Origin of the sequence: Epilithonimonas sp. JDS (assembly GCF_021261315.1) — a bacterium.
In the GTDB taxonomy this organism is placed as follows: domain Bacteria; phylum Bacteroidota; class Bacteroidia; order Flavobacteriales; family Weeksellaceae; genus Epilithonimonas.
The window spans coordinates 115,344-230,686 of the sequence record NZ_JAJSAX010000003.1 but is presented as its reverse complement, the minus strand read 5'-3'; the positions used below and the strand labels follow the sequence as shown (position 1 = coordinate 230,686).

The window sequence follows — 115,343 nt, the reverse complement described above, 5'->3', positions numbered from 1 at the left end:
TGGAATTGGCAGGCGAAAAAACAGACATTGAAACGGTAAAGCAAAATCTAATAACAAGAGATAAAATCGACAGTGAAAGAGAAGTTTCGCCTCTAAGGCAGGCTGATGATGCTATTCTGATTGATAATACAAATATTAATAAAGAAGAAACAATTGCACTGATTTTGTCCTATATCAAAAAGTTTTAACAAAATTTTAAGAGGATGTTTCTCTCTTTGGCATTTTAGTTGTAAATTTATAAATAACATTATCGAATTTATAATTAACTCAAAAATAATAACAATGTCAAAAAAATCAAACTCAGCAGCAGTATTAGCTGCATTGTTAGCAGGAGCAGCAACTGGTGTAATTTTAGGATTGCTTTACGCTCCGGAAGAAGGTAAAGAAACCAGAAAAAAAATCAAAGACAAAGCTAATGATCTAAAAGACAGAGCAGTCGATGAATATGGTAAAACCTCTGAAGTTGTGAAAGACAAATATTCTGAAGTATCTCACAACGTGAAGGATAAATACAACTCTCTATCTTCAACTTTCAAAGAAACAGCTCAGAATGTAGCTTCTACAGTAAAAGACAGTTATGATAAATACAAAGATCAGATTGTTTCCAAAACTTCTGATGTAGTAAAAGACGTTGAAACTGAATTGGACGGTTTGAAATAAGCCTTATATTTCAGTATTCTCGAAAAGGAATTTAATTTTTAAATTCCTTTTTTTGTAAATAATTGTGTAATTTTAAATTTAATAAGATTCTTATGATTGATATTATAAAAGATTATACGACCAAGCGTCTGGATCTGATCAAACTTCAGTTTACAGAAAAATCTTCTTTGTCAGCTGGTATTATCGCATTTTTATCAATCGTGGTAATTGCGTTTTCATTTTTTATCATCCTTTTTAACTTCGGCATTGCTTTTCTCATTGGTCAGTCTATTGGCAGTATGGGATACGGATTTCTTATCGTTGCAGGATTTTATTTTGTTGTGATGATTGCTGTTTTTTTCTTGAAGAAATTGATCGTCAAATCCATTGCAAATCAGGTTATCGACTTTCTAAAAAAATAAACTTATGGCAACTAAATATACTAATCTTGATGAACTGCGAAGTGAAAAAAGACTTCTGAAACAGGAAATTGGAGAGCTGGAAGATATTCTGACTTTCAAAAGTAAAAAGGAAAGCCTGAGTGTGATGACAAATGGCCTTACAGATAAATTCCTGAAAGAAACCGTGGATGAAGAGGGTGAAAAATCACTGTCTCTGGATACGCAGAATATTATGAGGGAAATATCTACCGGACTGAAAGAAACTGCATCTAGAAAAAATGTTCTAAATTTGGCAAATGATGGCGTAAAATCCGGATTGCTGGAAACAACAATCAAAATGGGAACAGTAGCGCTGGTAAGTAATTTTGCAAAAAAAAGTGTGATGAATAAAAATTGGAAAAGAAAAGCAGTTGGGCTGGCGTTGGTTTACCTCGCACCTTATGCCCTTAGATTTATCAGAAAAAAACTGGATGAATATCAAAAAAACAAAACAGCATCCAGCTTAGAAAAATTAATCTAAATTTTACTTTTTAGAAAAAATTTCTCCCAGAATGATTCCGGCAGACATAGAAACATTGAGACTCTCTGTTGACTGTGACTTTCCGAATCTTGGGATTGTAATCATTTTAGTAATAAGATCTTCCGTGGAAGGTCTTATTCCGTTTCCTTCATTACCGAAAACCAATGAAAATTTCTCCGGAAATGTGGTTTCGTATATATTTTCTCCATTCATATCTGTTCCGAAAACCGGATTTTGATAGTCTTTAAAATATTCTTCAAGATCTGTATAAAAAACATTAACTCTAAGGAAAGAACCCATCGTTGCCTGAATTACTTTTGGATTATAAATGTCTACAGTGTCATTGCTGCAAACAATTTGTTCTATTCCGAACCAGTCTGCCAATCTGATGATAGTCCCCAAATTCCCCGGATCCTGAATGCCATCCAGAATTATTTGAATCTTCACATCCTGTAAAATTTTTCTTTCCGGAATCTTACATACTGCAACCGAATCTTTCGGATGTTGAAGAAAACTAATCTTTTTCAGATCATTAGGCAAGATTTTTTCAGCTTTCAACGTTTTGAAAGTAATATTTTCAGGATCAACAGAAAACAGGTTTTCGATTTCGTAGTCAGAGTTGGGCAGTTCTTTTATAATTTTATTACCCTCAACTAAAAACAAATTGTATTTTTGCCTGTATTTCTTTTTATCCAGAGATTGTATAGTCTTTATAGTATGAGCAGTAAGCATAGTAACAAATATTTTCAAAAATATCATATATTTTATTACTCCGCAATTTTAAGTGTGATTTTGTACGCATGCAATGTGACCAAAAAAGTACCTGACGGCGAATTTCTCCTTACAAAAAACAAATTTGAATACACAGATGGCAAAGTCTTAGGCGACGAGCTTCAGGATATGGTGGCTCAGAAACCTAATAAAAAAGCACTCTTTATTGCGCCGCTAGGACTGATGTTCTACAATGCTGCCAATCCCAAATACGATACAATCCTCAAAGAATATATGACGTACCCAAGTGAGATGAGAAATCAGAAACTTCGGGATTCATTAGCCGTGAAGTACAATCATCCGGAGTATGTGGGGAAAAATCTTTTTTGGAATCGTTTTTTTCATACCGTTGGAAATCCGCCGGTCATTTTCAGTGATGCAAAAACCAAGCAAAGTGTCAAAAGTATCAATAACAGATTGATCAACCGAGGCTATTGGGATGCAGAAGTGAAAACTACCGTTGACAAAGATTCTGCGGCAAAGAAAGCGGAAGTAGAATATATCATCACTCACAAAGATGCGACGAAAATAAAAGAATATTACTACAATATTCCGGATCCTAATATCAGAGCATTGTACGAATCCAGATTAGACAAAAGCCTTGTGAGAAAAGGCCAAATCCTTGATGAAACCGTGCTTGAAAAAGAAATCACCAGAATTAATGATTTGGCAAAAGAGGCCGGATACTACAAATTTAATAATGACAGCCAGGATATTTACTTCGTAGCAGATTCTTTGAACAGCAGAAAAGATGTGCCCGTTGTAATGTCTATTCATAAAGATTCCGCAGATACACCTTACCGGAAAGCTACAATTGGAAGAATCAAAGTTTCCGTAGCGAGGAATATTAATGATACCAAACTTCCTCTGAAAGACAGCATCCGGGGAATTAATATCTACAGAAAAGACAGCGCTTACAGAGCTAATGCACTTTGGCTGCCAATCACCTTGAGAACCGGCGAAGTTTACAAACAGACTAATCTGGATCTTACCAGAAGAAACCTGATCGCGATGAACAACTTCACAATACTGAAAGCATCTGATGAATTGAGAAAAGAGGGAACTGCCGCAGAAAGAGACAGTATTATTGATGTAGAGTATGTTTTGAAACCGCTTCCAAAGTACGAGTTCAACATTGCAACAGATATTCATTATTCCCAAATCCTGAATTTTGGTTTCTCGCCGTCGGTAGATTTGACAACAAGAAATGTTTTTGGAGGCGCAGAAAACTTAGTCACGAGCTTTTCAGGAATTATCGGGACTACGAAAGATCCTAAAAATCCAAATGCTTTTTTCAACGCTTACGAATTATCTGCGCAGGCTTCTCTTCAGTTTCCGAGATTGCTGGTGCCGTTCAAAAATTATTGGAAGCTTGTTCCCAAAAGATATTCACCAACTACGAGTATTAATCTTGGAGCATCCGTCCAAAATAATATTGGATTAGGGAGAATTAACTTCAATACGGGTTTGAGCTATTATGCCAATGTAAATGACGGACGAGTGCAGCACAGATTGACATTGTTTAATACCCAACTAAGTTTAACTCAAAACAAAGACGGCTATTACAGCTATTTTCCTGCTGATAATGAGATTAGAGATAACATTTTTAAGCTTTACGATGTAGATCATCCTGGCGTAATTAATTCAGGTTCCTATGATCAAGTTTCGGCAATCATTTTGGCAGATACACCATTCGTGAACAATCTTATTAATTCTGACAGAAATCTGTTGTATAATTTCCTTCAGTCTATTTATAATAAGGAGCGGCAGACTCAGGATGTTATTATTTCTTCAATTATTTATAATTTCACTTACAACGAGATTGGAAAAAAAGATTACGTCAATCCATTTTCTTTCACAGGTAAAGTAGAAATCGCAGGTAATTTCCTGAATGCCGTGACCAAAAAAGAGGAGAATTATTTGGTTTATGGTAACACCAAGACCATTTTTAATATTCCGTTTTCACAGTTCATCAAGTTTGATTTTGACTACCGAAAATATTTTACTTTCTTTAATGACCGGGCAAAACCGCATACTCTGGCGTTTCGTCAGTTTGTAGGAATTGGGATTCCTTATGGCAATTCTACAGAGATGCCTTTCGTAAGATCGTATTTCAATGGTGGCGCTTACGACATCAGAGCCTGGGTCGCTTTTGGTGGTCTTGGACCAGCCGATTCTCAGTTGGACGAAAGGGTTCGTTCTTACGCGATGGACAATGTGAAGCTGACAACCAGTTTAGAATACAGATTGCCGCTTAATGATACTTTCGAAGCGGCTTTGTTTACCGATGCGGGAAATATTTGGGGATTGAAAGATAATGGATTTGGAGACCAATTCAAATTCAAAAAATTCATCAGCCAGATGGGTGTCGGCAGCGGATTCGGAATCAGAATGAATATTGCCTATGTGAATCTGAGGTTAGATTTGGCTTACAAGATGCACGATCCAAACCGTCCGGAAGGCGAGAGATGGGTCATCAGCAAAATTCAGCCACTCAAACCGACGATCAACTTTGCTATCGGTTATCCATTCTAAAATTTAAAACTAAAAATGCGTCTTCTCAAGTTCATTATAATTATCATTCTTTGCTTATTCGGAATTTACTCTATCTCAATGACTTTTGTGGATGAGAGCAAGAGTTTTGTCCATCATTCTGAGATCGCATATCCTGTAGACAAGGTTTTTCCGCAGTTTAATAATCTTCAGAATTTCACAGCCTGGAATGACTTTTTTAATGGGAAAGAAGATATCAGCTACAGTTTTTTCACGCCTTACGAAGGTCTGGGAAGTTCTATGAAATTTTCTGATAAGAAGAATGATGACTTCGGAGATTTGTTTATCCGATATTCCAATCCCAACAGGACTTTGCGTTACCAGCTTTTTGAAGGTGACAGCAATAATCCTTATTTGATTGATGTTAAATTCGTCCCGGCTGGGAATAAAACCAAGATGATCTGGAATATTCACACACCGAAAAGAAGCTATTTGGAAAGGTCTCTCAATCTTGTCGCGGAAGATTTTTTTGTCGAGAATATTGATAAAAGTATGAAGAATCTTTTTCAGCTTTTAGGAAATAAAGTGGATAAAGATCAACAGCTGGCATCAATTAAATATGACAGTGTAATGGTGGAAAACCGGGAAGGCGGAATACTTTTAGGCGTTAATGTAAGTACCAGAAATACGAAAGAAATTATTTTCAAAAACGTATTGATGAATCATAATAAGGTTCTCAACTTCGTGAAATCTGATCTTGGGAAGAAAGATGATGAAATCGGAGTTCCGGTTTTATTGACCAATCCAGCGAATTTAAAAGACAAAGAAATCTCATATTTCTACGGCGTTCCACTTTCAAAAAGAGTGTCTGTCAGCGATAATAATTTCAATTTTCAAACGCTGAATGCTTCCAAAACCTATGTCATCTATTTTCAGGGAAATTACAACAACCGCATCAAAAACATTCAGGAGCTGCTGAAAAAGGCGAAAAAAGACACACTCAGAAACGGGCAGCTAATGGAGGAGTTTCTCGAAGAACCCACTGATGTTCAGGATGTAAAACTAAAATTATCTCTGCCTGTTTACCGCTAGAAAATCTGATAAATATCATGTATATTTACGGGAATAAATAGCCGCTTTATATGCCATTCCACAAAAATTTCGTAAATTTGGTGGCAATTATTTAATAATAAATATTTAACAGATAATCTGTAATAATGGATAAATTTTCATTTCTAAATGCTGTACATGCTCAATTAATTGATGATATGTATGCGCAATACCAAAAATACCCCGATTCTCTCGAGCCTTCTTGGAAGTCTTTTTTTCAAGGTTTTGATTTCGCTTTAGAAAACTATGGCGATGATGATTCGGTTTCTGCAGCGCCTTCAAGTTCTGCTCCTGTTCAATATGCTCAGCAAGCTGTCACTAATAATGCGGTTTCAGAAGATATTTCAAAGGAATTCAAGGTTGTTAATCTGATCGAAGCTTACAGATCAAGAGGTCACCTTTTCACCAAAACAAATCCAGTAAGAGAAAGAAGGTTTTATTTCCCTACGCTTGATATAGAAAATTTCGGATTGTCTAAGGAAGATCTGAATAAAAAATTCAATTCTGCAACACAAACCGGAATGCCCGGACCTGCGACTTTGCAGGAAATCATTACGCACCTTCAGAACATCTATTGTGATTCTATCGGTGTGGAATATATGCACATCCAGAATGTAGAGGAGAAGAAGTGGATTATGGAATGGGTAAACGTTAACGAAAACCATCCAAACCTTTCTGCGCAGGAAAAAACTGAAATCCTTTTCAAATTAAACCAAGCGGTGGCGTTTGAAAATTATCTTCACACAAAATTTGTTGGTCAAAAGCGTTTCTCTCTTGAGGGTGGCGAATCTTTGATTCCGGCTTTGGATCAATTGATTACAAGATCTTCTCAGCTGGGCGTTGATGAAGTTGTTCTTGGAATGGCACACAGAGGACGTTTGAATGTTTTGACTAATGTTTTCCAGAAATCTTACAAACAGATTTTCTCAGAATTTGAAGGGAAGGAATTTGAAGAAGATGTATTCTCCGGTGACGTAAAATATCACTTGGGTTCTTCTAAAAAAATCACGACAGCAAACGGAGAAGAAGTTAGGATTAATTTAACGCCGAATCCATCACACCTGGAAACTGTAGCTGCCCTTGTAGAGGGAATTTGCAGAGCCAAAGTTGATAATACATACAAAGACGATTATTCTAAAGTTCTACCAATCGTGATCCACGGAGACGGTGCGATTGCTGGTCAAGGTATTGTTTATGAGATCGCTCAAATGATGAATCTGGAAGGTTATAAAACGGGCGGAACAGTTCACATCGTTGTTAATAATCAGGTTTCTTTTACAACTAACTATACTGATGCAAGATCTTCTGTTTACTGTACAGATATTGCAAAAGTGACAGATTCTCCAGTAATGCACATCAATGCTGATGATGTGGAAGCTGTTGTTCACGCCATCAGATTTGCTGCAGATTTCCGTGCGAAATTTGGTAAAGACGTTTATATCGATCTTTTAGGATATAGAAAATATGGTCATAACGAAGGTGATGAGCCAAGATTTACTCAGCCAAATCTCTATAAATTAATCTCAAAACACCAAAATCCAAGAGAAATCTACAAAGATCTTTTGATTAAAGAAAATGTTGTTTCCGATGAGGTTTTAAGCAAAATGGAGAAGGAATTCAAAGCTTTGCTTGATGAGAATTTTGATGCTTCAAAAGAAATCGAAAGAAATACGATGGACGTCTTTATGAAAGACGACTGGACAGATTTCCCACTCGGTGGAAAAGGTTGTGTTTCAAATTCTAATGTTGATACAACTTATGATATTGAAAAATTAAAGGAACTGGCAGTTAAAATATCGACACTTCCTGCAGACAAAAAATTCATTAATAAAATTACCCGTCTTTTCGAAAACAGAGTGAAGATGGTTGAGAATAATTCTTTGGATTGGGCAGCAGGAGAGTTGTTGGCTTATGCAACACTTCTTACGGAAGGTTATAACGTAAGACTTTCCGGAGAAGATGTGGAAAGAGGAACGTTCTCTCACCGTCACGCCGTTGTAAAAACTGAAGATACAGAAGAAGAATACATCCCATTAAGACAAATCAACGAACAAAGATTTGATGTCTATAATTCACATCTTTCAGAATATGGTGTTCTAGGATTTGACTATGGTTATGCTATGGCTGCTCCTAAAACATTGACAATCTGGGAAGCTCAGTTTGGGGATTTTACAAATGGTGCTCAGATTATTGTTGACCAATATTTGGTTGCTGCTGAAGAAAAATGGAAAATCCAGGACGGTTTGGTAATGATGTTGCCTCACGGATCGGAAGGTCAAGGTGCAGAACACTCTTCTGCTAGACTAGAGAGATTCCTTACGCTTGCTGCAAATGAGAATATCATTGTTGCGAACATCACTTCTCCGGCTAACTATTTCCACTTGTTGAGAAGACAAATGAAATTCGGATTCAGAAAACCATTGGTGATCATGACGCCAAAATCATTGTTGAGACATCCAAAAGTAGTTTCTCCATTAGAAGATCTTGCAACTGGAAGTTTCCAGCCAATTTTGGACGATCCAACAGCAGATCCTGCAAAAGTGGAAAGATTGGTGCTTTGTACGGGTAAATTGTATTATGATCTACTTGCTAAGAAAGAAGAATTGAATGATGATAAAGTAGCATTGGTAAGACTTGAGCAAGTTTATCCGTTAAATTTTGAAAAAGTTCAAGCCATCTTTGATAAATATAATAACAAAAAAGACTTGATCTGGGCTCAAGAAGAACCTGAAAATATGGGCGCCTGGAGTTTCATCTTGAGAAACTTTAGAGATACGAACATTCAGTTGATTTCTCCAGTTGCAAGTGGAACGCCTGCACCAGGAAGTCACAAGATGTTTGAGAAAAACCAGACGAAGATCATCAATTCTGTTTTTCAATGTAACGACGAACCTGTAAAAAGACCAGTTACAGCTTAATAAAATTAATAAACTATAAAGAATAACAGTCCTCACAGATTGTTCTGAAATTAAAAACAAAAAAGAGTATGTCAATATTAGAAATGAAAGTTCCTTCACCGGGCGAATCTATCACAGAAGTAGAAATTGCGACTTGGTTAGTACAAGACGGTGATTACGTAGAAAAAGATCAGCCAATTGCAGAAGTAGATTCTGATAAGGCAACTTTGGAACTTCCTGCTGAACAAAGTGGAATCATCACTTTGAAGGCTGAAGAAGGTGAAGTGGTTCAGGTTGGCCAGGTGGTTTGCCTTATTGATATGGATGCTGCAAAACCAGACGGTGGCGCTGCGCCAGCTGCAGAAAAACCAAAAGAAGAGCCTAAAGCGGAAGAGAAAAAAGAAGAACCAGCACCAGCTCCAAAAGCTGAGGCTCCAAAAACTGAAACCTACGCTGCTCAAACGCCTTCTCCTGCTGCTAAGAAGATCCTTGACGAAAAAGGAATTGCTCCAAGTCAGGTAAGTGGTTCTGGCAGAGATGGCAGAATTACAAAAGATGACGCTGTGACTGCTTCAGTTCCTGCAATGGGAAGTGCAAGTGGTGGAAACAGAGGAACATCAACTACAAAACTTTCAGTTCTTAGAAGAAAGATCGCTGCAAGATTGGTTTCAGTGAAAAATGAAACAGCAATGTTGACGACTTTCAACGAGGTTGATATGTCTGAGATCTTCAGAATCAGAAAACAGTATAAAGAAGAATTCGCTGCAAAACACGGGATTGGTCTTGGATTTATGTCTTTTTTCACGAAAGCGGTGACCAGAGCATTGAAACTGTATCCGGATGTGAACGCATCAATCGACGGCGATTTCAAAACTAACTATGATTTCGCAGATATTTCCATCGCGGTTTCAGGACCAAAAGGTTTGATGGTGCCAGTGCTTAGAAATGCAGAAAATATGTCTCTAAGAGGTGTTGAAGCTAACATCAAAGACCTTGCTCTTAAAGTAAGAGACGGAAAGATAACAGTTGACGAGATGACTGGTGGAACTTTCACTATTACCAATGGTGGAACATTCGGATCGATGCTATCTACGCCGATCATCAACCCGCCACAATCTGCGATCTTGGGAATGCACAACATTATCCAAAGACCAGTTGCAGTGGACGGACAAGTTGTGATCAGACCAATGATGTACGTTGCAATGTCTTATGACCACAGGATCATCGACGGTAAAGAATCCGTAGGTTTCTTGGTAGCTGTAAAAGAAGCAATCGACAATCCGGTAGAATTCCTAATGGATGGCGACGAAAGAAAAGCTTTGGAATTGTAAAAAATTTCAATGATATAAAATTAAAAGAGAGCAAATTTTTGCTCTCTTTTTTTGTTATATTTGATCATAAAATTGAAATATGATGGATTGCTTTGAGCTACCACTTTACAAAAAATCACAGGAAATCTACGAAACTTTGAAGGTCATTACCGATTTGTTTCCAGAAGACAATGATTATTTACAAACTGTCAAGCAACATTTGTTGGGCGATAGTATGATCATTCAGGCAAAGATTTGTGGAGCAGAAGCGGTAAAGTTGTATGATATAAAAATGGAGAATGCCACAATTATTAGGAAAGCGGCGCGCGATATAATGGTCGGTGGTAACAATTTGGAACACTTCGGTTTCTCCGATGCAAAATATTATCATCTCGTAAGAAAATTAATAGAAGAGTTCCGTCTTTTGTTTATCGATTGGGTGGCAGGTTTCAATCCAAAACATTACATTGTAGATAATTGGGGACTATTTAATCCACCTGGAATTTCACCAGACCATATTCAAAGTGAGGACGAGCTTGATTTTTTGGATGAAGATGAATAAATTTTAGAAAATTTATAATTTTTACTTTAAAGTCCCTCGTCTTTGGAGAGGGATTTAGGGAGAGGATTCTAATAAGTATCTGGGCAGCTATTTCCGCCTTCCGCTCCAAATCTTTTTTGCCGACGATTTCCGTTTAATTAGAACATTAGTCTCAGCAAAAAAGGATTTCCGCTCAAGTCGGGGTGCGCTTCGCAAAGTTGAAATTGTGTTTTCTAGTTTCAGATTTACCAACCGTTGAAATTTATCTTTGATGAGTTTTACGTCTTTGCGAACCTTAAAAATATTTTCAATACTTTCAAAGAAATCTTTGCGCTCTTTGCGTTTAAATCTTATCCAAAACCAACAAACAATTATTTCAAAACCATTTCCAAAATTCACAATTAATCCTTACTTTTGAGCAATGGAAAATTTCATCGTATCCGCACGCAAGTACCGTCCGCAAGAGTTTGACACTGTTGTCGGGCAATCGCATGTTACCGATACTTTGGAACACGCCATCGACGAAAGTCAATTGGCTCAGGCTCTGCTTTTCTGCGGACCAAGAGGTGTTGGTAAAACGACTTGTGCCAGAATTCTAGCAAGAAAAATCAATGAAAAGTCTGGTGCTGCAGATGATGACGGATTCGCATTCAATATTTACGAATTAGATGCTGCTTCCAACAACTCGGTTGATGATATTCGTGAATTGATTGACCAAGTGAGATTTGCGCCTCAAGTCGGAAAGTATAAAGTATATATTATTGATGAGGTTCATATGTTGTCTCAGGCTGCTTTCAATGCGTTCCTGAAAACTTTGGAAGAACCGCCAGCGCACGCTATTTTCATCTTAGCAACAACTGAGAAACACAAAATCATTCCAACTATTCTTTCCAGATGTCAGATCTATGATTTCAAAAGAATCACGATAGAGGACATTCAGGAGCATTTAAGAAAGATTGCTGAGAAGGAAAATATCACTTACGAAGATGATGCGCTTTACCTGATTGCTCAGAAAGCTGATGGTGCTTTGAGAGATGCTTTATCTATTTTTGATAGATTAAGTACTTTTTCTCAGAAAAACATTACACTCGAAAAAGCAGCAGAAGTTTTAAACATTTTAGATTACGACCAATATCTGAAAATTGCTGATTTGGCGAAGGAAAATGATATTCCAGGTGTTTTGACTGCGTTCGACGAAATTGTGAAAAAAGGTTTCGACCCACATATTTTCATTGCCGGATTGGGAAATCATTTCCGCGATCTGATGATGGCTCAAAATCCAAAAACTTTGAACCTGATCGAAGTTGGAGAAAAAACCAAATCCAAATTTGCCGAGCAATCCCAAAAATGGAAAGCTCAGGAATTGATAGACGGCATCGAGATTTGTAACTTCGCCGACATCAATTATAAAAATTCCAAAAATCCACGTTTGACAGTTGAGATTGCATTGATGCAATTGTCAAGTCTCACGGCAGGTTTGGAAGCTAAAAAAAAAAGTTCTTAATATTAGCGCCACTTCTTGAAGCTAATTTAATTTCCGAAACCAAACCAGTCTCTGCCGAGCCAAAACCTCAGACAGAAAGCAAGCCAGAACCTGTAAAATCAGTTTTTGAAGAACCTAAAAAGGTGATTCAGAAAGCGTCTGAACCGATTGCCAGAAGTTCTTCCAATTCCAAATTTAGCATCAAAGCGGCTTTGGAGCAAAAGGAGGAAATCAAGAAAGATGAGTTTGCTGAGATCAAGGATGAAAATATGCCTTCCAACCATTTCTCACAGACCGATGTGGATAGAGAATGGGATATTTTCCTTAAAAATCTTGCTAGAACCAATACTTTTGTTTACAATGCCATCAGCAGTTTCAAGTTAGAAAAAACGGATGAACATCAGATCACAGTCAAATATTCTTCCGAATTTGCAAAGTCGGAATTCGACAGATTGAGTATTGAGTTCTTTAACCATTTCAAGCATAAAGTCAGCAATTTCAAAATTGAAATCGAGTATCAGACAGATTTGACCATCAAAAAAGAAGTTTTGACCAAACGTAAGATCTTCGAAAAATTTGTAGAGATCAATCCGCTGCTGAAAGATCTGGATGATTTGATGCGTTTCGATTTGACGTAGTTTTTATTTTGAAAATGTTCATATTATGATGTAATAAAGCGTATTCCTAAGTTGTCATAATAGCAGAACTGAAAATATCCATAAAATTCAAAAAATGAAAAAATTGCTTCTTATCATCTTGCTATTCATAGGATTTTCCGCATTTGCCCAAAAAACTCTAACTGAGAAGCAAATTCACGCAGCAATGGATGCGCAGGCTGAAATATTTCTGAAAGCATCAAAAGCGAATTCTTTCTCCGTCGGAATTGTGAAAGACGGAAAGACTTATACCAAACATTACGGCGAAATCGACAAAGGGAAAGGTAATAAAGCCAACAATTCAACATTATTTGAAATCGCTTCCGTTACCAAATTATTTACCGGAACATTGGTAGCGAAAGCTGTTCTGGATGGGAAAATCAATTTGGATGATGACATCAGAAAATATATCTCAGGTTCTTATCCAAATCTTCAATTTAATGGAACACCTGTAACAATTAAAGATTTGGTTTCATTGAAATCTGGTTTTAATAAAGATTTGCCTGACAGAAGTGAAGTGATGAAAGTAAGGAATGACAGCACAGCTTTCAAAGTTGAAAAATTGGAAAAAGCTTACACCAAAGAGCAGTTTTTCAAAGATTTGAAATTAATCAAAATAGAGACTTTACCAGGAACTGTCTACAATTATAACAATGGAACTCTACAACTGACAGCACATATTCTTGAAAATGTTTATGGAAAAAGTTATGAGACTTTGCTAAAGGAAAATATATTTTCTCCTTTAAAATTAAGTAACACAAAACTTCACATCAATCAAAATGAAACCATCGCAAATGGCTATGACGGAAAAGGCGTTTTGATGCCATTTTTGCCATATTCACTTTGGGGCGCGCAAGGTTATTTGAAGTCTGATTTAACGGATTTGACCACATTTCTGAAATTTGAGTTGGATAAAAATAATCCGCTGGTTCAGGAATCGCAACGGGATTTGCTTAATAATAAAAATTATTGGAACGCTTATTTTTGGGATGAAGTGACCGTCAATCACAACGGACGAAATGCCAGAAAACACGGTGGCGCTTTTGGAACGCAGAATTTGTTTTGGGTTTTCCCGGATTATAACGTCGGTATTTCTGTGATCACAAATCAAGGTGGTGAAAATACTTATGGGAATTTATACAATGCTGTCCAAAATCTAATTGACGATTTGAAACCGTTTGGTCAAAAATTAATCGGAAGAGAAATCGAGAAGAAATGTTTTGAAAACATCGATTCCGGAATTGCTTATTACAAAGAGCTGAAAAAAACTAAACCCGATTCTTATAACTTTTCTGAAGAATCCGAACTGAATATTTTGGGTTACAAACTGATGAGAAGTGGAGCATTAGCATCTTCTATCAAACTATTTCAACTTTATGTTTCGGAATTTCCAAACTCTGGAAATCCATATGACAGTTTAGCCGAAGCGTATTTTAATAATAAAGAATACGCATTTTCTAAACAGAATTATCAGAAATCTTTGGAGCTGAATCCTGATAATTCAAACGCCAAAGAAATGCTAGTGAAAATCGAAAATGAAACAAAATCAAAATAGACTCAATTTTATTTTACTACAACATTTATCAGTTAATGAAAAATTAATTGCTCAATCATAGTTCTCATTTCCCATTAATTTATATATTTGTTCAAGATTTCGCTGACAACAGTGGAAATCAATTAACCCAATCAAGCTAAAAAGCCTTCCAGTAAGGCATTTATAAATGGAATCAATCCAATTTCCATATCTTTCAACTTTTGCATCTGCCGAGTATTTTGGTGGATCATTTAGCTTTTTTGGAACTTATTATAGAAATTTTAGAACCTATTACCGATTTTATTGGTTTAGCTAAAAAATTTCTTTCTCAAAAATCTACGGAAACATTCAGCTGTCCGTATCTCATTTAAAATTTTTAAACGTCATTTTTTGGAAAAGAATTATAAATAAAAATTTATAACAGATATACTATTGCATTAATTTAAAATATATAAAATTAGAAATATGAACTTAAACGAATTGACAAATGATTGGGTAAACGACTTCGCAAACCCAATGATCATCGCAGGACCTTGTAGCGCAGAAAGCGAATCTCAAATGCTTGGAACGGCAAAAAGACTGAAAGAAAGTGGTGCACAGATCTCCGCTTTCCGTGCTGGAATCTGGAAACCAAGAACAAAACCAAACGGTTTCGAAGGTGTAGGCGTGATCGGTCTCAACTGGCTGAAAAAAGTAAAAGAAGAATACGGTTTCAAAACAGCAACTGAGGTGGCAAACGCGCATCACGTTTTCGCAGCGTTGGAAGCAGATGTGGACATCCTTTGGATCGGCGCCCGTTCTACAGTAAATCCATTTACAGTTCAAGAGATCGCTCAGGCTTTAAGAGGGACAGACAAACCAATTTTGGTAAAAAATCCCGTTAATCCGGATTTGGCACTTTGGATCGGTGCTTTGGAAAGATTATTAGGTCAAGGGATTGAGAATGTTGGTGCGATCCACAGAGGTTTTTCCACTTACCAAAAAACAAAATATAGAAACATCCCGAACTGGCAGATTGCTTTGGACTTCAAAAATCAGTTCCCGAATATCCCATTATTCATCGATCCATCTCACATTTGTGGGAACAGAACAGGTTTGGCTGGCGTAGCGCAGGAAGCTTTCAACGTAGGTTACCAAGGTGCGATCATAGAAAGTCACGAAGATCCAGACAACGCGTGGAGTGATGCTTCTCAGCAGATCACGCCGGAAGTGTTGGCAGAGATGATCGGCAATCTTCAGATCCGTAACTCCGATATCTCAGGTTACGAGGACGAGATGGGAAAACACAGAACACTCATCAGCGATATGGATTTCCAGTTGATCGAGTTGCTTTCCCAAAGAATGAAGATCTCCGAAAAGATTGGAACTTTGAAAAAAGAAAACAACATCGCGATTTTCCAGCCAGAACGTTGGAAAGTGATAACAGAATACGCCAATCAAAAAGCCAGCGAAACAGGAATGTCCCAAGAATTCATCGAGAAAGTTTTCAAAGCGATCCACGAAGAAAGCATCGAGGTTCAGAACGGCATTATGATCAACAAATAATTGCCAGTCTGAAGTTTTAAAAAACTTTTATTTATTTGGGCAGCTTTATCCGCCTTCCACTCCCAATCTTTTTTGCAGACATTTTCAGTTTCAAAAGATATGATCAATACGCAAAAAAGGATTTCCACTCAGGCCGGGCTGCGTAAGATTCTACGCTTCAAAAAGCCTTGTCAAGGTTTAAAACCTTGACAAGGCTAAATATATATTTCAAGACCCTTTCAGATTTCAAACTCTGAAAGGGTTTTTATTTGTCAACACGATAAAAGCTTTAACTTTGTGAAATATTAAAATCTATTTTTTGAAAGGAATCATCATCAAATCTACGGGAAGCTGGTATCAGGTTTTGGAAGCAGAATCTAAAACTATCTACGAAGCCAGGATCCGAGGCAAATTCAAACTGATAAAAACCAGACTTACAAATCCACTTGCAGTAGGAGACGAAGTCGAATTTTCTTTGGAGCAAGATGATGTGGCCTGGATCACCAAGATCTTTCCGAGAAAAAACTATCTCATCAGAAAATCGGTGAACCTTTCCAAAGAAGCTCATATCATTGCATCTAATGTAGATATTGCCTGTTTCATTTATACCTTGAAGTTCCCTGAAACATCATTAGGATTTTTGGACCGTTTTCTTGCTTGTTGCGAAGCTTATAACATCAAGCCCTTGATTTTATTCAACAAAATGGATACTTTGAATGACGAGGAAAAAGAAATCGTAGAAAACATCGAAGCAATGTACCAAAACATCGGTTACGACACTTTGAATATCTCATCCTACACAAAACTGAATCTAAATTTTTTGATTGATAAGATTAAAGATAAGACATCTGTATTTTTCGGACATTCCGGTTGTGGAAAATCAACTTTGGTCAATGCGATGCAACCTGACCTTCATATCAGAACTGGTGAAATTTCGGAATCTCAACTCAAAGGAAAACACACGACAACTTTTGCGCAGATGCATTTCTGGGATTTTGGAGGTTCGGTGATCGATACGCCTGGTGTTCGTGAATTTGCGATGATTGACGTTCAGAAAGAAGAAATCCAGCATTATTTTCCTGAGATCTTCCAAGCTGGTAGGAGTTGCAAATATCACAACTGTATGCATATCAACGAACCAAAATGTGCCGTTCTGCAAGGATTGGAAACCGGAGAATTAGAAGAGACGCGATATATCACCTATCTCAAACTGATGGAAGAAGCAGACGAGATGAATCAAAACTAAAATAAAAAAGTCCTGTAAATTAATTATTACAGGACTTTTGTTTTATTTAAAATTGAGAGATTAGAATTTCCAGCCTAATGTCACAAAGAAATTACTTCTCGTGTTTTTTACTTTCGAAACAGCAAACGCTTCACTATTGACATCATATCCTCCGTTGAAATAACCTGTATTCGCATCCACACTTCCCTGTAGAAACGGACTGGAATATTCGGAAGTTATATTCTGATAAGAAGCATCAATATAGAATGCCTGGAAATCATAACCTAAACCAGCGCCAAATGTATTTCGTTTTCCAATCATTAAGTTTGAGAAAGATTGGTTTGATGTTGTGCCGTTATCATTATAGGCTAATAATGAAAGATTGTCAAAACTATTTCCCTGATAAGCATAACCTCCTCTTAGTCTGAAAGCAGCAATTCTGTATTCCGCACCAACCCGCACTTCAGAAGCATTTTTGTAAGAATCACTGAAAAAATCATTCAGTTCTCTTTCAGCATCACCATACTCTTTGTATTTCGGTTTAGTAATGCCCTGGATGAAATCTACATTCAATGCGAAGTTCTTACTTGGAACAAAAGCCGCACTTAAAGTTGCTTTCATAGGTGTTACCAAAGTTCTGTCTTCGCCAAAAGTGTCATCAGGCTGTCCAAAATCATATTGATTATAAACCCTATCGATGCTCCACCAGGTTGGAGATTCTAAAGCTGCACCTACACGGAATTGATTGCTAAGTTTTGCAATCACACCAATGTTGGCAGAAAATCCATCAGAATGTTCTTCGTAAGGTGTATATTGTTTAGCATAATCCAGATAGCTTTTGTCATCATCCGAATAGAAACCAGCTGTATCGTATTGTCTCAAAAATGAGTTATGAAAATTAAGTCCGGCTCCTAGATAAAGCCTGTTGTCGTAATTAGCTCCCACCGCAAAATTCATTTTCGACTGATTGCCTTCTCTGTTATAAGCATGACCTAAAAATCGATAATTAAGAACTTTATCAGGAATAGAAAAATTATCTACAATATTAATATTATCATTGCCTGCAGATTCTGAATAGTTTTCTAAAGACTGCGTTGCATAGTTGATTCCTACATTTATAAATTTCCATTTGGAACCCATCTCGCCAAGATTAAAAGTCAAAACACCGCCAGTATTGCTGACGTCAGTATTGTTGATGGTGTAGTTCAGAGACTTTCCTGCAAAGGTAGTGGTGTTCTTATTACTATTGACTCCGAGTGTCAGGTTAAGGTCATTTGTGATGAAAACTCCGATTCCAGCAGGATTGACATTGGCTGATGAGATATCGCCACCCAACGCTCCGATAGATCCTGCCATCGCATTGTATTTTGCAGTTCCGTTAATTGGATTTCCCGAGTATACATCAACTGTATTTGTAATTACCGAAATGTCCTGAGCGTGCAGATAAGCAAATGAAACAGGAATACTTAGCAGTAATAAAGTCTTTTTTAGCATTTTTATATGAAATGTATTTTAAATTAATGATTATCTTCTTCCGCCGCCACCGCCGGATCTCATTCCGCCGCCACCGCCTGAGCCACCAGATCTGAATCCGCCGCCGCCAGAATTAAATCCGCCAGAATTTGATGATCTTGTAGGTGCAGAGTAAGACTCATTTCTAAAACCACCATTATTCTGAGATCTTATTCCTCCGTTGTTTGGATAGCTTTGAGTTCTGGTTCCGCTATTATTAGGATATGAATTTCTGATTCCGCCATTGTTAGGGTAGGATCTAACATTTCCATTGTTTGGGAAATTTCTAACGCCGCTGTTTCCATTTCTTACACCATTATTAGCCTGATTTCTGGTTCCGTTGTTGAGGAAATTATCAGCTTGTCTTCTGAAACCATTGTTACTTGGTCTCATTCCGCCGCTGTTATTAATTCCGTTGAATCGGCTGCCACTTCTGTTTTGAGAAATCATACCGCCAAGTCTGCCGTTGGATCCGGATCTGTTGTAATTGATCGGGTGGTAGTATCCGCCGCCATAGTAACCACCCCAGCCACCATAGCCATATCCCCAGAATGGATCATAGAATCCGCCTCCCCAGCCCCAAGGTGAGTAGAAGGAATTACCCCATCCGAAGCCCATTCCCCAACCCCAAGAGTTGAAAGGACTGTTCCAGCCATAATATCCGTATCCGGGATATCCCCAGCCGCCGAAACCGCCGTAGCCGAATCCCATTCCCCAGCCACCGTAACCCCAGTTGTTGAAGCTGGAGTAGTTGGTTTCAGTTCCTGTATAAGCACCCCAGTCAGAATCGTTGGTTAATGCGTAACGATTTTGCTGATCCTGAATGTTCTGCTGATTGTTATCGTAAATACTTGGATAAGTGTCTTGGTAATTATAATAATTATCAACCTGATTTCCGTTGGAATATGAACCTGCAGGAAGAGAATCTCTGTTCGGATCATAATATACGCCGTCCGTTTCTGAATAACCGCCAGTGTAAATCACACAGGAAGTCAGCAGAGAACTACTGGCAATCAAGATCAAAGCTTTTGATTTGATCAGATTTGAGAAGTGAGTAATGTTTATATTTTTCATTTTATGAGAAGTATTAAGTTTGCTATATTTGTACTCTTAAAAGAAACCAAAATTTGTACCAGTAATTTATTTACAAAGTACCGTAAAATTAGGCTTTTTATTTAGATTAGAGAAAGTTAAAAAAGTTAAAAAATAGTTTAAAAAAATATGGCAAAATTAACATCAAGAGCAGAAGATTATAGCAAATGGTATAATGAATTGGTTGTTAAAGCAGATCTGGCAGAGAATTCTAGCGTTAGAGGATGTATGGTAATCAAACCTTATGGTTATGCAATTTGGGAAAAAATGCGTGACGAAATGGACAAAAAGTTCAAGGAAACAGGACATCAAAATGCTTACTTCCCGCTGTTTGTACCCAAAAGCTTATTCGAAGCTGAAGAAAAAAATGCTGAAGGTTTTGCCAAAGAGTGTGCTGTTGTCACACATTACAGATTAAAAACAGATCCAAATAACCCGGCTAAATTAATTGTAGATCCAGATGCTAAATTGGAGGAGGAATTGATAGTTCGTCCAACTTCTGAAGCTATTATTTGGAGCACCTATAAAAACTGGATTCAGTCTTACAGAGATCTTCCTATTTTGATTAACCAATGGGCAAATGTTGTGCGTTGGGAAATGAGAACGAGATTGTTCCTAAGAACTGCAGAATTCCTTTGGCAGGAAGGCCACACAGCTCACGCAACCAGAGATGAAGCTGTGGAAGAAACTGAAAAGATGTTGGAAGTTTATGCGAAATTTGCCGAAGACTTTATGGCAATTCCGGTTTTCCGAGGTATCAAAACTCCATCTGAAAGATTTGCAGGAGCAGACGAAACTTATTGTATCGAAGCTTTGATGCAGGATGGAAAAGCACTTCAAGCAGGAACTTCACATTTTCTGGGACAAAGTTTCCCGAAAGCTTTTGATGTGAAATTTACGAATAAAGAAGGAAAGCAAGAATATCCTTGGGCATCATCCTGGGGAACTTCCACAAGGTTGATGGGTGCCTTAATTATGACGCATTCGGATGATCTTGGATTGGTACTGCCTCCAACTTTAGCACCAATTCAGGTTGTAATTGTTCCGATTTTCAAAGGAGAAGATCAGTTGGCAGAAATTAGTGAAGTGGCTTTGGAAATTCAAAGTAAGTTGAGAGCGAAAGGTATTTCGGTTAAATTTGATAATGACACGCAGAACAAACCAGGCTGGAAATTTGCGGAATATGAATTGAAAGGAGTTCCATTGAGAATTGCGCTTGGACAAAGAGATCTTGAGAACAAAACTGTTGAACTGGCAAGAAGAGATAATTTAACCAAAGAAACGGTTTCTATCGAAGGTCTTGATACGTATATCGAAGAATTATTAAAAACGATTCAAAGTGATATTTACAACAAAGCTTTAAAATTCAAAGAAGAAAATATTACGAAAGTTGATTCTTATGAAGAATTCAAAAAGGTATTGGTAGAAAAAGGAGGTTTTATTCTCGCACATTGGGATGGAACCGCTGAGGAGGAAGAGCAAATCAAACAGGAAACCAAAGCAACCATCAGATGTATTCCTTTGAACAACGAGCAGGAAGATGGCGTTTCTCTAATCTCTGGGAAGCCTTCGAAGCAGCGAGTAGTATTTGCAAAGGCTTATTAATATTAGGTTTATAAAATTTATGAATCCGTCTCATCAAAAAGTGGGACGGAATTTTTTATTCTATAATTTAAGGAGTTAGGTAAAAGTTAAATCATAAATAGTTAAAGTTTTATTAAAATTATTCATAATGAAAATTTGTGGATTAATATTTGGTAACATTACACAACATCAAACATTAAAAATAAACTATTATGTCAACCAATCTTATCGACCTGATCAAAGGTCAACTGGGACCAGCAACAGTGTCTCAAACCGCAACTCAACTTGGAGAGAGTGAATCAGGAATTTCAAAAGCTATTTCAGCACTTTTGCCAGCTGTCGTTGGTGGTTTTGCAAACAGCAACACGCAATCGGAACTTTTCAGTACTGTAAAAGAAGCAGCATCATCCGGAATTTTATCAAATCTATTAGGAAATCTGAACGGAAGCGATTCTGTAATTTCCAAGATTTTGAGTCTGATCTTTGGTGATGGAGACAAACTTGCAGCTATCACAAACGCTGTTTCATCTTACGCGGGCATCAAAACTGAATCAACCAATTCATTATTGAATCTTGTAACAGGAGCCACTGCAGGAACTCTAGGAAAATATGCGGTTGATCACAATTTGGACGTTTCTTCATTTGGTAATCTGTTGAGTGATCAGAAAGGACTTTTATCGGGCTTACTGCCTGCCGGATTCAGTTTTGCATCTTTAGGATTAGGAAGTTGGTTCGGACCATCGGAGGCAGAAACTTTGAATGTTGTTCCGGAACCTTTGCAGACGCCGATCGGAGATGTTAATCCTGTGACGCCTGTTACAGAAAATCCGATTGTGACAGAGACACCAAGATCTACTGTGACAGAAACTACCAGACCTATCGTAACAGATGCGCCTAAAGTAGATGTTACAAGAAGTGGAAGTACACACGAAATTGTATCAGACAATTCTGGTGGAGGAAGTATTTGGAAATGGTTACTGCCATTGCTTTTATTATTACTTTTAGGCTGGTTCTTCTGGAAACAATGTGATAAGAAAGCGGAAGTTGTTCCGGTTGCTACAACAGATTCAGCAAATACAGTTGTAGATAGCAGCGCAACTACAGCTACAGCAACTCCTACAAAAGTAGATGAAGATATTGATCTGAATGGCGTTGCACTCAAAGGTTACAGAGGTGGAATGGAAGATAATATGATTACATATCTTAAGTCCGGAGATTACAAAACTGCGAATGACTCAAAATTAAAAGATACCTGGTACAATTTTGACCACGTTAATTTCAAAATCGGAAGTGCTACAGAATTAGAAGCTGGTTCTCAAGGACAGTTGGATAATTTGGTAGCAATTTTAAAAGCTTATCCGGATGCTAAAATCAAAGTTGGAGGTTATACTGATAAGACAGGCGATGAAGCTGCTAACTTAAAATTATCACAAGGAAGAGCTGATTTTATCAAAGCTGCTTTAGGAAAAGCCGGCGTAGGATCTCAGGTTTTGGAAGCTAAAGGTTACGGAAGTGAATTTGCAGAAGTTCCTGCAACAGCATCCAATGACGAAAGAGCAATTGACAGAAAATTAGCGGTTAGATTTGCTAAATAATTTTAAATAAAATGACATAAAAACTGCCAAGAAATTGGCAGTTTTTTTATTGTTAACTTGCGAGTTAAGTACAGTATAACTATTTTTGTTAGTCTAATCTAACAATGACAATCATTGAATCAATCAAATCATAATATAGGCTGGCGGACAGAGAAGAGTTCGAACTCTCTAAACGAAGTTTTTTCCAGCGTCAATATTCCGAAAGACGGCAGTTTTAAAAAGAAATTATTGGCTTATATGGGTCCGGGTCTTCTTGTGGCTGTAGGCTATATGGATCCTGGAAACTGGGCGACAGACATTGCCGGTGGAGCGCAATTTGGTTACACTTTGCTTTCCGTCATTTTAATTTCAAACTTGTTTGCTATTCTTTTGCAGCATCTTTCTGTAAAGTTAGGTGTGGTAGCAGAACGGGACTTGGCTCAGGCTTGTAAAGATCATTTTCATCCGGCGGTCAATTTTGTACTTTGGATTTTTTGTGAAATTGCCATTGCTGCCTGCGATCTTGCGGAAGTTATAGGATCTGCGATTGCACTTAATCTACTGTTCGGAATTCCGCTGAGTGTCGGCGTTGTGATTACGATTATTGATGTTTTCCTGATTTTATTCCTTCAGGCAAAAGGTTTCAGATATATTGAAAGTATTGTTGGCGGATTAATTTTCATCATTTTTGTCGCATTCTTTTATGAGATTTTCCTCAGTAAACCGGATATTTTTCCATTGCTGGAAGGATTAATTCCGAAAAAGGAAATCATCACAAATCCATCAATGCTTTACATTGCGATCGGAATTTTGGGCGCCACTGTAATGCCTCATAATCTGTATCTCCATAGCAGCATTGTCCAAACCAGAAATTATCCAAGAACTACGGAAGGCAAAAGAGAAGCTTTGAAGTTTGCAAGTATCGACAGCAGTCTTTCATTAATGTTGGCATTTGTTATCAATGCTGCAATTTTGATTATTGCCGCCGCAACGTTTCATACTTCAGGAAACAAAGATGTGGCGGATATTAATGATGCTTATATGCTATTAACACCGCTTCTCGGAACAACTCTAGCAAGTATTTTCTTTGGAATTGCACTATTGGCTTCGGGGCAGAATTCTACTTTGACAGGAACTTTGGCCGGACAGATCGTGATGGAAGGTTTCCTCAATATCAGACTGAAGCCTTGGGTTAGACGATTGATTACAAGAACTATTGCCATCATTCCTGCATTGGTTATTTCTATTATTTATGGAGAAAAAGGAACAGCAGAGCTTTTGGTTTTCAGTCAGGTGATCCTATCGATGCAATTGAGTTTTGCTGTTGTTCCATTGGTAATGTTCACCAACAGCAAAGCGAAAATGGGAGAATTCGCCAATAAGATGTGGCTCAAGATTCTTGCTTTTGTGATCAGCGCAATCATTATTACTTTGAATCTTTATCTACTAAAAGAAACTTTCTTTTGATAATAAATTGAATTGATATAAAACAAAAACCGCCTCGTGATAAATGAGACGGTTTTTTTTGTTCTAAAGTTGTATTGAAGACCAACTTCCTTTCTTGCGAAGCGCGCCCCGACCTAAGTGGATCTCGATGTAAAATCGGGCGGAAAAAGGCGCCCAAATAATTTTACCCTAATTTCTTAGAATCTGCAACGAATTGTGCCAATCCAGAATCTGTCAAAGGATGATTCAATAGGTTAAGGATTGACGGAAGTGGAGATGTGATGACATCTGCACCTATCTTCGCACAGTTGATGATGTGCATAGGACTTCTGATAGAAGCCGCAAGGATTTCTGTATCAAACATATAATTGTCAAAAATCAAACGGATCTCTTCGATAAGATTAAGACCGTCAACCGAAATATCATCCAATCTTCCCAAGAACGGAGAAACATAGGTTGCGCCGGCCTTTGCTGCCAAAAGTGCCTGCCCAGCGGAGAAGATCAATGTACAGTTTGTTTTGACGCCTTTATCAGAAAAATATTTTAAAGCTTTGATGCCGTCTTTGATCATTGGGATTTTAACCACAATTCTCTCGTGAAGTGCTGCCAGCTCGTCGCCTTCTTTGATCATTTCCTCGTAGGTAGTCGAAAGAACTTCTGCAGAAACGTCGCCGTCCGAAATATTGCAAATGTCAACATAATGCTTGTTGATCGCTTCTTTGCCGGAGATTCCTTCTTTTGCCATAAGCGAAGGATTGGTTGTAACGCCGTCCAGGATTCCAAGATCTTGCGCTTCTTTGATTTGTGCTAAGTTGGCTGTGTCAATAAAAAATTTCATTATATAATTTTATTTTAAAGTTTAATTATTTTGAATGCTACGCAAATATACATTTTTAGTTCGCTCCGCAAAAGAGCAAAAAAAAGAAGCCCGAAGGCTTCTTTATGATTATTTTATCGCAGCTTCTTTTGCTTTGAATTCGTTGTATTTCGCAGTGTTCTGCGTTGTCATGTACATTCCTTTCAGAAGGCTTACAACTTCCTTGTTGTTAGGATCTGCCTGATACATTTGTTCAGCGTAAGGTAATGCTTTCTGGAATCTGGCTCTTCTTTGGTCAAGAACTTTGTTTGCTGCATCTATCTTTCCGGCTTTTTTCAGATTTCTGTATTCCTCAATAGCTTTACCGTCATCTTCTCCGATGATAGAGAATACCAAGTTATTAAGCGCATTAGGGAATTTTGGATCCATCTCTACCAATTTTTTGTACGTAGCTTCTGCTTCTGCAGCTTTTGAAGGATCTTTGCTGTACATCACACCTAGATTGTAGATGCTTTCTTTATCATTTGGATTCTTTGCAATTTTAGCTTTCAAATTATTTACAAACTCGTCTGTTTTACCAGTTTTGAAATAAGAATTGCTTTGAACCTGAGAAAGAGATTGGTTGTTTGGGAACTTTTTCAAGCCTTCTTCAGCCACTTTTCCAGCTTCTTCAAATTTATTCTGAGCAAATAACAATGAAGCTAAAAGATCGTAAAGTTCTTCCTGCTTGCTCGGCGTTGTTTCAGTTTTGAATTCTGTGTAGCCAGCACCGTCCGGTGTTTTTTTGTAAAGGTCAAACGCAGCTTTGTCAAGTGTTTCTTTGTTTCCAGCTTTGTTTTTTGCAGTGTATATTGTTTCTACGCCAGTATATCCGGATTTGATCAAAGAATCAAGAATGGTCACGGCTTTATCTTTGTTGTCGGCAGTTTGAGCATAAGCAACACCGGAATAATAAAGATAGTTTTTGTCATCCTGTCCAGCCGCTTTGAAGAGATAATAAGTCTCAGCAAACTTTTCTCCCGCTACATCAAATTTCTTTTCGTTGTAGCTTTTGGTAGCGACTTCGTTTGCCTTTTGCAAAAGCGGGTTGATAGATTGTCTTAGTTTATCTCCCAACGCTGGCGTATACTTATCCTGTTTCAAAGATAATCCTGCGCCATATTTATCAGAAGCTTCTTTTCCTACGAAATAAACTTTGTTTTTCTCCGCATCTTTTCCTGTGTAGATTTCCTCTTTTCCAAGGTTTGCAATTTTTGCAAGATATTCTGCACCTTCTGTATTTTTTCCGGATTTTAGTAATGTAAATCCTTTCACATAATAATACTGCTCAAGAAGAGATGGTTCTAATAAATAGGTTTTGTCTCCAAAAATACTTTCTGCTTTTGATATTTCTGAATTGGCAGTTGCAAGATCGCCTGAATCAACTGCTTTTACAGCGTTAGCGATTTCTTTTTTCTGTGCACTTACTAATGCTACAGACAAAACTGCTAAACTTAAAATTAATCTTTTCATTATGTTAATTTTTAAACTTTTATTTTTTATTCTTAATCTTCGGTTTCGTCGGCGTTGTCAGTATCGTCAGCGTTATCAGCTGCTTCTTCATCTTCAATTTTCTTCAACTCTTCTTCATCACCGATGTTGATCTGATTGTTTCCTGTCTGCGGTTTCACTTTGAATTCCGGATTGTTGCTGTCATTTTCCGCAACTTCTCCGTCTTCTTCTTCCACAACTTCGCTGTCCATTTCTACTTTTGCAATCGCTGCAATTTCGTCCTTGGTTTTAAGGTTAATAACTTTCACACCTTGGGTATTTCTACCCATCACGCGCATTTCGTTCATATTCATTCTGATGGCAACACCAGATTTGTTGATGATCATCAATCCGTCTTCATCTGTCACACTTTGAATAGCGATCAGGTTTCCGGTTTTTTCAGTAATGTTCAAAGTAATGACACCTTTTCCACCACGATTTGTGATTCGGTAATCTTCAACAGCTGTCCTTTTTCCATAACCTCTTTCTGATACAACCAAAACTGTATCATTTTCCAAGTCATTAACAACAATCATTCCGATTACTTCGTCACTATCTTCAAGAGAAATACCTCTTACACCTATCGATCCTCTGCCGACAGCTCTCGCTTTTTCTTCAGGGAAACGGATACATTTACCGTTTTTGGTCGCGATCATGATCTGGGAATTTCCGTCCGTCAATCTTGCGCCTAATAGGGCATCATTATCACGGATCTCGATGGCATTTACACCATTTGTTCTCGGTCTGGAGTAAGCTTCTAATGATGTTTTCTTGATGGTTCCGTTTTTCGTGATCATCACAACATTCATTTGGTTGATATATTCCTGATTCTTAAGATCTTTGGTTCTGATGTAAGCCTTGATCTTATCGTCTTGTTCTATGTTAATTAAGTTTTGAACAGCCCTTCCTTTTGCAGTTTTAGAACCTTCCGGAACTTCAAACACTCTTAGCCAGAAACATTTTCCTTTTTCTGTGAAGAATAATAGATATTCGTGGTTTGTGGCTGTAACGATATATTCCAAGAAATCCTCGTCTCTTGTCGTTGCCGCTCTATTTCCAACGCCACCTCTGGACTGTACTTTATATTCGGAAAGAAGTGTTCTTTTGATGTAACCAGCGTGAGAGATGGTCAAAACAACTTTCTCATCCGGGATCATATCTTCAATAGAGAATTCTCCACCAGTATAATCAATCTCTGAACGTCTTTCGTCGCCGTATTTTTCTTTGATCTCCTGAAGTTCTTCTTTGATGATCTCATAACGTCTTGGCTCATTGGTCAAAATGTCTTCCAAGTCTTTTATTAAGGCCATAATTTCTTCGTACTCAGCACGGATCTTGTCCAATTCCATTCCCGTAAGACGAGCCAAACGAAGATCCAGAATGGCCTGCGCCTGAAGGTCAGAAAGTTCAAATTCTTCGATCAAGCCTTCCTTCGCTGCTGCAGGATTTGCACTATGACGGATAATCGCAATCGCTCTGTCAAGAGAATCCTGAGTGCCGATCACTTTCATAAAGCCTTCAAGGATGTGGGCTCTTTCCTGTGCTTTTCTCAGTTCGTATTTTGTTCTTCTTACAATCACTTCGTGACGGTGATCTACGAAATGCAGGATCATATCTTTCACGTTCAGTTGTACAGGACGTCCTTTTACCAAGGCGATATTGTTAACTGAAAACGAAGTTTGTAGAGAAGTATATTTATATAATAGATTTAGGACAACATTTGGAATCGCGTCATTCTTAAGTTCGTAAACGATACGCATACCATTTCTGTCAGACTCATCACGGATCTCATAGATTCCTGGGAGTTTGTCATCTTTTACCAACTCAGCAGTTCTGGCTATCATCTCTGCTTTGTTGACCTGATAAGGAATTTCTGTTACAATGATCGCGTTTCTGTTCCCGATTTCTTCGAAGTTGATCTTCGCTCTCAAAACGATACGTCCTCTTCCTGTATGGAAAGCATCACGCACGCCATCATAACCATAAATAATTCCACCTGTTGGGAAATCTGGCGCAATGATGTGCTTCATCAACTCATCGATGGTAATTTCTTTATCATCGATGTAAGCGCAGATCGCATCAATACTTTCGGATAGGTTGTGAGGCGCCATATTCGTCGCCATCCCAACTGCAATTCCGGAAGCTCCGTTTACCAAAAGACTTGGGATCCTTGTAGGAAGAACGGTAGGTTCTGTTAAACTATCATCAAAGTTATTTTGGAAATCAACCGTTTCTTTATCAAGATCGGCAAGGATCTCATCGGATATTTTTTTAAGTCGTGCTTCGGTGTAACGCATTGCTGCTGGTGGATCGCCGTCCATAGAACCAAAGTTACCTTGTCCGTCAACCATTTGATAACGCAAACTCCAAGGCTGAGCCATTCTTACCATCGCATCATAAACCGAGCTGTCGCCGTGTGGGTGATATTTACCTAAAACGTCTCCAACAATTCTCGCAGATTTCAAATGTTTTCTGTTAGAAAAGACATTAAGACCGTACATACCGTAAAGAACTCTTCTGTGAACGGGTTTCAGTCCGTCTCTCACATCTGGCAAAGCTCTTGATACGATTACTGACATCGAATAATCGATGTAAGAGGTTCTCATCTCGTCAACAATGTTGATCGGTATTAACCTTTCTCCTTCCTTATGCATAAATATTTTTTAATTTATTGTAAATCAGAATATTAAAATACATTCTGACCCTTTAAGTTTTTCTGTTTTTTATAACGGGCTAATTTACAAAAAAAATACGATTTTTGCATTCTGAATTTATCAACATTAATCATAAAAAAATATTAAAAATGAGCATCCTAAGTATTACATTTCATACAATCGAAAATAAAATTGAAGAATGGGACCTCTATGTGGAAAGTGATCTGCATCAAATGGTTGAAAATCTTCTGGATGTTGAAAAATATATTCTTTCTGAAGTTCGATCTGATATGTTGGGTGAAGGAAAAAATACCAATTTGCTTTTGGTTTTTGATAATGATGATATGAGAGATCAGTTTATGGAAAGTGAATTGGTGAATCTTGAAGAAAGAATCAATACGAGATTTGGAGAATATGTAATGGTCTTTCCAACTTTTCTTGATCCGAAGAAAAAGAGATTTTAATAAGAAAAACTTAGATTAAAATTCTTTAAACCACAAAAGTTATTTTTTTTATTAAGTTTACCAAAAGTTCAAAAAAGAAATATGTTTTAACACGTTTGCTTTTTTGGTCTTTTCCAAGTTTTATCTTAGATTTTCTTTGTGACTTTTGTGGTTTAATATTTTCAAGTTATTGGGAATAATTTTTGGAGTTACTTTGTAGCTCCTTTATTTTTATAAATTATGTTCGATAAACAACAACGAAAACTTAAACGTTCCGCCAGATTGATCTCCGTTCTCAGCAAGTATGGCTTCAAAGATATGATTGCCAGAATGGGGAAAAAACCAGAAGAAAATTCTCTAAATTCTGATGAAATCATTTCCAAAGGGACAGTTTACGAGAGGATTCGATTGGTTTTAGAAGAATTGGGTCCGACTTTCGTAAAGCTTGGCCAAACCTTTAGTAATCGGGAAGATCTGCTTCCGCCAGAGTTGATTCAGGAGTTGCAAAAACTTCAGGATAGAGTAGAAGTTGTTGATATGAATATTGAGGAAATCCTGGAAAATGAATTCAACATTTCGGTCAAAGAACATTTCTCTGAAATTGTTTCGAAACCTTTGGCGACGGCTTCTATTGCACAAGTTTACAGAGCAACTTTGATCACTGGAGAAGAAGTGATTTTAAAGATCAAAAAACCGGATGTTCTGAGTGTGATTGAGGATGATTTGCTATTAATAAAAGATTTAGTCAAATTAATTTCAACGTATTCCGAAATTGCTTCAAAATTAAATCTTAAACAAGCGATTGCTACTTTTGAAAAGTCTTTGCTGGAGGAAGTTTCACTGGTCAATGAACGCAATAACATCAAACAGTTTGCTTTAAATTTCAAAAATAATAAGGAAACCTACGTTCCCATTGTCTATGACGAATTTTCCAATAATAATGTCCTCTGTATGGAGTTTATTGACGGAATCAAGGTCACGGATAAAACGGAACTTCTTAATAATAACATCAATCCAGTTGTGATTTCGGAAGTTGGTTTGAGGCTTTTCGTTTCTCAGATTTTGGATTACGGATTTTTCCACGCGGATCCACACGCTGGGAATATCTTGGTGAAGAAAGATGGGAGAGTGGTTTTTATTGATTTTGGTGCCGTTGGGAAAATTCAGCCGAATGATAAAGAGATTTTGGAAAGTCTGATTGTGGCTTTTGTCGCGAAAAATTCAAATAAGATAGTAAGGTCATTGAAGAAAATGGCGGTTAGTTACGAGATCCCGGATGACAGGCGATTCGAAAATGATGTGGAAGAAGTTCTGAATTTCGTTCACAGCACGTCATTGAAAAATATCGACCCACATATTATCATTAATAAAATGAAAGACGTTTTGAAGGACAATCAGCTTTATATGCCGGATTATTTTTATCTGTTGTTCAAAGGAATTGGTCTGATAGAAGGCGTTGGGCGAACCATCAATCCTGATTTGGACATCGTTCAAAGTCTGCATCCTTACACCAAGAAAATTCTATCAAGAAAGATCAGTCCGAAAAAGATGTTCAAATCCGGAATGGACAAAATGCTGAATTTCACAGACAACATTGATGAAATCCCAAAAGAATTGCGTTCCGTTCTGCAGAAATTGGATGATAACAAATTCACCATTTCGAGCGAAATTAAAAATATTGAGAAGACCAATCAACTCATCAAATCGAGTATCATTAATCTGATTTTAGCGATGGTTTTGGGTGCAAATATCATTGCTACATCCATCGTTTTCGTTTCAGAATCCGGACCAAGAGTTGGCGAAATGTCTTTGGTCGCTGTTTTGGGATTTATATTTTCAGTTGTTCTGGTGATTATTCTTTTGTTGAGAATCACCCGAAAATAGATATTAAGATCAAAGATTTAATTTACTTCTTCTGCTTTTAAATTTCCTGTTTCTCTTAAGAAAATAGAAATGACAATCGCGAAGGAAATTCCTATTACAAAGAATAATAGTGCATGTTGCAATAGAGAATCGGCATCTAAACTTTTTGTCAATTTTGAACCATACAATTTAGAAAACAAAGGTGCTAAAAGTGTCGTCACACCAAATGTTAAGAAATTGATGGCTCCAGTTGCGCTTCCTTTCACTTGGTCGGGATTCACTTCTTTGATGATGGAATAAGGAATCATCGCGGCGCCAGAACCGATTCCCATTAATAAAAGCGAAATGTCAACGGACATTAAACTTGGTAAATAAGCTAATTGTAACAAGCTCAAAATCATCAAAAATGCACCTCCGATGATCACCGGAATTCTACGCTTGATCTTATCTGCGACCCAACCCAAAAGCGGACATCCAATTGCCCAACCAATTGGAACTAAAGCGCAAGCTAATGTCGCACTTTCGTGGGAAATACCTCTGCTTTTTTGCAGAAAATCTACACCCCAGATCATCGCAAAAATCGTGGTCGGAGCGAATAATAATCCCGAGACCAAACCAGATAAATAGCTTTGAGGGTTTCCGAAGATGATCTTATAATTATCAAGAAAATTCTTTTGCTTTTCATTGGCAATTCCTGGTTCTGTTTTGGGTGTGAACAAAAATGCAAGCAAAGCCAAGATCAAAGAGGTGACACCAAAAATAATCCAAATGCTGGTGACGCTGTTTCCATTGGTCAAATAAGTGTTGCTTAATTTCTGTCCAGCAGATCCTCCCAGCATTCCTAAAGTTTGTGTTATTCCAATCGCTGTGGCAAGATTCTTTCCAGAGAAAGCTTTCACAGCGATATAAACTGCGGCCGGAAAAGCCATTGCAGAACCAGCGCCTTGCATCAATCTACCTGCATATCCAACCACATAATGAGAACCTCCAAATAATAATGAGCCAATTGCCAAAACCAAGATGCCGAAAAAGACTGGTTTTCTCGCGCCCATTCTGTCCAAAAATAATCCAGCCGCCAAACTCGTGATGGAGTAGCTGATGTAGTAGGCGCTGATCATCGAGCTGACTTCTGTCCTGGTCGCGCCATAGGATTCTTTGAGGTCGCCGATCATCACGCTTGGAGAAGATCTGATCGCATATTCCAATGCGTAGAACAATAAGGCCAATATCCAGGAGATAAAGAAGGGGTTTTTGAGAAAAGAAGTTTCGGTTTTCATAGTGGAATTTTGGATGTGAAAACAAACATTTTCACCTCGGTTTAAGAGATCTTTTAAAGCTCTTTTAATTAAATGAATTGTAAAAATAGAATATTAAAATCTATATTTCAATGGAATTTCAGAAAATCCAAACAAAAACTGTAAATTTGCACCACATTTTTAGACGAAATATAATTAATTAAAGCACTCAATACGGAGTGCAACACAAAACAATTTATGAGTATACCTCAAGCAATTACAGAAACGGTCATTCTTGCAGACGGCAGAGAGATCACAATCGAAACAGGGAAATTGGCAAAACAGGCTGATGGATCTGTAGTAGTAAAAATGGGTGGAACAATGCTTTTAGCAACTGTTGTAGCCAGCAAAGAAGCAAAAGATGGCGTAGATTTCTTGCCATTGACAGTAGATTACAGAGAAAAGTTCTACGCAGGTGGGAAGATCCCTGGAAACTTTTTCAGAAGAGAAGCTAGACCATCCGATCAGGAGATCTTGACGATGCGTTTGGTGGACAGAGTTCTAAGACCATTGTTCCCTGAAAATTTCCACGCGGAAGTACAGGTGATGATCTCTTTGATCTCTTACGATGGACAATCCATTCCAGATGATTTGGCTGGTTTTGCAGCATCTGCAGCAATCGCGATCACGGACATTCCTTTCAACGGGCCAATGTCTGAAGTAAGAGTGGTAAGAATTGACGGGAAACTTTCTGTTAATCCAAAATTAGAAGACTTAAAGATCGCTGACTTAGATATTATGGTTGGTGCAACGAAAGATTCTATCGTAATGGTAGAAGGCGAGATGAAGGAGATTTCTGAGGCAGAAATGCTTGAGGCTATCCAATTCGCTCACGTTGAGATCAAAAAACAAGTTGAAGCTCAGGAGAGATTGGCTGAAAAAGTTGGTAAATCATTCCCGAAAAGAGAATACAGCCACGAGAATCACGACGAAGCGATCCGTGAAAAAGTTTGGAAAGAAACTTACGATAAAGTATATGAAGTAGCGAAATCGCCTTCTGGTAAAGAAGAGAGAAGCGATAAATTCAAAGCGGTGCGTGAAGAGTTCTTGGCTCAATATGTTGATAACGCTGAAGAATTGGAAAGAGTAACACCTTTCGTAAAAGTATATTACCACGATGTTGAGAAAGAAGCGATGCGTCAGATGATCTTGAATGATAAGATCCGTCTTGATGGTCGTGATCCTCAAACGATTCGTCCGATCTGGAGTGAGATTGATTATTTGCCAGGCGCACACGGTTCTGCCATCTTCACAAGAGGGGAAACTCAATCTTTGACAGCAGTAACTCTTGGTTCAGTGAAAGATGCGAATATGGTTGACAGCGTGATGATCAACTATGACGAGAGATTCTTCCTACACTATAACTTCCCACCATTCTCTACAGGTGAAGCAAGACCTTTAAGAGGAACTTCAAGAAGAGAAGTTGGTCACGGAAACCTGGCTCAAAGAGCTTTGGCGAATATGATCCCGGAAGAAAATCCTTACACGATCCGTATCGTTTCTGATATTTTGGAATCAAACGGTTCATCTTCTATGGCGACTGTTTGTGCAGGAACTTTAGCATTGATGGATGCGGGTGTTCAGATCAAGAAACCAGTTTCTGGAATCGCAATGGGATTAGTAACTGACATCAAAACAGGAAAATTCACAGTGCTTTCTGATATTTTGGGTGATGAAGATCACTTGGGAGATATGGATTTCAAAGTAACCGGAACTGCAGATGGAATTACCGCTTGCCAGATGGATATCAAGATCCAGGGATTGTCTATGGACATTATGGAGAAAGCCCTTCTACAAGCTAGAGACGGAAGATTGCATATCCTTGATAAATTAAACGAAACCATCTCTGCACCAAGAGAAGACGTGAAACCTCACGCTCCGAAAATGGTGATGCTTGAGATTTCTAAAGATTTCATTGGTGCGGTGATCGGACCTGGTGGAAAGATCATTCAGCAGATGCAGAAAGATACGGATACGGTTATTGCCATTGAAGAAGTTGGAGAGATCGGAAGAATCGAGATCTCTGGTGTGAGTAGAGAGAAGATCAACGAGGCTATCGCGAAGATCAACGAGATCACTTTTGTACCAACTGTAGGTGAAGTTTACCAAGGTAAAGTAGTAAAAGTAATGGACTTCGGAGCGTTTGTAGCGATTGCTAAAGGTACTGAAGGATTACTTCATATCTCTGAAATCGAGTGGGCACGTCTTGATAAAGTGCCTTACAAAGAAGGTGACCAAGTTGAGGTGAAATTTATGGGTTATGATGACCGTAAAAAAATGAAACTTTCCAGAAAAGTATTGTTGCCAAGACCAGAAAAGCCGGCACCAAAACCAAGACCGGAAAGTCAAGTGAACCCTGAAGGTAAAGACCAACCAGGAGAACACAAGCCTTTGAACGAAGCATAAGATCAGTTCTTATCTATATAATAAATCCCTCGAGTTTTCGGGGGATTTTTTTTTGTGAAGTACTGTAGCTTTTATAGATAGTACATACGACGCAGGCATTAATCCTCCTTCCCAATCTTCTATTTCTAAAAGCACGTAACGCATTTCCCGACCACGTCACCGAATATCGGTAATCCAAACATCAACTTCCTATTGGCGACTATCAATCCTTAAGTGCCAACCCTTAGCTTCTTCACCACCAAAAGCTATTTCAATCAATCCTTAATGTCCCGCACGGCATCTTTAGCTGAATTCTATTTGGTTATTAGATAAGCTTGTCTGTTTATTAGATAAAACTGTTAGGTGATTAGATGACTTTGTCAGGTGATTGGATAAAGTTGTTAGGTGATTAGAAAAAGTTGTCAGGTGATTGGACAAAGGTATCAGGTGATTGGATATATGTGTTAGGTGATTGGATAAAGTTGTCAGGTGATTAGATATTTTTAATTATATTTAAACTTCAAACAAAACGCACAATGATAAGAAAGAAAAGAGGCAACCTTACGCCTCACCAAAGCAGCATTGTCCTGCATCTGAAACCGATCCTGGCAGCCAGAAACATCCTTCATCCCGTCGCCTACCTCCTAAAGATAGGCATCAACGCCTATTCGGCAGACAAAATATTAAATGGCGAAGCCGTCCAGATCAACTTCCGACAACTGACTTCCCTTTGCATTTCCCTTAACTGCTCCCCGAATGATCTCTTCGCTCTCCGCAATATTCAAGTGCCGGAAAACCACCAGCTCAACAAACTGCAGGACATCAGCACACCAATCGTGAATCCGGAAGATTTCTACAAAGGGAAAAGTTTGGAGGAGATAAGGGGAATGGGGGAGATTCGAAGTGTATAATTTCAGGAGAGTTGATTAAGGATTACTATTTTGTAATGAATATATGAATGAGAAACCCCCAGCGCGGCGGCTGGGGGTTTTGGGTTTAAGGAACTAGTAGGATCGCGCTGGTGAGAAGTGGGATTTGCTCAAAGTCGGGAGACTTTGCGCAGGGGGGGAGTTTTGGGGTAAAAAATTTTTAGAAATTGGATATTGTGTTGAATTGGTAATGGGAAATCCCGGCGCGGTGGGCTGGGGTTTTGGGGTTGTTTTGTTATGCGGGTGAGAAGTGGATTTTGCTCAAAGTCGGGAGACTTTGCTTAGCGGAGATTTTGTTTTCATAGTACGTATTAATTCTCGCTGTTTATTTTGAATATTATTAAAATCATAGCTCTATCGAAATCACTTCTAAGACTATAAATTTTTTGTAATCTATCTAATCTATTAACATTATTTTCGGATTCAGGAGCATTTGTAAACAATTCCCACAATTTATTAATTTTATCTCTTGGGACATCAATATCTGCATCATCTGTTTTTATGAGCTTCAACTGTTCTATTAGCAACATATTTTGATGATTTTTTTGTCTAAAATTCTTGAATTCAAATCTGACAACTTCATTTTCAAAATCTTCATTGTTTATAAAATTATTAATTTTAAGAACAAATTCTTTTCTGAATTCATCAAGCATTGAAATTATTAAATGTTTCTGGCTTCTCTCATTTTCAATTTTTTTTCCAAGAGTACTGGAAATGTATAGCGCTAATAAACAATTAATTAAAATAGCGAAAACTTCAAAGGGATTTATTTCAAATGAAATAGTTTGATCAAATGTAAATGATGAGTATTTCTTAAATAAAATTGTTAATAGTATTCCTAATATAAATCCAACAATTATATAAATGATTGTCTTAGAGTTTTTCAGCATCATTTATATATTGAATTATATCATCTATTAGATATTCTTCTTCATAAGAAGTAAATGTTAATTTTTCTAACACTTTATCTTTACCATATTCTCTAGTTAAGCCACCGAAAACTTCTTCAAGCCAAGAAGTTCCATAGCCAATCGTCCCATCAAGGTTAACTAAAATAGTATCAGATGTGTTTATAACCTTCTTAAATAAAGGTTCTAAAAAGTCTTCCCTAAATTCTTCCCCAGAATGAGCTTTTGTTCCTTCATCACGATACCTAGACCCTGGCGTTTTGGAAAAATCCTTAACATTGATTATTATACTACCCATTTTATATTTTGATTATTTTCATTTAGTTCCCAAGAAACAAAAGTTCCGCTAAATTCGCATTTTAATTTCGTGAATGTATCATTTTCAACATCAGCAAAAACATTGTTGCTAATTATTTTAAGGCTACTAATTTGATTTCTATCTAAGACTTCTTTTATACCAGGTAAACCCTTACCTCTAAAATGCTGTCCAGTTACTGTCAAATGCATTTCACCATTTAATAACAATTTGAAAATTTCTTCATTTCCTCCAACAACAAGTTTATTTTTAATTTTGTCAAGCCATCCAAACCATTTATTAGTTTCTGGTTTATTTTTTAAACTCTCAAAAATTCCAATTCCGTAATCTACAAAAATGAAAGATACCTTCTTTTCACTTTTATTTTGATTAACAGATAACCACCAATGTTTTTCGCCCTTTTCATTTAACTCGGCGTGATTGTTTGTGTTTTGCATTAACTCAAGCAAGGTTCTTTGTAAACCTTTACAAGTTCTATGTTCGCCCCAAACAGTCTTTGAAGCTTCCGCCATAACAATTAAACCTAATTCAGAATTGACCTCTTTGTTAGCCCGAGTAAACAACTGATTTTGTTTACCTATTTTATATTCTAATTTTTCAGGAATATTAACTCTTTGCAAATATTTGAAAAAATCTGAGTTAATTAATAATAGTGACAAATCTTTATTTTTTGGAAAATTCCCATTAAAACCAATATTTCTAGATTTAAATGAAAACAATATTGAAACCAAAATTGTAATTGCTGAATGATCTAAAAATTTAATATTCTTTAAATCCACAAAAACTTCCTGCTTATTTAAATATAATTGTTCTATTTTATTTACAAAGTCGATAGTTTCTTCTGGGTTCTTTATTAATGAGAAATATAAAGGTGCTGTAACTTTAACATTATCATTTTGAAATGCTTTTAATTCTGATACAAGTTCTTCAAACGATTTATTGTATCTCTTAGAAGCTCTTTTTTTATATGACTTAAAATTTATATTTGATTGATGTTTTTTTAAAGCTAACTTTTTATTCCAATCTCTTTTTCTCTGTCTCCTGTTAATTTTTTTCAAAGTTATAGTTTTTTCAAAGTTATAGAAAATTAATAAATGTTAATTAGTGTTAGAATTTTTGTTTCTTAAAACTTCTTCTTCCTCTTCCAAGGCGCATTCTTCCCCACATCGCCCGCCATAATACAACCATAAGGCATCACTTCGTCCAAAACTTCGCAAAGTCCGTATTCCTCAATCTGCGCTCTCACATTTTTCGCACTTTTATAAGCACTCGGAAGCTCAGAAATATCAATATCATTCGAGAAGAAACGGATGTCGAGACCTTGCGTTTCTTCGGCGAACACTTCATCAATGGTTTTGTGGGCTAGGGATTTTTTATGTTGCGTTCTGCTGAAATTTCTTCCCGCACCGTGTGGCGCAAAACCTAAATTTCTGCCGTTGGTGGTCCCGGAGACGATCAACACAGGTTCTGCCATATTCAGAGGAATCAACCTTGGGCCTGTGATGTCGGGCAAAAATTTGTCGTCCAACGGTGTTGCGCCTTTTGCGTGGTAAAACAGATCACCATCTCTGAAAACAAAATTATGTTCGTTCCAATATCGGTCTTGTTTTTCGATATTGAGTTTTTCCAAAACCGTGTTGTGAATGGATTCGTGGTTTTCCTTCGTCCAATCTCTAATGAGCTGCAAGGCTTCCCAATATTGTTTTCCTTCCTCGGTCTCGTAGGGAATCCAGGCGTTTTCCTTCAATGTTTCCGGCGAAATTTCCATTCGGAAACGCTTGGCGATCTTCATCCCTTTGTCGTACAACATTGCGCCGGGGGCTCTGGAGCCGTGGTGCGTGACCAACATTGTGTTTCCCGTATTTTTGGAAATCCCGACGAACAAAAAGTGGTTGCCGTCGCCCTGCGTTCCCATATGCGAACGGGCGATGCTGATGAGTCTCTCGTCGTTCAAAAAGAAATTCTCACGGAAGGCATCCATCAATTCCTGCGACATTGGCATTTGCGAACCTCGGTCTCGACCGCCGTAACCGAAATGCGTGATGGAATGCGCGGTGTCCAAAACCGTTTTCGGGTCTGCCTTTCCAAAATCGGTCAACATCACGGAACAGCAGATGTCTGCAGAATGAAATCCCGGATGGATGGCATTTTTCGCTACCACCACACCGCCCACGGGGATGTGACCTTCGGGACCTGTAGGGCAAGCATCCGGCATAATGGCGCCGTTGACCAAGGTTGGGGTTTTCATCAAGACCTTCATTGTGTTGATGACTTTTTCCACGTTATCGTTTTCGCTGTCGTTTTCCGCTTTGATGTTGATGATGAACTCCTTTGGCTCGGAATGGAGTGGGATCGGTTCTGGTGCGCGGAATTGTTCCAGATAGTCCAACATTTCCGTTTCGCTTAATTGATTTTCGTTGATGTGTTGCAAGGCTTCTGCAAACCATTTCTTTGGTGTGAATCCTAATGCAATCAATTCGTTTCCTGTGATTGTAGTCATTGTTTTAGTTAGTTAGTTAGTTAGTTAGTTAGTTAGTTAGTTAGTTAGTTGTAATTGATGTTGCAAAGTAAAAGTGTAAGTGCGCAATGTTTTTGCGTATCTGAAATTTTTTATACATTTAATGAAAATTTTTTTAAAAGCACAATGGAGAATTTGAATTCGGAAATCTTTCAGGCCTTTCAAAACAAGCTCAAAACCGGAAACAGGCGAGGCGTTCACCTGAATGCGATTCCCGGAAACTCGAGATACAAATTCGACCTTGCGCGGTTGTCGGAGATCAGCAAAAGTCTGCCGGAGCATTTCATCATCGATCTGTTGACGCAGAAAAATGTGAATTTCAAATTCTCCATCCATCAAAAAACGACCGAAAAACCTAAGAATGACAGCTACCTCTTGGAGGACGAGGGGAAAACCAATGAAGAGCTGTTTCCCAACTCTGCAATCGCGGAAGTTCCCCAGGAGAAAGATCAACTGAGCGCGCTGGATAAGCTGACGACCAGCCTGGAAAATCTGATCTTTCAAAATGAAGTGATCCAGTCTGAGAAGGGCGTTAATTCTTTGGGTTTTGGTTTCCCGATCCTGATCCGGAAAGATATGGACGGTCAAATCTCTGCTTCGCCCATCCTGATCTGGTCTGTGACAATAAAAGCCGTCAATGAGATGAATACCTGGGAGATCAGTAGGACGGAAGATGACCCGATCTATGTGAATGAGGTTCTCATCAACCATCTGCAAAGCGATTCTGGCATTAGCATCAAACAGATCTCGGAGGAAATGCTCGCCGATGGAAAAATTGATAAGCCAGAACTTCTGAATATCTGTCAGAGCCTGTTGGATCAATTGAAGATTACGCAGAATCTGGATTTCATTCTCAATAATTATGAAGAAATCCCCTTTATCAAAGCCAAAGCGTCTTACGAAAACCGAGTTCCGAATAAAGGTGACGCCGTGATTATAAAGTCTGGTGTTTTTTCCATTTTCGAAGTTCAGAAGCAGAATATCATCAATGATTATGAGACTTTGAAGAAGGAATTCAAACCGTTGGAACATTTCACAAAAGCTGGTTTCCAAAGTATCACTTCCGTAGAAACCGATCCATCGCAACAAGGGATTTTGGAGTCGTTGAAATCTCAATCCAAGATCTTGATCCAAGGTCCGCCGGGAACGGGGAAAAGTCAAACCTTGACCGCTGTTTTGCTGAATGCCCTAGAGAATAAACAAAAAACCATCGTGGTCTGCGAAAAGCAAACGGCGCTGGAAGTGCTGTACAATGCGTTGCAAAAGTTGGGTCTGGGACGCTATTGCATTATGATCAAAGATGCGTCTACCGACAGAAAATTGGTGGTTGATTCTGTTCGAAATACGATTGATTCGGCAGATTTTAAAAAGCTGACACAACCTTATTCTGAACAATCGTTGCAAAATCAACTGACGGAAATCTCTCAGCATAAAGATACGATCAATGCAGTCCACGAGCTCTTGAATTCTGAATTGATTCCAGGGAAAAACTGGACGGAGATTGTCGGGAGTCTGTTGAATTACAAGGATTCTAAAGAAAATATCAATCTGCAAGATCTGAAGTTTTATTTTTCTGAAGATGAGGTCAAAGTCATTGAGAATGTTCTGGAAAATGGGGAAGAACTATATCAAGATTTTAAACCCTTTGAAGCTTCGACATTCATCAATCCTGAAAAATTGATCAAAGATAATTTCCACAGCAGTCAGCAGAATTTGGATTCGGCTTTTCAGAATTATGAGAATTCCTGGAAGGAAATTCAGCGTTTGATCAGTGATTTCAAACCGATCTATGAGGAAAAGCGGAAGCAGGATTTTGGGAAGAATCTGCAGGAGGTTTCCAATTACATTAATGAAACCGAAGTTTTGACCTCGACTTTACATCAAAATTCGGAGGAATTGCATCCTGAAATCACCAATGGCTTTTTCTATAAGTTGACGGCGCTATTTTCATCAAGCAAGAAAAATAAGATCAAGACCCAGAAGCGATTCCTGCAGTTGAGTTCATTGGTGAAGCAAATAAGTTTGAAGGCGTTTTTCCCGTCCATTAATTTATCTGATGACCTTTGGAATAACAGAAATGAGATCATTAACTACAGGCAGAAAGTTCAGGAGATTCAGTCGGGTTTTCTTTCGAAGTTAGAAACAAGTTTTGCAGAGATCGATTTTTTTAATGCCTTTGATCCCGTTGTTTCTGGAAGGGAAACCGAAATGATCTCGCACAAGATTCAACAGTTGCGGAAGACAATTTCCAATGATCATTGGTTGAAGAATCTGGATTTTGGGAATACTTATCAAAACTTCAAAACTTACATTGATCACACTTTAAATCTTTATAAAACTTACAGAAACAATCCAGAGAATCCTTTGTTGAAAGAGTTTAGCTGGTTTACTTTTTACTATTCGCTTTCGGATTTTCAGAAGTCGATTTTGGAAAAATTGTATCCGGTAAGTAATTGGAGACCGACATTTTATTCGGCTTATTATCCGTTGTTGCTCAATCATTGTTCTGATCCAAAACTGAATTTCAGTGAGAAAAATTATGAGGAAATCAGTAAAAAAATCAAGCAATTGGGAATTTCTCAGAAGAGTTTTGTGGAGTTTTTCTGGAACCTTGCCCAGCAGAATTCAGTGAAGCAGTTTGAGCAAAATAACAAAGATGTGACTGTTGCCAATCTTTATAATAAACGAAGTAGTATCAATCACAAAAGACTGACTCTGAGACAAATCGTTCAGAAAGATATTGACCTTTTTACACATTTCTTTCCTATTATTTTGACGACGCCAGATGCTTGCAGTAATCTTTTTCAGGGAAAGAATTTCTATTTTGATAATGTTGTATTTGATGAAGCCAGTCAGTTGAAGTTGGAAGACAATCTGCCAGCGATTTTGAAAGGGAAAAATGTGATCATTGCGGGCGACGAGCATCAAATGCCACCTTCCAATTATTTCAGCAAAGTGTTTGATGGGACCATTGAAGACGAGGATGATATTGAATCTGAAACCGAAGTTATCACGTACAAAAACGCCATGCTTAACATCGAATCGCTGTTGGATTACGCGATGGAAAATAATTATGAAAAGAACCATCTGGATTTCCACTACCGTTCCAAACATCCTTATTTGATCGACTTTTCCAACCACGCGTTTTACAATTCGAGACTGAAACCACTTCCGACAAAATCTGAAAACAAACCGATCGAGTTTTTCCAAATCGATGGTATTTTTGATGACCATACGAATAAGGAAGAAGCCGATAAAGTGTTGGAAATTTTGGAAAAGATTCAGCCTAAAAAAGACGGCAGTTATCCTTCGGTGGGAATTGCGACGTTCAATATTTCGCAACGGAATTACATCAAAAGGAAGATTGTGCAGAAAGCCAGTTTGCCTGAAAATGAACATTTCAAAGAGAAAATTCAAGGATTGGAATCTGCAGGATTATTCATTAAAAATCTTGAAAACATCCAGGGTGACGAAAGAGATATTATCATTATTTCTACGACTTACGGGCGGAAAGCGAGTGGGAAATTCATTCAGAGTTTTGGACCTGTGAATCATACCAAAGGTTACAAGTTGCTGAATGTGATCATTACGCGAGCCAAAGAACAGATCTACCTCTGCAACTCGATTCCGGAAGAGATTTTTTCCAATTATAAAGATGCTTTGCAACAGGAAGGTTCCAACAATCGGAAGGCGGTTTTCTATGCGTATTTGGCTTATTGCAAGGCGGTGAGTGAAGAAAATGAGAATGGACGAATTGAGATCCTGAGTGTTTTGGATCAATTTGGATATTCAAAACAAGCTAATGAAAATGGCAATTCCAATCTGTTTATTGACCAGATCTTTGACCGATTGCAAAGGGATTTTCCAGATCACAGATTGTCGAAAAATATGGACTTTGGTGGTTATCAATTTGATATTCTGATTGAAAAAGAAGGAAAGAGATCTGTGGTCGTAGAATGTATGAGCAAGGAAAAATACGACGATGAATTGGGCTATCTGGAAGATCTGCACAAAGAAAAAGTGTTGAAGAATTCGGGGTTTGAGTACGTCAGAATTTGGAGCCAGAATGTCTGGCAGAATTTGGAAAATGAATTTCAAAAAATAAATAAAAAATTACTATGATATTTGAACAATTAGAAAAATCTGCGGGCGAGATTCAGTTTAAAGATGTTATCGCATTCATCGATGAACATTACGATTTTACGCCAACGAAATTCACAAACGGAAACACGGTCAATGAAGCCGACCAGAATAATGGCTCGTGCAAGGTTTTCAGTTTTGCAAAGTTGAATGCACTTTCTAAGGAAGATACTTTGGCTTTGTTCGGAGACTTTTACAGAACAGATGTTTTGCAGAATCCGGAGGGTGATGACCATCAGAATATCCGAAACTTTATGACGTTTGGTTGGGATGGGATCTCGTTTGAAGGTGAGGCTTTGAAGAGAAAGTAGAAAATTTTTATATAAGAAATTTGGCAGAAATAAAAGAAAAAGACATAGCTGACTTTGTAGTCAAATTAATCGAAATAGTTAATCAGAATTGCTGGAATACAATTTCGCAAAATCTAGTTTTCATTATATCAGATATTAAGGAAGTTTCAGGGATTAATTTTTTTGTTGAGCGTGTGAACAGAAACAAATTTATTAAAGATAAGAAAGAAAATAATTTAACTGAAACTGTAAATTACTTAAACAAATTTTCAGACAATATCTATGACCTAAATTTATATATCTATAAAGCTGAAAAGGATAAAACCATTATTGAAATTAGATATTTTCTTAAAAGTGACCTTGATCCGGATTACTTAAAAAATGTAATAGATAATAAACCAATGTTACATAGTAAAGTTACAAAACCTCCATATATAAAAAACAATAAAGATAAGTTCGATATCAATTGGGAGTTAGGAGGAATTAGACATCAATGGAAAATGTTATTGTGGAAAATGAAAATAATATGATAACTAATATAACTTGTAAATAAATTCAAATGTCATCCAACAAAAACGCTTTGATCCGATACAAAACTCTGGACAAATGTCTGAAGAACAAGTACAAAAAATATACTTTGGAAGATCTGATGGAAGAATGTTCCGAAGCTTTGTTTGAATTTGAGGGCAAAGAATCTTTTGTGAGCAAACGAACCGTTCAGCTCGATCTGCAGAATATGCGAAGTGAGAAGTTCGGCTACGAAGCGCCAATCGAGGTTTATGAAAGAAGATTTTATCGGTACAGTGATCCGGAATACAGCATCCATCAGATCTCAGTCAATGAAAACGATTTGAAGGCGATGAACAATGCGGTGCAGATCCTGAAGCAATTCAAAGATTTTTCGATGTTCAAAGAGATGAATGGAGTGATTCAAAAACTGGAAGATTCAATACAGTCGACGACTCAAAAATCCATCATTCATCTGGATAAAAATGAGCAGTTGAAAGGGTTGGAGCATATTGACATCTTGTACGAAAGTATTTTGAATAAAAAGGTTTTGAATATTAAATACAAAAGTTTCAAAGCGAGAGAATCCAATCAATACATTGTTCATCCACAACTGCTGAAAGAATATAACAACCGCTGGTTTCTGATCTGTTTTCACAAAGGCAGCATTATGACATTGGCTTTGGACAGAATTGAGGAGATTCTAATTGAAGAAAAAATGGAATTTGTTGATAAAGAATTCAATTCTGACCGATATTTTGGAGAAGTGATCGGCGTTACCGTTTCAGAAACACAACGTCCGCAAAATGTTATTTTCAAAGTGATTGCGAAGCACACGCCTTATGTGAAAACCAAGCCTTTTCATCATTCTCAGGAGATTATGGAAGAGGATGAAACGGGAACGACTTTCAAAATCTGCGTTCAGCTTAATTTTGAACTGGAAAGAATGATTCTAGGATTGGGCGATTTTATCACAGTTTTGGCTCCGAGAAAATTAAAACATCGGATAATCAGCACGTTAAAAAAAGCAAGCGAAAATTACGCAAACATTCATTGATTTAAACAATATTTTCTATATATCTTAGTTTTATATTGACTTTGGTAATTAGATGTTAAAATTATTTGGTTTTTGTCTGCTGATTTTCTGTTTTTGCAAAATAACAGCTCAGAATAATTTGACATTTTCCAACGACAGTTACAGCGGCATCAATTCTGCTGTTTTGTCGCCTACACAGCCATTTCTGAACTCCAATCCCTGGGATGTCAATCTTATTTCTGCGGATCTTTTTATCCAAAATGATTACGCTTATATTTCAAAACAGAGTATTTTAGGCTTGATCAAATCAGAAATAAAATCTGCAAATCCAAAGAAAAATATCACTGGAGAAAATACGCCTAATGTCTTTGATTTTTTTAACAAAGAAAAAGCGAATCTTCTAGTTGCTTCCGATGTTTTGGGACCTTCATTTGCTATGACGGCAAAAATTAAGGAGAAAAAATATGTTTTTGGGCTATTTAGCCGTCTAAGAACCCAAAGTTCTGTTTTGGATTTTGATAATTATCTGCGTTATACCAATGAAATGGTTTTTCAGCCTTCGGACTACAAGATGAAACCTTTTTCTACCAACTTGATGAACTGGAGTGAAATCGGATTGAATGCTTCAACAGAGATTTTCCCTTACTCAGATCAGCATTGGATTCTTGGCTTCAATCTGAAATATGAGATAGGTCTTGATGCCGCAAATATCATCAGCCACAATAATATAGAACTCACTTCCAGCGAGCCTGCAGTTGGCGAAAATCCGGATCTCAGGAATATTTACGCTTCCAATTACAATATCGATGCGAGCTACGTCACGAATTATAATTTCGAAACTAAAACCTACGATTACAGACAGAATGGTTCCGGTTTGGGATTAGATTTGGGAATTGCAATGTTGGACAAAGAGCCGCGGGAAGACGAGTATAATTATAAATTTTCCCTTAATATTCTGGATTTGGGCTTTGTGAATTTCAAGCAGGGCATCAATCATGTTTACAATAATGGCAATACGATCTGGCTTCAGAATAATCCGAATTTTAAAGATGTCGCATTTGAAAGTCCAGAGCAATATCTGAAATTGCTGAGCCAGGAAGCTTACGGGAATGAGAATGCATCGTTTGCAGGATACGGCTTCAAAATCGGACTGCCGACGAGCATTAATATCAATTACAGCCAGCGAATCAAGGTGCATCATTTTGTGAATGTGAACTGGATTCAGCGTGTTCCGGTTTTCGAAAATTCTCTTAAACGTAACAATCTTTTGAATGTAAATTATTCCATTCAAAACGAAGCTTTTGGATACGGGATTTCAACTACTTTATCTGAATATAAAAATGTGCAGTTTGGCGGTTATGTAAGACTCGGTCCTTTGATTTTGGGCAGTGAAAATGCCTTTCCGCTTTTATTTAAACACGATCATCTTAAAGCTGCCAATATATATCTTGCGCTCAAATTTTATCCGTTTTGGGATAATGAAATGAAGCGGCACAGACGGCAGAAATGTGATTGTGAGAAGTAATTTCTAATAGCCGTGCAGATCAATATCTCCGGTTCTTTGTAAAGTCACTTTCTTGCCCATTTTCTTTTGAATTACGCGGAAATGCTGCAGTTCATCATCAGTCAGAATATTAATAGCTGTTCCTTTTTCACCTGCTCGACCCGTTCTTCCGATTCTGTGGATGTAATCTAACGGCGAACGGGGCAATTCGTAATTAATGACGCAAGGCAAAGCATCGATGTGGATTCCACGACCGATTAAATCTGTGGCAACCAAAATCTGAGCACCGTTCACTTTGAATTCTTCAAGATTGTTTCGGCGCGCACCTTGTGATTTCTGGCTGTGGATGGCGACGGCTTTGATTTTGTTTTTCTTTAATTTTTCTACCAGATTGTCAGCAGATCGGGTAGAAGAGACAAAGATCAACGCTTTTTCCACTTTCTTTTCTTTGATCAAATATCTTAAAAATGGACCTTTATTTTCTGGAGAAACGTGGTAGGCGATCTGCTCGATATCATCGATTGTCACCTCTTCTTTTTTGACTTCGATCAAAGTTGGATTGATGGAAAGGCGTTCCTTCATTTCGGAAACTTTATCGTCTAAAGTAGCTGAAAACAAAGTCGTCTGCTTCATCACAGGCATCAGACCGAAAAGCTTATTCATCTCCTCGCCGAAACCTAGTTGGAACATTTTGTCCGCCTCATCGATGACCAAATGCCGGATTCCGGAGACACTGAGTGCATTGTGGTCAATCAAATCAAGCAATCTTCCTGGCGTCGCAATCAAGACTTCTACACCAAACATTCCTTTCATTTGCGGATTGATGGAAACACCGCCGTAAACAGCCATTGTTCGGATTTCACGCTTTAAGTTATCTGTGAAAGCCCGGAAAACTTCATCGATCTGAATCGCCAATTCGCGCGTCGGAACCAATATCAATACGTGAACGTTACGATCTTTTTTAATTTCAGCATTTTGAAGTTTTTCCAAGATAGGCATTACAAAACAAGCCGTTTTTCCCGAGCCGGTTTGTGCAATTCCCATCAGATCTTTTCCCTGCAAAATCACGGGAATCGCCTGCTCCTGGATTGGAAACGGCTTCAGATAACCTAATTTTTTGACAGAACTGATGATATTGCTTGATAATCCTAACGACTCGAATGACATAAAATATTGATTTGCTGCAAAGATAAGGTATTGATCTTAGTTTCTATTGACTTTTAGAATTGAAGATTTTTTTGAATTTTTCGCAAATCATAGTTTCGTTATCTGAAAAATTTATAAAGAATTCAGCTTGCCAAAGTTTGGTTTTCTCAGCTTGCCTGCTGTTTGGGAAATGCCAGTCTGCATAAATTCTGAAACCTCGTTTTCCGGTTTTCACGTCGCTTGAAATCAAATTTTCCTTTTCTAAAACGGTCTTGGGAAAAATGAAAAGTCCTGAATTCATATTTTCCTCAATACAGATCATATAACAATCGAAATCATCATTGATGTCAAATGGAACAGTTTTTCCATCCGGATCTCGCTTCCAAAACGTTACGAATTGCCCGACTTTTTTAGGCGTCAGTTTTGATTTTCTGAATTTGATTTTGGTTTGATTGATTTTGAAATTAAAACCAAGATAATCTTCACATTCCGGGTCGGGAGTCAGTTCAGATATTTCCAAATTTAAAGGTCTGAAAACCAAGTCGTTTAACGCCGCTATTTCTTTAATCATCATTTAAGTAAAAGAAAAATCGCCGTCTCCGTCTGTAAAATTAAAATCGAAATCTTTGCCCAGTTTTTTTCTGAACGCTTTGTGAATCATATATTTTCGTTCCAAAGGTCGTTTGTAAAGCGCTTTCGGTGTTTTGGTTTTTGCTATTGCAGAATTGAGTGCATCGTCATAGATTGTCATCATTTTGATTTTGTACTTCCTGATAATTTTCGGTAATATCTCTGCAGTAAGATTTAAATTTCCGAAATAATAAAGCACTTTCAAATGTCCATTTCTCACAGAGCAAAGCATTGCCGCCACGATTTGCTGATTCTGATAAACCGAAACCCAAAACATATCATACGTTTTTGAAAAGGAAGAAAAAAGATAATTGGGCTGTTCTTTTTCTGTGGATAGCCACGGAAAATCCAGCATCCAATGGAACTCTTGCGCACCTCTTCCAATCGGATTTTTCTGTTGTCTGGAAATGAATTTTTCCAGATTCTGATCTGTGCTTTTCGAAATTTTGTAAAGGTGATTTTTATTTTTGCCCAAATAAGGAATAAAAATATTCACGAGATTATCAAAACGTTTCAGCCATTTTTTGTTCTTCTCATAAACTTCTTTTTTCGAAGGCAAAAGCTCCGCCAGATTCGATTTGAAATAATATCGGATGGCTTTCTTAGTCTGCAGGTCTTCGAACATTCCGATTTTTTGGTAAAGCCTTTCTGCACTTGGAGTAAACTCTGTGACAATGAGGTTTTGTGAATAGGCTTTTTCTGCTGCAAAAAGAAGTTGCGGTGCGATATTCATCCCGCGGAAATTCTCGCTTACAAATAAGGTTGAGAGCCAGCCAAAATGAATTTTTTCGCCGTTGGCCAGTGTTAAATCATCGGGTAAGATTCCAAAATATCCTGCTAATTCATCGTCATCATAAGCCAGAAAAAGTAAAATGTCATTTTCCCCGGCGCGTGGATTGTGAATGTGAGAAATCTCTCTGAAACTCGAAATCGGAGCAAAGGGAAACTTTTGAAAATCTTCAGAAGTTGTAAATCCTTTGAGTTGCTGCTTGTTGAGTCCGACGATATTCATCACAGAAAAATAGTTTCAACAAAGATAAGCAAGACTGGACTTAAAGCATCATTTCAGCTTCTGATAATCATATTTTTATTGAATTTCTTTAATAATTGGTAATAGAAAATCTCATTTTTCAGAATTTCTTCTGCTGAGTAATTTCCAATTTCGATCGGGATTCTCTGCAAATTTTTAGCGTAAGAATCGAGTTTGAGACCTGCAGCTCCGAATGTGAATTTCAAATCTGGATTATGACTGAAAATAGAATCAAAGAATTTGTTAGTCACCAAATGATCAGTGAAAGGAAATGCAAAAGTGTCGGTCAAAAATTGATTTTGATCCATAAAATCTAAAGATTTCTGCGTGTTTTCTAATTGTTCCGACAATGACAGCTGATTGTAAAGCGGATGATCCCAGCCGTGAGAACTGATGCCGAAACCATCATTCCTTAATTTGAATAATTGATCTGTAGTAAGATAAACCGGATTTTTTTTGAGATAATTTTCTACATCAATTTCTAGAAATTCTGCAATTTCATTGAGCTGATTTTGATTTTTAAAATTAATTTTCAGAATCGAATTGAGATTGTTTTTTACGTCATCCCCAAAATTTTGAAATTCTGAAATTTTATTTTGAAGCGCTCTGTTTTCTTTGACTTCAGAAACGATTAAGCTGGCTTTATTTCGCCACATCAATTCCTTATTATCAATGAATTTCGGATTGATAAAGTTGACGGCGTAGATTCCTTTGCGCTTGAGAATGGGAACGATAACATCGTAAAACTCACTGTAGCCATCATCAAAAGTCAGAAAAATGGTTGGTTTTTTAGTTTTAACTTTTTCAATTTTGTTTTTCAAAAAAGTATTCCAGTCGACAAATTCGAAATGCCTGAGAAGAAAATCAAGATCGTTTTCAAATTGTTTTGCAGAGCGGTAATGAAACAAATGTTTGACGTGCTTCACGTCCTGATCCGAAACCAAATGGTAAACCAAAATCAAATCGTGAAAAGACAGTTTCTGAGAAAATTTCTCGAAAGAAATAGTCTTAGTAATTGGATTTGAAAGTCTAAAAAATTTGGTTTTAAAACTCATTGGAAAAAGCTTTGCCAAAGATAATCATCTTTGGCAAAGCTGTATTTATTTTGAAATTAATTTATTTCACGATCTTCATCTCGTTCAACAGCCATTTTGAGTCTGCATATTTATCAATCACGAATAAGATATATTTGGTGTCTACCATAATATTTCTGCACAATTTTGGATCATAGTTGATGTCGCTCATCGTGCCTTCCCATTGTCTGTCGAAGTTGAGACCGATTAGGTTTCCGTAAGCATCCAAAGCAGGACTTCCAGAGTTACCGCCAGTTGTGTGGTTGGTCGCCGTAAAATTCACTGGAACATCGCCTGTTTTATCTTTATAAACACCATAATCTTTGGAGTTGTACAGGCTGATTAGTTTTTTAGGCAAATCGAATTCATAATCTCCAGGGATATATTTTTCCATCACGCCCGCCAAGTGCGTCTGGTAACCGTAAGAGACAGCATCTCTTGGCTCTGAACCTTTCACCTGTCCGTAGGTCACACGCAAAGTCGAATTGGCATCCGGGAAGAATTTGCGGTCTTTATCCGTTTCCATTTGCTGTGCCATAAATTTCTTTTGCAAAGCATCAATATCAGTTTGAAGAGCATTGACTTTCGCATCTGTTGTCGCCAAATAAGAACTTTTGAAAGAACCGTACATCTGAACGAATGGATCTTTTTTAAGATTTTCTACCAGCGTTTTTTGATCTGTGAAGAATTTGTTGACATCCGTTGCTTTCACGCCGTTCATATTTCCTCTTCCTGTAATGATCGATGCTTTGGAAACATTTTCCATCATTCCAAGATTTTTATTGACATCTTTAAGCTGTCCAAAATCTTTTGGCAAAAACTGAGGAGGCGTTTTGTCAGCGTAGAGTGCCAAAACTTTAGCTGTCACTTTTGCGTCCAGTTCCGCATCGTAATCTTTGTAAAGCTCCGTCAGTCTGGCTTTCAAAGCTTCAAGATTTTTTGCATCCATTTTTCCGGCTTCGTAGCTTTGGATGTAGTTGGAATAGATTCCAGCCAAGGTAAAAGTTTCAGAATTTCTTACAATTTCGGAATAATAAGCTTTGTGAAGATTGTAAGGCGCCTGTTCGTTATATTTTTGATTGAGCTGATCAATTGTTGGCTTGATGGCTGGATTTTTTGAGATCAAAGTTTGCTCGTACTGCTTTTTCTTCTCAACCGCATTTGATTTTTTAAGACCTTCTACTTCGCCGATCCATTTTTTCCAATAGTTGGCAACTCTCGCATATTTAGACGCATACTGAATCTTCGTTGCAGGATTGATTCTCATCTTCTCATCCAATGTTTTCAAAGCTACATCACGCACAGCAATCATTGCAGGATCGGTTTCTTTCATAATCTTTTCCACTGCAATTGCTGGCAAATACTCCGTTGTTCTTCCAGGGAAACCAAATACAAAAGTGAAATCGTCCTCTTTCTTATCTTTTACAGAAATCGGAAGGAAATGTTTCGGTGTGTACGGAATATTGTCTTTGGAATATTCAGCCGGTTTGTTGTTTTTATCAGCATAAATTCTGAACATCGAGAAATCTCCGGTATGTCTCGGCCAAACCCAATTGTCTGTGTCAGAACCGTATTTTCCGATCGCTGATGGCGGTGCTCCGACAAGGCGAATATCTTTAAAAGTCTCGATCACGTAAGCATAAAACTTATTCCCGTAATACATCGATCTTACAGAAATCGTCTGGTAAGATTCCGTTTTCTGAACTTTTTTATAAGCCTCAATATTTTCATTGATTTTCTTAGTCAGATCAGCTCCGGTAAGGTTTTCCGTCCCTGGAAGGATCTGAGCCGTAACTTCTTTGATGTCGGTGATGAAATCAACTGTTACACCTGGATTTGGCAATTCTCCGGTCATATCTTTTGCCCAGAAACCGTTGGTAAGAAGGTCATTCTCAACCGTAGAGTGCGCCTGGATGTTGTCATAACCACAATGATGATTGGTTAATAAAAGTCCTTTTGGAGAAATCACTTCAGCCGTACAACCGCCATCAAATTGCACCACGGCATCTTTGATACTCGCTTTATCCGGATTGAAAATATCTTTTGCGGAAATTTTCATCCCCAGACTTTTCATTTCTTTTTCATTAAGTTCCGTTGGGATCCACATTCCGCCGTATTGCTGGCCAAAAGCCATAACAGCCGGAAGAAGTAGGGCTGATAGAAGAATTTTTCTTTTCATTATATCAAAATATCAATTTATAAACGTCACGAATTTAAAGAAAATAATCTGAACGGGATTATACTTCAGCAACTATCAAAAAAAATAGAACCTAATATTAGATTCTATAGATTTTATAATGGTTGATTTCCTTCAGATGTATTTTTGACATTCAATCTATCTTCTACATATTCGATTGTTGTTTTCCCGTGCGGTTTCGGATTTCCATCCTCGTCCAACGCTACGAAAACAAGTCTTTCGATGGTGATGATCTTCTGGTGCGTCATTTTATTTCTAACCTCGCATCTCAATGTTAGCGATGATCTCCCGAATTCAACCGCTTCGATTCCTATCTCAATGATATCGCCTTGTTTTGCTGAACTCACAAAATTGATTTCCGAGATATATTTGGTAACTGTCCTAGAATTTTCCAATTGAATAATGGCATACAGCGCTGCCTCTTCATCAATCCATTGAAGCAATCTCCCTCCGAAAAGCGAATGATTAGGATTAAGGTCTTCCGGTTTGATCCATTTTCTGGTGTGGTAATTCATCATGACTCTGTACTGTTTTAAGATGGTGCAAAGGTAAGATTTTACTCTAAATTTAAAGGTTTAATCGGATAGAAATTGCCAATGGACAAATTAATTTTTTGAAATATGAGCCTAAATCTTTTGGTTGGATTTTTGATTCCCTAGAATCTTAGTATTTTTGTAAAAATTTTTAGAAATGTCAAAAGTTAAAATCGGAACTGTTCAGATGTCTTGCGTTGCAGACAAGCAGCAAAACCTGGACAAAGCCATTGAAAAAATAAGAGAGGCCGCTGCAAAAGGCGCACAGATCGTTTGTTTGCAAGAGCTTTTCACATCCTTATATTTCTGCGATGTCGAAGATTATGACAACTTCGACTTGGCAGAAGCGATACCGGGACCTTCAACAGACGCTTTGTCTCCTGTTGCAAAAGATTTGGGCGTTGTTATCATCGCGTCATTATTCGAAAAAAGAGCTCAGGGACTTTATCACAATACAACCGCGGTGATTGATGCAGACGGAACTTATCTCGGCAAATACCGAAAAATGCATATTCCGGACGATCCAGCTTTTTACGAGAAATTCTATTTCACGCCAGGCGATCTGGGCTATAAGATTTTCCCGACGAAATTTGGAAAAGTTGGTGTCCTGATCTGTTGGGACCAATGGTATCCGGAAGCATCAAGAATCACAGCTTTGATGGGTGCCGACATTATGTTCTACCCGACAGCGATTGGCTGGGACACCACTCAGGACGAAGAAACAAACAAAGACCAATACAACGCTTGGCAAACCATCCAACGTTCTCACTCGGTAGCAAACGGACTTCCTGTAGTTTCTGTGAATAGAGTAGGCTATGAGCAAGATGGCGCTATGAAATTCTGGGGCGGAAGTTTTGTGACAAACGCTCAAGGAAAATTATTATATCTCGCTTCTCACGACAAAGAAGAAGTGGAAGTGACGGAAGTTGACCTGGCACAAACAGATTATATGAGAAAGCACTGGCCATTCTTGAGAGACAGAAGGATTGAGACCTATTCGCCGATTACAAAACGTTTTATTGACGAGGATTAATGACAATAGATAAAGATTTCAATCCATTAGAAAATGGATATGTTTTTCCCGCAGAATGGGAAGAGCACGAGGCAACCTGGCTTTCCTGGCCTCATAAAGAAGAATCTTGGCCAGAAAGAATTGATTTGATTTACCCAGCTTACGCCAAATTCATTGCTGAACTCACGAAAGGCGAATTCGTTTGCATCAATGTGAAAGATCAGGAAATGCAGGCTTTCGCAATGGAACATATTTCCAAAGCTGGCGCAGATATTTCGAAAGTCGAATTTTATTTCCACGAAACGAATGACGCCTGGTGCAGAGATCACGGTCCTGCTTTCTTGGTTAATAAAAACGGAGAAGAGCCTCAAAAGATAATTATTGATTGGGGTTTCAACGCGTGGGGCGGAAAATATCCACCATTTGAATTGGATGATGTCATTCCAACGAAAATTGCTGAACAAAAAGGATTGCCAGTTCTTTATCCAGGCATTATTATGGAAGGTGGTTCGGTTGAATTCAATGGTGCTGGAACGGTTTTAACTTCCAAATCTTGTCTGCTCAATGAAAATAGAAATCCACATCTTTCTCAGGAAGAAGTAGAAGATTATTTGAAAAAATATTACGGACAAAAACAAGTCCTTTGGGTAGATGACGGCATTATTGGTGACGATACGGACGGACACGTGGATGACACGATCAGATTTGTAAATGAAGACACCGTTCTAACTGTTGTTGAAGACGATAAAGAAGATGACAATTACGAGATCCTTCAAACCAACCTTCGTCAATTAAAAGAAATGAAATTGTTGGACGGAAGACCTCTAAATATCATCGAACTTCCAATGCCAGATCCGGTTTATTGTGATGGACAAAGATTGCCAGCGTCTTACGCTAATTTCTACATCGCCAACAAATCTGTGATCGTTCCAACTTACAATTGCAATAAAGATCAAGTTGCTTTGGACATCATCCAAAAATGTTTCCCAGAAAGGGAAGTGGTGGGCATTGATTCCACGGATATTATTTGGGGCTTGGGAAGTTTCCACTGCCTCAGTCAACAAGAACCTTTGGTTTAAAATACAGATCCGCGAAACAGGCGGATCTTTTAATTTTTCAATTTAAATAATGAGCGAAATACAGACTACCGAACAGGTCAAAAAATATCTTCCTTTTATTTTGGGAACAGCCATTTTTATGCAAATGCTGGATTCCACGATTCTGAACACCTCTTTACCATCAATCGCCAGAGATCTGCAGGAATCGCCTTTGGATATGCAGAATGCGATCATTAGTTATGTGTTGACTTTGGCTTTGTTTATGCCGGTCAGCGGTTTTTTGGCGGATAAGTTCGGGACAAAAAGGATTTTCATTCTTTCTCTCGCTGTATTTTCTGTCGGATCTTTATTTTGTTCTTTATCGCAGGATTTGACCCAATTGGTGATTTCAAGAATTGTCCAAGGAATTGGCGGAAGTTTGATGACGCCCGTCGGGAAATTAGCTTTGATCAGGGCTTTCAACAAAAATGAACTTTTAAAAGCGATGAATTTCGCTATCATTCCAGCCTTGATCGGACCAGTGATGGGACCTTTGGTTGGCGGATATATGGTGGATTATTTGAGTTGGCACTGGATTTTTTTAATTAATATTCCAATCGGATTGATAGGAATAATTCTGAGTTTGAAATATATGCCCAATTACAAATCGCCTGTCATCGACTTCGATTTGAAAGGGTTTCTCATTTTCGCAATGGCTTCATTGTTACTTTCTGTTTCATTAGAATTATTGGGAAATGCGCAAAATATCACGCCAGTTCTTTTGGTTTTGGTCTTGGGATTTTTGATGCTTTACTTTTATTACAAACACGCCAAAACAGACAATAATCCGATTTTTCCATTGAATCTTTTTCAGGTTCGGACGTTCCGTGTTGGGATTTTAGGAAATCTTGCGACAAGGCTGGGAATCAGTTCAATTCCGCTTTTGGTTCCGTTGATGATCCAGATCGCATACGGACAATCGGCGCTAACTTCAGGTTGGATAGTTGCACCGATGGCACTTACGGCGATGTTTGGAAAATCTTACGTGATCGGGATTTTGGATAAATTTGGTTACCGCAAAACTTTAATGACCAACACGTTTGTAATTGGCGTTTTGATTTGCTGTTTGGCAATTCCCACGGTTCAAAGTTCGATTTATTGGTACATTCCGATCTTGTTGGTTCTAGGTTTTTTCAACTCCATCCAGTTTACATCGATGAACACGATTTCGATTGCCGATTTGCGACCATATCAAAATAGCAGTGGAAATTCTTTGGTTTCGGTCAATCAGCAGTTTGCAGTTGGATTCGGGATCGCGTTTGGTTTGATAGTTTTGAAATTGTTCGAAGGCGATACGACTTTCATTAAGAACGAAGTTCACAACGCGTTTCGATACACCTTTTTGATTGTCGGATCTCTCACGATTCTTTCCGGTTTCGTTTTCCGAAGACTCAATTTCCGTGATGGCGATAATATGAAATCGGTTTAAAATTTGTACGATTTAACTTCGTCGAACCTTAAGTTTTGGGCAGCTTTATCCGCCTTCCACTCCCAATCTTTTTTGCAGACGATTTCAGTTTAATTGAACTCGAATACCACGCAAAAAAGGATTTCCGTTCAAGTCGGGCTGCGAATTTCGATATAAAAAGACGATTTGTTAAAATATAAATTTTTCTATCTTTAAAAATTAAAAACTTCTCAAGATGGCAAAAAACAAAACCACCGAAAACAACCTTTCCGTAGATGATTACATCAATAATATCACCGATGAAAAACGCCAAAATGATGTTAGAGAATTGGTGAAAATTTTCGAGGCAACATCAGGATTTCCACCTAAAATGTGGGGCGAGGCCATTTTGGATTTGGAAGTTATCATTACAAATATGAAAGCGGTCACGAGGGCGACGCACCTTTGGCCGGACTTTCAAATCGGGTTGCTCAGATCTCGCTTTATGTTTATCAGGAAATTGATGACAAGGAAAATCTATTCTCACAATTGGGAAAAGTCAAAACTGCAAAAGCCTGCATCTACATCAAGAAACTGGAAGATATTAACATCGATGTTTTGAAAAAGATCATTACCACTTCCATCAAAACCATTCAAAAGATCTACAGCTAAATGGATTTTACAAACTTGCTTGCTACGGAAGTTCAGACCTTCATCAACCAAAATATTGACAGTGACATCAATAAATTATTATTAAAAAAATCACCGTTTCCAAATGTGACGATGCAGGAGATCGTTCAACAGATCAAGGGCAAAAAAGTCGCGCAGAGAAAGTTTCCATTCTTATTGAATGAGAACATTATTTTTCCGCCAAATCTCAATCTGGAACAAGCTTCATCGCAATCCACAGCAGAATATAAAGCCAAAGATCTAAAAGGAAAATCATTCCTCGACTTGACCTCAGGTTTCGGAATTGACGCTTTTTTTCTATCTCAAAATTTCGAAGAAGTAACTTTGGTGGAGCAAAATCCACAATTGATCAAAATCGTTGAGCACAACTGGAAAACTTTACACCGGAAAGCAAATTTTATCAATCAAAATCTTGAAGAATTTTTAGAAATTAATAAAGAGAAGTTTGATATCGTTTATTTGGATCCTGCGCGAAGGGATCAGAATAACAAAAAGAAATTCCTGCTTGAAGATCTTTCGCCAAATCTTTTAGAAATTGAAGAACATCTTAACTCAATTTCAAACAGGATCATTGTGAAACTTTCACCATTGATCGATATTTCATATTTGGTTTCGGAACTTCAAAACATCAATGAAATCAAAATCATCGCCTTTAGAAATGAGGTAAAGGAATTGGTTTTAATTATCGAAAATAAACCATCAACTGTCAAACAACAACCAACAACTATAAGCTGTATCAACTTGGAATCTGATGAACCAGAATTTTCTTTTTATATTAATGAAGAAAAAACTGCAACGTCAGAATTCTCAGAAACCCTGAAATTCATTTATATTCCAAACAATTCAATGCTGAAAGCGGGCGCATTCAATGTTATTTCAGAAAAATTTGGATTGAAGAAACTGCACTCAAATACGCATTTCTACACTTCGGAACATAAAATAGAAAACTTTCCCGGAAGGATTTTGGAAGTTGAAAAGATTGATGGAAAGGATTTAAAAAAGAATGACCAGTTCAATATCATTTCCAAGAATTATCCCTTGAAACCCGACGAAATCAAGAAAAAATACAAGCTGAAAGATGGCGGAAACCGTTATCTGATATTCACGCAGAGCATCAACGGAAAGGAGATCCTGAGAAGCGTTTGATTTAATGTATTGATTAACAAAATTTTAAATAGATGTTAATTAATGTAGCTTATTTTTAAAAATAATTAAATGAGCGTTCATCTTACCATAAAAATTCACTACATTTGCACGCGTAAAAAATAGATATGCAAAATATTAGAAATATAGCGATTATCGCACACGTTGACCACGGAAAAACAACTTTGGTTGACAAAATTATCCACGCCACAAACATCTTCCGTGAAAATCAGGAGAGTGGTGATTTGATTATGGATAACAACGATCTTGAGAGAGAAAGAGGGATTACGATTTTGTCAAAAAACATCTCTGTAACTTATAAAGACGTTAAAATCAACGTTATCGATACACCTGGTCACGCCGATTTTGGTGGTGAGGTAGAAAGAGTATTGAAAATGGCTGATGGTGTTGTTTTGTTGGTAGATGCCTTCGAAGGACCAATGCCACAGACAAGATTCGTACTTCAGAAAGCTTTGGAACTTGGATTGAGACCTCTAGTGGTTATCAATAAAGTAGATAAGCCAAACTGTCGTCCGGACGAAGTTCACGATCAAGTTTTTGACCTTTTCTTCAACTTGGATGCAACTGAGGAGCAATTGGATTTCCCAACGTTCTACGGTTCATCTAAACAAGGTTGGTTCAACACTTCATTAGAACAAACTGACAACATTTTCCCACTATTGGACGGGATCTTAGAATACGTTCCAGAACCGAAAGTAGAAGAAGGTAACCTTCAGATGCAGATCGTTTCCCTTGACTATTCTTCTTTCTTAGGAAGAATCGCGATCGGAAAAGTGATCAGAGGTGAGATCAAAGAAGCTCAATGGATCGGATTGGCGCAAGCTGACGGAAAAATATTGAAAGGAAAAGTAAAAGAACTTTATATTTTCGAAGGTCTTGGAAAGAAAAAAGTAGCGGAAGTGAAAGCTGGAGATATCTGTGCTGTTGTAGGTTTCGATGCTTTCCAAATTGGAGATTCTTTCGTAGATCTAGAAAATCCAGAACCATTGCCAAGAACTTCTATTGATGAGCCAACGTTGAATATGACGTTCTCTATCAACAATTCACCGTTCTTCGGAAAAGATGGTAAATATGTAACTTCCAATCACCTGAAAGAAAGATTGACCAAAGAATTAGAGAAAAACTTGGCATTGAGAGTACAACAGACTGATGATGCAAACACTTTCCTAGTTTTTGGTAGAGGTATTCTTCACTTGTCAGTTTTGATTGAAACGATGAGAAGAGAAGGTTACGAAATGACAATTGGTCAGCCACAGGTTATCTTGAGAGAGATCGACGGAGAAAAATGTGAGCCTTACGAATCTTTGGTTGTTGATGTTCCAGAAGAATTTGCTTCTAGAGTTATCGACTTGGCAACTCAGAGAAAAGGAGATCTTCACATTATGGAAACTAAAGGTGAGATGCAGCATATGGAATTCGAGATTCCTTCCAGAGGTTTGATCGGATTGCGTTCTCAGATGTTGACAGCTACTGCTGGTGAAGCTATTATGGCGCACCGTTTCACAGAATACAAACCTTTCAAAGGGGCAATTCCTGGAAGAAGTAATGGTGTATTGATCAGCAAAACTCAAGGTCCAGCAACTGAATATTCTATTGCGAAACTACAAGATAGAGGTAAGTTCTATGTTGATCCGGGCGAGGAGATCTACGCTGGTATGGTGATCGGTGAGCAAAACAAGCCAGGTGACTTGGTTGTAAACATCGTTGAAGCTAAACAGTTGAACAATATGAGAGCTTCTGGAAAAGATAAAGATACAGGTGTTGCACCAAAGATCTTGTTCTCTCTTGAAGAATGTATGGAATATATCCAAGCTGATGAAGCGATCGAGGTGACTCCTAACTTCATCCGTATGAGAAAGAAGATTCTTTCTGAAGAAGAAAGAAAAAGAGTGGAAAGAGGCGCTAAGTCTTAATCTAATCTTAATTAATATTTAAAGTCCTCAGAAATGGGGACTTTTTTATTATATTCGATCTTCAAAATTCAAAATCATATTTAGATTTCATTTTATGAATCATAAACGCCAGTTCCAATTTTTTTGGTTGATCTTAATTTCTGTTCTAATTTACAATTGTTCTCCTCAGAAAAAGCAAGTTAGCAAGATCAAAACGCCACCTTCAAAACCCGTTATCAAATCAGTTCCGACCAACATAAAAGTTGAAGATAATTATCGTGTGGATCTGCCGGCGATCAACAGAGAATTTCGTGGGGCTTGGATCGCCTCAGTTGCGAATATCAACTGGCCGTCCAGAACGAATCTTACATCAGAACAACAGAGATCGGAAGCGATTGAAATGTTGAATATGCTTCAAAACAATAATTTCAATGCGGTGATCTTGCAAGTGCGTCCGTCTGGAGATGCTTTGTACAAAAGTTCTAACGAGCCTTGGTCGTATTTTCTCACTGGCGAAATTGGCAGAGAACCTTATCCTTATTATGACCCTTTGGAATTTTGGGTGGAAGAAGCACACAAACGCGGAATAGAATTGCACGTCTGGCTAAATCCTTACAGAGCGCATCATTCCAACGGTGGAAAAGTAACCTCGCAGTCTTTGGCCAATAAATTTTCGGACGTCACTTACAGATTAAGAAATGGAATGTATTGGTTCGATCCTGCAAGTCTGGTAATCCAAGATCACGTCTCTAAAGTTGTCAATGAATTGGTGAAAAAGTACGACATCGACGCTGTTCACTTCGATGATTATTTTTATCCTTACGCGACTTACAACGGTGGTGCGGATTTTCCCGATTCTAAAACCTGGAATGCGTACAGAAACGCTGGCGGAAATCTTACGAGAGCAGATTGGAGAAGAGATAATGTGAATCGCTTCGTGGAGCGGATTTATAAAGAGATCAAAAACGAAAAGAATTATGTGAAATTTGGGATCAGTCCGTTTGGCATCTGGAAACCGGATTATCCAACGGGAATCAAAGGTTCTTCTCAATACGATGAACTTTATGCTGATGCAAAACTATGGCTCAACAAAGGTTGGGTGGATTATTTCGCACCGCAGTTGTATTGGCCCGTCAATTCCACAGGACAGAGTTTCCCGAGATTATTGGAATGGTGGAAAACTGAGAATAATTTTAATAGACATCTTTGGCCTGGTCTCAACACCGTAGAAATTAAAGTTTCTGATAAACCTTCGGAGATCGTCAATCAAATCGAATTTAGCAGACAGATTTTGAAAGATGACACTGGCGAAATCCATTGGAGCATTGCAGGTTTGACCAAAAGTTACAGTATGCAGAATACTTTGAAGACAAGAGTTTACCAAGACAAAGTTCTGATCCCGAGAAGTCCGTGGTTGAAGACTAACAAGGAACTTTCACAACCAAAATTAAACTTGAAAAATAACGGAGGCAACATCTCCGCAACTTGGAATTCATCCAATGGTGAAAAGGTTTTCCAATGGGTTCTGTTCACAAAATATGGCAACGAATGGCGAACTCAGATCCTGAATGCTGATATTCAAAATATGGAGATCATAAAGTTTTATAATGGAAAGAATCTTAACACCGTTGCCATCAAAGCCATTGACAGATTAGGAAACGAAAGCGATTATAAAGCAGAGAAAGTGAAGTAAAATATTACAGAAATTTTTACCACATAGACACATAGTTTTTTTGTGGGATTAATTTCAGAATAGATTACAGTAAAACTATTTGACCTTGCTTTTAAGAGATAAAATAGCTCTTTTTTCTATGTGCCTATGTGGTTTTATTTTAATGATTAATTAATCAGAAACTCTATTATAAAAAACTTTTTATTTCTAAATTTGATGAAAACTAAACGATGAATTTCACTTTCAAAATTACCTGCACCGACGAAAAAGGCTTGGTTTACAGAATCTCAGAGGTCCTTCTCGAAAACGGTCTCAACATCATCAAAAATGATGAATTCGTGGACAGCGAAAAGTCATTGTTCTTTATGAGAACCGAAGTTGCAGGAATTGCCGACCCTAATAAAGTGATTGCCCAACTCAAAGATCAAATCGGAAATTGCGAAATAGAATTGAGTAGCAACAAACTAAAAGATGTCGTTGTTTTTGTGACCAAGGAACATCATTGTTTGTCGGACTTATTGATCAGAAATCAGTTTAAAGACCTTAATTTTAATATTCTTGCAGTCGTTGGGAATTATGAAAATCTAAGAGAATTGACAGAGAAATTTCAGATTCCGTTTCATTATATTTCGACTGAGAATATCACAAGAGACGAGCACGAAAATCTGATTAAAGAAACACTGAAGAATTACGAGTTTGATTATTTGGTTTTGTCCAAGTTTATGAGAATTCTGTCTTCAGATTTTGTGGCGAATTTCAAAGGGAAAATTATAAATATCCACCATTCATTTTTGCCAGCTTTTATTGGCGCCAATCCGTACAAACAGGCTTTTGAAAGAGGCGTGAAGATCATCGGAGCAACTGCTCATTTTGTGACGAACGATTTGGATGAAGGTCCAATTATTTATCAGGATATAATCAAAGTGACGCATTCCAAAACAGCAAAGGATTTGGCGAAGTTAGGAAGAGATGTTGAGAAGAATGTTCTGGCTAATGCTTTGAAATTGGTCTTTGAAGACAAGGTTTTTATCGATGGGAATAAGACAATTATTTTTGAATAAGTGATTGATAATCTACTTTTTTAACTAAAAATTCTAGTTAAAAAAGTAGGTGTTAATATTATAAATAATGCTGTAATCATAGCTCTTCGATAATAATTGAAAATGTAAATACTTGACAATATTTCCAGTTCATTATCATTAATTTTATCATTCGTTATATTTCCATTACTGCAAAATTCAATTTTTTTTTCATTGGGGATTTCAATATTCCATCTTGTATTCCACACATTCGTATATTTCCAGTTGACTTCGTTACCGTATAATCTTAGGAAGGCTTTTTTATTCCAGCTGCTATAATTTATTTTTCCGACAATTTTATTATCAGAATTAATAATTTCAGTCTGTTTATCAAAAAATCCTTTTTCCTTATAAATAAATCTTTTTTCATTTAGTTCGGCAACAGTAATGTTTGACAAGTAATTTCTTTTTATGAATCCAATTTCCTTATCAACTTCATAAATTTTGTAACTATTTGAAAATATATATTTTTTAAAATTATATTTTGTTTTCATCTTTTATTTTGTGCTTTTATAAATTTAAAAATAATTTTTAATTAAAAAAATATTTAAATCAATAAAATTGCAAAAAATCACCTAATCCCCAACAACTGAAACAATTCCTCTTTCTTATTAAGCGCAATAGAAATACTTTTCCCGTTCACAAGTTCCACCATATTTCCGCTGAGACTTCGGATGGCTTCCAGATTGATGATAAACGAACGTTGAACCCGGAAAAATTTTGGTAAAGTCAGAACTTCATCCATCGATTTCAAAGTTGCTAGAGTAGTGTAAGTCTCATTTTGGATGACGATTTTCAAATAGTCGCCTTGCGCTTCTACATAAAGGATTTCGTCTAAAAGGATTTTCGTGAGTTTTCCATCAGACTTAATGAAAATCCTGTCAGAATTGACTTGATGAACCGTAGAGTTTTGTTTTAAAATGATATAATCTTTCGCTTTGTTCACGGCTTTCAAGAAACGGTCAAAGCGAACTGGTTTTACCAAATAATCTGTCGCTCCAGTTTCAAAACCATCCAAAGCAAAATCTCTGTGAGCCGTGATAAAGATAATGACAGGCGGCTTTTCCAGACTTTTCACCAGATCCAAACCATTGATCTTCGGCATTTGAATATCACTGAAAATCAGATCAACATTATTATTCTCCAAAAACATCAAAGCTTTTACGGAATCTTCAAAAGAATCCACAAGTTCCAGAAAATCAATTTCTTTCACGAAGTTTTCTATGATCTCTCTTCCGATTGGTTCGTCATCCAAAACGATGCAACGCAGTTTTTCCATTGATTATAAGTTGATTTTAAGTTCGACTTTAAAGCTGTTTTCGAATGTCGATATTTTCAAATCGTGTTGATTTGGATATAATAAATGAAGGCGTTTTTTGATATTTTCCAATCCAATTCCACCAAATTCTTTTTTGATTTCTGTTTTATCAAAATCATTTTTGAGAACAAAATAAAACGTATCATTTTCAATCTTAATTTTTTGATTTATGAATTGTTTATCAGAATTCTTCAAGCCATATTTGAACGCATTTTCGATGAATGTAAAAGTCAAAAGTGGCGCGATGTAAAGTCCAGCAATCTGATCATCATCCAAAATTTCCAACTGGATATTTTTATCTTTCGGATAACGCATTTTCTCAAGCTCAAAATAATTTCTGATGAAGTCCAATTCCTTTTCCAGAGACACTTTTTCAGAATTAGATTCGTAAAGTGTGTAACTCATGATCTCGGAAAGATTCAAAATGACTTCCGGTGCCGAATCATCTTTTTTAACACTTAATCCGTAAAGATTATTTAAGGTGTTGAAGAGGAAATGCGGATTAAGTTGCGATTTCAAAAAGTCTTTTTCAATATTGATATTCTGGATTTCGACTTCCAGTTTTTGCTGTTGAAGTTGTGTTGTTTTATTATAAATTCTCACAATCTCAAAGAGGATTTTCACAAAGAAAAACGGTAACAAAATATAGATCACAAGCATAATGTTGGACAGTACAACCTCAAGTCCAATGACTTCTTTAATGCTTTGATTGGCAAAAACCTTAATCATTCCAGCGAATCTTCCAGTTTTGATTTCCCAACCAAAATAGTGGTAGAGGCGAAACATAGAATTGTTGACGATCAGCCAAACATAAATGCTTATGGGAATTAATATTGATATGACGATCAGGAAATAGTTGATTCTGAATTTCTTAATTTTTGGAAATATCAAATAAAAAAATCCATAAAAGATAACTGCATTGCTTACAAACGCTCTGAAAGTCATCAGGAAACATTCAAAAAAAGTGATTTTGGAATCAAAACGATAGTAGACAAAAAGTAATGCAGAAAAGAAAAACCACATCAGGAAATGGAAAATGATCTTCGGACTTCTGTTGTAAAATCGTTCAAAGTCCTGCAGAAAATTTTGATTTGACAGTTGTTCTTTCGGGAAAGGGTTTTCTTGCATTTTGCTTGTATTAAAAGGCATTTTCAAAAATAAGCTTTTGAGATTTTTTAAAAGAAACAATTTGAGACAAATTATAGAATTCTGATAATGGCGTTCATTACATTGATGACGTTGTGACCAAGGATTGAATAGATGAGATTGCCTGTGAATTTTCTTAGAATTCCGAGACTTAAAGAAGAGATCGAAGTTAGATAGACGATTGTAATAATATCAAATTTTAACTGGTGATCTGCTGTTAAAATGATGCCGTGAGCAACTCCAAAAAGAAGTGTGACAATCACAAATGACCAACCGAACCTGATTCCTTTGTAATGCCAATTCGGTAAAAAGACCCTGTCAAAGATCCAAAGATAGATTCCACGGAAAAGTATTTCTTCCGTTAAACCTGGCATTGTGGCTTGAAATGCAAAAGTTTCCAGGTCAAATTCTCCACCTTTTGGAAACAAAATAAATTTGAAGGCAAAATCAAAAATTAAAAATCCAAGGAAAACCAAAACACCGAATTTGATTTGTTTTTTCGAGTTTGCAGAAGTGGTAAAGCCTATTTCTTTTCTGTCATTTTGATTCACAAAAAAAATAACTAATAATGAAGTTGCTAAGCTTAAGAATTTCCCTAACCAAGAAAATTTGAGCCCAAAATCTGGTAAATATTGTTTGATTAAAATCTGAATGTAATTGTCTGCCAGAAAGAGAATTAAGAATAAAAGAAGGAATTTCATATTTCCTTTTTTTGATTTGAAGAAAGCGATAATAAAGACTGGAGACATCACCAAAAGCCAAATGAGTGGAGTAAATAGAGACATTTTTTGTTTGTTTTAATTTGTGCCTCAAAAGTAGAATTGAAAAACTCTAGAATAAATTCTGATCGGTGAGATAGAAATTTTATCCGTCAGAATTTAATTTTTCATCGATGAAGAAAAATCATTATTTTTATCGGGAAATAAATCAAACACTATGTCGATCAACAGACGAGACTGGCTGAAAACCGCTTTCCTGGGAAGTGCAGCGCTCACACTTTCCCCACTTGAATTCCTTGCAAAAAATACCCCGAATTTTAATGAACTGAAGAACGATGACAAAACCATCCGACTTTGTTTCAACGAGAATCCATTTGGCGTTTCCCCGAAAGCTTTGGAAGCTATGCAAAAAAGCCTTAGTCTGTCATCGATGTATGATTTCAAATTTGCAGATGTTTTGAGTGGAAAATTAGCCGAAAAGAATCAATTGAAACAAGAGAATCTTTTGGTTTCTGCAGGTTCATCATTCTTGTTGGAATTGATTATCAAGTATGTTTCACTGGACAAAGGTCATTTCATTATTCCGGATCCATCGTTTACGATCTTTGAACCGATTGGCGAATTTTTGGGAATGTCAAAAACTGTAGTTCCTTTGAATGAACAAAAGCGAATCGATCTCGATAAAATGAAAAGCTCGATCAGAAAAGATACAAAGCTGATCTATATCTGCAATCCAAATAATCCAACCGGAGATTTACTTTCAAGAAGTGAAATTGAAACTTTCATCAAGTCTGTTCCAGACAATATCACGATCTTGGTTGATGAAGCTTACATCGAATTTACCAACCAAAAATCTTTGAGCGATTTGGTGGATACTTATAAAAACCTGATTGTGACGAGAACATTTTCCAAGCTTTACGGATTTGCCGGCGCAAGATTGGGTTACGCGATTGGAAATCCGACATTGATCAAAGAACTTAAAAAACTTCAAAGCTGGAGTGGCGCAGAAATCAGCGTAACGACGATGGCTGGCGCAATTGCTGCGATGGAGGATCAGGAATTCATTTCCAAAGTTTTGGATAACAATCAAAAAGTGAAAGACTTTACAATGTCTGAATTCCAGAAAAGAGGCATCAAAACCATTCCGTCTTCTGCCAATTTCGTTTATTTTTCTTTGGATAATTATAAAGACAATTATTTCAAAAAACTGAAGGATGTGAAAATCTTAGGTGGAAAAACCTATGAGCAAAACGGGAAATGGACTAGAATAAGTTTTGGAACGATGGAGGAGATGAAGGTTTATTTTGGGGCGATTTCTTAGAGTAAATATTATGACTGATAAACAAATCACTTTAGATAAATTAGAGGCATTTAAAAATCTTAACAAGTTTTCATATTCTGCTTGGGAACAAAGAGGGCTAAATCCATCAGCAAATGAAATTAGTGATAAACTTGAAATTTTATTTAATAAATGTACTGATGAATTAATAAATGCTATAAATTTAAGTCTTAGAACAAAACAGCTAAAACTTATCCTAAAGCAAAATCTTGAAAGTCTTTCTAGTTCAGATTTTGATACCGAAGAGCGTGAGTTTATTTGTGATTATTTTGACCAACTTTCAAAAATCGTTTCTGTTGAATTTAAAAACAATTTAAATGGTTGGCTTTATGGAAACCTTCTTAATACTTTATTTAAGTTCTCATCTTTTTTTAAAGGAAAAGTAAAAGATAAAGAAATCCTATCTCAGGATTGTACAAAATGTAATTCTAAGTTGGAGACTTTTATTACAAAAAAAGAAGTTGGAATTCCTGATTATTCTTGGAAAATAATACAGTGTCATAATTGTAAAGAGTTCAATTTACTTTCAACTGGACCAAACATCAAAGAGCTTCGTTTTGGTAATTATAAATTAATTGAACAATTACTGAAAACTGAATTTAATGAAGAAGAAGCTAAAATAAGGCTTAATCAAATTAAAGTTTTTAGAAAACACTAATTAAGCCATAATATTACTAAACTCCTTCCGATACTGCGACGGACTTTTCTGTGTATGTTCCTTAAAAGTTTTATTGAAATAACTGAAGTTATTGAAACCACTTTCAAAACAAATATCCGTAATGCTCATCGGCTGTTCCGCCAAAAGTTTCAGTGAATGCGTGATTCTGTATTCATTCACAAATTGAGTAAATGTTTTATTGGTAATTTTTTTAAAATATCTGCAAAATGAAGGAACAGTCATTGTTGCCAAACCTGCGACTTCTTCCAAACTGATCTGGCTTTTAAAATTATCCTTCACGTGGTTGAAGATGAGATTGATTCTGTCATTATCCTCTTTTTGTGTTTGCAGATAATACTTTCCGGCGTTCAGGATTTGAAAATCTTTGGTGTGAGCCAGCTCGTCAAGAATTTCAATGAATGTCAAAAGCTTGTCGAGATAAGACAATTCTGAAAGCGTTCTTATTTTTTCGCTTAGTGATTTCTTCACTGTTTCGCCAAATACAATTCCGCTTTTCGCCGTTTCCAGCATCGAAAGAATTCTTTGCATTTCAGGCGCATCCCAAAACTCCGTTCCAAGAAAGTTTTTTGAAAACTGGATGACCACTTCGTACTCATTATTGGTATTTTCATTCGTCAGTCCGCAGTGAGGTAAATTGCTGCCAATCAGAATCAAATCGCCATTCGAGAAATTGGAAATATTACTCCCGATTTGCCTTTTTCCGGATCCGCCGCAGACAAATATCAACTCAATCTCCGGATGATAATGCCAGAATTGTGTTTTTATATTTTCATTTTTCAAAAAGTAAAGACACGTGAAACTGCTTCCAATATTAGGTTTTACGGCTTCGTACAAAGGGCTGTGATGTTTCATAATGTAATCCTTGATGCAAATTTACGAAAATGAAATTATATATTCAATATTGTCTTTTAATGTTAAGTTAACATTTAGTTTATGTTAATATAGGACATATTTGTGAAAATCAGAATGTATTAATTTTTTAGATTCAGATCTACATTTGTATCGTTGAAACAATCAAAAAAGAATATTATGAAAAAGTTTATAAAATTAAGTTTCCTTATCGGAGTTTTATTAATCTCAGGAAGCGCAGTTGCAAGAGACATCGATTTTTCTCTTTCTTTCAATACAGTGAATAATAAGAGCATCAATTTCAATATCTCAAATTCGAAAAACGTATCTCTTTATTTTTATGATGATTCCAAAGACGAACTTTTTTCTGAAGTCATTTCAAAAAGCAATTCATTAGAAAAGTCTTACAACTTGGATAAATTGGCTGACGGAAATTATTATCTGGTAGCGGAATCTGATAACAGAATTGAAAAATATAAAATTACAGTAAAAGAAAATCAGGTAAATGTTGACAAATCTCCTATTTCTGCGATCACCAAACCAGAATACACAATCAACAAAAACTTTGTGAAATTACAAATGAAAGATGTGGTTGGCGATGTAAAGGTTTCAATCTATGATACTGCAAACAACACTTATTACAGCAAAAATAATTTGGCTAAAGATGGCGTGATCAATCTAACTTTTGATCTGAACCCGAATAATGCTGAAACATACATCATTAATGTTGAAAAAGACGGCGACAGCTTCAGCAGAATGATCTCAATGAAATAGTTTCCCGAAACTAAGGTTATATATATTATTTTCTAAAGCTTCACATCGTGTGAAGCTTTTTTTTGGTTGATTTTTTATTAATGAAAAAATAAAAAAGCCCAATCTCAAATTGGGCTTTAGTCTGTTTAAAGAACTTCTTTGATGTGTCTGTAATTGCTTGAAATCGTGTCCGCTACTTCTTTGAAATTTCCGTCGAGCATCATTCTAGTCATTGCGATTCCCATTCCTTTCATCTGATCCCAGCCGACTTTTGGCGGCATCGCCAAGGCATTTGGATCTGTGAAAACGTTGACCAAAACCGGGCCTTTGGTTTGTAAAGCATCATCAATCGCTTCTTCCACTTTTTCCGGATCAGTCACATTGATACCTTTGATTCCGAAAGCCTGAGCCAGCAAACCGTAGTCTGGATTGATCATATCTGTTTCATTGTCAGGGATGCCGTTTACTTCCATTTCCAGTTTTACCATTCCCAAAGAACGGTTGTTGAAAACGATAATTTTGATTGGAAGATTGTATTGTTTAATAGTTGCGATATCACCTAATAACATAGAAAGTCCGCCATCACCACAAAGTGCAATGACTTGTTTGTCAGGACTAGATAATTGTGCGCCAATCGCCATTGGCATTGCATTCGCCATTGTTCCGTGACTGAAGGATCCTAATAGTTTTCTCTCGCCGGTTGCTTCCAAATATCTTGCACCCCAAACGCAGCACATTCCGGTGTCAACTGTGAAAATGGTGTCTTTATTAGCTTTAATATTTAATGTTTCGGCTACAAATTCAGGAGAAATATGACTTTCTTTTCCTTTATCTTCAACATAAGATCGGAGATTATTTTTTACTGTTTGATAGAATTCTAACTGTTTATCAAGGAATTTTCTGTCGTCATTAATTTTGATTAATGGTAAAAGATCGACCAATGAATCTTTGATTTTTCCGGCAAAACCTCTTGTCAGTTGCGCACGTCTTCCCAAACGTTCTGGCTTGTCATCAATTTGAATGATCACTTTATCAACGGGCATAAATTTCACATAAGGAAAATCTGTTCCGAGTAATAAAATAATGTCCGCTTCGTGCATTGCTTTAAAAGCGGAAGGCAATCCCAAAAGTCCAGTCATTCCCACTTCGTAAGGATTGTTATGTTGGATTCCCATTTTCCCACGGAAAGAATACCCGATTGGCGCTTTGAGTTTTTCTGCCAAAGCAATCACTTCTGAATGCGCTTCGGAAGCGCCAATTCCACAATAGATTGCGACTTTTTTTTCTGAATTAAGATGATCTGCAATCCAGTTGGTTTCTTCTTCGGAAGGGATAATTCTTGGATTCGTTTTGAAAACTAAATCTGAGCTGATGTTTTTTACGGAGTCAGCTTCGAAAAGATCACCGGGCATTCCCAAAACTGCCACACCTTTTTGCGAAATCGCGTGCTGCAAAGCGGCTTGCAACATTCTTGGTGCTTGTTCGGGCGTTGTAGCAATTTGATTGTAAACCGAACAGTCATCAAACAATTTGATCGTATTAGTTTCTTGGAAATAAGAAGTCCCAAACTCTGAACTTTCACAAGTCGATGCGATGGCTAAAACCGGAACATTTCCTCGATTGGCCTCATAAAGTCCATTAATAAGATGAACGTGACCCGGCCCGGAGCTTCCTGCGCAAACTGCGAGACCTTCCAATTCAGCTTCGGCAGCAGCAGCGAAAGCGCCAACTTCCTCGTGTCTCACGTGAATCCATTTGATGGATCCTTCACGTTTGATGGCGTCATTTAAAAAATTAAGGCTGTCACCAGTGACAGCATATAAGCGTTTAACTCCCGTTTTAACTAGGATTTCGACAAATTGGTCAGCGATATTTTTAGACATAGTTTTATGAATTAAATTAAAAAATAAAATTCACAAAAGATGTTCCAATCAACGATCTTTATTTATAATTAAATGTTAATTAAATCAATGAAAATGTTTCGGGAAAGCTTCTCGTGGTGATTGTTTCAGAATGTTGATAAGAAACCAAGATTTCAGGAAACCGTAGCCGTAAGAAAACATCTGAATGTAAGTTGAGATCACCGCCATTGATGCAATGCTGATATTCTTTGTCACAACCAAAGCGTGAAATAATACAAGAAAAGTATAAAGTCCATACAAAGCGAGAATCAAACCATTTCCCCAGACGAAATAATGGATAATTCCAACCATATATCCCAAAAGAAAAACGCCTGGAAACCAAAAAGTCAGTTTGGTATATTTTGGATGTCTGTGATTCAGAATCGGTCTTGCACAACCGAATTGGTAAACCTGTTTTGAGAATTTTCCAAAGTCAGTTCTTCGCTTATGATAAACGCCAATGTTGTCATAGAACATAGTCGTGTAGCCATTTTCCCACAGTGTCATCGAGAGATCCGGATCTTCGCCAATTCGCATTTCTGAGAAACCGCCAACTTTCAGGAAAATCTCTTTGTTCACGCCCATATTGAAACTTCTCGGCTGAAATTTGGTCACAGCGCTTTTCTTTCCACGGATTCCACCAGTTGTAAACACCGAAGTCATAGAGTAGGAGATTGCCTTTTGCATCAGGTTGAAACCTTTGTGCGCTTTGTCTGCGCCACCAAAAGCATCGCAAGGATTTTCAGTAAGGTTTTTCTTGATATTTTCGATGTAATCTGTTTCAACGATGACGTCAGAATCTACGAAAACCAGCCAGTCGTTTTTTGCTCTTTTTGCCCCATAATTTCTGGAAAGTCCAGGCCCGGAGTTATCTTTTCTGAAAAACTGAATATCCAATTGTCCTTCAAATAATTCTACGGTTGGAAGAAGCGCGATTTTGGAACCATCATCCACGATTATCACTTCAAAATCTTTGTCGGTTTGATGAGACAAGGAATTAAGAAGCTCGAACAATTCGTCTTTTCTGTTGAATATGGCGATGATGATGGAGATTGTTGGATTCAAGTTGAAAGATTAATGTAATTTAAAACCGAATCTCAAAAATATGGAAAAAGGTTTTAAGTTTTATAAAAACTAAGAGCTGATTTGAAAGATTAAAACTTCATTCGATTTATTACGTTAATTTTAGTTTGTATCTTCGTATAGAAAATTTTATTAAAATGAATGCTATCAGACAGTTTGTAGATGTGAAAGATAATACTTTCCAAATCACGCTTCCAGAGAATTTTACAGCAAAAAGAGTAGAGGTAATCATTCTGAATTCGGACAATGATTTTCAAATATCCACAGAAACTAAAAATCTTATCAACGAAAGAAAAACTGATTATCTTAAAAATCCAGATAATGCGACTGACTTTGATGAATTTTTAGATGAATTGGAAGGTGATCTATGAAAACATACAAAGTCGTAATTTCAGAACTTGCAAAATTAGACATCAAAAAAGCAAAAAAATATTATAGAGATATCAATGCAAATCTTGCAAAACAGTTTTTGCTTCGAATTCGAGAATCAAAATCATTCATTTCTGAAAGTCCTAACGCTAATGATGTAATTTATGAAGATGTTAGAATGCACTTAATAAAACAATTTCCCTATCATTTGCATTATTTTTTGGATGAATATAGGGATGTAATTGTTGTTATCGCCGTTGAATTTGCTAAAAGAGAAAATCTTGATTTTTCTGAAAGGAAATAGTTTTAATTATTTCAAACTTTTAAAATGTTCTTGTGCTTCTTTGTCAGCATATTTTTCTCTTTTCCCATTTCCGAACAAATGAAAAATAGACAAAAAATCAAACAGAAAATCAAGAAAATTCATCATTTATTCCTCCTCCTTATTCATATATTTCCCTTTCTTAGAACCATCATACATTTCATACTGCAGGAATCTTGTTTCCAGTTTCCCATTGAACAATTTTATTTTTCTTGATGGTCTCAATCCAATTTTCTTCGGAGCATCAAGATCTGCAGAGATCAGCCAAGCCAAAGTATTTGGATAATGTTGCTTGAAAGTATCACCAATTTTCTTATAAAAATCATCATCATTAATAGAAATTCTCTCGTCATAAGGCGGGTTGAAAACCATCAACAATGGGAACAGATCTTTTTCAGATTCGAAGAAATCTTTATTTCTAAGTGTGATTACATCTTCCATTTCGGCAGATTCTATGTTGATGTGCGCAATGTCCAAAGCTTCAGAATCAATGTCGTAGCCGACAATTTTCCCGTTGAATTCTTTCACACGATTCAGTCGAACTTCTTTGATGGTTTTAAACAATTCTGAATCATAGTTTTTCCAGTTCTGAAAACCGAAATATCTTCTGAAAGTCTGCGCCGGCAAATCCATCGCAATCATCGCCGCTTCTATCAATAATGTTCCGGAACCGCACATTGGATCGAGAAAGTTTCCTTTTCCGTCCCAGCCCGCCAATTGCAACATTCCCGAAGCCAAAACTTCGTTGATCGGTGCAATAGTCTGTTCCTTTCTGTAACCACGTTTGAAAAGTGGATCGCCAGAACTGTCGATGGAAATTGTCACCAATTCTCTGTCAATGTGAAGATGGAATTTGATGTCCGGATTGTCTTTGCTTACGCTTGGTCTCATCTTATGTTTGTCCTGAAAATAATCGACGATGGCGTCTTTCATTTTCAAAGTCATAAACTGAGAATGGTGGAATCTTTCAGAATTTACAGTCGCGTCTATCGCAAAAGTCTGGTTTTTATCCAGGAACTCATCCCATTCAAATTTGAAAAGCTTATCGTAATATTTACTTTCATTATAAGCCTTGAATTCCATAATTGGAATGATAATTTTAACGGCTGTTCTGCAAGAATAATTAAGCTTGTAAAGAAATCCTAAATCACCTTCACAAGTGACTGCGCGGTTTTTGACTTCCACATTTTTACCTCCCAATTTCTTGATTTCTTCTGCCAAAATCTGTTCTAATCCGAAAAAAGTTTTGACCTGTATCTGAAGATTTTCTATATCCATTCTGCAAAAATAGAGTTTTTTGCTGGATGTTTGAGGCTGGAAGCTGGATGATTTACAATCTTAATATAACTTCCATCATCAATCTTCCATCATCCATCCAAAAAATCCTTATTTTTGCAAAATGCAATGGTTCGAAGAATGGTTTGATACGCCATATTATCACATACTTTACAAAAATCACGATTACAAAGAGGCTGAAGATTTTCTGAATCTTTTAACGGATTTCCTGAAAATTGAGAAAAATTCAAAAATAATTGATTTGGCTTGCGGAAAAGGCAGACATTCTATTTATCTTAATAAATTAGGTTATGATGTTTTGGGACTTGACCTTTCTGAGCAAAGTATCAGTTTTGATAAGCAATTCGAGACGAATACTTTGAAGTTTCAAGTTCACGATATGCGAAATCCAATTGAAAGCGAGCCTGTAGATGCGGTTTTCAATCTGTTTACAAGTTTTGGATATTTTGAAACTGAAGCGGAAGACAAAAGTGTTTTCAAATCTGTTTCTGATGTTTTAAAAGATGGTGGTTATTTTGTTCTTGATTTTCTGAATGCAGAATATGTAAAAAGTATTATCACGCCAACGGCTTCTATCGAAAGAGAGAATATTGTTTTTAATATCAAAAAACATATTGAAGGCGAATACATTATGAAGGAAATTGATTTTGAAGATCAGGGCAAAAAGTTTCATTTTTTTGAAAGAGTTAAGTTGACACGACCTGAAAAAATATTGCAATATGCTGAAGAATTCGGTTTTGAATTGTTGAAAAGATGGGGCGATTATCAGCTGAATGATTTTGATGAAGCTCGTTCACAGCGTTGTATCAATTTGTTTAAACGTCGGAAGGCAGAAGGAGGCAGTGTGAAGACTTCCAACATCCAGCTTCCATCTTCAAACTAAAGATTATGATTATAATTTTACTACTCATATTAAGCGTCCTGATCGGTGTTTTTCTCGGAAAGTATTTCGGAAGCAAGCAGCAATTCGCAAAGAATCTTCTGATTTTAAGCGCAGGTTTTCTGATTACGATCTGTCTTAATGAAGTTTTTCCTGAAGTTTATGAAACGGGCGGACATCAGATTGGAATTTTTGTAATCCTTGGCGTTTTGATCCAAATGTTACTGGAGAATTTGACCAAAGGTTTCGAACACGGTCACGTGCATCACGATTCCGACGATCATTCAATCATTCCGATTGCGTTGATTGCAGGTTTATTCGTTCACGCTTTTATTGAAGGGATTCCTTTGTCACACGAGAAGCAAACGTTGTCGCCTTATCTTTTGGGAATTCTTTTTCATAACATTCCAATTTCTTTTGTTTTGGGAAGTTTCCTGGCGCACAGCAAGAATTTCTCTACTAAATTTTGGATTATCGTCTCAGTTTTTGCATTAGCGTCACCTCTTGGAATGCTGCTTGGGAAATATTTTGACGAGAATCTAAAGGTCTATTTCTTAGCTGTAGTTGGCGGAATTTTTCTGCATATTTCATCAGTTATCATTTTTGAAAGCAACAAAAATCACAAGATGGACTGGCAAAAAATCGTTCTTGTAATCTGCGGAATCGCACTGGCATTAGGCGGACACCTGTTGCATCACCATTAAAAAAACATTTTCTTTTCTGACAGGAAAATCTTATTTTTACTCAAATTAATTCAATGGGATTTTTAGACCAAATATTCGGAAAGAAAGAAGAACAGGATCAGACCAAAAGTCTTTGGAAAAAGATTGAAACCCAGAAAGATCTAGACCTGGCAGTTGAGAAATCATTTCAGCAAAAAGTATTGATTTTCAAACATTCCACGCGTTGTTTTATCAGCAAAACAGTTTTGAAATCTTTCGAAAAGCAAATGGAGAATTCTGACAAAGAGCAATCTTACTATTTCCTGGATTTGATTGCACACCGTGATATTTCAAACGAGATTGAAAGCCGTTTCAATGTCACGCACCAAAGTCCTCAGCTGATTGCTTTGGAAAATGGAAAAGCGTTCTACAATGCGTCACACCAAAGTATTGATCTTGATCAAATTTAATCATCACTTATTTCTTAATAAACACAATTAACACAGATGGAATACCAGAATTTCCGCAATCACCTTTCACAAATATTAGGCGTTCCAATTGCCAGTCTCGAGGTTTGTTCGACTTTTTATGAGATCAAAGAAGTGAAGAAAAACGAAATTATCCTGAGAGAAGGAGAGATTTCGGATTCTACTTTTTTTGTAGAAAAAGGCCTTCTGAGAATGTATTCTATAGATAAAGCCGGGAAAGAGCACGTGATTCAATTTGCACCGGAAAACTGGATCATTTCTGATACCACAAGTCAATTGCTGAATGAGAAATCACGATTTTACATAGAAGCCATCGAGGAAAGTACGGTGGTGATCACAAAAGAAGGTTTTTTTGAAAATCTGTCTAAAATCTATCCGGACGTTGCAGAGAAAAATCAGAGATTGATGTTCAACCATATCAAAAGTCTGCAAAACCGTGTCAATGCACTCATCAGCACCACTGCGGAAGAACGCTATATGGATTTCCTTAAAAAATATCCTAATCTAATGCTGAGAGCGCCACAATGGATGGTTGCTTCATATCTTGGAATCACGCCCGAAAGTTTGAGCAGAGTCAGAAAAGAACTGGCAAAGAAGAAATTTGAGATTTAAATTTTTGAATGCGATACTTCTTTTTTTTAGTTTTATTTTCTGTTCTATTTTTTAGTCAACCTCAACTTTCAGAGAAGCTTTCCAATAAAACATTTTCAGCGAAAGTCATTGGTATTTCTGATGGCGACACGATGGAAATCCTTTATAAAAATGTTCCGACCAAAATCCGCTTGGCACACATCGATTGTCCTGAGAAAAGGGGAAAACAACCATTTGGGAATAATGCTAAAATTGCGTTGTCCAATCTTTGTTTTGGAAGAATCGTCACGATCAAAGGCGAAAAATATGACAGGTATCGAAGATTGATCGCAGTGGTCATCAATGATAAAAATCAAAATGTCAATCAGGAAATGATAAAACTGGGAATGGCCTGGCATTTTAAAAAATATTCCAAAGATCCAGTTTATGCTAGACTTGAGAGTGAAGCCAGAAAAAGTAGAATAGGACTTTGGCAAGATAAAAATCCAATTGCACCTTGGCTTTGGCGAGAAAAAAAGAAGAAATGAATCAAGAGATTTTAAAAGCAAACCTTTCCGATATTCCTGAATTATCACAAATGATGAAGGATTTCTACGCCATTGATTTCTATCCTTTTGATGAGAAATTGACGGTTGAGAATTTTCAGAAATTCATTAATGAAGGAAAATATGGCGATTGTTTTAAAATTCTTCTTGAAGGTGAAATAGCAGGTTATATTATTCTAGTTAAATATTTCAGTTTTGAATTTGGTGGCGAGATTTTTTTTCTGGACGAATTATTTGTGAAACCAGAATTTCAGGGAAAGTCGCTGGGTAAAAAAGCTTTGGAATTTGTGAAAAATTATTCGGTTGAAAACAACTTTAAAGTCGTGCTTCTGGAAATCGAAAACCATAATGACAAAGCGAAAAGACTCTATGAGCATTATGGTTTTCAAAATCATAAAAGGAGCTTGATGATTCTTAAAAATTGATTCCTAAATTTTTTAACTCTTCTCCCAAATCCGTTTCAGGTTTGATATGAACCACTTCAAATCCTAAATATTTTGCTGTGGTAATATTTTTAAAATTATCATCAATGAAAATCGATTCTTCAGGTTTCAGATCGTAACGACTCAACAAAACTTCGAAAATCTCTTTATCCGGTTTTATTAGTTTTTCAGTTCCGGAAACCACGATCTTATTTTCAAATAATTCGAAGAAATCGTAGTTTTTCAAAGCAAAAGGAAAGGTTTCCTCAGACCAGTTCGTCAGTCCGTAAAGATGGAATTTGCCCTTCAGCCTTCTCAGAATTTCAACATTTTGTGGAATATCACTTCGCAACATTGTTGTCCAGTTGTCGTAATAGGCACGAATCTCTTTTTCCCAAACAGGATGTTTTTCGATGAGAAATTCAGTTCCTTCTTTTAAGGTTCTTCCGCGGTCTTGTTCAGCATTCCATTCATCTATAGCGATGTTTTTCAGAAACCATTCCATTTTGTCAACGTCATTAAAGTACGTTTTGAAAAAATACCTCGGATCCCAATCCATTAAAACGCCTCCGAAATCGAAGATTATATTTTTAATTTTCATTTTTAAATATTAAATTCATTAACAACCTCATTCACTTTTTCTAAATAAGCTTTTTTCTGCTCATCAGTTGCAAAAGAATAGTTGAATGAATTTTTAACTAATGTAATAATTTCTACTTTTGAAAGATTCAAAGCCTCCTGAACCGCAATAAAATTCGCATTCATATAACCTCCAAAATAAGCAGGATCATCTGAATTAACTGTTGCTTTGATGCCTTTATCTAAAAGCTTTTTCAAAGGGTGATTGGTCATCACATCGGTGTTTCTCAACTCAAGATTGGAAAGCGGACAAACGGTCAATGCTAAATCTCGTTTGACGATTTCATTAACCAGATTATCATCTTCGAGACATCTGTTTCCGTGATCGATTCTCGCCACTTTCAGAATATATATGGCTTCCCAAATATATTCGGTCGGACCTTCTTCGCCGGCATGAGCAACGGGAATGTAACCTTCTTTCACAGATGCTTCAAACACTTTTTTGAATTTAACTGGCGGATTTCCCATTTCGGAAGAATCCAATCCTACAGCTGTGATGAGATCTTTGTAGGGAAGTGATTGCTTCAAAGTTTCAAACGCCGATTCCTCGGACAAATGTCGCAGATAACTCATAATGAATAACGAATTGATTCCCCATTTTTCCTTAGCATCGGTTCTTGCTTTTTGCAAACCACTAATAACAGTTTCAAAAGTAATTCCACGTTCTGTATGGGTTTGTGGGTCAAACATTATTTCGGTGTGAATCACATTATTCTCGTAGCATTTTTGATAATAGGCCATCGCTAAATCGTAAAAATCTTTTTCGTGGATGAGAACGCCAGCTCCGGCATAATATATGTCAAGAAAATCCTGAAGACAAGAGAATTGATAGGCTTTTTTGACCTCATCTATGGTTTTGTAAGGAATCGTGATCTGGTTTCTTTGGGCAATCTCGAACATCAGTTCCGGTTCGAAACTTCCTTCGATATGCAAATGCAATTCAGCTTTCGGAAGTGCTTTAATAAAATCTTTCATAGTTTTTGATTTATTCAAATTTAATAAAAAAGGCTTTAGAAAATGATTCTAAAGCCTCGATATAATATAAAAGTTAACTTTTATTTATCAATGGATCCCATTACTTTTTGAGCAAATGAGTTGAGCGCATCTTTTTCGCTCATTCCATTGTTGACGTTTGCGTGAACTTCAAGCGCACCGCAAATGTTGGTGATCAATTCTCCCGCAACGTTCAGATCTTCTTCAGAAACATTTCGGAATTCTGAAAAACTTTCCAAAACTTCCAAAGTCGCTTCCAGATTTTCCGGCGTTTGGTTTTGATAAAACTGTCTTATGATGGGTAATTTCATTATTTTAGATTTAAAGATTAAAAAATTAAATGATTAAAAAATTAATTATTAAGCTTTAATCTCTGAAAATAAAGTCGTCAAACTATCCGCTTTGTTGGTTTGAACCTGGCTTTTCAAAGCGCCACCTTCAAACACTGCGAATGTTGGCAAATTGTCAACTGTCGCCAGCTTTCTACTTTCCGGCAATTTTTCTGCATCTACGTAATAGAAAGGAATCTCGTCATTTTCTGAAGCCAGTTTTTTGAATTTCGGTTTCATAATTCTGCAGTTTCCACACCACGTTGCACCATACTGAACCATCACTTTATCATTCTCAATTACAATCTGTTGCAAGTTGTCTTCTGTAAGTTCTATGTACATAATTTTTATAAATTTAGCAATGTAGCAGTTTAACAATTTACCATTAATTGATTCATTGTTAAACTTTTACATTTTTACATTGTTATATTAGTTTTTGCTGAAGTATTCTGCAACGCCGGTTCTGTTGGCATTCATTGCTTCTTTACCTTCTTCCCAGTTTGCAGGACAAACTTCACCGTGTTTCTGAACGTGAGCGTAAGCATCGATCAAACGAAGATATTCTTTTACATTTCTTCCAAGTGGCATATCGTTTACAGACTCGTGGAACACTTTTCCAGTTTCGTCGATCAGGTAAGTAGCTCTGTAAGTTACGTTTGAACCTGTGTAAACTTCATTTCCTTCTTCATCGTAATCCAAATCCTGATCTACAATTCCAAGGATGTTTGCCAATTGTCTGTGCGTGTCAGCCAGGATCGGGTAAGTTACACCTTCGATTCCGCCGTTGTCTTTTGGTGTGTTCAACCACGCGAAATGTACTTCATTTGTATCGCAAGATGCACCGATGATAACTGTATTTCTTTTTTGAAATTCCGGTAAAGCTTCTTGGAAAGCGTGTAATTCAGTCGGGCAAACAAAAGTAAAATCTTTTGGATACCAGAACAAGATAACTTTCTGCGCGTTATTCACCGCCTCTTCAAACACATTGATCTTAAGATCGTCACCCATTTCGCTCATTGCATCGATCGCAACATTTGGGAATAATTTACCTACTAATGACATAATATTAAAGTTTAAATTGTTATTTTTTGATAGTGCAAAATTACAAAGATTTTGTGAATTGAATATTAATAATCGATTTATAAAATCTATCAATATGAAAGTCTGGAAACTAACGGTGTTATTCATATAATCTGAATGTTCATTGCAAAGAAAAAAGTGTGAATTATAAAAAAATGTCAAAATACTCAACTAAATTTTAAACAGATAATTAGCAAATAAATGGCTTCATGCAATACTTTATAAACATTTTAAAATCAATAATTTCTACATGGTGTTCAAATTTTTATATTTTTTTTTAATAATTTCGTCCTATTGAAAAAAAAGCATCCAAATTAAAATACAGTGCTCAAAAACATTTGAAAAACCTAGATAACCAGAATGCTTTTTAATTCCCTTCATTTTGCGATTTTTCTGCCTGTAGTCTTTATTTTCTATTGGTTTTTTACGAACAAAAATCTTAAACTCCAAAATGCACTGTTACTTGTATCAAGTTATTTTTTCTATGCTTGTTGGGATTGGCGGTTTATGTTTCTGCTGCTTTTTTCAACCTTATTGGATTACATTACGGGGCTTAAAATGCAGGATTCTAAAACTCAAAATCAGAAGCGATTTTGGTTTTGGCTGAGTATTATTATAAATCTTGGTTTCCTTGGCGTTTTCAAATATTACAACTTTTTTGCAGCTTCATTTGCACAAAGTGTCTCTCATTTGGGTTGGGAAATTAGTCCATTGATGCTAAATGTTGTTTTGCCGGTGGGGATTTCATTTTACACTTTCCATGGACTTTCTTATGTGATTGACATTTATAAAAACAGAATAAAAGCAGAACGGAATTTTGTGGATTATGCTGTTTTTGTCAGCTTTTTTCCGCTCTTGGTAGCAGGTCCCATTGAGCGGGCAACGCACCTTCTTCCTCAGATCAAAAAGAAGAGAACCTTTGATTATTCAAAAGCTGCAAATGGTCTGAGACAGATACTGTGGGGTCTGTTCAAAAAGATTGTCATTGCGGATAATTGCGCCGTATTTGCCAATCAGATATTCAACAACTCGGAGGATATGAGTGGCAGCACGCTGGTCTTGGGAGCTTTGTTTTTTACTTTCCAAATCTATGGAGACTTTTCCGGCTATTCTGATATTGCGCTGGGAACAGCTCGTCTATTTGGAGTGGAACTATTGCGGAATTTTGCTTTTCCTTACTTCTCCAGAGATATCGCAGAGTTTTGGAGGCGGTGGCATATTTCACTTTCATCCTGGTTCAAGGATTATTTGTACATCCCCCTTGGCGGCAGCAGTGGAGGGAATTGGATGCGGATTCGAAATACTTTTATCATCTTTGTTGTAAGCGGATTTTGGCATGGTGCCAATTGGACTTTCATTGTATGGGGATTTTTGAATGCTTTGTTTATCTTGCCATCCATCATAATGAAAACCAATCGCAATCATATCGGTATTGTTGCCAAAGGCAGACTATTACCTTCAATGAAAGAGTTAGTTCAGATGATTCTAACATTTTCATTAACAGTATTCGCCTGGATATTTTTCAGGGCAGTGAATATTGATCATGCTATTAGCTACATCGCCGGCATTTTCAAACCCTCGCTTTTCACCTTACCAAAATTTGATTTGATGGAAAATGTCACTTCAACTATTATTTTAATTGTGATTTTTCTTTTGATTGAATGGCAAGGAAGAGAAAATCAATATGCAATCCAGGGAATTGGAAAAGTAAATTCAAAATCGATTAGATGGATCAGCTATATTATTATTCTGCTTGCGATTTACTTTTACGGTAATTTTGGAGAGAATGTGGAGTTTATTTATTTTCAATTTTAAAAATATTAAGTATGAAGAAATTTTTCCTTAATATATTTTATTTCGTAATTATTGTACTCCTTTTTAATATTGTGGTTTTTGTCTTTTCTAATGATAACTATTATAAAGGTTATAATGAATTCCCAAGCAAAGATTTTCATTCATTCATATTGGCGGACTCTCACGGGATGCCTTTGGATAAATTTTCTGAAAAGTTTAATGTCTATAATTTCTCCTCAAACAGTGATTCTTATGCTGATATGAAAAGGAAAGTTTCTTATTTGATAGAGAATGAATATGCAGTCAAAACTATTTATATCACTGCAGATGATCATACGCTGAGTCCATACAGAGACGGAATTAATAATATGGATAAAAGTATTATTTATACGTCGAAGATTGATTTTAATTATATAAAAGAAAAATATTTGAAGTATTATTTTCCCATTTTTCAATTGAAGGTCAATGGATTATTCCGAATCTATCTGGAAGATAAAGTTAAAATTATTTTTAATCAGCAAGACAAAACTACCAACAATACGATCTGGTCCGAATTGCCTGAAAAAGAAAAAGGCAAAAGGGCAGAAGATCGAGTTTTAGGGCAATTTCCGGCAAAGAATAAAAGCAAAGAACTGGAAAAAACGCTGCGAGAAATTATTAATTTATGTCAGAAAAACCATATCGAGTTGATTGGTTTGAAATTTCCTGTCTCACGATCGTATTTAGAAAGATTGGATAGCAAAAATTACGGAGCAGACAAACTGCTGATATCAAAAGGACTGAAAATTATTGACCACAAATCAGTCTTCGAAGATAATGATGGTTATTTTAGAGATCAGGATCATCTAAATTCCGAAGGCGGGAAAGAATTTGTAAAAGTTCTGTTAACGAAATAAAAAAAACACCACGTTAAGTGATGTTTTATGGTATATATTTAAAGAAAATTAAAACTGCTCTACACAATCCTTAATTCTCTTCATAGCTTCTCTCAAATCTTCTTCGGAAGCCGCATAAGAAAAACGAATACACTCCGGACTTCCGAAACTTACACCGCCAACGCAGCCAACGTGCGCATTTTCTAGCAAAAACATGGCAAAGTCATCCGCGTCTTTAATTTCAGTTCCGTTCAGTTTTTTTCCGATGAAGTAAGAAATATCCGGGAAGAAATAGAAGGCACTTTTTGGAAGATTGCATTTGAAACCTTTGATGTCTTTCATTAAGTCAAAAACCAAATCACGTCTTTTGTGGAATTCGGTGATCATATATTGTAATTCCGACGGATCCATCTGCATTGAAGTGATCGACGCTCTTTGTGCTACTGTGTTTGCTCCACTTGTCATTTGTCCCTGAACTTTGTCACAAGCACTTGCCAACCAATCCGGGCACGCAGAATATCCGATTCTCCAGCCTGTCATCGCGAAAGCTTTACTCATTCCGTTGATCACAGCGGTCTGTTCATAAACCTGAGGGAAGCTTGCGATAGAAACGTGTTCACCTTCGTAATTAATGAACTCATAGATCTCATCTGAAATGATTGTTACGTGGGGATATTTTGCAACAACATTAGCAATTGCTTCCAGTTCTTCTCTTGTATAATAGCTTCCGGAAGGATTACAAGGCGAACTGTAAAGTAATGCTTTCGTCTTTGGTGTAATTGCTTTTTCTAATTGCTCAGCGGTAAATTTGAATTCTGTATCAATAGAAGTTTCGATGAAAACCGAAGTTCCGCCAACCAATTTTACCATCTCATCATAACTTACCCAGTAAGGAGCGGGCAAAATCACCTCATCGCCATCATTTACGATAGCTGAGAGAACATTGATGATAGATTGTTTTGCGCCGTTGGAAACACAGATTTGGTTTGCTTTATAATCCAGGCCATTGTCTCTTTTCAGTTTTGCGGAAATGGCTTGTCTCAGTTCCAAAAATCCTGGAACAGGCGAGTAGTGGCTGTAATTTTCATTAATGGCGTCGAAAGCTGCCTGTTTAATTTTTTGAGGAACATCGAAATCAGGTTCTCCCAAAGTTAAGCTGATTACATCGATTCCTGCCGCCTTCATATCGCGCGCTTTGTTGCTCATCACGAAAGTCTGAGAATAACTCAGTCTGTTCAATCTGTCCGAAATTTTACTCATGAAACTGTTTATAATTAGATTTAATGACAAATATAATTTTTTAATATAAAACCGAAGGCGTGTTTGATGATTTTGTTGAGTAAAATCATAAGATTTTAGAATCCAATTCCTGCACTTACCATTCGTGTTGAGAAAAATAAATATAAATGCATGTATTTTATTAATAATTAATTATTTTTGTGAATAAATTTTTCATTAAAACACACTTCCTGAGAAAGTGAGATGGAGATGAAGACTTTTGCGACACACATGAATAAAAAATTTACCCCGTATTTGACAATATTACTAGTAGTTTTTGTCAGTTTTCTAAACGCTCAGAATTTGAATATTAATTCCCTGGAAAAGGAAATTATCAAATATAACAGAGAAGGAAAACATACTTTATCCCAAAAAAAACTTTCCGATTTACTCTTTTCCGGCAATCTCACAAAAGAAGAAGAAGCTAACGTTCTTTTCTTTATGGCCTCCACGTACCGCGGAGTAAGTGACTACGCCATGTGCATAGATTACCTCAATAAATCTGCCGCCATTGCAAAAGATCTTTCTAAAGATAATGTCTTGAGGATGAAACTGGATTATGAATATGCGTTTGTTTATTTTGATAATAAAGAATATCAAAAATCCAAAAAAATGATGGATAACATTGCGGCTCGACACTATTCAACAATAATTCCGGAAGACCACGCTTACATCCTGATGCAGGAAGGATATCTTTTCCTGATGAATAAAGATTACTCAAATGCTGAGAAAAAATATAATGAAGCTCTGCAGATTATCAAGTCTGAAAACTCCTGCAATCTTCCCATTGTTTACGTAAAATTGATGGAGCTGTATCATTTCAAAAAGCAAATACAAAAAGTAGAAAGCCTGTATGCTGAAAGTGTGAAAATATCCAAAAGCTGTGGGATTTTGAAATATGAAACTTACGCCGCTTCCGAAATGGAGAAAATCTACAAAGAAAACAATCTGCTAGGCAAGGCGTATTCCGTAGGCATCAGAGTTGACTCATTGCGAAAACTGGAAGATCTTGATAACCGCGTTTCGGAAATGCATATTATCGACAAAAAATACTTGGAGAAAAAGGAGTCTCTGGAGGATGAGTCTGTTTTTTGGGAGCAGATCTGTGCAGTTTTGATTGCAGTCATTCTGCTTCTCATAATTGCTTACTCATTTTTCAAAAGCCGAAATCTGAAAATTGAAAAGATGAAGATGAAAGAGGAGATCGAACAGATCAAAGAAGATCTGAATTCTTATTCTCAAAAAACAAATCTAGGTGTGAAATTTGAAAGCACAAAATCATCCATTCTCAATTCCGATCAATTAACAGAAAGACAAAAAGAACTTGTCCAATTGATGGCAGAAGGATTTTCAAACAAAGAAATTGCAGATAAACTTTTCATAACAGAAAGTACAGTTAAGTATCATATCAAAAATATCTACAGCATTCTTAATCTTAAAGACAGGAAGGATTTATTCAAGAAAATCAGCAATATCTGATCTACAAACCTACGACATCATCCTAAAACAGACTATCCTTAGGGGTAGTTTTTGCGGTCTATAACTAAACTCAGTATTAATACTGAATGCTTTTTACGCTTTAATCAATAATATTGCATTATTGTTATTCACATAGCAATTATCATTCCCTTTTGAATTTTGTTCGAAATAAGGAATAACATTCGCAGAAAAATTTCAAAAATTATATAAAAATGTTTTCTTATCACATGTTAAGATGCGATAATTAAACAAGTGTTTAAATTTGCAATGTTGATTTTTTAAGCAACACACAATGAAAAAAAATTTATTCTTCCTGTTTGCAATGTTCATTGCAAATATGTTCTCTGCGCAGACAGAATTAGCCAGATGGACCAAAAATAATTTGACTTCAACGACCGCAAGTCACGTTTCTGCAGATGCTATCAGTGCATCCAATGTTACCGTAACTCCAACAACCTGGGATCAGAGTTTTTTCATGATATCAGGCCTCACGAGTGCCAGCAGTATTGATCTTACGAGATATGTGCAGTTCACAATTGCACCGGGTAACAACTATAAACTTACACTGGCAAGCCTCAATCTGAAATACAGAAACCAGGGTGGAACTTCAAAATTTGAAGTGCGTTATTCTACAAATGGTGATTTTTCGGCTCCACAGACTTTATTGTCTACATCGGTGACAGATGGAGACTGGCACAGCGTTTCTCTCAGCAATTTTGCCAATCCTACGGTTTTGTCCGGAAAAACAATGTACATCCGTTTGTATACTTATGAAACTTATAATAATTTTCATTTATCATATACTTCCAATGGTGGAACTGGCTTGGGACCTAATATTACAGGGACTGTTGCTGTAGACACGCCTACACCTCCTGTGGCAAATAATGATTCTTTTTCTGTTTATAAAAACACGAGTACAAATCTCAATATTTTAACAAATGACAGCTCCGCTACAGCTTTCACAGGCATTACGATCACCCAGCAGCCTGCTCACGGAACAGTTACGGTGAATGGAACTACAAATGTCACCTACGTACCAACAGCGGGATATTCTGGTGCCGATTCTTTCAAATATAGAGCAGTAAATTCTGCCGGATCATCGAATGAAGCTACGGCAAGTATTGATGTTGTAACGGCCGTTCCCGTTGCCAATAATGATTCTTACACTGTTTATAATAATAGTACTACAAACTTTAGTATTTTAGCTAATGATACGTCAAATTTAAGTTACACTAATATTGCAATTACCCAACAGCCTTTACACGGAACTGTAACAGTCAATGGAACTTCATCTGTTACTTACAAACCAACAACAGGCTATACAGGCGCAGATTCTTTTAAATATCAAGTCAGCAATGTAACCGGCGCATCAAATGAAGCAACTGTCAGCATTACTGTGGCGCAAGATCCAAATACTGCCGTTCCGGTGGCAAACAATGATTCCTATTCCGCTTATAAGAATAATGAAGTTGACTTCAATGTATTGAGCAATGATACTTCTGTTCTGACAATTAATAATGTAACGATTACGGAGCAGCCGGCTCACGGAACTGTTACTGTCAACGGAATTGCAAGCGTTACTTACAAACCTGCAGTTGGATATAAAGGTGCTGATTCCTTCAAATATAAAGCGGGCAACGCAACCGGATTATCAAATGAAGCTACGGTAAACATCAATGTCATCGAAAATGTAAATGAAACTTTAGCACGATGGAATAATTCCAATTTTACACCGACGTTTACAAACAGTCATTTGCTTGTCAGTAACATCACCTCTACTCAGAACATCACTTTTGCTCAGAACGTAAATGTAAGCGGCGTCAATTATGATGCATTCCAAACCAGTGGCTGGCCGGACAAGAATGCACAGACTGTAGATACTTCAAAATATATTCAGTTTACAATCAGTCCAAAAAATGGTTATAAGTTAAATTTATCAGAGTTTAATATGCTTTGCGTGACGCAGGGTGGTGATGCCAATATCAGAATAGATTATTCACTGAACAATAATTTTTCAAATCCTACAACAATATTACCACAGACGGCCATCAACAGTGGTTTGTCTCAAATTTCGCTTACTAATTTTTCAAAACCGATTGCTACAGACGGACAGGTTTTATATTTGAGAATTTATGTTTACAACACCTGGAATGCAATGCAGATTTTGTTCAAAAACGGACAGAATATTGGACCATATTTCAGCGGTTATGTAGAATACAGTTCCACAGTTCCAATTGCTTATGATGACACGGTTACCAATAAAATTAATAATGATACCAATATTAATGTTCTCGTAAATGACGACTACAGTAATAAAATTACAACGTTGACTTTTACGCAGCCTTCGCACGGAACAACGAGTCTAAACGCTGATAAATCGATCAATTATATTCCTACAAAAGATTATTTGGGCGCTGATTCTTTTACTTATTACATCACCAATGAATATGGCGTTTCGAATACGGCAACTGTCAATATCAACAATGTTCCTAACACCACGGCTCCGCTTATCCGTTGGGATAAAACGAATTTTACGGCAACACCGTTTCAGTCTTTCATCAGTGCTACACCTATTACAAGCAATGGCGGAATCGGAATTGCGGTTGGAGGAGAGACCAATCCAAGAACTTATTATATAGAAACTTCGGAGAATAGCACCAATCTGGATACCAACAGATATATTCAGTTTGTGATGGATAATACGAGCGCTAACCAAACCATTGAACCTAGAACTTTCAGTTTTACAGCAAAAGGAAACGGTGCAACTTATGAACTGAGATATTCTAAAAATGCTAATTTCTCAAATGATGTCACTGTCCTTGGAAATGCCGTAATGCCAACTGGATACACAGCTCAAAATTTCAATTTTGATGCAGGTTTGAAACTGGAACCTGGCGAGAAAATTTACATCAGACTTTACGTCTACAACAGCTATTATGTTCAATTCGTAATGCAGTTTATTACGGGCGGTTTCGGACCGGAGATTGGCGGTATTTTTTATAACAAAGTTTATTCTCCAAACAATACGATTTGGCTTAATTCTGCCACGCCGCACTGGAGCAATGGATTGCCAAGTGCCACAAAACATGCAGTGATAGAAACCAATTATAATACGAGCCTGAATGGTAACTTCGAAAGCAATAGTCTGACAGTAAGCGCAGGTGCCAAACTAAATATAACAAACGAAGGCTTTGTAAAAGTAAATGGTCAGATCGTGAATAATGCTGGAACTGCTGATTTTGTTGTAGATGACAATTCCAATATCTTACAGGTTGGAAATGCCCAAAACGTCGGAAACATCACAGTCAAAAAAGGAGCGTTGATTCCGAAAATGGGTTACAATTACTGGTCTTCACCGGTGATTGGACAGAATCTTTACCAGTTCTCAGACGGCTACAATACAGTTGGAGCCACAGGTTCAGAAACAGGAACACCTTGGAACAGATTTTATGTTTATAATGAAGCGAATGACAAATTTGTAACATCCTTGGCAAACGATATCACATTGAGTGCAACCTCAGTCTTTCAACCGGCGAGAGGTTACGCCATACGAGGAAAAAACAGCTTCCCGACTCAGATTACCAGTACAAGTACAGGAACGGTTTTCGAATTCAAAGGAGTGCCGCAAAATGGCGATGTTTCTTTCATTTTGAAATATACAAATGATGCGCACGGTTACAATATGGTTGGCAATCCTTATCCTTCAAACATTGGATTTGATGAGTTTTTTGCCGCTAACAGCACAAAAATCAACGGATGCTTATATCTTTGGACCAATAATGACAGCCAAATTATTACGCAGCAGGGCAGTACTTACACAAGTAACAATTATGCTCTTTATAACGGAACGGGCGGAACTTCTGCAACGTATCTGGGCTACAACAACAGAAAACCGAATGGCTATATTGCGCTGGGACAAGGCTTCATCGTTCAGGCAAAAGCTTCCGGTAAAAATCAGCCGTTGGTTTTTAATAATGCTATGAGATATGCAGAACTGGCTAATTTCTATAACAAGAATGGTGATAACAAAGTTGCTCAGAAAGACAGATTTTGGGTCGAGTTCAAATCGCCTACCAATGTCAACAATGAAATCCTGATTGGTTACATTCCTACAGCAACTAACGGTTTTGATGTTAATTTTGACACCGAATTACTTTCCATCGGCAACGATTCTTTTTGGAGCGTTTTGGATAGCAAAAAATTGGGAATTCAGGCAAGACAGGCCTCTTTTAATAATGAAGATGTTGTAAAATTGGGAATCAAAGCTTCAGTCTCCGGAAACTATACAATCGGTGTTACGGACAAGGAAGGTATTTTTAATTCCTATCAGTCTATTTTGCTGAAAGACAGTTACCTGAACAAAGTTGTTGATCTGAAAGAAGTTTCTTACATTTTCAACACCAGCGCCGGGCAGTTCGAAGACAGATTCCAGATCATTTATAAAAATTCAGCAACTCTCGGAACAGATGATTCAGTGAAAAAAGGAATTCAGATTTACAAAGATCTACAGAATTTCATTGTTAATTCTACCGATAATCTGGATGAGGTGAATGTTTACGATGCTTTAGGAAGATTGATTTTCAGTTCCAAAAATGCTAAGAAAGAACTTTTTATCAACAATGCTAATTTTGCAGAAGGTCTTTACATCATCAAAGCAAGATCAGGAAACACAACTTTGACCAAAAAAGTTTTGAGATAAAAGTAAGAACACAAATAAACCATAAATTTTCTCCAGCCATCAAAATTATTTTTGATGGTTTTTTGTTTAAATACTATTAAAATCATAATTTCGCTCTATGTCATTAGAATTAGTTTTAAAATATTTTCCCGATATCACCAGCGAGCAGAAGGATCAGTTTGCAGAATTAGAAACCTTGTACAAAGACTGGAATGAAAAAATCAACGTTATCTCCAGAAAAGATACAGACAGTCTCTACGAAAAGCATATTCTTCACTCTCTCGGAATCGCAAAAGTGATGGAGTTTGCAGATAACACCAAAGTTCTTGACATCGGGACTGGAGGCGGTTTTCCTGGGATTCCTTTGGCTATTCTCTTCCCAAATGCTCAGTTCACTTTGGTTGATAGCATCGGAAAGAAGATCACCGTTGTAAAAGGCGTTGCAGAAAGTCTCGGGTTGAAAAACGTAACAGCGCATCACATGCGGGCGGAACAATTGAAGGAGAAATTTCATTTCGTAGTCAGCCGTGCGGTAACGCAGATGCCGGTTTTCCTGACCTGGCTTCGCGGCAAATTCGAGAAAGAACAATTCAACCCAAAGCACAATGGCGTCCTTTATCTCAAAGGCGGCGATCTTGGCGAAGAATTGGCAGGCATCAAGTGCGAAATCTTCCAGCTCAAAAATTATTTCGAGGAAGAATTCTTTGACACCAAAAAAGTCGTATATCTATCAAAAGGTAATTTTAACAACTAAATAAGGAAACGATTATGAAGAAAGTATTTATTTTATCAGTCATTTCATTGTTCACATTTGCAGCGACATCCTGCAAAGACAACGACGATTTCCAGCAGATTACAGACGTCTACGCACAGAAAATCGACAGCGTCAAAATCCCGATGGACACGATGGCTTTGGGCGTGACACAGGAGTTAAAAGTCTATTCCACATTCACCAAAGGCTGCGAAGGAATCTACAGCTACGATTACAATTACACCAACGATTCCGTAAGAACTGTAGCCAATTACGCCTACAAAACCAATGACGTTTGCAGCAACGAAACCTATGTAGACGGTAGCCGAATCAATTTTCAGCCAGTAAAAACAGGAACTTACAACTTCAAATTCTTCGCAGGCAAAGACGCTGCAGGTGCTAATGTCTTTCTTGAAAGAAAAGTGGTGGTAGAATAACTGAAATTTTTAGGAGCTAATCCCGCTTTACGTTGCAATCTTTTTTGCGCCAAGATTACCATCAGGTAAAAATTGAAGAAAATGCAAAAAAGGATTTTCACTGCAATCGGGGCTATGGGTTTTGTCATTCAATTAAAGCTTTCAACAAATTAGCAAGATTTGCAAAATCTGCGAGAAGAAATATTCTTATTTATTTACTGAGCTTGTCGAAGATCTTTGCGACCTAAAAATATTTTAAATAATTTCAAAAAAAAATTTGCGCCTTTGCATTAAAATTCACTGTAGTGATCAAATATATTTTCAAAGTCAACGAAAATTAATTAAATTGAGCCTTTACTTCAAAAGGCTTTTTTTATGCAATTTCTCCACAGGATCATTTCAGAATTATTAGAAAATCACAAAGACCTTTCAACGTTGGACATCGTCTTACCTGGAAAGCGTCCAATGGTCTTCATCAAAAGGATCTTGCAGGAAAAGCAATACCAAGGCCTTTTGCCCAACTTCGTCACGATAGACGAACTCATCGCAGATCTATCTGAAAATTTGGAGATCAAGGGAATTGCACTCTGGCTTTTCGCTTACCGAACATATCAAAAAGTAGATTCTTCCGAAGATTTTTCCGGCTTCCTCAAATGGTTTCCAACCTTGCAAAAAGACTGGGACGATATGATGAAGTTTTCAGAAAACGACCAAAAAATCCTAGAATGGATGTTGGACGAAGAACGCATCAAAAACTGGGGCGAAGATCTTGGCGATGATGACAATGCAAGAAAAAGAAACCTCAATTTCTGGCGAAAAATGAACGATTTTCTACCACTTCTGAAATCGGATTTGAGAAAAGAGAACCTCGCAACTGCAGGAATGATCTACCAGGAAGCATTTTCAAAATTAGAAGCTTTTGCAAAGTCCACTCAAAATCACTTTGTTTTCTGTGGTTTTAACGCATTATCAAGAGTTGAGGAACAACTAGTCAGAAAATTACTGCAATGGAACAAAGCCGAAACCTACTTCCAAGCCGACAAATATTACATTGACGATGCAAGACAGGAATCCGGAAAATTCCTAAGAGAAACCATCACGTGGAAAGAATTTGACCTTTACAGAAATTTTAACTGGATCGATGACCAATTCTCTCAGCCAAAAAATATCAAAACTTACGAAGTCTCCGGAAACATCGTTCAGGCAAAGGTTTTACCAGAACTTCTGAAGAAAATCCCAAAAGAAGAATTGTCAGAAACTGCTTTGGTCTTGTTGGATGAGAATCTTCTGCCAGCGGTTTTGGACAGCTTGACGTCCGTAGAAAGCGTGAACATCACGATGGGTTTTCCATTGAAGAATCTATCGTTCAGCAACGCAATCAAGAAACTTTTTTATCTACAAAAACAACAGGAGAAAAAATCTTCCAGCTACTATTACGCCGATGTTTTACCAATCTTGGAAGAACTTCCAAATGACGAAATAGATGGCGCAATCATTCAAGATTTCATTGCAAAGATCGAGGAGCGGAATATTGTTTATATTTCCAAAAATCTATTGGCAGAATTGCTCGGAAAACTCAGTTATTTCCAGCTTCTTCAAAAACCGGAATCAACTCAGAATTTCCTGGATTTATTAATTAAATTCTGTTATGAATTGAAGTTCAAAGAATTGGATGATATTCAGTACGAGAATGTGGCGCATTTTGAAAAGGTTTTCAAAGTCATCAAAAATCAGTTGTTGCCTTATAAAATTAATATTAAAATTGAGACTTTAGAAGTGCTCATCAATCAATTGGTAAACACAGAAAGTATTGATTTTGTGGGAGAACCGTTAGCGGGATTTCAAATTATGGGACTTTTGGAAACGCGACTTTTGAACTTCAAAAATATCATCCTACTTTCAGTTAACGAAGGTAAATTGCCATTAGGAAATACACAAAATACATACATTCCGTTTGATGTCCGCAAGAATTTTGGTCTGAATACTTTTCTCGAAAATGATAGCATCTACGCTTATCACTTTTACCGTTTGATTCAGGATTCTCAGAATGTTCATTTGCTTTATAATGCATTGAGTTCTGGTGTAAACACAGGCGAGAAAAGCCGATTCATCACACAATTGGAAATGGAAAGTCCACACAACATCGAACATATCGTCATCGAAAATACTTCCGAACCAATCTCACAGGAACTGATGAAAATCGAGAAAAATGAAGCCGTAATGCAACTTTTGAACGAATGGAAAAACCGCGTTTCAGCTTCACATCTTGTGACTTATCTTTATAATCCGATTGATTTTTACCTCAATCAAATCCTAAAAACGAGAGAAACCAATGAGATCGAGGAAGAGCTTTCTCAAAGAAATTATGGAAATTTGGTGCACTATGCTTTACAGTTTTTGCACGAACCAATCAAAGGTAAAATTCTATCAATTAATGATTTAGAAGATTTACTTCAAAAAGTGGATGAATCTATAGAAGATGCGATTGAAAAACTAAAACATCAATCGGAATTCTACGAACGCGGAATGAATTTCATTCACAAAGAAATCGCCAAAAGGGTAGTGCGCAACATTGTAGAGTACGATCTGGAATTGGTGAAAAATGGTTCGGCGTTAGAGATCATCGACCTCGAAAAAGAGATCAATTGTGATTTTTATCTTGATGAAAACCGAACCGACAAAATCAGCTTCTACGGCTTCATCGACAGAATTGACCGCTTGGACGGAGTAACTCGAGTGATTGATTACAAAACGGCGAAACCGAAAAAATTAACTGTTAGTTTAGGAAAGAATAAGGAAGAAAAATTGCCGGAATTATTTTTTAACGACGACTACAAACAAGCTTTGCAACTTTCGATCTATAAATATTGCATCACCAATTCCCTCAACATTAAACCAGAAAATGTGGAAACCGCCATCTGGTCTTTCGCAGAAGTGAATAACGGTCCGCAAAATCTCAATTTTATTGATATTGAAGATTCTGAAGTGGAAGATTCCATCAGAAATCTGATCGCAGAAATTTTGAATCCTGAAGTTCCGTTTGAGGAAAAGGAGAAAGTGAGTTGGTAAATATTGGTAGTCTCTCGCAGATTGTGCTGATGGCAGATGCAAGATTAATCTGCAAAATTTGCCTCATCTGCGAGAGAATGAATTGTATTACGGCTGACTTTTCAATTTCAAATCCGCCATTTTCGCTCTGACCTTTTTCATAAAATCATCACCTGGATCCGTTTTCCCTGTGAAATATTTCGGGTCAGATTCTTTCCAAAGTTTTGAGTTTCGGAAAACACCATATTCAGAATGTCCAATAACGTATTCAATCGCATACTTTTTGGTTAAGTATCTTACCAGTTCTGCGTTGGCTTCCACTTGTTTGTCGGTCAAAGGTTGCGCTTTGCTTCCGATATTTTCGACGCCGATGGCGCAATAATTAAGGCCAATTGTGTGTCTGGCGAATAGTTCTGGATCAACCAATTGATAGATTGTTCCGTCTCTGTCGATGATGTAGTGCGAAGAAACATTGAGCGAACTTTGTTTTTTCAAAGTCGATCTTTGATTCTCAAGATGAAGATTGTTGAAATATTTGAAGTTGGATTCCACCGTTCCGCCAGCTGTGTAATGCAATACGATAATCTTCGGTGTGATCTTCGGGGTTTTCTGATCCAAGCCGTGATGTTCCTTCATATATTCCAAACTCAACTTGATTTTTTCTTTAGAATAATCAATTGGTTTTTGAACAATTTTGATGTTCTGAGCCTGAACCAAGAAACAAAAACTCAGCAATAATATTTGAAAAAGTTTATTCATAAGTAATTTAAAATATCAATTATCACTCATCGATTATCATTGATAAAAATAGTGTCCCGTGATCGTCCAGCTAAACAAACAATCCTGCAAAACCTGCCCAGCGCCAATATTGTGAACAATCAGATAACGTTTTCCATCAGGTGATTTCTTGTTAACTACAATTCCGATATGTGTCAGATTTTTTGGCAGATCCCAAGTTACGATGTCGCCAGGAACATAATCATTGGGGTTGTTTGTGATTGGTTTCACTTTTCCAAATTTAGCAAAAAATACCTGCAGGTTTGGAACTCTGCGATGATCGATATTAGAATCAGCTCTTTTCAATCCCCATTTTTTTGGATATTTTGAAAAGTTCTTTACCATATCTTCGTGAACTTCCTTTTGCAGATCAATTCCCAATTTTCGGTAAGCACGAATCACAACATCGGTGCAGACGCCTTTGTCAGCGGGAACATCGCCGTTCGGATACTTCAAAACGAAGTAGTCTGGATCATAAACAACTTTATCTTTGGTCAACTCAAGCGCTGCATTGGAAAGTTTGGTAGGGAAGTTTTGGCTAAAACTTAGATACGAAATTAGAATAAATAGGAAAAGATATTTTCTCATTTGAATATTTATAGATTATGAACGAAAAAACCTACGAAATTATTCCGCAGGTTTCTGTTAAAATATATAAGATTGATTTGGTCTTATCCAAAGGCATTGATGCCTGTAATATCCATTCCTGTGATCAGCAAATGAATGTCGTGCGTTCCTTCGTAAGTGATCACAGATTCCAGATTCGCAGCGTGGCGCATCATCGGAAATTCTCCCATGATTCCCATTCCGCCAAGCATCTGACGCGATTCTCTGGCTATATCAATCGCCATTTTTACGTTATTTCTCTTCGCCATTGAGATTTGTGCTGGGGAAGCTTTATGTGCATTTTTAAGATTTCCTAATTGAAAACATAACAATTGCGCTTTTGTAATTTCGGTCAGGAATTCTGCCAATTTCTTTTGCTGAAGTTGGAATCCGCCAATTGGTTTTCCAAACTGTTTTCTCTCTTTGGAATATTGTACAGCCGTACAATAACAGTCGATAGCAGCGCCGATGACGCCCCACGAAATTCCATATCTCGCTGAGTTAAGGCAAGAAAGTGGTCCTTTCAAACCTTCAACATTTCGCAACATATTTTCTTTCGGAACTTTCACATTATTGAAAACCAATTCTCCAGTTTTGGAAGCTCTCAAACTCCATTTGTTGTGTGTGGTCGGTGTTGTGAAGCCTTCCATTCCGCGTTCCAGGATCATTCCTCGGACTTTTCCATCTTCGCCTTTTGCCCAAATTACGGCGATGTCAGCAATTGGAGAATTCGTGATCCACATTTTAGCGCCATTCAAAAGATAATGATCACCTTGGTCTGTGAATTTCGATTCCATTGAGGATGGGTCAGAACCGTGATTGGGTTCCGTCAAACCGAAACAGCCGATCAAATCGCCTGATGCTAATTTTGGTAAATATTTCTTTTTTTGTTCTTCAGAACCAAATTCAAAAATAGGAAACATCACCAAGGAAGATTGTACAGAAGCCGCCGAACGAACTGCCGAATCGCCTCTTTCCAACTCCTGCATTATTAGACCATAGGAAATCTGGTCCAATCCCGGACCGCCATATTCCTCGGGAATGTAAGGTCCCAAAGCCCCAATGTTGCCCAATTCCTTCATCAACCCTGGAATATCGGTGTGATCCTGCGCTGCTTCATCAATCTTAGGCATCACAAAACTTTCGACCCAGCTGCGTACAGATTCGCGGATAAGCTTGTGTTCTTCGGTCAATAGGCTGTCTATGGAGTAATAATCGGGTATGCTGGTTAATGGATAGTATGACATTGTTTTTGTTTTGCCTAAAAATAAAGCTTTTCTTGAATTACCAAAAAAATTTGTTAACAAATAATTCATTTTCTGAAAAACGTCATAAATGCTTCGCAAGTCTGTTTGAAACCTGCACAACTTTGGCGGAAATCATAAACAGGTGTGTTTGTAACAAAACAACTTTTACTTTTGTTTGAAAACGACCGTTTTGTGACAAAAGTAAAAGTCATTGTGTTTGTTGCAAACTGTGGGAGACTTCTGCCGAAGTTGTTTGGTTAGAAAACCTTCGTTTTGTAACCAAAAATATTTTTGTTTTAGTAATTGTGTTAATATAAATGCTATTTTTAATGTCTGAAACTCAAATAGCCATTAACATTAATATTAAAAAACTAATGAAAAATATTTTATCTCTAACCTTAATTATCCTTGCTTTAGGAAGTTCAAAATTATTCTCGCAAACTGATAAGAATGGAAATCCCATTTTTAACAGCTTAAACATTGAAAAAATCAAATTTGAAAATGTTGAAATCGTTTCGAATTATTATTCTATGAAAGACAACATTGATAATAAAATGTCTTCAGTTTTTATTAGTGAAAACCCAACTTCAGAAGACTATATTAATTTTGCGACCAAATTGCCATCTTATTATTTTTTGATTGCTGATAAAGGAAATGTTATTGGAATGGCAATGCTTATTCCCAAGACTGAAGATGGCTCTTTCTTTTATAATTTCGTAATTCCAAGTACAAAATCAAACTTTCAAATTGCCTCTCAATTAAAAGGAAAAATAACCGAGCATCGAGCCAAAGAAATATTGAATATCGAGAAGGATAGGGCTAAAATTGATAAGACAAAATTTATATATAATAACAACGATTTTGAAATCATTCAATATAAGGACATTATTACAGAATTAGAGAATATCGTTTTAGATAAAATTAATAATAATCAACAATTAGAAAGTGATAACGTAGAAGCATATATTATTACAGAATCGAAAAAAGGAGGAAAGCTGGACTTTACAGATACAGTTGAAAAATATGATGGCGCTTTCGTTTCTTTCGCTGATATTCTGTACAATAAAAAAGACTTTGCAATCCTTTTATGGGGCGCTTCTGTTAGTCGTGAAGGATTAAAAGATTATGATAAAGCCCGGATGTTGTGGGAAAAAATCAATAGTAGAAAATTAACCGAACCAGAGCTAAAAGCCTTAAAGAAAGGTTTTGAAACTAAATTTGAGTAATAAATCAATGTTATCTAAAATAAAAAAGCTCCATAATTTTATGGAGCTCTCAAATTATTTCTCTTTAACATCTTTTATTACCTGCTTCTCCGCATTTTCAGCTTTCTTTTCCTGCGCGCGTTTGTCTTTTCGTTGTTGCGCTCTGGATTTTTTCTCAGCCCGTTTTTCCTCTCGGATGACTTTATTGGATTTTGTATTATAAAGCGCTTCCAGAATGCCTTGTCCGGTTTTGCTGAAGATTTTGATTTTAGGTTTTTCGTGCGTTCCCGTGACTACAACTGGGAAACCAATCCAACCGCCAGGTGGCAATCCAACTCGAATTCGGAAATCGAGTAGGCCATTGAAACTTGTGGTCCCGCTGATAGATGGTCTCAAAACTGACACTTTGAAAGTAAACGGGTCCACGTGAATCAAATTGTTTTTGATATTTGTTTTGATGTCAACGCCCTTCATATCGGGATTGTTGAAGGCATTCGAACCAATATCATTTCCGACGGCTGAGAGCATTTTCAGGTTTTTGACTTCGACATCTTTTAGATTGACATTTCCGCCACCTTCCAATGATGGATAAATCGGTTTCATATTCGCATCAAAATCGCCTTTCAGTTTGTAATCCAAAGACACAATTCCTTTCACATCTTTGGCTGCTGTCGCCATTTCACGAATCATATCGATTTCTTTGTAAGCGCGCTGAACATCGAAGTTATCGACTTTCAAAGCGACATCGTAATTGGCTGTAATCGGCGATTCGTTCTGATATCTCGCATCGATTCCCATTCGGCTCCCAACAATATCGAAAGTTGTATTTTTAAGATAAACTTCGCCTTTGTTGACAGACGCCAAACCAACCAGATTATTCAAACCAAGTCCTTTGAATTCAACTTTTTTGGCATTCGCTTCCAACGAAACGTCCAGGTTTGTAGGAACAATCACGACGCCACTGCTTTTCGGATTTTCTTCTTTCGCATATTCCACAGCGAGCGATTTGTCTTTGTTATCGCCTTCTTTCAGCGCCATAAATTCATCAATCAAAATATAATTGGACTTGAGATGGAATTTTCCGTGCAAGGTTCCTTTTCTTTCGATGAAATAATTGATGGTATTCAGCAGATAACCATTCAAAGCAAAATCGGATTTACCATAATTCGCAAAGAATTTTCTGAACCACATTTTTTCATTCTCAAACTCGAAGTTTCCTTCTTTGATGAAGAATGATTTCGGAAGATATTCTGTAGTTGCTTTGATATTTTTTAGGATTAAGTTTCCTCGGTTGTCAAGCTTGCTGTATTGTCCCGTTGTCGCGTAACTTTGACGACCATTTAAAGATAAATCCGCCATTATCAAACCACTGACATCAAACCCTTCTTTCTTGAAAACCTGATAAATTCGACCAATATTCAAAACGCCTTTTGCTCTGACTTTATACAATAAGTCTTCGAAGTTTTGCAAATCAGCATTTACGAAAACAGGATTTCCTTCAAAATCAAATTTGAACGGGTCGAGTTTCACACCAAGACTTTTGAAAGTCCCATCTGTATTATAAATATTCGCTAAAATATTGATGTTCTGAATCGCATTAGGATAATATTTTGTTTTCAGCCAACCGTTTTTCAGATTCAGATAACCTTTTGTTTTTGGGAATAATTTTTTGTCAAGATTGAAAATCCCATTCGATTGAATATCTGTATTCAACAGGCCTTTCAGTTCAATATCTTTCAATCCCAAAGCTGAATCCAAGGTCGCCAAATCAATTCCGCCCTTGATGTTGGCATTGATTTTCATTTCGTCCATTCCCTGCGTTTTCACAACGGCTCGGAACTTATTGTTTTTACCTAAGTCGAAACTTAAATTCCTCAAATCGAGTAGGAGTTTATTCGTATCAAGTGAATGTAAATCAACATTCAAATCCAGATTCAGATTGTTCATTGGAACTGGCGCGTTGCTGTTGGAAACGAATCCGTTGCTCACTTTCAGACTGGCTTTCAAATCGGGTTTCTGGTTTTTCGGCTCGCTGAATCGGCCTTTTAAACTAAAGAACAAATCACTATTTCCCTCGATTTTCGTGTCCTTCACCCAACCTAAATATTGCGGAGGCAAAACGGACAACATATCTTTAATAGTGGTTTTTTCCGAAGCCGCATTGATATTCAAATTATAACCATCTTTTAAAATACTCACAAAACCGGTGAATTTCAAAGGCAGTTCATTGATTCTCAACTCATTTTTTCTCAAGACAAAAGTCAAGGCGTTGGTATTGATTCTCGTAATCAAATCGGCGTGAAGTGATTTTTCTTTGGCGTACCAAATTCTATTTAATGCAAAATCAAGTTTGTCGATTCCAAGGTCGGTTTCGAGGTCGAAAATATCTTCGCTCAATCCACCTTTTCCTGTGTAATTAAGACCTTTCGCATTCACCAAAACATTGGCTGCGTGGTCATTGTATTTGATATTCCAATTTTTCAGTTTGATTAAATCTAATTTGATAGATGCTCCAGCTTCCGTCGTATCTTTCGGCTTTTCGGAAGGCTTGGAAACATAAACATTATAATTCGCCTGACCTTTGGAATTGACGAAAACGTTTGCCACAGCGTCATTCACATAAATTTCATCAATTTTTATCTCGCCATCAAAAATCAGATTTTTAAGATTGATTCCAGCCGCAACTTCTTTGGCCGCGAGAAGCGTGTCTTGTTCAAAAGGTTTGGAGCCTTTCAACAGAAAATCATCCACAGAAACCGTGAGAGAAGGGAAGTGACGGAAAAAACTAAGATGTGTTTTCTTGTAATCGAGTTCACCAGCCAAATGTTTGTTGGCGAATATTTTGACCTGATTCGAAATCTGCCCAGGAAAAAGAATCGGAATGATGAACATTAGAAATAGGATAGAAGCAATCGTAATTCCCAGCCATTTTAATATTTTCAGCAACACTGTTTTTATATTTCCCGCACTCATAAACATAGATTTTTATGATTAATTCAAAGATTGTGCTAAAGAAAATGCTTTCGTGAGTGAAAGCATTTTATTTTGAGGTTAATTATCTTAAAATGAGAGTAATATTCTGATGTGATTCTAAAATCTCAACCAAAATTTCGAATAAAGTTTGTCCGTTTCCATCAATCAAATCATCCAGTTTTTGCTGAATTAATTTGATATTAAAAGGTTTTCCTTGTTTGATTTTGTTTTCGTAAAATTCTTTAGTCAAATTAAAACCTAAATCCTCTCTTGACTTCTGAGAATCTTTCCAAATGATTTCACCCTGAAATCCATAAAGAATATCATCAAAACCATCCAAAGTCCCGACTTTCCAATCTTCGTCTTTCATCAAGACATCGGAAACTTCGTCGTAGAATCCCGACAAATCAGAAAAATGGCTGCCATTGATGACAGCCGATCTCTTGTTATTTTTATTTGAAGTATTCGACTCCATTTTTGAAGATGTTGTGATAATTCGCAGTTGGAATATTTTTCATCAAACCTTCCGCAAAACGTTCTGGATGTCCCATTCTTCCGTAAATTTTTCCACACGGACTCGTGATTCCTTCAATTCCGAACAAAGAGTTATTTGGATTGAAAGGCATTCCGTGAGCAACGTTCCCATCTAAATCTAGATATTGAGTCGCAATCTGCCCGTTTTCATACAACTTCTGAATTTCTTCCTCTGAAGCCATAAAACGACCTTCACCGTGAGAAATTGGAATGGTGAAAACTTGGTCTTTCATTCCTTTCAGCCAAGGCGATACGTCGTTCAGAACTTTCACATTCACCATTTGGGAAATGTGTCTTCTGATGGCGTTGTGAGCCAAAGTAGGAGAGTTCTCATCCAAATCCTTGATTCTTCCGTAAGGCAACAACCCTGACTTCACCAACGCCTGGAAACCGTTACAGATTCCGATAATCATTCCGTCTCTGTCCAGCAATTCGTGAACGGCATTTCTCATCTTTTCGTTCTTCAAAACATTCACGATAAACTTAGCAGAACCGTCCGGTTCATCACCCGCAGAGAAACCTCCTGAGAACGCTAGAATCTGTGACGTTTTGATTTCTTCTACCCACGCATCAATACTTTCGTCCAATAATTGGTGGTTGATATTGATTAATGGTAAACTGCTTACAATTGCGCCTTCTTTTTGGAAAGCGTTCAGCGTATCGTATTCGCAATTTGTTCCCGGGAAAATCGGTGCAAATACTTTTGGCTGAGCAATTCCGTGTTTCTTAATGATGATATTTCTTGGGTTGATCGAGTTTAATTTTTCATCGATTTCAACCGTTATTTTTTCTTTTTCAACTGTTGAGAAAAGGTTCTCAAATGTCCTGGTATTTGCTGCTAATAATTTTTCGATCGAAAATTTAGAATCTTTGATTTTAAGAATATTAGAGTTCCTTACTTCGCCGATGAATTGAAGTGTTACAGTGCTTAATTCTTCATTAGATTCAATGATTAAGCTACCTATATTTTTCGTTAATAATAATTTCTCATCAACTGTAATCTCAGCACCCAATCTGTTTCCGAAACTCATTTTTGCTAAAGCAACTGCAACGCCACCTTCTTTCACAGTCTTCACTGAAACGATTTTTCCAGCCTTTATATTTTCGAAAATCAATTCAAAAACTGCCTTCAAACTTTCATAGTTTGGAAGTCCATTTTCCTGAGGTGTATGGTTAAAGAAATAAAGTTTATTTCCTGCCTGTTTAAATTCCGGAGAGATTACGTTTTTCTTCTCACCGTTAGCACACGCGAATGAAATCAACGTTGGTGGGACATTCAAATCCTGATATGTTCCACTCATTGAATCTTTACCTCCAATGGCCGCTAAACCGAAGTTGATTTGCGCGTCATAAGCTCCCAAAAGCGAAGCCAAAGGTTTGCCCCATTTCTCAGGGTTCTGACCCAATTTCTCAAAATATTCCTGGAAACTAAATCTGATGTTTTTATAATCGCCGCCCATCGCAACGATTTTCGCAACGCTTTCAACGACTGCGTAAGAAGCTCCCAATAAAGAGTTTTGCTTTGAAATTTCAGCATCAAATCCCCAACTTGCAAAAGAAACGGTTTCAATATCTTTTGCGCCCAAAATCGGTAAAGTCTGAGCGCTTCCTTCTATCAAAGTCTGCTGATATTTTCCACCCAAAGGCATCGCAACCGTGGTCGCACCAATTGATGAATCAAACATTTCCAACAAACCTTTTTGAGAGGCAACGTTTTTATCTGCAAGGATTTTCAAGAAATTCTCTTCGTTGAAAACCTGAGTTTCTTCTTTCACTTCATTAAGATGCGTAATCTTAACTTCCTGACTTTTAGAGCATCCGTTCGTATCGAGAAATTCTCTTGAAAGGTCAACAATTTTATCACCTTTCCAGAACATCTGCATTCTGCCTGAATCTGTCACCTTTGCAACTTCCACAGCCACAATGTTTTCTGCTTCACAGAACTTGATGAACTGTTCTTTATCTTTTGGTTCAACCACGACCGCCATTCTTTCCTGAGATTCAGAAATGGCAAGCTCGGTTCCGTTCAAACCTTCATATTTTAAAGGTAAAACATCTAAATTAACCTCCAAAGAATCCGCAATTTCACCGATGGCTACAGAAACGCCACCAGCACCGAAATCGTTTGATTTTTTAATCAGCCTCGTTACTTCAGGATTTCTGAATAGTCTCTGGATTTTACGTTCTTCAACAGCGTTTCCTTTCTGAACTTCAGAACTCATCGTGTGGATAGAAGTTTCGTCCTGTTCTTTCGAACTTCCGCTTGCTCCACCAACACCGTCACGACCAGTCGCACCACCTAAAATGATGATCGAATCGCCAGCTTCCGGCTTTTCACGTCTTACCCAGTCTACAGGAACGGCGCCGGTCACAAAACCAACTTCCATTCTTTTTGCTTTGTAGCCTTCATCGTAGATTTCAGAAACCATTGTAGTCGCGAGACCGATTTGGTTACCATAAGAAGAATAACCGTTTGCCGCCTGTTTTGTGATTGTTTTTTGAGGTAATTTTCCTGGCAATGTGTGACTTACAGGTTCTAAAACATCAGCAGCACCCGTCAATCTCATCGCCTGAAAAACGAATGAACGTCCGGACAAAGGATCTCTGATTGCCCCGCCTAAACACGTTGAAGCACCTCCAAAAGGTTCAATTTCTGTTGGGTGATTGTGTGTTTCATTCTTGAATAATAAATACCACGGTTCTTTCTTGCCATCGTATTCAGCTTCGATCTGGATGGTACAGGCGTTGATTTCGTCAGAAACCACCAAGTTATCCAGATTGCCTGTTTTATGGAAATACCTTCCGCAAACCGTCGCCAAATCCATTAAGGAAATTGGTTTCAATTCGCGTCCTAAGAATTTTCTTTTTTCGATATAATCATTGAAAATAGTTTCCAATGTATGTTTAAACTGACCTTCAAATTCAATGTTTGACAGTTCTGTTTCGAATGTTGTGTGACGGCAGTGGTCACTCCAATACGTGTCTAAAACTTTCAGTTCAGTTTCTGTAGGATTTCTCTGTTCAGTTTTAAAATATTCCTGAATGAATTTCAAATCATCCAATCCCAATGCAAAACCGTGAGAATTAAAGAATTCTTCCAGCTGATCATCATCAAAACTGATGAAATTTTCGTGAACCAAAACCTTTGAAGGCGTTTCTTCTGCAGGAATATTCAGTGTCGATAAATCTTTTTCCTGAGATTCCACTTTATTGATCAAAAGATCTTTGATTTTCACCAAATCAGCTTCTGAAATGCCTTCAAACTGCATAAGCTTACCGCTTCTTACTTTTGATTTCTCATTTCCAGTAAGTAAAGCGATACACTGCTGCGCAGAATCTGCACGCTGATCGTATTGTCCGGGCAAAAATTCTAGTGCGAAATAAACTCCTTCCGCAGGATTTTCTTCGATTAAAATATCGGTAACAGGATCCACAAATGTGCTGTTGACCACTTTTTCGAATTCACCGTCATTTAATTCAAAAATATCGTAAACGTTGTAAACTTTTACGCTTTGGATCGACGGAACTACCGCTTTTACTTCATCAAAAATTTTTGGACTTTCTACATCGAAAATTCCTCTTTTTTCTACGAAAATTCTTTTATTCATTTTTATAGATATGAGATTTTAGCTTTCATTCTAAAATCATTTATTAGATTTATTTTATAACAAAAAAATGCAGCCGAAGCTGCACAGATTATACTTTAAGGTCAGATTCCAAACCGATCAATTCGCTGTTCGCATCCAAAATCGGCTGAACTTCATTCGCAATGAATTCCTCTGTTTGGATTGGTGCAAAACCGATAAAGTTTTTCGGGTCCAGAACTTCTTTTAATTTTGATTTATCAAGTTTCAAAGTTTCATCATTCAAAATCCTTTCAATCAAATCGTTTTCTTTACCTTCTTCTTTCACTTTTTTCGAAGCTTCCATTGAGTGAACTCTTATCACTTCGTGGATTTCCTGACGGTCGCCACCAGCTTTTACCTCCTCCATAATAATGTATTCCGTCGCCATAAAAGGAAGCTCTTCTTCGATGTGTTTGTTGATTCTGTTTGGATAAACCACAATTCCGTTCATAATATTATTCCAAATCAACAAGATTGCATCAACAGCTAAAAACGCTTGTGGAATTGTCAATCTCTTGTTGGCTGAATCATCCAAAGTTCTTTCAAACCATTGCGTTGAAGCCACCATTGCAGAACTCGTTGTCAAGGACATCACGTATTTTGCCAGTGCTCCGATTCTTTCGCTTCTCATAGGGTTACGCTTGTAAGCCATTGCCGATGAACCGATTTGGTTTTTCTCGAATGGTTCTTCAACTTCTTTCAAGTTTTGAAGCAAACGTAAATCGTTGGTAAATTTATGTGCAGATTGTGCGATGTTTCCTAATAAAGCCACCACTTTAGCATCAATTTTTCTGTCGTAAGTCTGACCAGAAACGCCGAAAACTTTTTCGAATCCGAATCTTTTTGACAACTCTTTGTCAAGATGTTTTACTTTAGAATAATCGCCATTGAAAAGCTCTAGGAAACTTGCAGCCGTTCCTGTTGTTCCTTTCACGCCTCTGAAACGTAGAGTTTCTAAGAAAAAATCAAGTTCCTCAATGTCTAGAACCAAACTCTGTAACCACAGTGTTGCTCTTTTTCCAACAGTTGTTAACTGAGCTGGTTGGAAATGTGTGAATCCTAATGTCGGAAGGTCTTTATATTGAATCGAAAAATCAGCAAGGTTCTTCATCACGTTGATCAACTTTTTCTTGATGATTAAAAGTCCGTCACGGATTTGAATTAAATCAGTATTGTCTCCTACAAATGCCGAAGTCGCTCCCAAGTGAATAATTCCCTTTGCAGAAGGCGCAACGTCACCATAAGTATGAACGTGAGCCATCACATCGTGTCGGAATTTCTTCTCATATTCAGCGGCAATCTGATAATCTATATTTTCGACATTGGCTTTCAGTTCTGCGATCTGCTCATCCGAAATTTCAAGGCCTAGATCTTTTTCTATTTCAGCAAGAGCCACCCAAAGTTTTCTCCAAGTACGGAACTTATTATTATGAGAAAAATTAAATAGCATTTCTTCACTGGAATAGCGCTCTTCCAATGGGTTTTTGTAGGAATTCATTTCTTTCTTTTTACTTTTTAGATGACACAAAATTAAGAAAATTAACCGACTGAATAAAATGAAATTTAAGATTGAAATCAATTTAACCAAAAGATAATTTTTTAATCAAATAATCGGCGGGATATTTGTATCTCCAAATTAAATCTGATAAAAATGGTTTCTAAAAATACTTCCGAAATAAGGGTCAGCGTGACGACTGAGTATGATAATTTCAACAGTTATCCTTCTGAAAACCGTTTTGTTTTCAGGTATAATATTGAGATTGAGAATCTTGGAAGTCTTCCGGTGAAATTACTTTCACGAAAATGGGTGATCTACGATTTAGGATTTGGATTTACGGAAGTTGAAGGTGCAGGTGTGATCGGTTTGACACCTGTCATAGAAAGCGGCGATAAGTTCAGTTATTTTTCAAATGTGATCCTAAAGTCCGGCGTTGGCAATATGGAAGGTCATTATGTTTTTGAAAATTTTGAGAAAGAAAAGTTCAATGTAAGTATTCCAAAATTCAATTTGGTGACGGAAGTTCTGAGCAATTGATTTTGATTAATAATTATTTGTTCTTAAAGAAACTTTATCTTTTTATTAAATACTTCCGTGATTTCTTCATTTCTGGAAATCATCAATCTTTCGAAACTTAGCAGAGAAATTTTTGCGCAAACTTCCGCATCTGCGTCCGCCCGGTGGTGATTAAAGTTGATTTCATGATGTTCCGCAAGGCTTTTCAGTCCATAACTTTTAAGATTTTTCCACGCCTTTTTTGCAACCCCAATACTGCATAAATAATTAATTTTCGGTGCGAAAAATCCGTAATGATCCAGACAGCCACGCAAAACGCCAGCGTCGAAAGAAGCGTTGTGGGCGATCATTAAGTTTCCATACATCAATTGCTCGATCTCATACCAAATGTCTCCGAAAGTTGGAGAATTCCTCACATCTTCCGGGTTGATACCGTGCACAGCAACATTATGATAATTGAAATATGGATAGGATGGCGGTTTTATGAGCCAGGATTTAGTTTCTTTGATCACGCCATCTTCCACGATGCAAATTCCCAGCTCGCAGGCTGAGTTTTTTTCGTGAGTGGCAGTTTCAAAATCTAAGGCTATGAAATTCATTTTATTAATTATTCTTTGAACCTAAAAAATGTTTGAACATCAACCATTTGGTCTGATAATAAGGATCAATGTGATGATTTTGTCTCATCTGAATTGACTTTGGAAGTTGAATGTAAAAATAAACATGAGCTTTGAGAACAGCCCAAAGAAATTTCCATCCATTTTTGTAAGCCAGATAAAATGCCGCATAACCGTCGAGATGAAGCCTGAAAAATAGAATAAAAAAAACTTTTGATGATGGCAGATTTTTAAGCATCATTGATAGATTATTACGGAAATTAAGGTAAGTTTTTTCTGGATTTTCTTTTTTTAAAGTTCCGCCGCCGACGTGATATACTGTTGACTTTCCGCAATAATAAATTTTCCGTCCTTCATTTTTTAATCTCCAGCAAAGATCGATTTCTTCCTGATGCGCAAAGAATCTCTCATCAAAACCATTCATTTTCCAAAAATCCTCGGAACGAATAAATAAGGAACAGCCTGATGCCCAAAAGATTTCGGTTTCATCGTCATATTGTCCGTTATCAAATTCTATATTTTCAAAAACACGTCCCCGGCAGTATGGGTAGCCTAAATTATCAATTAAACCACCGCCAGCACCGGCAAATTCGAATTTGTTTTTTTGATTGAAATCCAGAATTTTTGGCTGAATGGCTGCGATATTTTGATTTTCAGAAAAGAGTTTAGTTATTGGTGAAATCCATTGATCTGTAACTTCTACATCAGAATTCAGCAAACAGTAAATGTCTGCTGTGATGGATTTTAAACCTTCATTATAGCCCGCTGCAAAACCAGAATTACTTTGGTTCTGAATAACTTTTACTGATGGGAAATTTGATTTTAAAAATTGAACAGAATCATCTGAGGAAGCATTATCAATAACATAAATTTCCGCATCATAAGAATATTTGATTACTGACGGCAAAAACTTTTCCAGCCAGTTTTTTCCATTCCAATTCAATATAGCAATAGCGACAGTCATCTAATCTTCGTAAGTTTTAATGGCATCTTTGTATTTCCATCTTCTGTGAGACCAAAGCCAGTTGTCGGGTCGTTTTTTAATAGTGTTTTCCAACAGAGCATGGAATTTTTTGACAACCTCGTGTTCTACAAATTTATCGCCGTCAGGGAAAATTCTGTGGTAATTGACTTGATAGAATCCACGCTTTACCTTTTTCATTTCACAATAGATAAAAACCATATCCATTCGTGTCGATAGCTTGTCATAGCCCACAAATGCAGGCGTTTTTTGATTCAGGAACTTTAGTCCGTAATTCACTGAATGTACATTTGGTGTCTGATCCGCAACAAACATATAGATAGAATTTCCATCATTTTGATTTCTGAAAATGTGTTTGATCACATCATTGGCTTCCAGAGATTTGTTGTTAAATCTATTTCGGATCATTTTGATTTTCTGTTCCCAAAATTTACTGCTCATTTTCCGGTAAACAGGATGACAATCTTTCTGTGGGACAATCGTCGCCAGAGCATTGAACCATTCCCAGTTGAAAACGTGGCCGGAAAGTAGGATCACATTTTTTGCTTCTGCTTTTGCATCGTGAAAAACCTCTTGATTCAGATGTTGCATTCGAACTCTTGACTCTACATTACTGATGGTAAACGCTTTGAGCATCTCGGCCAAATAATCGCAAAAGTTGGAAAAGAATTTTTTAGAAATATCTTTGATCTCCTTGTCAGATTTATCGGGAAAAGAATTTTTAAGATTTTCCAAAACCTCTTTCTTTCTATATCCGACAATATAATAATTAATGAAAAACATAATATCTGAAAATACATATAATACTCTCAGTGGTAATCGGGAAATTAGTAATAATAATCTGAATAAAAATTGATTCAATGTATAATGAATATTGGCAAATATACTGAAAAATGGCGGGATAATTGCTTAAATTTGATGTTTGTAAAATCAATATTTATTAAAATGAAAAGATCAATTATAAAATTATTCTTTGTTGGAGGTCTGCTTGCTTTCTCTGCAGTCAACGCACAATCTACTGAAAAGACCTTGACAAAAGAGCAAATCGAAGCAAAAAAGAAAGCTGCGGCTGAGGAAAAAGCAAAGCTGCCTAAGCCTTATCATCCTGAGGCCAATGCAGAATTGGATATTCAGAATGCTGTGAAATTAGCTAAGAAGACTCACAAAAATGTCATTATCCAGGCTGGAGGAAACTGGTGTATCTGGTGTTTGAGATTTAATAATTACGTGCAGCAAACGCCGGAACTTAAAAAAGTGGTTGATGACAATTACGTTTATTATCACTTGAACTGGTCTCCGGAAAATAAAAATGAAAAGATATTTGCCAGCTACGGAAATCCGGGAGAGAAATTTGGTTATCCAGTTTTCATTGTTTTGGATGAAAATGGAAAACAAATTCATACACAAGACAGCTCAGTTTTGGAAGAGGGCAGTGGCTACAGTTTGGAAAAGGTGAAAAAATTTTTCACAACCTGGAAACCTAAAAAATCTTAAGATTATAATTCATAAAAAAACCATCCTGAAATATCGGGATGGTTTTTTTTGTATTTTGAAGTACTGATTAAGCTTCTTCAGAAGAAGTTTCTTCTTCAACTTTAGCTTTAGCAGCTGGTTTAGGAGCTTCTACCGGAGCATCAGAAACGATAGCAAAATCAAAGTTGTACTCTACATTTCTGTGAAGTCTGATCAATGCAGTCACTGTACCAGTTCTTTTGATTGTGTTTCCAGGAATTTTGATATATTTTTTATCAACAGTTACACCAGCTTTTGCCAAAGCAGCAGCAAGATCAGCATTGTTGATAGAACCGAATAATCTGTCACCAGAACCTACTTTTGCAGGAATAGTGATAGATGTCTTCTTCAATTGCTCAACTACAGCGTTAGCAGCAGCAACCAATTTAGCTTCTTCTTCTTTTCTGGATTCCAAAGTAGCTTCCAAAGCTGCTTTGTTTTTAGGCGTTGCTAATAAAGCAAAACCTTGAGGTAGTAAAAAGTTACGAGCGTAACCTGGTTTTACATTTACTGTATCGAACTCAAGTCCTAAGTTCTCTACATCTTGTTTTAGGATAATTTCCATTGTTGTTGTCCGTTTTAGTTTTAGAGCCAAGAACAAAGAGCAAAGAAGCAAGATTTTATAATCTTTTATCTTTCATCTTTTATCTCTTATCTAAATCGTTAGAATTAATTGATTTATTCAGCAACAAAAGAAGCAGGCGAACCTACTTCCTTTATTTATTTTTGTCTTATTTCAAAAGATCTGCTACGTAAGGCATCAAAGAAAGGTGTCTTGCTCTTTTGATAGCTGCAGATACTTTTCTTTGGTATTTAAGAGAAGTTCCTGTGTATCTTCTTGGTAAGATTTTACCTTGCTCGTTTACGAATTGTAAAAGGAAGTCAGCATCTTTGTAATCTACGTGCTTAATTCCGAATTTTTTGAATCTACAGTACTTTTTATCAGTTTTTGTATTGATATCAAGTGGAGTAAGGAATTTTACTTCAGATTCGCCTCCGGCAGAGGCTTGTTTTGCCATATCATCTATTGCCATGATTTTAAAATTTTAAAAGGTTAATAATTAAGCTTTAGCAGATTTGATTTTGCTTCTTCTTGTTACTGCATAATCGATTGCGTGTTTGTCAAGTTTAGTCGTTAAATAACGGATCACTCTCTCATCACGTTTAAAAGCAGTTTCAAGATCTGCAACTACAGTTCCTTCTCCTTTGAATTCGATCAGTGTGTAAAAACCATTCTTTTTCAATTGAATAGGATAAGCTAATTTCTTAAGTCCCCAATTTTCTTTGGCAACGATTTCGCAATTGTTTGAAGTCAATAGATCTTCAAATTTTTTCACTGCTTCCTCCACCTGAGCATCAGATAGAACGGGAGTTAAAATGAAAACAGTTTCGTAATTGTTCATAATGTTAATTTATTAATTAAAAATTCGAGTTGCAAAAGTACAACTTTTTTCTAAACTACAAACAGTTGGCATAAAAAAATCCCGTCAAAGTTTGACGGGATTAAATTTAATATTTTAAAATATTATTTTTTGATCACTTTCGTAGAAGTAGAAGTTCCATCTTCCAATAAAGTTGTTACAACGTAAACGCCAGCGTTGAATTTGCTGAAATCAATTTGAGATTTAACTTCATTCAAGTCTTTTGTTAATAATTGTTTACCAGTAACATCATAAACTTTTACAGACTTGATCTTACCTTGAGCTTCAATATTGAAGATATCCTTAACCGGGTTTGGATAAGCTTTGATACCATTTTTGGAAACTTCAGAAACTGCTAGCGTTCCAATGTTCAGTGTGTAATCTTCAACCTGTCCGAAAGTTGCTGTTCCACAAGGTGTAGTATTGGAAGAACTGGAGCTGGAGTCATTCAGTCTTACTCTCATTCTGGTGTTTCCAATTGTAGCTGTTGCCGGAATTGTAATGGAACCTGTCCAAGGAGATGTTTTGGTAGGTGTTACCAATACCTGCTCACCTGCATCATTAAAGTCCTTATCATTGTTTAGGTCAATCCATACCAATACTTGATCTTCAGGATAAGAAGTTCCTGTGAAACTAGCACTGAAGGTGTAAGTTGATCCAGCAGTAACATTTCCCACAGTAGATGTGAAATCTTCATAACCTGCTGTGGATGTAGAACTCTTATTAATATTTGCAAAAGTTACATTGGATATTTTTTCAAAACTTGTAGATGTTGCAGACGCAGTACAATATGATGCCGCAGCAGTTGTGAAAGAATTTACAGTACAGCCTGTAGCTGCGCCAATCGTATTTTTAGGAATGACTTTCCAATAATAAGTGGTATTAAGAGCTAACGTAGATGGAACTGTAAAGCCTGTACTTGTCACATTACCAACAAGTGTAGTCGGGTTAGGATTTGTATCCAGGTAAACATCATAAGAGTCAGCGCCTGAAGAAACACCCCAAGATAAAGTTGTAGATGTAAAAGGAACATTCGTAGCAGCATTAGCTGGAGAAGT

At 36.9% G+C, this 115,343-nt stretch carries 100 protein-coding genes (2 of these 100 cut by a window edge); 55 read left to right on the top strand and 45 right to left on the bottom strand.

Going from position 1 to position 115,343, the window contains the following annotated elements; all coding sequences use genetic code 11:
* The 4 genes from cmk to LUD75_RS11470 all read left to right on the top strand — a co-directional run.
* Positions 1–188, top strand: partial view of a (d)CMP kinase gene (cmk, locus tag LUD75_RS11485; protein WP_232705814.1) — the 3' portion only. 490 nt of this gene lie to the left of the window's left edge; only the last 188 of its 678 coding nucleotides appear in the window; its start codon lies beyond the left edge, outside the window; it ends in the stop codon at positions 186–188.
* 94 nt (positions 189–282) lie between these two features.
* On the top strand, positions 283–660 hold the full coding sequence (locus tag LUD75_RS11480; protein ID WP_232705813.1) for a YtxH domain-containing protein: 378 nt from the start codon (positions 283–285) through the stop codon (positions 658–660).
* Between the two features lie 92 nt (positions 661–752).
* On the top strand, positions 753–1,061 hold the full coding sequence (locus LUD75_RS11475) for a hypothetical protein (protein ID WP_232705812.1): 309 nt from the start codon (positions 753–755) through the stop codon (positions 1,059–1,061).
* 4 nt (positions 1,062–1,065) lie between these two features.
* Complete coding sequence (locus LUD75_RS11470) at positions 1,066–1,560, top strand: phosphoribosyl-ATP pyrophosphatase (RefSeq protein ID WP_232705811.1); 495 nt, start codon at positions 1,066–1,068, stop codon at positions 1,558–1,560.
* Positions 1,561–1,563: 3 nt separating this feature from the next.
* Here the strand turns inward: LUD75_RS11470 and LUD75_RS11465 are convergent, their stop codons facing one another.
* Positions 1,564–2,292 carry an RNA methyltransferase gene (locus LUD75_RS11465; RefSeq protein ID WP_232705810.1) on the bottom strand — a complete coding sequence of 243 codons (729 nt, stop codon included), beginning with the start codon at positions 2,290–2,292 and terminating at the stop codon, positions 1,564–1,566.
* Between LUD75_RS11465 and LUD75_RS11460 the strand changes: the two genes are divergently transcribed.
* The 10 genes from LUD75_RS11460 to rsgA all read left to right on the top strand — a co-directional run bounded on the left by LUD75_RS11460 (position 2,278) and on the right by rsgA (position 17,125).
* A complete protein-coding gene (locus tag LUD75_RS11460; RefSeq protein WP_232705809.1) occupies positions 2,278–4,866 on the top strand; it encodes a BamA/TamA family outer membrane protein in 2,589 nt (862 codons plus the stop codon). The two genes, LUD75_RS11465 and LUD75_RS11460, sit on opposite strands and share 15 nt — an antisense overlap.
* Positions 4,867–4,881: 15 nt before the next feature.
* The gene (locus LUD75_RS11455; protein WP_232705808.1) at positions 4,882–5,916 is read left to right on the top strand and encodes a polyketide cyclase; all 1,035 of its coding nucleotides are present in this window, start codon (positions 4,882–4,884) and stop codon (positions 5,914–5,916) included.
* Between the two features lie 125 nt (positions 5,917–6,041).
* The gene (locus LUD75_RS11450) at positions 6,042–8,852 is read left to right on the top strand and encodes a 2-oxoglutarate dehydrogenase E1 component (protein ID WP_232705807.1); all 2,811 of its coding nucleotides are present in this window, start codon (positions 6,042–6,044) and stop codon (positions 8,850–8,852) included.
* 68 nt (positions 8,853–8,920) lie between these two features.
* Positions 8,921–10,162 (top strand): 2-oxoglutarate dehydrogenase complex dihydrolipoyllysine-residue succinyltransferase, encoded by a 1,242-nt coding sequence (gene odhB / locus LUD75_RS11445; RefSeq protein WP_232705806.1) that lies wholly within the window; start codon positions 8,921–8,923, stop codon positions 10,160–10,162.
* A 79-nt stretch (positions 10,163–10,241) separates the two neighbouring features.
* Positions 10,242–10,703 (top strand): hypothetical protein, encoded by a 462-nt coding sequence (locus tag LUD75_RS11440; protein ID WP_232705805.1) that lies wholly within the window; start codon positions 10,242–10,244, stop codon positions 10,701–10,703.
* A gap of 400 nt (positions 10,704–11,103) precedes the next feature.
* A complete protein-coding gene (gene dnaX, locus LUD75_RS11435) occupies positions 11,104–12,186 on the top strand; it encodes a DNA polymerase III subunit gamma/tau (protein WP_034978209.1) in 1,083 nt (360 codons plus the stop codon).
* Positions 12,187–12,308: 122 nt separating this feature from the next.
* Positions 12,309–12,803, top strand: a complete 495-nt coding sequence (locus LUD75_RS11430) for a hypothetical protein (protein ID WP_232705804.1) — start codon at positions 12,309–12,311, stop codon at positions 12,801–12,803.
* A gap of 94 nt (positions 12,804–12,897) precedes the next feature.
* Positions 12,898–14,376 (top strand): serine hydrolase, encoded by a 1,479-nt coding sequence (locus LUD75_RS11425; protein ID WP_232705803.1) that lies wholly within the window; start codon positions 12,898–12,900, stop codon positions 14,374–14,376.
* A 444-nt stretch (positions 14,377–14,820) separates the two neighbouring features.
* Complete coding sequence (locus tag LUD75_RS11420; protein ID WP_232705802.1) at positions 14,821–15,900, top strand: chorismate mutase; 1,080 nt, start codon at positions 14,821–14,823, stop codon at positions 15,898–15,900.
* A gap of 298 nt (positions 15,901–16,198) precedes the next feature.
* The gene (gene rsgA / locus LUD75_RS11415; protein ID WP_232705801.1) at positions 16,199–17,125 is read left to right on the top strand and encodes a ribosome small subunit-dependent GTPase A; all 927 of its coding nucleotides are present in this window, start codon (positions 16,199–16,201) and stop codon (positions 17,123–17,125) included.
* Positions 17,126–17,185: 60 nt separating this feature from the next.
* Here rsgA and LUD75_RS11410 read toward each other — a convergent pair whose 3' ends face one another.
* Positions 17,186–18,598 (bottom strand): hemin receptor, encoded by a 1,413-nt coding sequence (locus LUD75_RS11410; protein WP_232705800.1) that lies wholly within the window; start codon positions 18,596–18,598, stop codon positions 17,186–17,188.
* Between the two features lie 30 nt (positions 18,599–18,628).
* Positions 18,629–19,690, bottom strand: coding sequence for a prolyl-tRNA synthetase (locus tag LUD75_RS11405; RefSeq protein ID WP_232705799.1), 1,062 nt, complete (start codon positions 19,688–19,690; stop codon positions 18,629–18,631).
* 147 nt (positions 19,691–19,837) lie between these two features.
* On the opposite strand from LUD75_RS11405, the gene proS reads away from it, so the two are divergent.
* The 3 genes from proS to LUD75_RS11390 all read left to right on the top strand — a co-directional run bounded on the left by proS (position 19,838) and on the right by LUD75_RS11390 (position 24,333).
* The gene (gene proS / locus LUD75_RS11400; protein ID WP_232705798.1) at positions 19,838–21,313 is read left to right on the top strand and encodes a proline--tRNA ligase; all 1,476 of its coding nucleotides are present in this window, start codon (positions 19,838–19,840) and stop codon (positions 21,311–21,313) included.
* Positions 21,314–21,504: 191 nt separating this feature from the next.
* Positions 21,505–22,887, top strand: coding sequence for an OmpA family protein (locus tag LUD75_RS11395; protein ID WP_232705797.1), 1,383 nt, complete (start codon positions 21,505–21,507; stop codon positions 22,885–22,887).
* Positions 22,888–23,001: 114 nt separating this feature from the next.
* Positions 23,002–24,333, top strand: coding sequence for an Nramp family divalent metal transporter (locus LUD75_RS11390; RefSeq protein ID WP_232705796.1), 1,332 nt, complete (start codon positions 23,002–23,004; stop codon positions 24,331–24,333).
* A 163-nt stretch (positions 24,334–24,496) separates the two neighbouring features.
* On the opposite strand, the gene fsa is transcribed toward LUD75_RS11390, so the two are convergent.
* The 3 genes from fsa to gyrA all read right to left on the bottom strand — a co-directional run bounded on the left by fsa (position 24,497) and on the right by gyrA (position 29,313).
* Positions 24,497–25,150: a fructose-6-phosphate aldolase gene (fsa, locus tag LUD75_RS11385; RefSeq protein WP_232705795.1), complete on the bottom strand. Its 654-nt coding sequence runs from the start codon at positions 25,148–25,150 to the stop codon at positions 24,497–24,499.
* 108 nt (positions 25,151–25,258) lie between these two features.
* Positions 25,259–26,641 (bottom strand): hypothetical protein, encoded by a 1,383-nt coding sequence (locus LUD75_RS11380; protein WP_232705794.1) that lies wholly within the window; start codon positions 26,639–26,641, stop codon positions 25,259–25,261.
* 32 nt (positions 26,642–26,673) lie between these two features.
* Positions 26,674–29,313, bottom strand: a complete 2,640-nt coding sequence (gyrA, locus tag LUD75_RS11375) for a DNA gyrase subunit A (protein WP_232705793.1) — start codon at positions 29,311–29,313, stop codon at positions 26,674–26,676.
* Between the two features lie 149 nt (positions 29,314–29,462).
* Between gyrA and LUD75_RS11370 the strand changes: the two genes are divergently transcribed.
* Together LUD75_RS11370 and LUD75_RS11365 are read left to right on the top strand one after the other, a co-directional pair.
* Positions 29,463–29,777: a DUF4286 family protein gene (locus LUD75_RS11370; RefSeq protein WP_232705792.1), complete on the top strand. Its 315-nt coding sequence runs from the start codon at positions 29,463–29,465 to the stop codon at positions 29,775–29,777.
* Between the two features lie 219 nt (positions 29,778–29,996).
* On the top strand, positions 29,997–31,640 hold the full coding sequence (locus tag LUD75_RS11365) for an AarF/UbiB family protein (protein WP_232705791.1): 1,644 nt from the start codon (positions 29,997–29,999) through the stop codon (positions 31,638–31,640).
* A 17-nt stretch (positions 31,641–31,657) separates the two neighbouring features.
* Here LUD75_RS11365 and LUD75_RS11360 read toward each other — a convergent pair whose 3' ends face one another.
* Entirely contained in the window at positions 31,658–32,896 is a 1,239-nt protein-coding gene (locus tag LUD75_RS11360) for an MFS transporter (protein WP_232705790.1), read from the bottom strand.
* A 216-nt stretch (positions 32,897–33,112) separates the two neighbouring features.
* On the opposite strand from LUD75_RS11360, the gene LUD75_RS11355 reads away from it, so the two are divergent.
* Together LUD75_RS11355 and LUD75_RS11350 are read left to right on the top strand one after the other, a co-directional pair.
* A complete protein-coding gene (locus tag LUD75_RS11355) occupies positions 33,113–35,320 on the top strand; it encodes a polyribonucleotide nucleotidyltransferase (RefSeq protein ID WP_232705789.1) in 2,208 nt (735 codons plus the stop codon).
* Positions 35,321–35,835: 515 nt separating this feature from the next.
* The gene (locus tag LUD75_RS11350) at positions 35,836–36,210 is read left to right on the top strand and encodes a helix-turn-helix transcriptional regulator (RefSeq protein WP_232705788.1); all 375 of its coding nucleotides are present in this window, start codon (positions 35,836–35,838) and stop codon (positions 36,208–36,210) included.
* A 329-nt stretch (positions 36,211–36,539) separates the two neighbouring features.
* Here LUD75_RS11350 and LUD75_RS11345 read toward each other — a convergent pair whose 3' ends face one another.
* The 4 genes from LUD75_RS11345 to LUD75_RS11330 all read right to left on the bottom strand — a co-directional run bounded on the left by LUD75_RS11345 (position 36,540) and on the right by LUD75_RS11330 (position 39,952).
* Positions 36,540–37,121, bottom strand: a complete 582-nt coding sequence (locus LUD75_RS11345) for a hypothetical protein (protein WP_232705787.1) — start codon at positions 37,119–37,121, stop codon at positions 36,540–36,542.
* A complete protein-coding gene (locus LUD75_RS11340; RefSeq protein ID WP_232705786.1) occupies positions 37,102–37,434 on the bottom strand; it encodes an STAS-like domain-containing protein in 333 nt (110 codons plus the stop codon). Before LUD75_RS11340 ends, LUD75_RS11345 begins: the two co-directional genes overlap by 20 nt.
* Positions 37,422–38,510, bottom strand: coding sequence for a hypothetical protein (locus tag LUD75_RS11335; RefSeq protein ID WP_232705785.1), 1,089 nt, complete (start codon positions 38,508–38,510; stop codon positions 37,422–37,424). Before LUD75_RS11335 ends, LUD75_RS11340 begins: the two co-directional genes overlap by 13 nt.
* A 65-nt stretch (positions 38,511–38,575) precedes the next feature.
* Complete coding sequence (locus tag LUD75_RS11330) at positions 38,576–39,952, bottom strand: RtcB family protein (protein ID WP_232705784.1); 1,377 nt, start codon at positions 39,950–39,952, stop codon at positions 38,576–38,578.
* A gap of 144 nt (positions 39,953–40,096) precedes the next feature.
* On the opposite strand from LUD75_RS11330, the gene LUD75_RS11325 reads away from it, so the two are divergent.
* The 5 genes from LUD75_RS11325 to LUD75_RS11305 are packed head-to-tail and all read left to right on the top strand — an operon-like array spanning position 40,097 to position 47,468.
* Complete coding sequence (locus tag LUD75_RS11325; RefSeq protein ID WP_232705783.1) at positions 40,097–44,092, top strand: AAA domain-containing protein; 3,996 nt, start codon at positions 40,097–40,099, stop codon at positions 44,090–44,092.
* Positions 44,089–44,421 (top strand): HopJ type III effector protein, encoded by a 333-nt coding sequence (locus LUD75_RS11320; RefSeq protein ID WP_232705782.1) that lies wholly within the window; start codon positions 44,089–44,091, stop codon positions 44,419–44,421. Before LUD75_RS11325 ends, LUD75_RS11320 begins: the two co-directional genes overlap by 4 nt.
* A 20-nt stretch (positions 44,422–44,441) precedes the next feature.
* Entirely contained in the window at positions 44,442–44,930 is a 489-nt protein-coding gene (locus tag LUD75_RS11315) for a hypothetical protein (protein WP_232705781.1), read from the top strand.
* A 29-nt stretch (positions 44,931–44,959) separates the two neighbouring features.
* Positions 44,960–45,964: a WYL domain-containing protein gene (locus tag LUD75_RS11310; RefSeq protein ID WP_232705780.1), complete on the top strand. Its 1,005-nt coding sequence runs from the start codon at positions 44,960–44,962 to the stop codon at positions 45,962–45,964.
* Between the two features lie 52 nt (positions 45,965–46,016).
* Positions 46,017–47,468: a DUF5723 family protein gene (locus LUD75_RS11305; RefSeq protein ID WP_232705779.1), complete on the top strand. Its 1,452-nt coding sequence runs from the start codon at positions 46,017–46,019 to the stop codon at positions 47,466–47,468.
* A gap of 3 nt (positions 47,469–47,471) precedes the next feature.
* On the opposite strand, the gene LUD75_RS11300 is transcribed toward LUD75_RS11305, so the two are convergent.
* From LUD75_RS11300 to LUD75_RS11275, 6 genes are all read right to left on the bottom strand, one after another.
* Entirely contained in the window at positions 47,472–48,614 is a 1,143-nt protein-coding gene (locus tag LUD75_RS11300; RefSeq protein WP_232705778.1) for a DEAD/DEAH box helicase, read from the bottom strand.
* Between the two features lie 43 nt (positions 48,615–48,657).
* A complete protein-coding gene (locus tag LUD75_RS11295; protein WP_232705777.1) occupies positions 48,658–49,164 on the bottom strand; it encodes a MepB family protein in 507 nt (168 codons plus the stop codon).
* Between the two features lie 3 nt (positions 49,165–49,167).
* Positions 49,168–50,235, bottom strand: a complete 1,068-nt coding sequence (locus LUD75_RS11290; protein WP_232705947.1) for a GNAT family N-acetyltransferase — start codon at positions 50,233–50,235, stop codon at positions 49,168–49,170.
* Positions 50,236–50,288: 53 nt separating this feature from the next.
* Complete coding sequence (locus tag LUD75_RS11285; protein WP_232705776.1) at positions 50,289–51,308, bottom strand: polysaccharide deacetylase family protein; 1,020 nt, start codon at positions 51,306–51,308, stop codon at positions 50,289–50,291.
* 61 nt (positions 51,309–51,369) lie between these two features.
* Positions 51,370–53,505 carry a S46 family peptidase gene (locus tag LUD75_RS11280; RefSeq protein ID WP_232705775.1) on the bottom strand — a complete coding sequence of 712 codons (2,136 nt, stop codon included), beginning with the start codon at positions 53,503–53,505 and terminating at the stop codon, positions 51,370–51,372.
* A 113-nt stretch (positions 53,506–53,618) separates the two neighbouring features.
* Complete coding sequence (locus LUD75_RS11275) at positions 53,619–54,038, bottom strand: hotdog domain-containing protein (RefSeq protein ID WP_232705946.1); 420 nt, start codon at positions 54,036–54,038, stop codon at positions 53,619–53,621.
* A 175-nt stretch (positions 54,039–54,213) separates the two neighbouring features.
* Here LUD75_RS11275 and LUD75_RS11270 point away from each other — a divergent pair, with 175 nt between their 5' ends.
* The 8 genes from LUD75_RS11270 (at position 54,214) to purU (ending at position 64,031) form a co-directional block, all read left to right on the top strand.
* The gene (locus LUD75_RS11270) at positions 54,214–55,089 is read left to right on the top strand and encodes a carbon-nitrogen hydrolase (protein WP_232705774.1); all 876 of its coding nucleotides are present in this window, start codon (positions 54,214–54,216) and stop codon (positions 55,087–55,089) included.
* Complete coding sequence (locus LUD75_RS11265; protein WP_232705773.1) at positions 55,089–56,147, top strand: agmatine deiminase family protein; 1,059 nt, start codon at positions 55,089–55,091, stop codon at positions 56,145–56,147. Before LUD75_RS11270 ends, LUD75_RS11265 begins: the two co-directional genes overlap by 1 nt.
* A gap of 49 nt (positions 56,148–56,196) precedes the next feature.
* The gene (locus tag LUD75_RS11260; RefSeq protein ID WP_232705772.1) at positions 56,197–57,594 is read left to right on the top strand and encodes an MFS transporter; all 1,398 of its coding nucleotides are present in this window, start codon (positions 56,197–56,199) and stop codon (positions 57,592–57,594) included.
* Positions 57,595–57,945: 351 nt separating this feature from the next.
* Positions 57,946–58,224, top strand: coding sequence for a DUF1801 domain-containing protein (locus LUD75_RS11255; protein WP_232705771.1), 279 nt, complete (start codon positions 57,946–57,948; stop codon positions 58,222–58,224).
* Positions 58,225–59,388 carry a class I SAM-dependent methyltransferase gene (locus LUD75_RS11250; RefSeq protein ID WP_232705770.1) on the top strand — a complete coding sequence of 388 codons (1,164 nt, stop codon included), beginning with the start codon at positions 58,225–58,227 and terminating at the stop codon, positions 59,386–59,388. It abuts the gene before it with no gap.
* A 125-nt stretch (positions 59,389–59,513) separates the two neighbouring features.
* On the top strand, positions 59,514–61,319 hold the full coding sequence (typA, locus tag LUD75_RS11245; RefSeq protein WP_034974719.1) for a translational GTPase TypA: 1,806 nt from the start codon (positions 59,514–59,516) through the stop codon (positions 61,317–61,319).
* Positions 61,320–61,413: 94 nt separating this feature from the next.
* On the top strand, positions 61,414–62,991 hold the full coding sequence (locus LUD75_RS11240) for a family 10 glycosylhydrolase (RefSeq protein ID WP_232705769.1): 1,578 nt from the start codon (positions 61,414–61,416) through the stop codon (positions 62,989–62,991).
* Between the two features lie 209 nt (positions 62,992–63,200).
* Positions 63,201–64,031 carry a formyltetrahydrofolate deformylase gene (purU, locus tag LUD75_RS11235; protein ID WP_232705768.1) on the top strand — a complete coding sequence of 277 codons (831 nt, stop codon included), beginning with the start codon at positions 63,201–63,203 and terminating at the stop codon, positions 64,029–64,031.
* A gap of 20 nt (positions 64,032–64,051) precedes the next feature.
* Here the strand turns inward: purU and LUD75_RS11230 are convergent, their stop codons facing one another.
* From LUD75_RS11230 to LUD75_RS11215, 4 genes are all read right to left on the bottom strand, one after another.
* The gene (locus LUD75_RS11230) at positions 64,052–64,543 is read right to left on the bottom strand and encodes a hypothetical protein (RefSeq protein ID WP_232705767.1); all 492 of its coding nucleotides are present in this window, start codon (positions 64,541–64,543) and stop codon (positions 64,052–64,054) included.
* A gap of 77 nt (positions 64,544–64,620) precedes the next feature.
* Positions 64,621–65,328 carry a LytTR family DNA-binding domain-containing protein gene (locus tag LUD75_RS11225; protein ID WP_232705766.1) on the bottom strand — a complete coding sequence of 236 codons (708 nt, stop codon included), beginning with the start codon at positions 65,326–65,328 and terminating at the stop codon, positions 64,621–64,623.
* A gap of 3 nt (positions 65,329–65,331) precedes the next feature.
* Complete coding sequence (locus LUD75_RS11220) at positions 65,332–66,516, bottom strand: histidine kinase (RefSeq protein ID WP_232705765.1); 1,185 nt, start codon at positions 66,514–66,516, stop codon at positions 65,332–65,334.
* Between the two features lie 50 nt (positions 66,517–66,566).
* The gene (locus LUD75_RS11215; RefSeq protein WP_232705764.1) at positions 66,567–67,298 is read right to left on the bottom strand and encodes a CPBP family intramembrane glutamic endopeptidase; all 732 of its coding nucleotides are present in this window, start codon (positions 67,296–67,298) and stop codon (positions 66,567–66,569) included.
* Between the two features lie 151 nt (positions 67,299–67,449).
* Between LUD75_RS11215 and LUD75_RS11210 the strand changes: the two genes are divergently transcribed.
* Together LUD75_RS11210 and LUD75_RS11205 are read left to right on the top strand one after the other, a co-directional pair.
* On the top strand, positions 67,450–68,553 hold the full coding sequence (locus LUD75_RS11210) for an aminotransferase class I/II-fold pyridoxal phosphate-dependent enzyme (protein WP_232705763.1): 1,104 nt from the start codon (positions 67,450–67,452) through the stop codon (positions 68,551–68,553).
* A gap of 10 nt (positions 68,554–68,563) precedes the next feature.
* Positions 68,564–69,229, top strand: a complete 666-nt coding sequence (locus tag LUD75_RS11205; RefSeq protein ID WP_232705762.1) for a DUF4844 domain-containing protein — start codon at positions 68,564–68,566, stop codon at positions 69,227–69,229.
* Here LUD75_RS11205 and LUD75_RS11200 read toward each other — a convergent pair whose 3' ends face one another.
* Positions 69,230–70,102 carry an AraC family transcriptional regulator gene (locus tag LUD75_RS11200; protein ID WP_232705761.1) on the bottom strand — a complete coding sequence of 291 codons (873 nt, stop codon included), beginning with the start codon at positions 70,100–70,102 and terminating at the stop codon, positions 69,230–69,232. It abuts the gene before it with no gap.
* A gap of 177 nt (positions 70,103–70,279) precedes the next feature.
* Here LUD75_RS11200 and LUD75_RS11195 point away from each other — a divergent pair, with 177 nt between their 5' ends.
* Positions 70,280–70,873, top strand: a complete 594-nt coding sequence (locus LUD75_RS11195) for a hypothetical protein (protein ID WP_232705760.1) — start codon at positions 70,280–70,282, stop codon at positions 70,871–70,873.
* A gap of 125 nt (positions 70,874–70,998) precedes the next feature.
* Here the strand turns inward: LUD75_RS11195 and LUD75_RS11190 are convergent, their stop codons facing one another.
* Positions 70,999–72,735, bottom strand: a complete 1,737-nt coding sequence (locus LUD75_RS11190; protein ID WP_232705759.1) for a thiamine pyrophosphate-dependent enzyme — start codon at positions 72,733–72,735, stop codon at positions 70,999–71,001.
* Positions 72,736–72,819: 84 nt separating this feature from the next.
* Entirely contained in the window at positions 72,820–73,818 is a 999-nt protein-coding gene (locus LUD75_RS11185; RefSeq protein WP_232705758.1) for a glycosyltransferase, read from the bottom strand.
* Between the two features lie 155 nt (positions 73,819–73,973).
* On the opposite strand from LUD75_RS11185, the gene LUD75_RS11180 reads away from it, so the two are divergent.
* Both LUD75_RS11180 and LUD75_RS11175 read left to right on the top strand, forming a co-directional pair.
* Complete coding sequence (locus LUD75_RS11180) at positions 73,974–74,207, top strand: hypothetical protein (protein WP_232705757.1); 234 nt, start codon at positions 73,974–73,976, stop codon at positions 74,205–74,207.
* Positions 74,204–74,509 carry a type II toxin-antitoxin system RelE/ParE family toxin gene (locus tag LUD75_RS11175; RefSeq protein ID WP_232705756.1) on the top strand — a complete coding sequence of 102 codons (306 nt, stop codon included), beginning with the start codon at positions 74,204–74,206 and terminating at the stop codon, positions 74,507–74,509. The genes LUD75_RS11180 and LUD75_RS11175 overlap by 4 nt, the downstream gene beginning before the upstream one ends.
* A gap of 126 nt (positions 74,510–74,635) precedes the next feature.
* Here LUD75_RS11175 and LUD75_RS11170 read toward each other — a convergent pair whose 3' ends face one another.
* Positions 74,636–75,805 (bottom strand): class I SAM-dependent RNA methyltransferase, encoded by a 1,170-nt coding sequence (locus tag LUD75_RS11170; protein ID WP_232705755.1) that lies wholly within the window; start codon positions 75,803–75,805, stop codon positions 74,636–74,638.
* Between the two features lie 121 nt (positions 75,806–75,926).
* Between LUD75_RS11170 and LUD75_RS11165 the strand changes: the two genes are divergently transcribed.
* Genes LUD75_RS11165 through LUD75_RS11140 form a run of 6 tightly spaced genes read left to right on the top strand, consistent with a single transcriptional unit; the run spans position 75,927 to position 79,414 of the window.
* A complete protein-coding gene (locus tag LUD75_RS11165; protein WP_232705754.1) occupies positions 75,927–76,706 on the top strand; it encodes a class I SAM-dependent methyltransferase in 780 nt (259 codons plus the stop codon).
* Positions 76,707–76,714: 8 nt separating this feature from the next.
* Positions 76,715–77,407 (top strand): ZIP family metal transporter, encoded by a 693-nt coding sequence (locus LUD75_RS11160; RefSeq protein ID WP_232705945.1) that lies wholly within the window; start codon positions 76,715–76,717, stop codon positions 77,405–77,407.
* Between the two features lie 53 nt (positions 77,408–77,460).
* Positions 77,461–77,835 (top strand): bacillithiol system redox-active protein YtxJ, encoded by a 375-nt coding sequence (ytxJ, locus tag LUD75_RS11155; protein ID WP_232705753.1) that lies wholly within the window; start codon positions 77,461–77,463, stop codon positions 77,833–77,835.
* A gap of 36 nt (positions 77,836–77,871) precedes the next feature.
* Positions 77,872–78,465 carry a Crp/Fnr family transcriptional regulator gene (locus LUD75_RS11150; RefSeq protein WP_232705752.1) on the top strand — a complete coding sequence of 198 codons (594 nt, stop codon included), beginning with the start codon at positions 77,872–77,874 and terminating at the stop codon, positions 78,463–78,465.
* Positions 78,466–78,473: 8 nt separating this feature from the next.
* On the top strand, positions 78,474–78,971 hold the full coding sequence (locus LUD75_RS11145; RefSeq protein ID WP_232705751.1) for a thermonuclease family protein: 498 nt from the start codon (positions 78,474–78,476) through the stop codon (positions 78,969–78,971).
* Entirely contained in the window at positions 78,968–79,414 is a 447-nt protein-coding gene (locus LUD75_RS11140; protein ID WP_232705750.1) for a GNAT family N-acetyltransferase, read from the top strand. The genes LUD75_RS11145 and LUD75_RS11140 overlap by 4 nt, the downstream gene beginning before the upstream one ends.
* On the opposite strand, the gene LUD75_RS11135 is transcribed toward LUD75_RS11140, so the two are convergent.
* The 5 genes from LUD75_RS11135 to LUD75_RS11115 form a co-directional block, all read right to left on the bottom strand.
* Positions 79,404–80,012: an HAD family phosphatase gene (locus LUD75_RS11135; protein WP_232705749.1), complete on the bottom strand. Its 609-nt coding sequence runs from the start codon at positions 80,010–80,012 to the stop codon at positions 79,404–79,406. The two genes, LUD75_RS11140 and LUD75_RS11135, sit on opposite strands and share 11 nt — an antisense overlap.
* Before the next feature lie 2 nt (positions 80,013–80,014).
* The gene (locus LUD75_RS11130; protein WP_232705748.1) at positions 80,015–81,025 is read right to left on the bottom strand and encodes an adenosine deaminase; all 1,011 of its coding nucleotides are present in this window, start codon (positions 81,023–81,025) and stop codon (positions 80,015–80,017) included.
* Between the two features lie 80 nt (positions 81,026–81,105).
* The gene (locus LUD75_RS11125; RefSeq protein ID WP_034967957.1) at positions 81,106–81,354 is read right to left on the bottom strand and encodes a hypothetical protein; all 249 of its coding nucleotides are present in this window, start codon (positions 81,352–81,354) and stop codon (positions 81,106–81,108) included.
* A gap of 48 nt (positions 81,355–81,402) precedes the next feature.
* Positions 81,403–81,714 (bottom strand): thioredoxin family protein, encoded by a 312-nt coding sequence (locus LUD75_RS11120; RefSeq protein WP_232705747.1) that lies wholly within the window; start codon positions 81,712–81,714, stop codon positions 81,403–81,405.
* An 87-nt stretch (positions 81,715–81,801) separates the two neighbouring features.
* A complete protein-coding gene (locus LUD75_RS11115) occupies positions 81,802–82,434 on the bottom strand; it encodes a peroxiredoxin (protein WP_232705746.1) in 633 nt (210 codons plus the stop codon).
* A 378-nt stretch (positions 82,435–82,812) separates the two neighbouring features.
* Here LUD75_RS11115 and LUD75_RS11110 point away from each other — a divergent pair, with 378 nt between their 5' ends.
* Entirely contained in the window at positions 82,813–84,267 is a 1,455-nt protein-coding gene (locus tag LUD75_RS11110; protein WP_232705745.1) for an MBOAT family O-acyltransferase, read from the top strand.
* Positions 84,268–84,278: 11 nt separating this feature from the next.
* Positions 84,279–85,142: a hypothetical protein gene (locus tag LUD75_RS11105; protein WP_232705744.1), complete on the top strand. Its 864-nt coding sequence runs from the start codon at positions 84,279–84,281 to the stop codon at positions 85,140–85,142.
* A gap of 48 nt (positions 85,143–85,190) precedes the next feature.
* Here the strand turns inward: LUD75_RS11105 and LUD75_RS11100 are convergent, their stop codons facing one another.
* Positions 85,191–86,381 (bottom strand): pyridoxal phosphate-dependent aminotransferase, encoded by a 1,191-nt coding sequence (locus LUD75_RS11100; protein WP_232705743.1) that lies wholly within the window; start codon positions 86,379–86,381, stop codon positions 85,191–85,193.
* Between the two features lie 273 nt (positions 86,382–86,654).
* Here LUD75_RS11100 and LUD75_RS11095 point away from each other — a divergent pair, with 273 nt between their 5' ends.
* The 5 genes from LUD75_RS11095 to LUD75_RS11075 all read left to right on the top strand — a co-directional run bounded on the left by LUD75_RS11095 (position 86,655) and on the right by LUD75_RS11075 (position 96,792).
* Positions 86,655–87,878, top strand: coding sequence for a LuxR C-terminal-related transcriptional regulator (locus LUD75_RS11095; RefSeq protein ID WP_232705742.1), 1,224 nt, complete (start codon positions 86,655–86,657; stop codon positions 87,876–87,878).
* 292 nt (positions 87,879–88,170) lie between these two features.
* Complete coding sequence (locus LUD75_RS11090) at positions 88,171–92,577, top strand: Ig-like domain-containing protein (RefSeq protein ID WP_232705741.1); 4,407 nt, start codon at positions 88,171–88,173, stop codon at positions 92,575–92,577.
* Positions 92,578–92,674: 97 nt separating this feature from the next.
* Positions 92,675–93,310, top strand: a complete 636-nt coding sequence (gene rsmG, locus LUD75_RS11085; RefSeq protein ID WP_232705740.1) for a 16S rRNA (guanine(527)-N(7))-methyltransferase RsmG — start codon at positions 92,675–92,677, stop codon at positions 93,308–93,310.
* A gap of 14 nt (positions 93,311–93,324) precedes the next feature.
* Complete coding sequence (locus LUD75_RS11080) at positions 93,325–93,744, top strand: hypothetical protein (RefSeq protein WP_232705739.1); 420 nt, start codon at positions 93,325–93,327, stop codon at positions 93,742–93,744.
* Positions 93,745–94,098: 354 nt separating this feature from the next.
* Entirely contained in the window at positions 94,099–96,792 is a 2,694-nt protein-coding gene (locus LUD75_RS11075) for a PD-(D/E)XK nuclease family protein (protein WP_232705738.1), read from the top strand.
* An 87-nt stretch (positions 96,793–96,879) separates the two neighbouring features.
* Here the strand turns inward: LUD75_RS11075 and LUD75_RS11070 are convergent, their stop codons facing one another.
* The 3 genes from LUD75_RS11070 to LUD75_RS11060 all read right to left on the bottom strand — a co-directional run bounded on the left by LUD75_RS11070 (position 96,880) and on the right by LUD75_RS11060 (position 99,401).
* Positions 96,880–97,530 (bottom strand): peptidoglycan recognition family protein, encoded by a 651-nt coding sequence (locus tag LUD75_RS11070; protein ID WP_232705737.1) that lies wholly within the window; start codon positions 97,528–97,530, stop codon positions 96,880–96,882.
* Between the two features lie 36 nt (positions 97,531–97,566).
* A complete protein-coding gene (locus LUD75_RS11065) occupies positions 97,567–98,136 on the bottom strand; it encodes a DUF1287 domain-containing protein (protein WP_232705736.1) in 570 nt (189 codons plus the stop codon).
* Between the two features lie 83 nt (positions 98,137–98,219).
* Positions 98,220–99,401, bottom strand: coding sequence for an acyl-CoA dehydrogenase family protein (locus tag LUD75_RS11060; protein WP_232705735.1), 1,182 nt, complete (start codon positions 99,399–99,401; stop codon positions 98,220–98,222).
* Between the two features lie 329 nt (positions 99,402–99,730).
* On the opposite strand from LUD75_RS11060, the gene LUD75_RS11055 reads away from it, so the two are divergent.
* Positions 99,731–100,627 carry a hypothetical protein gene (locus LUD75_RS11055; protein WP_232705734.1) on the top strand — a complete coding sequence of 299 codons (897 nt, stop codon included), beginning with the start codon at positions 99,731–99,733 and terminating at the stop codon, positions 100,625–100,627.
* A gap of 54 nt (positions 100,628–100,681) precedes the next feature.
* On the opposite strand, the gene LUD75_RS11050 is transcribed toward LUD75_RS11055, so the two are convergent.
* The 4 genes from LUD75_RS11050 to purB form a co-directional block, all read right to left on the bottom strand.
* Positions 100,682–103,579 (bottom strand): AsmA-like C-terminal region-containing protein, encoded by a 2,898-nt coding sequence (locus LUD75_RS11050; protein WP_232705733.1) that lies wholly within the window; start codon positions 103,577–103,579, stop codon positions 100,682–100,684.
* An 82-nt stretch (positions 103,580–103,661) separates the two neighbouring features.
* Positions 103,662–104,054 carry a ribonuclease inhibitor gene (locus LUD75_RS11045; protein WP_232705732.1) on the bottom strand — a complete coding sequence of 131 codons (393 nt, stop codon included), beginning with the start codon at positions 104,052–104,054 and terminating at the stop codon, positions 103,662–103,664.
* Positions 104,032–107,721 carry a phosphoribosylformylglycinamidine synthase gene (locus LUD75_RS11040; protein WP_232705731.1) on the bottom strand — a complete coding sequence of 1,230 codons (3,690 nt, stop codon included), beginning with the start codon at positions 107,719–107,721 and terminating at the stop codon, positions 104,032–104,034. Before LUD75_RS11040 ends, LUD75_RS11045 begins: the two co-directional genes overlap by 23 nt.
* An 88-nt stretch (positions 107,722–107,809) precedes the next feature.
* Positions 107,810–109,237, bottom strand: a complete 1,428-nt coding sequence (gene purB / locus LUD75_RS11035) for an adenylosuccinate lyase (RefSeq protein WP_232705730.1) — start codon at positions 109,235–109,237, stop codon at positions 107,810–107,812.
* 153 nt (positions 109,238–109,390) lie between these two features.
* On the opposite strand from purB, the gene apaG reads away from it, so the two are divergent.
* Entirely contained in the window at positions 109,391–109,774 is a 384-nt protein-coding gene (gene apaG / locus LUD75_RS11030) for a Co2+/Mg2+ efflux protein ApaG (RefSeq protein WP_232705729.1), read from the top strand.
* 23 nt (positions 109,775–109,797) lie between these two features.
* On the opposite strand, the gene LUD75_RS11025 is transcribed toward apaG, so the two are convergent.
* From LUD75_RS11025 to LUD75_RS11015, 3 genes are read right to left on the bottom strand one after another with little or no spacing between them, the layout of a single operon-like run.
* Positions 109,798–110,352, bottom strand: a complete 555-nt coding sequence (locus LUD75_RS11025; protein WP_232705728.1) for a 3'-5' exonuclease — start codon at positions 110,350–110,352, stop codon at positions 109,798–109,800.
* A gap of 4 nt (positions 110,353–110,356) precedes the next feature.
* Positions 110,357–111,334, bottom strand: a complete 978-nt coding sequence (locus LUD75_RS11020; RefSeq protein ID WP_232705727.1) for a glycosyltransferase family 2 protein — start codon at positions 111,332–111,334, stop codon at positions 110,357–110,359.
* Positions 111,335–112,213 carry a lysophospholipid acyltransferase family protein gene (locus tag LUD75_RS11015; RefSeq protein WP_232705726.1) on the bottom strand — a complete coding sequence of 293 codons (879 nt, stop codon included), beginning with the start codon at positions 112,211–112,213 and terminating at the stop codon, positions 111,335–111,337.
* A gap of 84 nt (positions 112,214–112,297) precedes the next feature.
* Here LUD75_RS11015 and LUD75_RS11010 point away from each other — a divergent pair, with 84 nt between their 5' ends.
* Complete coding sequence (locus LUD75_RS11010) at positions 112,298–112,846, top strand: thioredoxin family protein (protein ID WP_232705725.1); 549 nt, start codon at positions 112,298–112,300, stop codon at positions 112,844–112,846.
* A gap of 67 nt (positions 112,847–112,913) precedes the next feature.
* Here the strand turns inward: LUD75_RS11010 and rplI are convergent, their stop codons facing one another.
* The 4 genes from rplI to LUD75_RS10990 form a co-directional block, all read right to left on the bottom strand.
* Positions 112,914–113,429 carry a 50S ribosomal protein L9 gene (gene rplI, locus LUD75_RS11005; protein ID WP_232705724.1) on the bottom strand — a complete coding sequence of 172 codons (516 nt, stop codon included), beginning with the start codon at positions 113,427–113,429 and terminating at the stop codon, positions 112,914–112,916.
* 166 nt (positions 113,430–113,595) lie between these two features.
* Entirely contained in the window at positions 113,596–113,898 is a 303-nt protein-coding gene (gene rpsR, locus LUD75_RS11000; protein WP_028122362.1) for a 30S ribosomal protein S18, read from the bottom strand.
* A gap of 27 nt (positions 113,899–113,925) precedes the next feature.
* The gene (gene rpsF, locus LUD75_RS10995; protein ID WP_028122361.1) at positions 113,926–114,267 is read right to left on the bottom strand and encodes a 30S ribosomal protein S6; all 342 of its coding nucleotides are present in this window, start codon (positions 114,265–114,267) and stop codon (positions 113,926–113,928) included.
* A gap of 122 nt (positions 114,268–114,389) precedes the next feature.
* A protein-coding gene (locus tag LUD75_RS10990; protein ID WP_232705723.1) for a GEVED domain-containing protein crosses the window boundary here: on the bottom strand, positions 114,390–115,343 show its 3' portion. 681 nt of this gene lie beyond the right edge of the window; 954 of the gene's 1,635 nt are visible here — the last part of the coding sequence; its start codon lies off the right edge, out of view — the gene reads right to left on this strand; the stop codon is at positions 114,390–114,392.

What these genes read in the sequence shown, in the direction of transcription:
- purU (WP_232705768.1), top strand. Translation starts at nt 63,201, where the DNA reads ATGAATTTCACTTTCAAAATTACCTGCACCGACGAAAAAGGCTTGGTT.
- LUD75_RS11270 (WP_232705774.1), top strand. Translation starts at nt 54,214, where the DNA reads ATGTCAAAAGTTAAAATCGGAACTGTTCAGATGTCTTGCGTTGCAGAC.
- LUD75_RS11200 (WP_232705761.1), bottom strand. Translation starts at nt 70,102, where the DNA reads ATGAAACATCACAGCCCTTTGTACGAAGCCGTAAAACCTAATATTGGA.
- LUD75_RS11350 (WP_232705788.1), top strand. Translation starts at nt 35,836, where the DNA reads ATGATAAGAAAGAAAAGAGGCAACCTTACGCCTCACCAAAGCAGCATT.
- LUD75_RS11025 (WP_232705728.1), bottom strand. Translation starts at nt 110,352, where the DNA reads ATGAATTTCATAGCCTTAGATTTTGAAACTGCCACTCACGAAAAAAAC.
- LUD75_RS11080 (WP_232705739.1), top strand. Translation starts at nt 93,325, where the DNA reads ATGAAGAAAGTATTTATTTTATCAGTCATTTCATTGTTCACATTTGCA.
- LUD75_RS11120 (WP_232705747.1), bottom strand. Translation starts at nt 81,714, where the DNA reads ATGTACATAGAACTTACAGAAGACAACTTGCAACAGATTGTAATTGAG.
- LUD75_RS11205 (WP_232705762.1), top strand. Translation starts at nt 68,564, where the DNA reads ATGACTGATAAACAAATCACTTTAGATAAATTAGAGGCATTTAAAAAT.
- rplI (WP_232705724.1), bottom strand. Translation starts at nt 113,429, where the DNA reads ATGGAAATTATCCTAAAACAAGATGTAGAGAACTTAGGACTTGAGTTC.
- purB (WP_232705730.1), bottom strand. Translation starts at nt 109,237, where the DNA reads ATGAATTCCTACAAAAACCCATTGGAAGAGCGCTATTCCAGTGAAGAA.
- dnaX (WP_034978209.1), top strand. Translation starts at nt 11,104, where the DNA reads ATGGAAAATTTCATCGTATCCGCACGCAAGTACCGTCCGCAAGAGTTT.
- LUD75_RS11170 (WP_232705755.1), bottom strand. Translation starts at nt 75,805, where the DNA reads ATGGATATAGAAAATCTTCAGATACAGGTCAAAACTTTTTTCGGATTA.
- typA (WP_034974719.1), top strand. Translation starts at nt 59,514, where the DNA reads ATGCAAAATATTAGAAATATAGCGATTATCGCACACGTTGACCACGGA.
- rpsF (WP_028122361.1), bottom strand. Translation starts at nt 114,267, where the DNA reads ATGAACAATTACGAAACTGTTTTCATTTTAACTCCCGTTCTATCTGAT.
- LUD75_RS11310 (WP_232705780.1), top strand. Translation starts at nt 44,960, where the DNA reads ATGTCATCCAACAAAAACGCTTTGATCCGATACAAAACTCTGGACAAA.
- LUD75_RS11175 (WP_232705756.1), top strand. Translation starts at nt 74,204, where the DNA reads ATGAAAACATACAAAGTCGTAATTTCAGAACTTGCAAAATTAGACATC.
- LUD75_RS11370 (WP_232705792.1), top strand. Translation starts at nt 29,463, where the DNA reads ATGAGCATCCTAAGTATTACATTTCATACAATCGAAAATAAAATTGAA.
- ytxJ (WP_232705753.1), top strand. Translation starts at nt 77,461, where the DNA reads ATGGGATTTTTAGACCAAATATTCGGAAAGAAAGAAGAACAGGATCAG.
- gyrA (WP_232705793.1), bottom strand. Translation starts at nt 29,313, where the DNA reads ATGCATAAGGAAGGAGAAAGGTTAATACCGATCAACATTGTTGACGAG.
- LUD75_RS11230 (WP_232705767.1), bottom strand. Translation starts at nt 64,543, where the DNA reads ATGAAAACAAAATATAATTTTAAAAAATATATATTTTCAAATAGTTAC.
- LUD75_RS11280 (WP_232705775.1), bottom strand. Translation starts at nt 53,505, where the DNA reads ATGAAAAGAAAAATTCTTCTATCAGCCCTACTTCTTCCGGCTGTTATG.
- rpsR (WP_028122362.1), bottom strand. Translation starts at nt 113,898, where the DNA reads ATGGCAATAGATGATATGGCAAAACAAGCCTCTGCCGGAGGCGAATCT.
- LUD75_RS11090 (WP_232705741.1), top strand. Translation starts at nt 88,171, where the DNA reads ATGAAAAAAAATTTATTCTTCCTGTTTGCAATGTTCATTGCAAATATG.
- LUD75_RS11130 (WP_232705748.1), bottom strand. Translation starts at nt 81,025, where the DNA reads ATGAAAGATTTTATTAAAGCACTTCCGAAAGCTGAATTGCATTTGCAT.
- LUD75_RS11045 (WP_232705732.1), bottom strand. Translation starts at nt 104,054, where the DNA reads ATGGAGTCGAATACTTCAAATAAAAATAACAAGAGATCGGCTGTCATC.
- LUD75_RS11440 (WP_232705805.1), top strand. Translation starts at nt 10,242, where the DNA reads ATGATGGATTGCTTTGAGCTACCACTTTACAAAAAATCACAGGAAATC.
- LUD75_RS11330 (WP_232705784.1), bottom strand. Translation starts at nt 39,952, where the DNA reads ATGACTACAATCACAGGAAACGAATTGATTGCATTAGGATTCACACCA.
- LUD75_RS11465 (WP_232705810.1), bottom strand. Translation starts at nt 2,292, where the DNA reads ATGCTTACTGCTCATACTATAAAGACTATACAATCTCTGGATAAAAAG.
- LUD75_RS11195 (WP_232705760.1), top strand. Translation starts at nt 70,280, where the DNA reads ATGAAAAAGTTTATAAAATTAAGTTTCCTTATCGGAGTTTTATTAATC.
- LUD75_RS11225 (WP_232705766.1), bottom strand. Translation starts at nt 65,328, where the DNA reads ATGGAAAAACTGCGTTGCATCGTTTTGGATGACGAACCAATCGGAAGA.
- LUD75_RS11425 (WP_232705803.1), top strand. Translation starts at nt 12,898, where the DNA reads ATGAAAAAATTGCTTCTTATCATCTTGCTATTCATAGGATTTTCCGCA.
- LUD75_RS11450 (WP_232705807.1), top strand. Translation starts at nt 6,042, where the DNA reads ATGGATAAATTTTCATTTCTAAATGCTGTACATGCTCAATTAATTGAT.
- LUD75_RS11115 (WP_232705746.1), bottom strand. Translation starts at nt 82,434, where the DNA reads ATGTCATTAGTAGGTAAATTATTCCCAAATGTTGCGATCGATGCAATG.
- LUD75_RS11070 (WP_232705737.1), bottom strand. Translation starts at nt 97,530, where the DNA reads ATGAATAAACTTTTTCAAATATTATTGCTGAGTTTTTGTTTCTTGGTT.
- LUD75_RS11420 (WP_232705802.1), top strand. Translation starts at nt 14,821, where the DNA reads ATGAACTTAAACGAATTGACAAATGATTGGGTAAACGACTTCGCAAAC.
- LUD75_RS11050 (WP_232705733.1), bottom strand. Translation starts at nt 103,579, where the DNA reads ATGAGTGCGGGAAATATAAAAACAGTGTTGCTGAAAATATTAAAATGG.
- LUD75_RS11055 (WP_232705734.1), top strand. Translation starts at nt 99,731, where the DNA reads ATGTCTGAAACTCAAATAGCCATTAACATTAATATTAAAAAACTAATG.
- LUD75_RS11010 (WP_232705725.1), top strand. Translation starts at nt 112,298, where the DNA reads ATGAAAAGATCAATTATAAAATTATTCTTTGTTGGAGGTCTGCTTGCT.
- LUD75_RS11275 (WP_232705946.1), bottom strand. Translation starts at nt 54,038, where the DNA reads ATGAATTACCACACCAGAAAATGGATCAAACCGGAAGACCTTAATCCT.
- LUD75_RS11300 (WP_232705778.1), bottom strand. Translation starts at nt 48,614, where the DNA reads ATGTCATTCGAGTCGTTAGGATTATCAAGCAATATCATCAGTTCTGTC.
- LUD75_RS11410 (WP_232705800.1), bottom strand. Translation starts at nt 18,598, where the DNA reads ATGCTAAAAAAGACTTTATTACTGCTAAGTATTCCTGTTTCATTTGCT.
- LUD75_RS11240 (WP_232705769.1), top strand. Translation starts at nt 61,414, where the DNA reads ATGAATCATAAACGCCAGTTCCAATTTTTTTGGTTGATCTTAATTTCT.
- LUD75_RS11285 (WP_232705776.1), bottom strand. Translation starts at nt 51,308, where the DNA reads ATGAGTTTTAAAACCAAATTTTTTAGACTTTCAAATCCAATTACTAAG.
- LUD75_RS11480 (WP_232705813.1), top strand. Translation starts at nt 283, where the DNA reads ATGTCAAAAAAATCAAACTCAGCAGCAGTATTAGCTGCATTGTTAGCA.
- LUD75_RS11265 (WP_232705773.1), top strand. Translation starts at nt 55,089, where the DNA reads ATGACAATAGATAAAGATTTCAATCCATTAGAAAATGGATATGTTTTT.
- LUD75_RS11395 (WP_232705797.1), top strand. Translation starts at nt 21,505, where the DNA reads ATGTCAACCAATCTTATCGACCTGATCAAAGGTCAACTGGGACCAGCA.
- apaG (WP_232705729.1), top strand. Translation starts at nt 109,391, where the DNA reads ATGGTTTCTAAAAATACTTCCGAAATAAGGGTCAGCGTGACGACTGAG.
- LUD75_RS11295 (WP_232705777.1), bottom strand. Translation starts at nt 49,164, where the DNA reads ATGATTAAAGAAATAGCGGCGTTAAACGACTTGGTTTTCAGACCTTTA.
- LUD75_RS11105 (WP_232705744.1), top strand. Translation starts at nt 84,279, where the DNA reads ATGAAGAAATTTTTCCTTAATATATTTTATTTCGTAATTATTGTACTC.
- LUD75_RS11355 (WP_232705789.1), top strand. Translation starts at nt 33,113, where the DNA reads ATGAGTATACCTCAAGCAATTACAGAAACGGTCATTCTTGCAGACGGC.
- LUD75_RS11380 (WP_232705794.1), bottom strand. Translation starts at nt 26,641, where the DNA reads ATGAAAAGATTAATTTTAAGTTTAGCAGTTTTGTCTGTAGCATTAGTA.
- LUD75_RS11365 (WP_232705791.1), top strand. Translation starts at nt 29,997, where the DNA reads ATGTTCGATAAACAACAACGAAAACTTAAACGTTCCGCCAGATTGATC.
- LUD75_RS11065 (WP_232705736.1), bottom strand. Translation starts at nt 98,136, where the DNA reads ATGAGAAAATATCTTTTCCTATTTATTCTAATTTCGTATCTAAGTTTT.
- LUD75_RS11020 (WP_232705727.1), bottom strand. Translation starts at nt 111,334, where the DNA reads ATGACTGTCGCTATTGCTATATTGAATTGGAATGGAAAAAACTGGCTG.
- LUD75_RS11190 (WP_232705759.1), bottom strand. Translation starts at nt 72,735, where the DNA reads ATGTCTAAAAATATCGCTGACCAATTTGTCGAAATCCTAGTTAAAACG.
- LUD75_RS11140 (WP_232705750.1), top strand. Translation starts at nt 78,968, where the DNA reads ATGAATCAAGAGATTTTAAAAGCAAACCTTTCCGATATTCCTGAATTA.
- rsmG (WP_232705740.1), top strand. Translation starts at nt 92,675, where the DNA reads ATGTCATTAGAATTAGTTTTAAAATATTTTCCCGATATCACCAGCGAG.
- LUD75_RS11060 (WP_232705735.1), bottom strand. Translation starts at nt 99,401, where the DNA reads ATGTCATACTATCCATTAACCAGCATACCCGATTATTACTCCATAGAC.
- LUD75_RS11325 (WP_232705783.1), top strand. Translation starts at nt 40,097, where the DNA reads ATGGAGAATTTGAATTCGGAAATCTTTCAGGCCTTTCAAAACAAGCTC.
- LUD75_RS11260 (WP_232705772.1), top strand. Translation starts at nt 56,197, where the DNA reads ATGAGCGAAATACAGACTACCGAACAGGTCAAAAAATATCTTCCTTTT.
- LUD75_RS11475 (WP_232705812.1), top strand. Translation starts at nt 753, where the DNA reads ATGATTGATATTATAAAAGATTATACGACCAAGCGTCTGGATCTGATC.
- proS (WP_232705798.1), top strand. Translation starts at nt 19,838, where the DNA reads ATGGCAAAATTAACATCAAGAGCAGAAGATTATAGCAAATGGTATAAT.
- LUD75_RS11460 (WP_232705809.1), top strand. Translation starts at nt 2,278, where the DNA reads ATGAGCAGTAAGCATAGTAACAAATATTTTCAAAAATATCATATATTT.
- LUD75_RS11340 (WP_232705786.1), bottom strand. Translation starts at nt 37,434, where the DNA reads ATGGGTAGTATAATAATCAATGTTAAGGATTTTTCCAAAACGCCAGGG.
- LUD75_RS11250 (WP_232705770.1), top strand. Translation starts at nt 58,225, where the DNA reads ATGGATTTTACAAACTTGCTTGCTACGGAAGTTCAGACCTTCATCAAC.
- LUD75_RS11215 (WP_232705764.1), bottom strand. Translation starts at nt 67,298, where the DNA reads ATGTCTCTATTTACTCCACTCATTTGGCTTTTGGTGATGTCTCCAGTC.
- LUD75_RS11165 (WP_232705754.1), top strand. Translation starts at nt 75,927, where the DNA reads ATGCAATGGTTCGAAGAATGGTTTGATACGCCATATTATCACATACTT.
- LUD75_RS11405 (WP_232705799.1), bottom strand. Translation starts at nt 19,690, where the DNA reads ATGAAAAATATAAACATTACTCACTTCTCAAATCTGATCAAATCAAAA.
- LUD75_RS11320 (WP_232705782.1), top strand. Translation starts at nt 44,089, where the DNA reads ATGATATTTGAACAATTAGAAAAATCTGCGGGCGAGATTCAGTTTAAA.
- LUD75_RS11470 (WP_232705811.1), top strand. Translation starts at nt 1,066, where the DNA reads ATGGCAACTAAATATACTAATCTTGATGAACTGCGAAGTGAAAAAAGA.
- LUD75_RS11360 (WP_232705790.1), bottom strand. Translation starts at nt 32,896, where the DNA reads ATGAAAACCGAAACTTCTTTTCTCAAAAACCCCTTCTTTATCTCCTGG.
- LUD75_RS11150 (WP_232705752.1), top strand. Translation starts at nt 77,872, where the DNA reads ATGGAATACCAGAATTTCCGCAATCACCTTTCACAAATATTAGGCGTT.
- LUD75_RS11305 (WP_232705779.1), top strand. Translation starts at nt 46,017, where the DNA reads ATGTTAAAATTATTTGGTTTTTGTCTGCTGATTTTCTGTTTTTGCAAA.
- LUD75_RS11075 (WP_232705738.1), top strand. Translation starts at nt 94,099, where the DNA reads ATGCAATTTCTCCACAGGATCATTTCAGAATTATTAGAAAATCACAAA.
- LUD75_RS11100 (WP_232705743.1), bottom strand. Translation starts at nt 86,381, where the DNA reads ATGAGTAAAATTTCGGACAGATTGAACAGACTGAGTTATTCTCAGACT.
- LUD75_RS11180 (WP_232705757.1), top strand. Translation starts at nt 73,974, where the DNA reads ATGAATGCTATCAGACAGTTTGTAGATGTGAAAGATAATACTTTCCAA.
- LUD75_RS11110 (WP_232705745.1), top strand. Translation starts at nt 82,813, where the DNA reads ATGCTTTTTAATTCCCTTCATTTTGCGATTTTTCTGCCTGTAGTCTTT.
- LUD75_RS11220 (WP_232705765.1), bottom strand. Translation starts at nt 66,516, where the DNA reads ATGCCTTTTAATACAAGCAAAATGCAAGAAAACCCTTTCCCGAAAGAA.
- LUD75_RS11125 (WP_034967957.1), bottom strand. Translation starts at nt 81,354, where the DNA reads ATGAAATTACCCATCATAAGACAGTTTTATCAAAACCAAACGCCGGAA.
- LUD75_RS11455 (WP_232705808.1), top strand. Translation starts at nt 4,882, where the DNA reads ATGCGTCTTCTCAAGTTCATTATAATTATCATTCTTTGCTTATTCGGA.
- odhB (WP_232705806.1), top strand. Translation starts at nt 8,921, where the DNA reads ATGTCAATATTAGAAATGAAAGTTCCTTCACCGGGCGAATCTATCACA.
- LUD75_RS11145 (WP_232705751.1), top strand. Translation starts at nt 78,474, where the DNA reads ATGCGATACTTCTTTTTTTTAGTTTTATTTTCTGTTCTATTTTTTAGT.
- LUD75_RS11210 (WP_232705763.1), top strand. Translation starts at nt 67,450, where the DNA reads ATGTCGATCAACAGACGAGACTGGCTGAAAACCGCTTTCCTGGGAAGT.
- LUD75_RS11135 (WP_232705749.1), bottom strand. Translation starts at nt 80,012, where the DNA reads ATGAAAATTAAAAATATAATCTTCGATTTCGGAGGCGTTTTAATGGAT.
- LUD75_RS11345 (WP_232705787.1), bottom strand. Translation starts at nt 37,121, where the DNA reads ATGATGCTGAAAAACTCTAAGACAATCATTTATATAATTGTTGGATTT.
- LUD75_RS11040 (WP_232705731.1), bottom strand. Translation starts at nt 107,721, where the DNA reads ATGAATAAAAGAATTTTCGTAGAAAAAAGAGGAATTTTCGATGTAGAA.
- LUD75_RS11290 (WP_232705947.1), bottom strand. Translation starts at nt 50,235, where the DNA reads ATGAATATCGTCGGACTCAACAAGCAGCAACTCAAAGGATTTACAACT.
- fsa (WP_232705795.1), bottom strand. Translation starts at nt 25,150, where the DNA reads ATGAAATTTTTTATTGACACAGCCAACTTAGCACAAATCAAAGAAGCG.